The following is a 113,690-nucleotide window of genomic DNA, read 5'->3' on the forward strand; positions in this document are numbered from 1 at the left end:
TGCGCGGGCCCGTGGCCCTCTGTCACGCAGACGACGCGCCAGCCGGCCCGCAGCCAGCCGCGAATGTCCTCGACCGCGGCGCTGGTCTCACCGCGGTACGGCTCGACCTCGTTGGCCGCGATCGCCCGGGTCTTGACCGCGCCCGCGTCGGTGTCGATGTCGAAGTGAACGACCTCGCCCATGGAGTCGCGCAGTACGGCGTCGTCCCCGGTCGGCGCGGCCGCGAACGGCGACAGGCTCCACCACGCCAGCCCTCGGTCCAGCGCCTGCGAACGCACGTCCGCCAGCGACATGTACGCCGCCGCGCCCAGGTCGATCGGCGCCTCGCCACCACCGGCAGCCGCGGCCCACGAGGCCTCCAGGAACTCCTGGCTGGTCGCGACCAGATCGTGCGCGCGCGCCCGGACCCGCTCGGGATCGCTGACGATGACGTGGGTGCCCTCGGGCATCAGATCGACGAGCAGTTCCATCTCGTCCACCAGCACCGGCGCGAGCGACTCCATGCCCTCGACGGCGTGACCCTGCGCGAGCTTCTCGAACAGCTCGGCCAGTTCGGGATGTTCCTTGGCCAGTACGCCGGCCCGCGCGCGGACATCGTCGGTCAGCAGCAGTTCGCGGCACGGCGGCGCCCACAGACCGTGCTCCGCGATCTCCAGCGAGCGCTGATCCGCGACGGCGAAGTACCGGATCTCCTCGATCTCGTCGCCGAAGAAGTCCACCCGCAGCGGGTGCTCCTCGGTCGGCGGGAAGACGTCGATGATGCCGCCACGGACGGCGAACTCGCCCCGGCGCTCGACCAGATCGACCCGGTTGTACGCCGCGGCCGACAGGCGTTCGACCACGTCGTCCAGCTCGATCGTGTCGCCCAGGTGCAGCTGAACCGGCCGGAGATCGGCGAGCCCCGCCACCTGCGGCTGCAGCACGCTGCGAACCGGCGCGACCAGGATCTTGATCGCCCCGGTGGTGATGTCGGACGAATCGGGATGCACCAGGCGGCGCAGTACGGCGAGCCGACGGCCGACCGTGTCCGACCGCGGGGACAGCCGCTCGTGCGGCAGCGTCTCCCAGGCCGGGTAGTACGCGACCGAGTTCGGGTCGACCAGGCAGCCCAGGGCCGCGGTCAGATCTTCGGCCTCACGGAAGGTGGCGGTCACGGCCAGAATCGGGCGATCCGCACCACGGGCCTCGGCCAGCGCAGCCAGTAGCACTGGCCGGATCGGTCCGGGTGCACTCAGGTCCAGCTTCGTCGGGACATCGGAGCGGGCGTCGGCCAGCGCGCCCGCCACCACGGAATCGGTGACCAGAGCATCGACGAGTCCGGCCAGTCTGGTCACGAGTTGTACTTCCCCTGAGTCACTTCGAGACCCTCCGTCAGCAAGCACTCGATCGCGTCGGCGGTGCGATCGATGATGAAGGGCAGGTCCTTCCGCTCGGTCGAGCTGAAGTCGTCGAGCACAAAATCGGCCGGGCTCTGCCGACCCGGCGGCCGGCCCACACCGACCCGGACCCGGTAGAAGTCACCGGTGTCGATCGACCGGCGGATCGACTTGAGCCCGTTGTGGCCGTTGTCGCCACCGCCGAACTTGGTCCGCATCGTGTCGAACCCGATGTCCAGCTCGTCGTGGATCACGACCAGATTGGCCGGGCTGGACTTGAAGAACCGCAGCAGGCCGGCGACCGGGCCACCCGACTCGTTCATGTACGTGCGCGGGCGGCCCACCACCGCCCGGACTCCCGGCATGCCGCCGAGACGGCCCTCGGCCACGTCGGCCTGGGCCTGCTTGGCGGACTTGAGCTTGCCGCCCATCCGCCCGACCAGCTCCTCGACCACCATGTAGCCGATGTTGTGCCGGTTGCCTGCATAAGAAGGGCCGGGGTTCCCCAGCCCGACGACCAACCACACGTCGTCCGCCACGGATCCCCGGCCCTCCTTGTCAAACGTTCTGAAGAAGTGGTGCTGGTACTACTACTCGACCGGCGCGGCGGTCGGCTCGTCGCGAACCACGCCCGCCTCGGCCTCGGCCTCGGCCATCTCGGCGTCCAGCTGCTCGGCGGTCTGGCCGGCGGTGACGTTCACGATCAGCGTGTCCGGCTCGATGGCCAGCGTGGTGCCCTTCGGCAGCACCAGGTCGGAGGCGTGGATCTGCGCGCCGGCGTCCAGGCCCTCGATCGACACGGTGACGCCGTCGGGGATGTGGGTGGCCTCGGCCTCGACCAGAATGGTCTGCGCCTCGGTGACGACCAGGGTGCCGCTGACGGCCTCGCCCTCGACGTGCACGGCGATCTCGACCTGGACCTTCTCGCCACGCTTCACGATGACCAGGTCAACGTGCTCGATGGTGTTCTTGATCGGGTCGCGCTGAACCTGCTTCGGCAGGGCCAGCAGGCTCTCGCTGCCCTCGACCTCGATCAGCAGCAATGCGTTGGCGGTCTTCAGCGCCAGCATCGTGTCGTGACCGGGCAGGGTGATGTGGACCGGGTCAGTGCCGTGGCCGTAAAGCACGGCGGGCACCTTGTGGTCCCGACGGATTCGGCGGGCAGCACCCTTGCCGAACTCCGAACGCGATTCGGCTTGGATCTTGACCTCGGCCACGGAAGTACTCCCTCAGAACGTTGCGGTGATCTGCTTATCGATGGAAACCAAAGTTGCTGGCCTCAGCGGGCGCGTTATGACATCTCAGACGTCACGCAACGAACCACCGCGTCGATCACGGAGCCGCGCCCGCACCTTCCGGGGGGCGTCCCTCGCCGAGGCAACCTGTTCAGTCTACCCACCACCTCGCCCAAGACGGAAATCCCCCCATGTGACTCCCGCAATCCCCCACCGGCGCGCCGGTATCCCGCTCATCGGACCCTAGTTACCCGGCGTGTCGGCATTCATCGGACCCTTGTGACCATCGGCCGTCCGGCCGACCCGCCGCGCCCCTAGGATCGCGGAATGGCGGTGCTTGTGATGGTGGGGCTGGTGCTGCTGGTGGTGCTGCCGCTGATCGTCAGCGGGGTCCTGTACGCCGTCGCCGTGGTCGTGTACAAGCGACGACGGCGGGCGTTCGAAGCGCGGCGGGCGGAAGCGCTCCGGCAGTTCGGCTGGTCCTACGTCGCGCCGGATCCGTGGCTGGCCGAATTGGCCTCGATCGCCTTCCCAGGCAACGGTCAACCGGTGTCGATGGCGACCGGGTGGTTCAACGGGCGGCCGGTCGCCGTTATGGACTACGAGTACTCGATGCAAACCGCCGACGGCCGGGGCAACGTCTCGAGCAGCACTCAGGCCTGCCATGTCGTGGCGGTTCAACTCCCCGTCGCCCTGCCGTGGTTGCGACTGACGGAGGAATCCCGGCTCGGGCGGATCCGGCCGCGGGATCTTCAGTTGGAGAGCCCGGCGTTCAACGATGCCTTCCGGGTCGAGACGCCCGACGATCGCTACGCCTCGGCGATTCTGCATCCGCGCATGATGGAACTGATGCTGGATAACACCTGGTTCGACTGGCAGTTGGCCGGTCCCACGCTGATGTCGTGGAACCTGAACCACTGGGAGGCGCCCGAAACCGCCGCCCGGCTGTCGGTGCTGACCCGCATCGCCGATCTGCTGCCACCCTTCGTACTGCGCGACTACGGCCACCGCCTCGCCTGACGCCGTACGGTTTATTGGGCCGTACGGCGAGGGGCAGGGTTTGTTCGGTTAAGCGGCGGACTATTCGGCCAGGCGGGTCCAGACCTCGCGGAGAGCCCTGATCGGTTCCGGGTCGAGGCCGGCGTCGGTCAGGGTCTCGGCGATCTCGTCGAACTCGGGGCCCCAGCGCCACGCGACTCGCCGGAGGTCTTCGGCCAGACCCGGCTCGGCGAGATCGCCCGCATGGGGCCGTGTCGCCTGCGCCACCAGGGCATCGGTGACCCCGTGGTGCTCGGCCAATCCGAAGGCCAAGGTCGCGAGGGCCAACCTGCCCTTGTTGTAAAGGGCGAACGCCGACTTGGCGGCACTGGCCGCGCCCACCGCCGAGCCGACCACGCGCGGGCTGACCGCCGTACCGCTGAACAGTTCGGCAACAACCTCCACCTCCGGCCCGGCCAGTAGGAGGTCCGTACGTTTGCCGCCAACCGGAGGCGGCCCGATCACGCCCGCGTCAACAAACGTCGCTGCCGCGAGAGCCTCCGCGATCGACGCAAGGGATGACGGCGACAACGGGTTGGCATCGACGTACAACCCCGTGAATCCGGCGGCGCCGACCTCCCGGGCGATCTCGACGGCCCCTTGCGGAGCACACGAACAGAGCACCACCTCCGCAGTACCGACCGCGTCCGCGAACGTCGTACCGATCAATCCCGCCGCCCCGGCTCGTTCGGCACTCGCGGCGCTCCGGCCTGCGGGCACCCACTGGACCTGATGACCCGCGGCAACGAGTTCGGCCGCGAGCCGCGACCCCATCGCCCCCGGGTGAAACACGGCAATACGCATACTCCTCACCTAATCACCCCCTCCCTTCCTTTTGCGTTCGTTCGTCGGAACGAACGCAAAAGGAAGGGAGGGCACATGGCGAAGCCCGCGCCCGGTTGGGGGCGCGGGCTTCGGGGTTGCTGGGAGGTGCGGGAGGGTCAGGCGCGGCCGTCGAAGAGGCTGGTGACGGAGCCGTCTTCGAACACCTCGCGGATGGCGCGGCTGATCAGCGGCGCGATCGACAAGGTGGTGAGCTTGTCGAAGTGCCGGTCCTCGGGGATCGGCAGGGTGTTGGTGACGATGACCTCTTTGGCCTGGCAGTTCTTCAGCCGGTCCACGGCGGGCCCGGACAGGATCGCGTGGGTGGCGGCGATGACCACGCCGGCGGCCCCGTCGTTCATCAGCGCGTCGGCGGCCTTGGTGATGGTGCCGGCGGTGTCGATCATGTCGTCGACCAGGATGCAGACGCGATCCTTGACCTCACCGACAACGCGGTTCGCGACGGTCTCGTTGGGCCGGTTGATGTCGCGGGTCTTGTGGATGAAGGCCAGCGGCGCGTTGTTCAGCCGGGCCGACCACTGCTCGGCCACCTTGATCCGGCCGGCGTCGGGCGATACGACGGCGAGCTGCTGGTCGCCGTACTTGGCGCGAACGTACTCGGTCAGGATCGGCAGGGCCATCAGGTGGTCCACCGGGCCGTCGAAGAAACCCTGGATCTGCGAGGTGTGCAGGTCGACGCAGATCAGCCGGTTGGCCCCGGCGGTCTTGAACAGGTCGGCCATCAGGCGGGCCGAGATCGGCTCGCGGCCGCGGTGCTTCTTGTCCTGCCGGGCGTAACCGTAGAACGGCAGCACCACGGTGATGCGCTTGGCCGAGGCCCGCTTCAGCGCGTCGACCATGATCAGCTGTTCCATGATCCACTCGTTGATCGGCGAGGTGTGGCTCTGGATCACGAACGCGTCGCTGCCGCGCACGGACTCCTCGAACCGGACGTAGATCTCGCCGTTGGCGAAGTCGTACGCCGAGGTCGGCACCAGGCCGGCGCCGAGCTGCTCGGCGACCTCCTCGGCGAGCATCGGGTGGGCCCGGCCCGAGAACACCATCAGGTTCTTCTCGGTGGTGCGCTTCATCCCGCTCATGGCCGCGACTCCTTCTCAATGGCCTCGGCGGCTGCCTTGGCGGTCTTGGTACCGGCCCGGCGGCGGGCGACCCAGCCGGCGATGTTGCGCTGCCGGCCGCGGGCCACGGCGATCTCCCCCGGTTTGACGTCGTCGGTCACCGTGGAACCGGCCGCGACGTACGCGCCGTCGCCGATCACACGCGGAGCGACCAGAACCGAGTCGCTGCCGACGAACGAGTGCTTGCCGACGGTGGTGTGCGCCTTGGTGACACCGTCGTAGTTGGCGAAGATGGTGCCGGCGCCGATGTTCGCGCCGTCGCCGATGGTGGCGTCACCGGCGTAGGTGAGGTGCGGGACCTTCGCGCCGGCGCCGATGGTCGCGTTCTTGGTCTCCACGAACGTGCCGATCTTGCCGCTCTCGCCGAGCGCCGTTCCCGGCCGCAGGTAGGCGAACGGGCCGACGCTGGCGTGCGCGCCGATGGTGGCGCCGGAACCGTGCGTGCGGATGACCGTCGCGTTCGCACCGATCTGTACGTCGGTGAGAGTGGTGTCCGGGCCGATGACCGCTCCGGCCGCGGCGGTGGTCGCGCCGTGCAGCTGGGTGTTCGGCAGCAGGGTGACGTCGGCCTCGAGCTCGACCGTGTCGTCGACCCAGGTGGTGTTCGGGTCCACCACGGTGACCCCGGCGCGCATCAGCCGTTCGAGCGTGCGCCGGTTCATCTCGGCGCGCAGCGCGGCCAGCTGCACCCGGTCGTTCACGCCCTCGGTCTGCATCGCGTCGTCGGTCACGTAGGCGCCGACCCGCTTGCCGTCGCCCCGGGCGATCGCCAGTACGTCGGTCAGGTACAGCTCGCCCTGGGCGTTGTCGGTCGTGATCCGGGTCAGACCGTCGCGCAGGGTGGCCGCGTCGAAGACGTAGATGCCGGCGTTGATCTCGTCGATCTGCCGCTGCTCGGGCGTCGCGTCCTTGTGCTCGACGATGCCCGCGACACTGCCGTCCTCGCCCGGGATGATCCGGCCGTAGCCGGTCGGGTCGGGCACTCGCGCGGTCAGCACGGTGACGGCGTTTCCGCGCGCCTCGTGCTCGGCGACCAGCTCCTGCAACGTGGCCGCCTGGAGCAGCGGGACGTCGCCCGAAGTGACAACAACGGCGCCGGTGATGTCCGGCACGGCGGTGAGTCCCGATCGCACAGCGTCACCGGTTCCGAGCTGCTGCTCCTGTACGGCGGTCCGGACCGCGGAGTCGATCTCGGCCAGGTGCGCCTCGACCAGCTCGCGACCGGTGCCGACCACGACGACGAGGTGTTCCGGCTCCAGCACCCGGGCGGCGGCCACGGCGTGCCCGACGAGACTGCGCCCGCCAAGTGTGTGCAGAACCTTGGGGGTGGCGGATTTCATCCGGGTCCCCTGACCGGCGGCCATGATGATGACCGCCGCAGGACGGTGGGAAGTCACGCGGTGTTCTCCTCGGGTTCCCTGGTTGGTGGGCCCTGGTTAGACGCTGTCTGACGGATTCGGACATTCCTCTTCCGTCGGTCAGCGTACTTCCGGGAGGACGCCTGTTCCGAATCGGCGCCCACAGGTGTGACCGATGTGACCCGTGAGTCGCCTTGGCATCGCTCTCACGTAGTTCGGGTGCTCGTCAGATCAGGTTGTTCCAGAACATCAGCTCGGAGCTCTGGACCAGCCGGGCGTACCGGCGAACACGCTCGGTGACCACCCCGGCGTCGATACCGGCCTGTACGGCGGCGATCGCCTGGGCCTCGCCGTCGGGTGGTGGCGTGGCGAAGAAGTCGAGGAAGCCGCAGGCCTCGTCGGTATATCCGTAGCGCGTTCGCATCGCCTCGGCCAGTGTGGCGCAGTAGTTGCCCCAGGCAGCGAAGTTCGCGTAGAGGCCGACGACCACCTCGGCCGGTTCGGCGTTCAGCGCGAGCCAGGCGAAGTACGCCGGGTAGGCCTGGCAACCGGCCTGCGGCTCGTACGACTCGCCCTCGGGCGCGAGCGTCGGCAGCTTGCTCAGTGCGAGTTCCTCCCCGGCCGCGAGCCCGGTGAACCACGCCCGGACCTCGGGCTGTTCCGCCCGGGCCGCGAGCGTCAGGCAACTCCGCCAGTCGCTGCGCACAATGTGGTACTCCTCGGCCGCCAGGCTGCGATACTCCGGGCGTGGTCCTTGAGAAGCAGGACGAGCGGACGCTGCGGCGACGGTTCGGATGGGTGGTGCCCGTAGGGATCGCCAGCGCGATCAACACGTTCGCGAACCTCGGCGACGATCCGTTGACCCGGGCGGATCATCCGCTGCTCGGTATGGCGGCGCTTCTCGGTGCGGGCATTGGCGTCGCGTGGGGTTGTCTGGACCCGCGCGACCTCTCCGACCGCTTCGCTCTCCCGGCCCTGGTGACCGTGGTGTTCGGCATCCTCCTGCTGTTGCCGCTCGGCGAGCTGGATGGCCCCGGCCCGCTACCGTTGCTGGCCTACTTCCTGGGCCTTGGCGCCGGCCTCGTCATGGCGGCCTGGTGGACCGCCTACCGAACTCCGGTAGGACCCGCGGAAAGCTAGAAGACCCGCAGGTAGGTCTTCGGCGACACCGTGGTCTCGATCCGACGGCCCTGGTAGGTGGTGGCGGGGACCACGAACCGGTAGGCGTAGTACCCGGGTTTTGTTGCCGTGAGCGTCTTGGTACCGAGTCCGTTGCGCAACGGCACCCAGGCCAGGCCGACCCATGCCTTGCCATCCCAGCGCTGCCAGAGGGCCTTCGTACTGACTTTTGGGGCCACATTCAGCTGGGCCACCATCTTTCCGCCGGTCCGGAGCGGCGAGGAGTGATTGATACCTGCCGTAGCGAGACGGAACGTCGTTCGTGCCGTGACGGGCGGCGTCGCCATCCAGGCGGTCGCCGTACTGGGCACCGTCGGCGACCAGGTCGGCACCACGAACCTCAGCTGTCGCGTTCCGATTGCCATCACTGCAGGTCGGATCGCACGGATGTCGCGACCGGTTGTGACCACAGCCCAGGGCGAACTCGCGTTCGCGCGCGCCTGGACCTGGTACGGCACCGGCACGATCTGCCCGAACCTCTCGGGCGTGTAGTAGCAGGCCGGGGCGGACGAGTCGCCGCACTTGATGCCGCCCGGACCCCGAATGTCGAGGTAGGTGCCATAGGTGGCGGCGGCCGGAATACGGGCCCCGATCCCCATCTCACGGATGTTCACCCGCCGAGGCGGTTCCTGATTGCCCCATTCGTTGCTGCCGAGCACGGTGAGCTCGTACGGCGGTCGCATCACCGCGGGCACCATCATGCTCCGGGCGCCGCGTGGCACGGCAACGAATCGGGACGGAGCGGAGTGGTCGCTGCCGAGCCCAACGGAGACCCGCTCGGGATCGGAGAGCACATCGAGCGGATCGCCGAGGTTCTGGTCGGCAGGAACCGCGTCCTGAGTCCAGGCGAGCTGCACCCTGCCATCTGTCCACGGGATCGCGCGCTGGATCAAGGTCTGCGGTGGCCGATGGGTATCGAACGGTACGGACAGGCCAGGCGCGCTGCGTTCGCCTCCGGCGATCGAGACCACTTCGAGTCGTACGGCGGCGTAGTTCCCGTCGAACCACCACCGGTCCAGGAGGATCTCATTGTCCTTCCCGGCTCCCTCGATAGCTGTGGTCTTGTACGTATCGGGTTGCCCGTTCTGCGGCACCGCGGTGAGCTCGTTCGCCTCACCGTTGTCGGACCAGGTCACCTTCACGAACTGGTGGGTGGCATCCGCCCAGCCGATCCGGACATCGGTCGGCGCCGCGGGTGGCGCGGCCTCGGCCAACGGCTGAGCCTGCGCCGGGCCGGCGGCGAGCACGGCGGCGGTGAGCACGCCTGTCAGCGTGACCAGTCCGGACGGCAGAAAGCCACGGTTACGCATGTGTCTGGTTCCAATCCCCTGGACCGGCCTACGAGCCCCCTCGCCAGTCGGGTGGACTCTAGCCCACATCGCCGGCCGATCGCCTGGTTGTGAGGGATGCTCCTCTGGCGGCCAACCGGCGGTCGGCCGTGATCGGCGGGACCGGTGCGGCCGGCCGGGCGCGGGTCGTGCCCCCTCCCCGCCAGTCGTCCCCAGTGGTCGGCGAGTCGCCGCGAATGCACGCGTCCACTCGCGGGGAGCGGGTGAACGAGTCGCCGCGCATGCACGCGTCCACTCACCGGTGGTGGGGCGAGCAAGCCGCCGTACCGGGGACACCTTGCGGGAGCCGAGCACCCCAAACGGCGTCCGAGCAGCCGTTATAACCCCTGCCAGGATCCCGTTCCCCCTGCCAGGAATCCGTTTCCCCTGCTAGGACCCCCACTTCCTCCGCCAGAACCCCGCGCGCCCCGGCCACGGGCGGCGCGCATCAGACGCTTGGCCGGCCTGAGCGGGCGATGCGGCGGCAACTGCGCTAGTGGTTCAGCTGGCCCGACGTCGTCTGGTTAGCGGGCGGAGGCTTGCAGGGCGGCGACAAGTTTTGGTTCGGTGAAGCCGGTGTGTTTTCGCAGAAGTTGGTCTCGTCGGGCTGGATCCCCCTCGGAGCGGGCGACCTCGACGTACAGGTCGATGACCTTGCGGATGCCGACGGCCTTGACGAGGTGTTCGACGGCGAGCCAGCTCACGCCGTAGCTGTCCTCGCCGAAGTCCCCGTGGAACACCCCGTCGATCGGCAGCACCTTGAGCGCGCGGAGTGACTCGGCGCGGATCTCGTCGCGGTACACCTCCACTCCCCTGGCCCAGCCCCTGGATCGCTGAGCTGCGACGCGGTAACCGACGTACTCCGCGAGCCCTTCGACGAGCCACAGCGGCGCCCCGCCGCCGAGCCGGACCGCGCCGACGTGGGTGAACTCGTGCGCCAGCAGATTGGTATCGATCCGGCCGCGCATCTTCGGGCTGATCACGATCAGGCCACCGACCACCTTGGCGGTGGTCCGGTCGATCGGCACGGTGTTGTCGATCACGGGTTTCGCGACGGCCGCGATGGCGTGCCCAGGTAGCGCCCAGGTGGTGGCGAGCACCTGTTTCTCCCGCATGGCGACCACCACGATGGTGGGTTGCAAGCGCGTCTGCCAGGCCTTCCGGACCTCGGCAAGGGAGGTCTGCGAATCAGCCGCGATCTTGCGTCCCAGCGCACCGTCGCCCGCGCTGACGATCACGAACACGCCGGGTTTTCGCACCACCTGGATCGGGCCGAAGTCCCACGGCTGGCGATGCCCGTCGTCGTCGAGATCGCGGTCGAGGTTGTCATCGTCGAGCAGCAGCCAGCGTCCCGCCTTCGAGCCGAAGGTGTAACCCAGCTCGGTCACGGCCGGCGCGTGTCCCGCGTCCTTGAACTGGTACCGCATCACCACACGGAAGGCCGTCGCGCCGGCCGGAGTTTTGTCGCTCATCCAGGCTTCGGCCCGGTGGTACGCGAGTGCCTTGAAGCCGATCGTGCGCAGGTTCTGGAAGAGGCCGGCATGTTTGCGGCGCAGCGCCGCGTTCGCCGGGTCGACGTCGCGGAGGAAGGCGGCTTGATCGCCCGCGAGCACGGCGCGCGCCCGCCGCTGCAGGATGACGTCGACCGCCGCGCCGACCTTGCGCTCGGCCTCGACCGCCGCATCCGGCAGCGAGACGCTCACCCCGCTCACCGACAACTCCGGCGCACGCCCGAACGCCAGCCAGCCCCCGCCGGCCACCACCCCCGACGCGGTCAGCACCGCCACGGCACGAGCCGCCCAACGCCGAACATCCATCCCCCAGCCCTCCCCAGGCCGCACATCATCACTGCGTCAAAGGTAACCCCGGCCACCGACAATTAGGTTATGTGTGTGCCCCGCGGGTGGTCTTGCCACCGACTGGAACACGTGGTGATTCCTGAAAAATGAGCGATCACCCGCGGGTCTGTCCGGTGGAGATGGTGTCCCTGTTCGGGAACTTGGAGCCAGTTGTCGGGTGGACTCCTGCTATGAATTGTCTGGGCCATGCCGTCTCGATCCGGTCAGCAACCCTGCTGGTTATCGAGATGAAGGACCAAGAGCTGTATGAAGTTGACGTTGGGCGTTGATGTTGCTTGCCGGGCCGCGCATCAGGCCTCGCTGGCCGGTGTGGACGGGACGCTGGTGTGGTCTGGGCGCAAGTTCTTCACCAGGCCGGCTGACCTGGAGCGGTTGTGGGACGACCTCGACCTCGACGACGACTGCGAGCTCGTGGTGGTGATGGAGCCGACGCGTAACGCGTGGGTGCCGCTGGCGTCGTGGTTTCGCCGGCGTGGCGCGAAGGTGGTGTTGGTCCCGACGACCCAGTCGGCCGACTTGCGCGCCTACTACTCCAAGCACACCAAGAACGACCATCTGGATTCCAAGATTCTGGCCCGGTTGCCGTTGCTGCACCCTGACGGATTGCGTGAGCACACTGACACCGGACCGGCCGCGCCGCTGCGACGGGTCGTGAAACAGCGCTCCTCGATCGTGAAGCGGCGCACCGCGATCTTCCAGCGCCTCGACGCGCAACTGGAGCTGCTCGGCCCGGCCCGGTACGACGCGCTGGGTTCGAACTACGGCAAGGCCGCGCTCGCGGTCCTGGCCCGCTACGCAGACCCCACCGCCTTGAGCAAGCTGGGCCACGCGCGGCTGACCCGGTTCCTGATCCGCCATTCTCGCGGCGCCTGGCGCGATACCCACGCCACCGCGCTGCTGGCCGCGGCCCGTGAATCGGTGCAGCTGTGGGGCTCTGAGGGCATCGACTTCGCCGAGCTCGGCGCCGACATCGCTGTCGAGGCCGAACAGGCCCAAGTCCTCACCGAACAGATCGAGGACCTCGACGAGCGGATCGCGAACCTCTACGCCGAGGCCGACCCCGACGGTGTCATCGCCTCCGCCCCCGGCGTCGGACCCGTCACCTCCGCAGTCATCGCCGGCCGGATCGGTGACCCACACCGCTTCACCAGCCTGGCCGTGATCCGCGCCTACTCCGGCCTCGTCCCCAAGGTCGCCCAATCCGGGCTCAGCGAGCACCGAGGCGGCCTCACCAAAGCCGGCGACGCACTGATGCGTGAAGCGCTGTTCGCGGCCGCTGACCAGGCCCGCAAAACCGACCCTCAACTCGCCGCGAAATACGTCCGGCTGATGAACTCAGACCGTCACCACGACTCCGCCCTCTGCCACATCGCGGCCATCCTGCTCACCCGGATCGCGACCTGCTGGCGCACCAACACCCCCTACCAACTCCGCGACACCGACGGCAGGCCCATCACCGAAACCGAAGGCCGCGACATCGTCCGCGAACACCACCAAGTCGACCGCCAGACCCGCATCAACGCCGCGAAGAAGCGGCAAAGCCAACGCCTCAAAAACAGGACGGGCCGGGAGCAGAAGGAGTCGCAAAGCGCTCCAGCATCCCGACCCGCCAACACCAATTCTACGAACACCTCGGCAGCTTGACATCCCTTAGGAACTCAATTTTTGCCACCGCCCAAATCCGGCGTACGGCATGCTGAACAGATGCAGACGTTTGTGCTCGACCGGAACGGCTGGAGCCACGCCCCAGCTGGCTGGTCCCGCGGCGCGAGTGGCACCAGCGGCACAAACGCCCGCGCCGACGGCCCTGATGGCGGAAGGCGCAAGGCTTGAAGGGCTAGACGCCGACGGTGCCTGGCCGGCTGATCCGCAGACAGACCTGCCGGCCAAGTCACAACTGGCCGATCGCGGCGATGGTGTGGTCGGACTTCGGGCACATCCAACTCGGGCCAGCGATGGCCTGGACCGGAGTGAGCGGATGGGAGTCCGGGTGTTCCGGGCACTCGGGCCAGGTGGCCGGGAGGCTGAGGCGGCCCAGTTCCTCGAGGACGAAGTCCTGCACCTGGTCGGCGATATGCACGATCCGGTCGGGTTGCGCCATCTCGGTGGGCGCGAGCAGCCCGGTTCGCGCCGTACGGCCGGAAAGCATCCACATCGACTCGTACGACGGATCGCTGTCGACCGGCTCCGGCAACAGTTGCAACGTGATGCCACCGGTGTTCCGGAGATCCCGCACGACCAGTTCCAGCGCGGCCTCGAAGGGTGTACTCACACGAATCAGTTTGCCAGCGGACCCAGGTGATCGACCCGGTTTCCGTCGCCGCCGCCCAAATCTGGCGTACGGCATGCTGGAGGGGTGCAGACGTTTGTGCTCGACCGGAACGGCTGGAGCCACGCGCAGAATGTGGAAGCCTGCCGCGAGATCCTCAGCGCCCTACGGCATCACGCAGGCCGGTTCGAATGCGACATTCCCGGCGACCCGGACACGCCCGTTGACGAGGCCGCGCCCACTAGCAGTGACGAGTGGCCTGACGACGTACGAGCCGCCGCGCGCGTCCTGCGTTCGTTGCCGAAGGCCCGCATCGAGCCAGGCGGCTACGCGCAAACCGGCGTGCAAACGGTCGACTCCGAGGAGGTTTGGGCCGCGTTCGTCACCTTCGCGCCCTGGGCATTCGATGCGGCCGTCTGGGGCGAGGACTGGGGCACGATCGCGCACCTGACCGACGAGGGCTCCATGTCGGTCGAGCTCGACACCGCCGACCAGGCGACGATCGCCGCCATCGTCGGTGCCAGCCGACTGGTTCCACTGCGCGAGTGGCACCAGCGCAACAAGCGCCCGCGGCGACGGCCCTGGTGGCGGAGAGGTGAATGATTGAAGGTGCTAGACGCCGATGGTGCCGTCGATGCGTTCGCGCAGAAGGTCGGCGTGACCGTTGTGGCGGGCGTATTCCTCGATCATGTGGATCAGCACCCAGCGCAGGGAGATCTGGCCGCGCCACGAGTCGGTGCCTTCGATGTCGAGATGCGGGGCTTCAGCGACCAGCTGATCCGCGAAGGCCACCTCGTCCCGCCAGGCCTGCCACGCTTCGGCGACCGAAGCCGGATCGCCTTTGACGTTGTCGAAATCCCCGTCGGGGTGGTCCGGGGATGAGAACAGCGCGGGTGCGTGCTCACCTGCGAGCGCCCGACGGAACCACCGCCGCTCCAGGTCCGCGAGGTGCCGGACCAGGCCGAGCAGCGAAAGCGTCGAGGGTTCGACCGAGCGATGAGCCAGCTCGGTACTGAGGCCCGCGCATTTAAGTTCGAGCGTCTTCCGCTGAGCCGCGAGGAGATCGACGATGATCCCGCGTTCGTCGCCGGTGGCCCGTCCCTCGAACCGAACCTCGCTGGCTGGGTCCACCCAGATCTCGGCCCGCCGCCTGGTCACCATGTTCCGATCATCCCGGCCGGGCGGGTCAACTCGTCATACGTTCCGGACGCTGAGACGCCGGTCCAAAGTACGGGTGGCAGCCGCTCAGGCTGGGTGCCTGAGCGGCTACCGAGGTCCGCCCGGGGGGCTAGCCGGTGGCCTCTGTCAGGGAGATGCCGGTCGTGCTGCCGGCGCCGCCGAGTTTGACCTGGTGGTCGAGGCTGACGAACTTGCCGCCTTGGGCCCAGAGGGCGGGCTTGAGCAGCGCGTACTTGGCTTCGTCCCAGGTCGCCCAGTCGTGGTTGAGCAGACCGCCGGTGTCACCGGAGTTGGGGTTGAGCACCCAGAACGTGTGATGCAGGCGTTGTTCGCGGATCAGGTCGCGGAGCGCGGTCATCCACTTCTGGTTCCGGCCGCCGTCCAGAAATCCACCCCACTCCCCGATCAGCAATGGCGCCTTGTTCTGTTTGTGGATGTAGAGCCAGTTCGGGTCCCAGACATCCCGCTCGAGCGTCGTACGGTCCCAGTTGCCGGTGAACCAGGGTTGTTCGTAGACGAGTGGCCCGTAGTCGTGTGGCGAGTACACGAGCTGGTCCTGATGCGCCCCGAGGTTGATCGGGTGCTGAGCCACGCCGCGGAGCTGGCCGCCCCACCACGTGCTGTACCAGTCGGCCGGGTTCTTCGACGTCCAGGAGACGCCGTCCTTCGGATAGACCTCAGTTCCTTCGACGAAGATCAGCAGATTCGGATTCACGGCGAGGATGCGCCGTGCCGCTGTCTCCGCGAAGTGCTTGAAGTTGGTCGGATCCGTCGAGGTGTCCCACTTGGCGAACAGTGCCTCGGAGAACCGGCCATGCGGCTCGTTCTTGAGGTCGGCGCCGATGATCGTGTCGTTGTTGCGGTACCGGTTGGTGATCCAGGTCCAGCCGGCGTACACGATCTCGGTGGTGATGGCGCCCTTGTACCAAAGGGGATAAACGTGCCCGGAGTTGTCGGCCTCGGCGCTGTGCAGGTCGAGAATCACCTTCAGGCCGTACTTCTCGCAAAGCGCGAGGAAGCGGTCGAACACCTGCAGGTTGTTCAGGCCTTTCAGGTCCGGATTGGCCCAGGTGTTGACGTTCGGCATGATCGTCTGGCCCTTGGACCACTCGTCCAGCAGCTGCGACGAGACCGGTACGCGGATCACGTTCAATCCGCGCTCGGCCATCGACTTGGTGATGCCCTCCAGGTTGCCGGACCACAATCCGTGGAACACCCGTTCGCTGGTGTTGAAGCCGAACCAGTTGGTACCGGTGAGCCAGACCTCCTTACCGGCCTCGTCGACGATCTTGTTGCCCTGGGTGTGTAACCAGTCCATCGTGGGCGCCGCCTGCGCCGGCGTGGTGACAACGATCGGGCCGGCGAGCACGACCATGGCGGTGGCGGCCGACACGACCCCGCGAAGAGCCGATTTCCAGCGGGTGGAGAACACGATTACCTCCTGAAGGGATCAGCCGATCGAGCAGGCCTGGCCGCTGACCGAGAAGGCGGTCGGAGCGGTGTTGGTGCCCGTGTGGGTGCCGTTGAACCCGATGTCGACCGTCCCACCAGGTGCGATCGTCGCGTTCCAGGACCCAGGCGTGGCCGAACCGGTGACGGTCGAACCCGTCTGGCTCCAGACGGCGTTCCAGCCCTGCTGAACGGTCTGGCCGTTCGCGAAGCTGAAGACAAGACGCCAGTTGGTCAGCGGCGTCGTCGACGTGTTGGTCAGCTTGATCGAGCCCGTGAAGCCGGTACTCCAGCTGTTCGCGGAGTAGGTCACCCGGCAACCGCCCGGCGGGTTGTTCGTGTTCGACGTGGTCACCGGCAGTGCCGTCGACGCCGCCGAAACGTTGCCTGCGGCATCTTTCGCCCGGACCGTGAAGGAGTACGTCGTGTTGGCGGTGAGGCCCGTCGCGGTGAAGCTCGTAGTGGTCGAACTACCCGCGAGCGTGGTGCCGCGGTAGATGTCGTACCCCGTCACGCCGACGTTGTCGGTCGAGGCGGTCCAGCTGAGCGCGACCGACGTACTGGTGACCGTGCCGGCCTGGAGCCCGGACGGAACCGAGGGTGCGACCTGGTCGGAGGTGCCGCCGCCACCGATGACCGGGTAGGCGTTGCGAACGAGCTCGACGAACTGCGACTCGAACCACTGACCGGCCAGCGGCGCGTCGGGTGATGCACCGGTGAGCTGGTTTCCGAGCTTGGGCGAAACGAAGGTCGGGTCGCACATCCGGTCGAAACGCTTGCCCTGGTCGTTCGGAATGTCGGTCGAGGCGCCATCGGACTCACCCGGCGGCTTGATCCAGACGAACGCGTCCAGGTGCGAGGCGGGATAGCCGGCGGGCGTGGCCTGCGGGCGTTCGCCGATGCCCGCGCCGAGCGGGTTGCACCAGGCGCCGCGGTGGATACGGCGATCCACCCGGGACTGGTCGACGTAGGTGTTGAGGTCGGTGCTGCTGGACGCGGCCGTCGGGCGGGCGGCGCCACCCCAGCCGTTGCGCGAGGTGTCGACGAGCATGCCCGTGCTGGCCGGGAAGCCCTCAGCCACCAGCAGGTTGTACAGATGCGCGGTCCAGTCGATCTCGTCGAAGTCGCTGTTCCACTCGTAGAACTTCGACGATCGGATCGGGTTGCCCCCGACGGTCAGCGACGAGTTCGGCAGGTACGGCTCCACCAGCGGCGTGGTGTTGGCCGTGTTGGTGACGAAACCGTCGATCGACGCGTAGCCGGCCGCGGTGGTTCGAGCCACCCCAGCGAAGAGTTTGGCCGCAGGACCGGCGTTGGCGTCCCAGCCGAGCCAACCCGAGTGGGCCGCGTCGACGTAGTTGTAGACGTTCGGAATGGCGTGCAGCTTGTCGAGCGCGTACTTGACGCCTTCGCGGTAGTACGGCGCCGCCTGCTGGCACTCGGGGTGCGAGATATTCGTGATCAGGTTCGGCAGCGAGTCCGGCTCGATCGTCGCGGCGATGCGAATGCCCTGGTACTTCGGATCGGCCAGGATGGCCGCGATCGGGTCGATGTACTCGGTCTTGTAGCGGGCCATACCGGCGGCGGTCGCGGGCAGTTCGCCGTTCGACGCGAGCGCGTAGCAGTCCCGGCCCGGCAGGTCGTAGATGACGAGGTTGAACACCAGCGGCGTACCGGCCTGCTTCTGCAGCAGGGCCCGATCGAGGTGGAAGCGCAGCCCGTTACCGTCGGCGTTGCCGGTGATCGCGCTGATCCGGTCCATCCAGACAGCGGTCGGCTGGTTCTTGACCACGCGCATCTTGGCGGCGAGCGCCGGATCGGATGCCCGGGTGGCGGCGCCTTCGACGGCGGCGGCCCAGGTCGGGTTCACGTACTGGGTGGCGCCGGCGTACGGGTTGTCGACGTGTGGCTCGGCGGCACTGGCACTCGTGCCGATCAGCGGCCACGCGACGAGTGCCGTCGCCATCGCGGTACTTGCGGCCAGCAGCCGCTTGGGGAATTTGGACACGGAGTCCTCCTGAATCAGTTCGACGTGCCGGCCGGGCGGGGGCCGGGCACGAACCGCCGTAGAGACGGGGCGGCGGCTGAGCCGAAGGTCACACGTGCGGACCTACGGCGGGCAGAGGGTTAAGCGATTAAGAAGACGGCGCGTTACCGCATCGTGACCTGATGTCAGGCCCGATCAGCGCGCGTGCGGACCGGTACTGCCGCGCACGGCGAGACTGCCGATCGGTACGACGCGGCTCAGCTCGGGCTGCCCGTCGAGCACCGCCAGTACGGCGCGACCGACGGCGGTTCCGAGCTCGGTCAGCGGAATCGGCAGTGCGGTGATCGACGGCGTGGCCAGGCGGCAAAGCGCGGAATCGCCCGCCGCGAGGATCGACAGGTCCCACGGCACTTCGAGGCCGAGGCGCCGGGCCACGTCGAGCGCCGCGACCGCCGGCTGATCCCCGTCGTACACGATGCACGACGGCGGCATCGGCGCGGTGAGCAGGCGCCGGGTGGCGGCGGCGGCCCCTTCCGCGCTGGCGTTGGTCGCCATCGGAGTCAGCGTGCCGCCGACGTCATCGAGTGCACGCGCGAGTACGTCCAGGCGCAGCCGGGTGCGGTGCAATCCCGCCGGAGCCGTGACCGCCGCGACCTCGCGATGTCCCAGCCCCACCAGGTACGCCGCCACCCGGGCATATCCCTCCTGCTCGTCGAACGAGACCGAGGCCAGCCCTTGCGCGACATCCGGCGGCCCGAGTACGACGGCCGGCGCGCGCATCCGCCGAAGCGCGTCGACCCGTGGATCCTGCGTCAGCACGTCCGTCACGATCATCACGTCGAACCGGCGTTCGGCCCACCACTGCTGGTACGTCGTGACCGCGGCCTCGGCGGAATCGACCACGTGCAATACCAACGCGTAGCCGTGCTCGGCGACAACGGCCTGCGTGGCGGTGACGAAGTCGAAGAACGCGGCGGCCTGCGCCGTACCTCCGGCTTCGGTGGTGACGACCAGGCCGATCGCGCGCGGTCCCGTGTGCATCGACCGCGCGGCCGCACTCGGACGCCAGCGGTACTCCGCCGCGATCCTCAGCACCCGTTCGCGGGTGGCCGCGGAGACACCCGGCCTGCCGTTGAAGGCGTACGAGACGACGGCGGTGGACACACCTGCGGCCCGGGCAACGTCCGCGATCGTAGGACGGCGCGCGGGTGATCCAGGACTGGCGGCTGGCGGTGGCACCACAATGACCAAGTGTGTCGTCCGAGGCGCTGTGGCGCATCGGCTCAGCTCAGGCAACCTGACGAGGAGTGCGATGAGTACGACCCGGCGTGGTTCTGCGGCATCAAGCGCGCGGCGCACCATCGGCGTGCTCGCGCCGGTGGTCGGTGGGTTCTACTTCGGCGCACTGATCGCCGGGGCCTCCCGGGCCGCGCGCGACGCCGGCCACCGGGTGGTCGCCGTACAGACCTATCCGGCCGGCCTCGACCGCGAGCGCTATCCCGACGAACCGTTGCTCGAGGTGCCGGTGGCGCTCGGCGCGGTCGACGGCATCATCGTCATCGTCAAGGCGGTAAGGCACGACCGGCTCGCGTCGGTCCAGGCGTGGGGCCGTCCGGTCGTGATGGTCAGCGAGGACGAGACCAGCCTGCCCGCGCCGGTGGTGGTACCGGACAACGCGGGCGGGGTGCGCGCGGCGGTACTGCACCTGCTGGACCACGGTCATACCCGGATCGGGTTCGTCGGCAATCCCTCGCAACGGGACATCCGCGAACGCTACGAGGCCTACCGTTCGACGCTCGCGGACCACGGGATCGTGCCGGCGGCGGCCTGGTTCCACGAGACCGTCGACAACCACGAACAGGCGGGTGCCGACGCGGCCACGCGATTCCTCGGCAAGGGGATCCCGACCACCGCGACCATCGCCGCGACGGACCGCAACGCCATCGGTTTCCTGCGCGCGCTGCGAACCGCCGGGCTCGTCCTGCCGCGGGATCAGGCCGTCATCGGGTTCGATCACACCGACAGCGGCGCCCGGCTGCTGCCCCGGCTCTCAACCGTCGACCCGCACAACGACCGGCTGGGCAGGCTCGCGGTCGAGTTGCTGCTGGCCCGCCTGCGTGGACGGGAAGTGACCGACGGCGTACATCGCGCGCCTTCGACGCTGGTGATCCGGGAGTCCTGCGGCTGTGGCGCGATCTCCGGCGATACGCCTGGCCGGAGTCCAACTCCGGCGGGATCCCGGCTGCAACGGCTGGCCGATACCGGATTCGGCGCGCCTTCACTGGGCACCGATACCCACCGCAGGACTGAGGGCGACGCCCGCGGGCGGTGGGTGCACGCCGTACTCGATCCGATGATCGCGGCGACCGAACACGGCGCGCTTCCGTCTGGTGCGGCCCTCAGCCGGCTGGCCGATCTGACCTACGATCGACGACCGCATCCGGAAACCCTCGAACAACTCATCGCCGCTGTTCGCGAACTCGAGCGCGAGCTGATCGACACCGTTCCGGCCGGATCTGATCGGGCCGCGGCGCTGCAACGCACCGGCACGGAAATCCTGCTGGCGTTGACCAAAGGCTGCACCCGGCCGATGCTCGCGCGCAGCGGCTACCTGGAACGGACCATCGCCGACCAGTACGAGGTCGACATGGATCTCCTTCGTGGCAAAGGCCCGAGCCCGCGCGCACTGACCTGGCTGCCGAGAGATGGACGCGGCGCGGCCTGCCTGGGGTTGTGGGTCGGCCACTCCCCCGGCGACCGGCAGGTGGAGATCGTCGGCGTCGACGACAGCTCCGGAGCACTGTCCCGCCTGATCGGACTACGTACGCCCGCGAGCCAGTTTCCGCCCGCGGCACTGACCCGCGGCGGGACACCCGGCAGCAGCCAGCTCACGCTGGTCCTTCCGGTCACGTCCGGCGGCAGCGACTGGGGACTGCTCGCCATCGACGGCAACGTCGACACCCGGATGACCAGCGGCCGCGACAAGTACAACCACTGGGCGGCTCTGCTGGCCGTCGCGCTCGATCAGGAACGTCTGATGGCCTCGCTGCGCGATCAGCGCCGCGCGTTGGAGGAGGCCGCGGGCCGCGAACGCGCGCTGGCGGACACCATCCGGGCAAGCGAGGAACGGTACGCGCTCGCGTCGATGGCGGCCCAGGACGGCACCTGGGACTGGGATGTCTCCGCCGGCACGGTCTACTACTCGCCCCGGTGGAAGCAGACCCTCGGCTACGAGGAACACGAGATCGGTTCGTCGCCCTCGGAGTGGCTCGACCGGGTCCATCCCGACGATCGCCTGGACCTGTCCGCCTCGATCGCGGCGCAGCTCGGCGGGGCCCGGACGCCGCTGGAGCTCGAGCACCGGGTTCGTACGTCGTCGGGCGACTACCGGTGGATGATGTGCCGCGCGGTGACGGTTCTCGACGACGCAGGCTGTCCGGCCCGGCTGGTCGGCGCGCTCGTCGACATGACCGAACGCAAGGAGCAGGAACTCGCGCTGCGCCGCAACGCCCTCCGCGATCCCGAAACCGGCCTGGTCACCCGGATGCTCTTCCTCGACCGGCTGGGCGCCGCCCTCAAACGAACCCGCCGGGCACGGGAGTACGACTGCGCGGTGGTACTGCTGCGAGTGGCCGAGGCGCCCGGCGACGAAGCGGCCGAGGCCGACGTACGGCGTGAGGTGGTACGGCGCCTGCGTCTCGCGTTACGCGAAGGCGATTCGGCGGCGAGGTTGCGGCAGGACGAGTTCGGCGTACTGCTCGACGACGTGCGGGCGGATCCGGCCCGGGTGGAGGAACTGCTCGCGAGCGCGATGTCCGAACCGGAAATGGGCATCGCGGTCGGCGTACTGCCGAGCATCCAGCGCTTCAAGAACGCCGATGACGCCCTCCGCGGCGCCGACATCGCCCTGCTCCGCGCCCAGACCCACTCTTAGGGGTCGACGGGTGCGGAGTCAGTCGCCGGTGTGCTGGCGGGCGATCGCGAGTTGGCGCTGGTTCTCCTTGTCGGCGAGGGCGGCCGCCTTGCTGCGATAGCGGAACTTGCGATGGCTCTTGCCGATCCCGCTGCCGCGAACGATCACGTGCAGCGTCCACCCACCACGGAAGACCAGCAGGTTCGTCAGCCAGTTACCGAAGAACACGATCGGCAGCAACAACAGGCCGGCCGGTTCCGCAATACCGTCGCCGAACCAGTCGGTGAACCCCGACCGCCGTAGCTCGATCTCCACCGGCCGCTGAGCCGCCATCCCCGCCTCCTCAAGTCCCACAGATTGTGCAACGCGGTGAGGTCGTCGATCGCTAGGGTCCGACGATGACCGACCTCAAAGCCGAACTGTTGAAGGTCCTGCAGGGCAGCCGGGCGGTGGTGCTCGCCAAACTGGACAGGCTATCGGAGTACGACCGCCGCCGCCCAGCCACTCCGACCGGCACCAACCTGCTCGGCCTGGTCAAGCACCTGGCCGGTCTGGAGTACGGCTACCTCGGTACTTCGTTCGGCCGTCCCCCGATCGAACGGCCGTCGTGGTTCCGCGACAACCCGTACGACGAGATCGACATGTGGGCCACCCCGGACGAGTCGAGCGACTACATCATCGGGGTCTACCGCCGGGCCTGCGCACATTCCGATCGCACGGTCGCCGAGCTCGACCTGGACAGCCCGGGCCACGTCGCCCACTGGGCCGAGGGCGCTCAGGAGACGACCTTGGGCGTACTCCTCATCCGAATGGTCGCGGAAACCGCCCAACACGCGGGCCACGCCGACATCATCCGCGAACTAACTGACGCCCAAACCCGCAACACCGAGCCGGCCGATTTCTGGCACGACCGCCACACCACCATCCGAGCGGCAGCCAACCACTTCCACCCCTCGTCCCGTTCTCCCTAACCACCACACCCCCGCCCTGCCGCCGCCCGCGCGCTCACGCCCTGCCCAGCCCGAACGCCGAGTACGGCCGCCTGTGGAAACCCCTCCCACGGTCGGACCCGAAGTGCAGACCCCTGTGGATACCCCGGCCACGGTCGGACGCGGAATACGGCTAGCCGCGCCTACAGAGTGGTCGCGTGCAGACGCGACCACTGGTCCGAAGATGGATGCGACTTCCCCTGCCAGGACACGATGCACTGCCGTCGGCGGGACGTGCCCCTTGGCTGCGAAGCAGCGTGCCGCGCCGCACGATGCGGTTGATGGCAGTGCTTGGTGAGTCCACCGGACGTTCTTCGGTCCTGAAAATGTCGAGTGGACTCACCAAGACGACCCTGCCGTCGGCACCAGACCAGCCCGGCCCGGCACAGGTGCGCGCACGCGACCACTCGCGCAAGCCCCTCGGCCACCACCCCACCGCGCGGCTTCCCCCGGGCCCGGCTACCGGGTTTCAGCGCGGCTACCGGCTTTCCGCGAGCCGGCTGCCGGGTTTTGTACCGGCTACCCGGCTGCAACCGGGTAGCGGCCCAACAACCCGGCAGCCCCACTGAACACCGACGCGACCACCCGCAGGACGGCCCAAACGAACCACAGCGACACCGGAGTCCACGGCCACCACCCGATTTCAGGCCGGAACGGACCGCACGCCAGGGCAATGCATGACTCGCGGCAGGACACGAATGGCACCGCTCGCATTTCGGGTCCGACCGCGGGAGAGGTTTCCACCGGCGGGCCGCACCTCGGGTCCGACCGTGGCCGGGGTTTCCACAGGTGGCGGCGTGGTCGCGTCGGGCTGTGGGAGGAAGGTCCGCAGGGTGAGGTGTTGGCAAATCCATTAGCAAAACCCCGGTTCGGGTACTCCCGAACCGGGGTTTTGTCTTGCTCCCCCGCCTGGTTTCGATCCAGATCTTCGAGATTCAAAGTCTCGCGGGCTGCCGATTACCCCACAGGGGACCGACGCCGTTCCGGGTAGGACAGGCGTCGGCGGAGATTCTGCCATGAACCGGGTTCTGGACACGCCCAGGGGTTGCGGAACCTACGGGACCGTAGGTTACGGTGGCGTAGGTAAGTGCAGCCTCCAGTGAGGGATACCGACATGACGCCACCCGCCGTCGCTACGCCCGAGGCGCCTACCCGCGCCGACCAGAACTCCGCTTCCACCGAAGCTTTCGACGCCGGCACCGGCACCATGGGAGGCGAGCGCAAACACATCTGGGAGCAGCTCGCGCTCGGGCTGTTCATCGGCATTCCCTTCCTCGCCGTGCTCGCCGCCGTGCCGGTGGCCTGGGGCGGATTCCTCGGCTGGCGCGACATCGTGATCGCGGTGGTCTTCTACACGATCTCCGGTCACGGCATCTCGATCGGCTTCCACCGCTACTTCACGCACAAGTCGTTCAAGCCGAACCGCCCGCTCAAGTACGTGCTGGCCATCGCCGGCTCGCTGGCGATCGAGGGCCCGGTGGTGCGCTGGGTGGCGGATCACCGCAAGCACCACAAGTTCTCCGATCGCGACGGCGATCCGCACAGCCCGTGGAAGTACGGCACGTCGCTCGGCGCCCTGACCAAGGGCTTCCTGCACGCGCACATCGGCTGGCTGTTCGACACCGAGCAGACCCCGCAGCGGCAGTACGCGCCGGACCTGCTCCGGGACAAGGACGTCGTCCGGGTGTCGCGGATGTTCCCCGCGCTGGTGCTGGTGTCGTTGCTGCTGCCCGCGGTCATCGGCGGCCTGTGGTCCTGGTCGATCGAGGGCGCGCTGACGGCCTTCTTCTGGGGTTCGCTGGTCCGGATCGCCCTGCTGCACCACGTGACCTGGTCGATCAACTCGATCTGCCACACCATCGGCGCCCGGCCGTTCAAGAGCCGGGACAAGTCGGGCAACGTCTGGTGGCTCGCAATCCTGAGCCAGGGCGAGTCCTGGCACAACCTGCACCACTCCGACCCGACCTGCGCGCGGCACGGCGTACTGAAGGGCCAGCTCGACACCTCGGCCCGGACGATCTGGTTCTTCGAGAAGATGGGCTGGGTCACGGATGTGCGCTGGCCGGTCAAGGAACGTCTCGAGGCGCGTCGCGTGTCGGCCGGAGCCTGAAAACATCCCACACCTCGACCCGGGGTGCGGCATGATGCTGACGTGATGACCCGGGAGACCTTTGCTGTGATGAAGCCGTGACGGAAGCCAAGCCGCGCCGGTCGACCCGGGTGCGGATGACCAGCGCCGAGCGTCGCGAACAGCTCATCACCATCGCCCGGGCCCTGTTCGCCGAGAAGGGGTTCGAGGCCACCTCGGTCGAGGAGATCGCCGCCCGCGCGGAGGTCTCCAAGCCGGTGGTCTACGAGCACTTCGGCGGCAAGGAAGGCCTGTACGCCGTTGTCGTGGACCGCGAGGTGCGCAGCCTGCTCGACACCGTCACGGTCTCCCTCACCGCCGGGCGCGCGCACGAGCTGGTCGAACAGGCCGCGCTGGCGCTGCTGGACTACATAGAGAATTCGTCGGACGGCTTCCGCATCCTGGTGCGGGACTCGCCGGTCGGTTCCGCCACCGGGTCGTTCATCTCGATCCTCAGTGACGTCGCCACCCGGGTCGAGCACATCCTCGCGGAGGAGTTCAAGCGCCGCGGGCTGGACCCGAAGAACGCCCCGATGTACGCGCAGATGCTGGTCGGCATGGTCGCGCTGACCGGCCAGTGGTGGCTCGACGTCCGCAAGCCGAAGAAGGTCGACGTCGCGGCCCACCTGGTCAACCTCGCCTGGAACGGCCTGGCCGGCCTGGAGGCCAAACCCACGCTCTCCACCCGGCCGCACAAGTAGTCCGATCGGCCGGGTCCAGATCGTACGGAAAGACCCTGGTAGTACGGCGACATCCACCCGGGGAATGACGTTCGGGCCGTCGCCGCGCCGTACCCTGACCGGCATGACGGGGATCGTGGAGGCGCGCTGGACCAGCCGCCGGGACATGGCGTTCGACCTTGTCCTGGCCGGCGGGCTCACCTTCTTCGGGGTGATCTTCTCGATGGCGCAGGCGGGGCTCGCGGGCGTCATCAGCCTGGGCATGCTCGGGCCGCTGCTGTTCCGCCGGACCCACCCCGCCCAGGTCTTCGCGATCTGCTCGGGTACGGCGGTGCTGCAGTGGCTGGCCGGCATCGACCTGATGTTCGGCAACGTCGGCCTACTCGTGACGCTCTACGCGATCGCCGTCTACGGCAACGTCAAGCAGAGCCGCCTCGCACTCGGTGTCGGCATGTGCGGCGTACTGATGGCGGTCAGCCGGTACTACACGGAGTCCGACTGGCGCCAGCAGTTCACCATGTTGTTCGCCTTCGGCGCGCTGGTCTTCGGCGTCTGGGCCATCGGCGAACGACGGCGTACCAGAGCGTTGTACGTCGCCCAGCTGGAGGAACGAGCGGCCCAGCTCGAGCGTGATCGCGACCGGGAGTCCAAGCTCGCCGTGTCGAACGAGCGGACCCGGATCGCCCGTGAGATCCACGACGTCGTCGCGCACGGGTTGTCGATCATGATCGTGCAGGCGGACGGCGGTCTGTACGCGGCCGACGCCAATCCGGATCAAGCCAAGAAGGCACTCGCCACCATCGGCGATACCGGCCGGGCCTCGCTGACCGAGATGCGCAAGATGCTCGGCCTGCTCAAGCAGGACAGCCAGCCCGAGCTCGACCCGGATCAACCACGCCCGCAGCCAGGCGTTTCGCAACTGCCCGAGCTGATCGAGAACGTGCGCAACGCCGGCCTGACGGTCGACTACCAGGTTCGTGGCACGCCGCGGGATCTGCCCGCGCTGCTCGGCCTCACGGCGTACCGGATCGTCCAGGAGGGCCTGACCAACACGCTCAAACACGCCGGCCCAGGGGCTCATACCTCCGTCGATCTGGAGTACGGGCGGGAGATGCTGACGGTGGTGGTGACCGACGACGGGCGCGGTGCCGCCGCCGCGTCGAGCAACGACCCGGGCCACGGTCTGGTCGGGATGCGGCAACGCGCCTCGATCTCGGGCGGTACGGTCAATGCCGGACCACGAGCCGGTGGTGGTTACGAGGTGATCGCCCGGCTCCCGTACGACTTGCCGACTGGAGGCACCCAGTGACCACAGCACCATCCGAAGACGGCGTGATCCGCGTATTCCTGGTCGACGACCAGGAGCTGGTCCGGGCCGGATTCACGATGCTGGTGGATTCCCAGGCCGATATGCGGGTTGTCGGTCAGGCCGGTGACGGCGGCCAGGCGGTCGAACTGCTGAGCGTGACCGCTTGCGATGTCGTACTGATGGACGTGCGCATGCCCCGGCTGGACGGCGTCGAGGCGACCCGCCAGCTGCAATCGTTGCCTTCGGCCCCCAGGGTGATCGTGCTGACCACCTTCGATCTCGACGAGTATGCGTTCGCCGCGATCAAGGCCGGCGCCGCGGGCTTCCTGCTGAAGAACACCCCGCCCGCCGACCTGCTTTCGGCCATTCGCCAGGTGCACTCGGGTGACGCCGTCGTCTCCCCCAGTACGACGCGCCGCCTGCTTGAGCACTTCGCGGGCCAGCTGCCCGACGCCGACGGCGAACGGCCCGATCTGGCCGATCTCACCGCCCGCGAGCGGGAGGTCCTGGTCGAGGTGGCCCGTGGCCGGTCCAACGGCGAGATCGCCGAGCTGTTCACGTTGTCCGAGGCAACGGTCAAGACCCACATCGGCCGGATCCTCGCCAAAACAGGCCTTCGGGACCGCGTCGCGCTGGTGGTGCTCGGCTACGAAACGGGCCTGGTCAAGCCGAACGGCTGACCGCGTCCGGCCGGATCACCAGACCCTGGGCTGACCTGGCGCAGGCCGGCGTACGACCTGGGTCGTACGCCGAGTGCGGTCCGTGGTCCGACGACGCGGGCGGCGGATCTTCATAGGTTTCTTGGTAGCGCGGTGAGACGAACTCGCCGCCCGTGTTTCCAAGGAGAACCATGACGATCCCCGCGACTACCGTGTCGCAGGCTCCCGCCACCGGCCACCGCGCCGCCATCCGTGCCCACGAGCTGCGCAAGGTGTACGGCGAGGGTGATACCGCCGTGGCGGCCCTCGACGGTGTTTCGGTCGACTTCGGTGTCGGCCGGTTCACCGCGATCATGGGCCCCTCGGGTTCGGGCAAGTCCACGCTGATGCACTGCCTCGCCGGTCTGGACACGCCGACCTCGGGCCAGGTGCTGCTCGGTGAGACCGAGCTGACCGGTATGCCGGACGCGGAGCTGACCAAGATCCGCCGCGACCGGATCGGGTTCGTCTTCCAGTCGTTCAACCTGCTGCCGATGCTGACCGCCAAGGACAACATCCTGCTGCCGCTCGAGCTGGGCAGCCGCAAACCCGACGCGCAGTGGCTCGACACCCTGATCGAGGTGCTCGGCCTGAGTGACCGGCTGACGCATCGGCCGTCGGAGCTGTCCGGTGGCCAGCAGCAGCGGGTCGCGGTGGCCCGCGCGCTGGTCGGACGGCCCGAGGTCGTGTTCGCCGACGAGCCGACCGGCAACCTGGACTCCCGTTCGGGCGCGGAGGTGCTCGGCTTCCTGCGGCGTTCGGTGCGCGAGTTCGGGCAGACCGTCGTGATGGTGACGCACGACCCGCTCGCCGCGTCGTACGCCGATCGGGTGGTGATGCTCGCGGACGGCAAGCTCGCCGGTGAACTGGATCAGCCGACGCCGGAATCCGTGCTGGACGCGCTGCGCAGGCTGGGGGCCTGATCGTGCGCCGCTCCGTGCTCAACTCGCTGCGCGCCCACCTCGGGCGCCTGGTCGCCGCCTGCCTGGCGATCGTGCTCGGCGTCGGTTTCGCCACGCTGGCCCTGACCGTCCGGTCGTCCGCCTCGCACGGTGTCGACGAGACGATCGGCGCGCAGTACAAGGGCGTTGACGCCGTCGTCCGTTCGCAGGGTGAGCCCCTGCTCGACAAGGAACTGGCCGCCATCCGCGCGTTGCCGCAGACCGAGGTCGCCATCGGCGCCACCACCGCCTACCTGGAAACCACCTGGAAGGGCGACGTCCGGCCCAGCTACTTCCCGGTGGCCGCGCTGGCCAACGAGCCCCGCCTGCCCGGTCCGAAGGTGAAGGACGGCCGGCTGCCGAGGTCCGCGAGCGAGATCGCCATTCCCGCGGGAACGGCCGACAAGCGCGAGCTGCCGATCGGCTCGAAGCTCACCCTGGTCAGCACCAACGAGACCAAGAACCAGCTCTACCCGGTCACGGTCGTCGGGATCATCGACGACACCAACTCCTTCGGTGAGGCCAGTGCCGTCGCGATCCGGTCCGCGGTCCTGAAGTGGTCCCCGGGCACGTCGTACGACCGGCTGCTGATCGCCGCGAAGAGCGGAGTCACGCCCGAAGCCCTGACGTCTGCCATCAGCGCGAAGCTCAGCGCGGGCCAGCAGGTCTTCACCGGTGCCGAGTTCATCGAGCTGGAGATCAAGAGCGTCACCAACGGTATCGACGTACTCGGCGGCGTCTTCGGCATGTTCGCCCTGATCTCGTTGTTCGTCGCCTGTCTGGTGATCGCCAACACCTTCACCATCCTGATCGCCCAGCGCACCCGGGAGATGGCGCTGCTGCGCTGCGTCGGGGCCTCCCGCCGCCAGGTGTTTCGTAGCGTGCTCAGCGAGGCCGGCATCGTCGGCGCGGTGGCCTCGGCCATCGGTGTGGCGTTCGGCCTGCTGCTGGCCGCCGTCGGTCTGGCCCTGGCCGTCCGGTTCGACTGGGGCATTCCGAAGATCGACCTGTACGCCGATCCGATCAGCCTGGTGGTTCCGTTCCTGCTCGGCCTGATCGCCACCGTGTGCGCGGCGATCGTGCCGGCCCGGCGAGCCACTCGCGTTGCCCCGCTGGCCGCGCTTCGTCCGGACACCTCTCCCGTGGCCGCGACGAAAAAGGGCAAGGTCCGGTTGACCTTCGGCTTCCTGTTGATCGCGCTCGGCGGGCTTCTGCTGTATCGCGGCGCCACCGCGGTCCAGGTCCTGGTCGGCGTGGCCGGTGGCGTGCTCTCCTTCGCCGGCGTGCTGATGATCGGCTCGCTGCTGGTCCCGGCCCTGATCAAGGTGGTCGGTGTGCTGCCGCTGCGCACGGGTGGAGTGCCCGGCCGGATCGCGGTCGGTAACGCGGTCCGCAACCCGCGCCGTACGGCCGCGACCACCTCGGCGCTGCTGATCGGCGTGACCTTGATCAGCCTCACCTGCGTGGGTATCGGCTCGGTGGAGAAGACGTTCGACTACGCGATGGACGACGAGTTCCCGGTCGACCTGATCGTGAGCACCAGCGAGAAGCTGCCGGCCAACGCCCAGGCGCAGCTGCAGCAGATTCAGGGCATCGACAAGACCGTTGCGGTGCGGCAGGTGCTGCTGAACAGCGGTTCGTTCGAGCTCTACACCACCGGGATCGATCCGGCCGGCGCCAAATCCGTTGCCCGCGGCATCGAAATCGGCCAGCTCAAGCCCGGTGTCGCCCTGCTCGACCGGCAGACGATGAGGATGCTCGGCCTCAACGATGGCGCGGCGCTGACCCTGAAGAAGGGCGGCAAGTCGCTGAAGGTCGAGGCTCAGCAGGCGGACGGGTTCGACCCGGTGGTGCTCAGCTCGTCCGACCTGCAGAAGCTGGCTCCGGCTGCGCCGGTCACCGGGTTCTGGCTCGACGCGAACGACCGGGTCGACGGCTCGCAGGTGGTCCGGGACGTCGAGCAGTCGATTCCCAGCGTGCGCAACCTCGGCGTGATGGGTGGCCTGGCCGAGCGCAGTTTCTACACCAAGGTGTTCGACGTCTTGCTGGCCGTCGGGGTCTCACTGCTCGGGGTGTCCGTACTGATCGCCCTGGTCGGTGTCGGTAACACCCTCAGCCTGTCGGTGCTCGAACGGACCAGGGAGAACGCGCTACTCCGCGCGCTCGGCCTGACCCGGCGTCAGTTGCGCGGCATGCTGGCGATCGAGTCGCTGCTGATGGCCTTGGTCGCCGCAGGCCTGGGAGTCGGTCTCGGCCTGGTCTACGGCTGGGCCGGTACGGCCGCGCTGATGGGCAACCAGACCAAGGCGGTGCAGTACGCCGCTCCGGTCGGGCTGCTGGTCACGATCGCCCTGGTTGCCGCGGCCGCGGGCCTACTCGCCTCGGTCCTCCCGGCCCGCCGGGCGGCCAAGGTCGCACCCGCGGGCGCACTCGCCACCGAGTAACCAGATCACCCGGCGGTCCGAGGTGGCGCCCGTTCGTGCCACCTCGGATCTCCGGCGTTTCCGGCTTGTCGGGCGGAGTGGGTCAGACGATCTCGACGCGGTTGCCGTGACCGTCGGCGGTGTGGAACCGGCGGCGGCCCGGGATCGACTCGTTGTCCCAGGTGACCGGGAATCCCTTGTCGGCAAGGACCTTCGCGCACTCGTCGAGATCGTCGACGGCGAACGCGGGATGCGCCTTGCGGGCCGGGCGGAAGTCCGCCTCGACGCCGACGTGGATCTCCGCCTCACCCCGGCGGAACCAGCAGCCGCCACGCGCCGCGAGAACCGGCGGCTTCTCCAGTTCGGTCATGCCGAGCGCGTCGCGATAGAACGCCCGCGCGATCTCTTCACCACCAGGCGGGCACGACACCTGCACATGGTCAAGCTTCACCGCGTAGCTCCCTCGACTCCGATGCTTTGTGGCTCGCCCGGCTTTTGGGCGACGGCGAAGACCCGGCGGAACGGCAAGACCGTGCCGAAAGCCTGGCGGGGATAGGCCCGCGAGAGACGTTCGCCGTACTCGCGCTCGAAGTTCACCCGTAAGCCTTCCGGCAGGGACTGCAGTACCGGGCGGGCGCCCGTGCCCTTCACCCACTCGAGTACGGCGTTCTCCCCTTGCAGCACGTGGCTGTACGTCGTTTCCCACGCGTCGACCTCGCACCCGGCCGAAGTCAGCACGCGCAGGTAGTCCGCGGGTTCGGGCAAGTTGCCCCGTACGGCGTTGGGCGCGGCGAATTCGGCGTACGGCGCGGTGTTCGCGAGCTCGCGCAGGATCTCGTGCGAAGGCGCGTCGTGATTGCCGGGGATCTGGATCGCGAGCCAACCGCCCGGGCGCAGCCGCTCGACCAGTGAAGGCAGGAGGTCGAGTTGGTCCGGCAGCCACTGCAAGGTCGCGTTGGACACGATCACGTCCACCGAGCCACCCGGCGTGCGCTGGATCCACTCGCGCAGATCCGCCACCTCGAAGGTCAGTGACCCGCCTTCGACCTCAGCGGCCGCCGCGATCATCTCGGCCGAGCTGTCGACCCCGTGCACCGACGCCTCCGGCCAGCGGTCCGCCAGAGTGGCCGTGAGATTGCCCGGGCCGCAGCCGAGATCGACCACGGTCGCGGGGGATTCGGCCCGGACCCGGGACAGCAGATCGGCGAACGGACGGCCGCGCTGATCGGCGTACTTGCCGTATTGCTGGGGATTCCACACCGGCGAGGTGGGCATCGTCGTCTCCTGACGTAAGTCTCTTGATGTCAAGATATCTTGATCCGGGAGTTGTCTTGATGTCAAGAGTCTTGATGACATAGGCTCGACCCATGAAAGACGAGGTCGACCGGCTGATCGAGGCCTGGCGCCGGGAGCGGCCCGATCTCGATGTCGCGCCGATGGAGGTGCTGTCCCGGGTCTCCCGGCTGGCGCGCCACCTGGATCGCGCCCGCAGCCAGGCCTTCGAGTCCTACGGCCTGGAGTCGTGGGAGTTCGACGTGCTCGCGGCGCTGCGGCGAGCCGGTTCGCCGTACCAGCTGTCACCGGGGCGACTGCTCAAGGAGACCCTGGTGACCTCCGGCACGATGACGAACCGGGTCGACCGACTGGCCGCCCGCGGGTTGGTCGAACGCCTGCCGGATCCGGCCGACCGGCGCGGCGTACTGGTCCAGCTGACCGACGCCGGCCGCGATTCGGTCGACGCCGCGATGGCCAATCTGCTCGCGCACGAACGGGCCCTGCTCGGCTCGATCAGCGAGCGCGATCAGGCCCGGATCGCGCGCGTATTGCGCGAGCTCGTGCGCCCGTTCGACGCCTGAACTCTGATCAGATATATCTGAAAAGACAGCGCGTCACTTTGTGGTGCCATCGATCGTTGCTAGTTGCAACGAGATCGAAAAGGCGCTGTAGCCGGACCCCATCGACACCCGGTGAGCGAATGACTACAGTCCGAATCGGTACTCGAAGCTTCGGCGGAATGAGGTGGTCCGCCGAAAGCGGCTGGTTCTGTCCGGGGCTCGGGGCTCGGACAACACCGGCCGGTCAGGGGACCGCCCGACCCTGGGTTCGCGACGCACCCTCCCAACGACAGGGGATGGGAAGGTACGTCGCGGATCCGCACAAACGGTCCGCCGGGTGTAGAGGACATCCGGCGGACCGTTTCGCACGTCCAGCCCATTCCCACGCTCGGCCGACCGGCGCCGGCTGCCGGGCTGCGCCTGACCTGTCTACCGCTGCCGGGTCACAGCTGACGAGCTCCGGCAGGCTGGGCCCGTCTGACCGGGCCTGGCTGGGTTGACTACTCGGCGCGTTCGGCCGCTTCGAACCAGGCCAGTTCCAGTTCGCCGCGCTCGTCGGCGATCTTGCGCAGTTCGGCGTCCAGCTCGGCCAGTTTGGCGTAGTCGCTGGCGTTCGCGCCCATCTGGTCGTGCAGCTTGGCCTCGGTCTCGGTCAGCTTCGCGAGCTGCCGCTCGATCCGGTTCAGCTCCTTCTTCGCTGCCCGCGCCACGGCCGGATCGGCCGCCGGTGCCTGAACCGCCGCCGCTTGCCCGGACCCTTGCCCGGCCGTCTGACCCGCCACCGGCGCACCGGCCGAATCGTTGTCGGCGGCAACTTCCGGCGCGGCGGACGTGGTACGGCGGCGGGGCGTCGTACCAAGGCGTTCCAGGTACTGCTCAACACCGCGCGGCAGGTGCACAACCGTGCCGTCACCCGGAACGGTGTAAACGCTGTCGCTGACCCGCTCGAGGAAGTACCGGTCGTGGGTGACCACCAGAACCGTGCCGGGCCAGCCGTCGAGAAAGTCCTCGATCACGGTCAGCGTCTCGACGTCCAGGTCGTTGGTCGGTTCGTCGAGGATCAGCACGTTCGGCTCGTCGAGCAGAACGCGCAGCAGCTGCAGCCGACGGCGTTCACCACCGGACAGATCGCGAATGCGCGTCGACAGACGATCACCGGTGAAGCCGAACCGCTCAAGCAGCTGCGACGCCGTCATCTCGCCACCCGAACCCGCGAGCTGTGCCGCCTGGCGGATCCCGGTGATGTGGCTCAGCACGGTCAACGAGCCGTCGAGGTCTTCCAGCGCCTGCGAGAGGTGCGCGATCTTGACGGTCTTACCCTGCTTGACACGGCCCTTGTCCGGCTCGACCTGGCCGGTGAGCAACCGCAGGAACGTCGTCTTGCCCGCGCCGTTCGGCCCGAGCAGCCCGAGCCGGTCCCCCGGGCCGATCCGGAAGGTGAGCCGGTCGAACAGCACTCTGTTGCCATAAGCAAGCGAAACGTCTTCCGCGTCGAACACGTCCTTACCGAGCCGGGAGGTGGCCAGCTGCGCGAGGGCCAGCCGGTCGCGGGGCGGCGGCTCGTTCTCGATCAGGGCGTTGGCGGCGTCGATCCGGAACTTCGGCTTCGAGGTCCGCGCGGGCGCACCGCGACGCAACCAGGCCAGCTCCTTGCGCAGCACGTTCTGCCGCTTGTCCTCGGTGACCTTCGCCGTCCGGGCCCGCTCGGCCTTGGCCAGCACGTAGGCGGCATAACCCCCCTCGTACGACGTGACGTCGCCGCCGTGGACCTCCCAGGTGTTCGTACACACCGCGTCCAGGAACCACCGGTCGTGCGTCACCACCACGAGCGCGCCGGCCCGGTCCACCACATGCGCCGCGAGCCAGTTGACCGCCTCGATATCCAGGTGGTTGGTCGGCTCGTCGAGGATCAGCAGATCCACGTCGGTCAGCAGCAGCTTCGCCAGCGAGGCGCGGCGCCGCTCACCACCACTCAGGGTGGAGATCTTGGCCTCGTGGTCGATACCGCCCAGCAGGTGTTCCATCACGGTCCGCGCGCGCGGATCCGCCGCCCAGGTATAGGTCTCGACATCGCCGAGTACCGCGCCGGCGACGGTGGACTCGGGGTCCAGGTCGTCGGTCTGACCGAGAAATCCCAGGCGCAGATCGCGGTTGTGCGTCACCCGGCCGGAATCCGGCTCCTCCTGCCGGGACAGCACGCGCAGCAGGGTCGACTTGCCATCGCCGTTGCGGCCGACCACACCGATACGGTCACCGCGGCCCACCCCGAGACTGACGGCATCGAGAAGGATCCGGGTACCGAAGCCCTTGGTGACGGCTTCGAGATTGACAAGGTTCGAGACAGGAGCGGCCATAACCCGCCCAGCCTAACCGCCCACCCCACCCCCACCGAATTCCCGTCCACCCACCCCCGGCGCGTCATCGGACCCTTCTGACCCGGCGTGTCCCCCTTCATCGGACCCTTCTGACCAAGTCCCGGCGTGTCATCGGACCCTAGTTGCCAGGCGTGTCGGCGTTCATCGGACGCTTGTGACCAATCGCCGCATGGCCACCGGCCCGGCGTGGGCGCAGGCAGCAGGGGGCAGCAGGCAACTGGCAGCAGGCAGCAGGCCCACGGTCACAAGCGTCCGATGAACGCCGACGCGCCGCGTTACAAGCGTCCGATGAACCCCGACACGCCTGGTCACAAGCGTCCGATGAACGCCGACGCGCCGCGTTACAAGGGTCCGATGAACGGGGTGCGCGGCGTGTCGGTGTGGCGGTGGTTAGGGCGGGGGGTGGTGGGTGTGGTGGGTGGTGGTTAGGAGGGCTTCGCCTTGGGTTAGGGCGGGGAGGGTGGTTTCGAGGGCGTGGGTGCGGGCGGCTGGGATGAGGCCCGTCAGGTGGGAGGTGGCGGGGGTGACGGTGGTGTCGTGCACGATGGCGGCGTTTTCGGCGAGTTTGGCCAGTACCGGGGCAAGGGCGTCCGCCGGGATCTCCAGGTCGAAGTGGTTCATCGGCTGGCAGAGCTGCGTTCCGGCCTTTTCGAGCGCGAGGCGCAGAACCTCAGGAACGAGGCGGCGGAAATCCCCGGCAGTGCTGCTCGCCGAGGAGTACGCCGTATGGGTCACCGTGATGAGGCATTCCGACACCTCCCAGCCGTGCAGTCCACCCGTGCGCAGGTAGGACCGAACCGCCTCCTCGATCGCCGTATGGAACGCCCGGGGCAGTCCGCCGAGTTCCACCTCGAGCTGATAGCCCACGCCCGTACCTGGTTCGATCCGAAGGCCGAGTCCGGCGTCGCAGTGGTTATCGGGATCCGTGAGCCCGACCAGCGCTTCGCCGATGCCGACGGGCCGTTCCTGCAGGATCGGCCGGGTCGGTTCGAACGAGGCGTCCACGCCGAAGTCACTCAGCAGCAACGCCTTGAGCACCTCCTTCTGCACTTCGCCGTACAGGCAGACCGATACCTGGCGGCCGTTGACGCGGAGCCGGATCAACGGGTCCTGCTCGGCGAGCTTCTGCAAGGCGGCGAACAACCGGGGCTGGTCGGCCGCGCGAACCTCCGTCTCCAGGGTGGGCGGCGCGAACGAGACGGCCCCGGCGCGTTCGTCGTACCGCCCGAGCTGGTCGCCGATGCGTACGTCGCCGAGGCCCCAGACCTTGACGATGCGGCCGGCCTCGGCCCGTTCGACCGGCAGGGCCTTGCCGCGCTCGAACACCTGCAGCCGCGAGACCTTGCCCTCGTACGACGTGGCCGGTCCGTTCAGGCAGGCGATCCGGTCGCGGAGCGCGAGCGAGCCGGCGAACAGGCGGGCGTAGGCGATCCGTTCGCCGGCGCGGCCTCGTTCGATCTTGAACACCTCGCCTTGCAAGGGCCCATCGCTGGACCGGTCCCGCGGCAGGAAGGTACGAATTCCCTCGGCCAGCTCGGCCACGCCAACGCCGGTGATGGCGGACCCGAAGTACACCGGATGCGCGAGTGCCTGCCGGGTCTGGTCGATCAGGCCTGCCAGCTCATCACCGGGCACCTCGTCGAGATAGGCCTGCAGCCGGGTGTCGTCGTTCTCCGCGAGCACCTCGCGCACCCGGCGGGACCAGTCTTCGTTGCCAAAGGCAAATGGCTGGTACGACGCCGCGCGGGTACCGAGCCCGGCGACGGCGCCCATCGGTACGGCGGTCGGCGTGAGCCTGGTCGCGATCGAGGCGAGCAGGTCGTCGTACCGGGCGCCGGTTCGGTCGATCTTGTTGACGAACAGCAGGGTGGGAATGCGGAGCCGGGCCAACGTGCGCATCAGGATCCGGGTCTGGGCCTGAACGCCTTCGACGGCCGAGATCACCAGTACGGCGCCGTCGAGCACTCGCAGGGCACGTTCGACCTCGGCGATGAAGTCGGAGTGGCCCGGGGTGTCGATCAGGTTGACAGTGAGATCGCCGAGCGGGAACGAGACCACGGCCGAGCGAATGGTGATACCGCGCTGCCGTTCCAGCTCCATCGAGTCGGTCTGGGTATTGCCGTCGTCGACCCGGCCGATCGAATCGATCACGCCGGCCTGCCAGAGCAGGCGTTCGGTCAGGCTGGTCTTACCGGCGTCAACGTGGGCGAGAATCCCCATGGTCAAAGCGGAAGTACGCAAAAAGGGTCCAAGGGTGTGCGAAGAGACAGGTGGTGGTCCCGATGTCTTCCGACGCCTGGCGCATGCCCGGCTCCTTCCACCCATGAACTGCGACGCACATCCACTGAACACGCCGACGGTACCGCCGAACCGCTGTCAGCGCGCGCGAATTTCCCGGTCCACCTCGGCGGCCAGCTCGGCTTCGCCAATTCCCTCGTAGATCGACCGCGCCGCCATCAGCTCCGCCCGGGCCTCGGTCCGGCGGCCGAGCGCCAGCAGCGACCGGCCCAGGCCGTAACGGGTTGAGGCCTCGAAAGAACGATCGTCGTACCGGCGTGCCTGTTCGAGGGCCGCGGTCAGTACGCGCAGGGCCGTTTCGTGATCGCCGCGCAGTTGGGCGACGCGGCCGAGCTCATCGCGCGCCCGGGCCTGGGTGCCGCGATGCCCGAGGCGGTCCGCGATCTGCGCGGACCGGCTCAGGTCCCGCTCGGCGGCGGCGTACTCGCCTCGACGCCGATGGACCTGCCCCCGGCCGAGCAGCGCGGCCACCGTGGTCGCGTCACCGTCGTCGAGGCTGAGCGCTTGGGTGTACTCGGTCAAGGCGTCCTGGTGGCGTCCGACTCCGCTGTAGATCCGGCCGAGGATGATCCTGGCCCAGGTTTCGCCAAGGCGGTCGCCGGCTCGGTGGGCGTGCTCGACAGCGCGTTCGCCGTAGCGCACAGCGTCCAACGGATGCCCGGCAGCCTCGAGACCGAAGGCGAAGTTGCACATGGTCTGTACGACGCCGGCCTCCGAGCCGAGCCGCTCGAAGATCCGTAGGGCCTCGGCGAATTCTTCCAGCGCGCGTTCGAACGTACTCAAGCCGGCCGGGACAAGGTCGATCCGGACCAGCCCGAGGTCGTTGCGCACGAACCCCTCGGCCATCCCGTTGCCCGTCTCGATCGCGACGCGCAGGCCGACCTGGCAGATGCGGAAGTGGCCCAGCCAGTGGCCACGGGACATACCGAACTGCGCCAGGCCGACCGCCAGCGGCGCTACCGAAGGCGTGCCGTACGACGCGGCGGCGACCATGTTCGGGTGTTCGGCCTCCAGCCAGTCGAGGGTCGCGACGAGATCACCCAAGTCTGGTGCGTCCTTGGACCAGCGCCCAGCCGCCCAATCCAGACGCGGGCTGCTCGGGCGGTTCAGCTCGCACGCCCGCCAGGCCACGGCGTTGAACAGCGCGGTCAGGCCTTCCACATCAGGCTGTACGCCGGCCTCCCGCGCGTAGGCCCGTAGTAAGTCGTGAAAGCGGTATCGCCCGGCGGAAGTCGGCTCTAACAAGTGCAGGTCGGACAACCGCTCAAGCAGACGCTCAGCCTCGAACGGCTCCACCCCGAGCAGAGCGCCTGCCACCATTCCTGACAGGTCTGGACCGTCAAACGCGCCCAACTTGGCGAAGGCCTCTGCAGCAGCCCGGTCGATCCCTGAGGCACTACTGACAAGCTGGTCGATCGACACCGCGAACGCCGTACGGATACCCGCGTCGGCTCCATCAAGTACGTCGAGTCGGGAGGCCTTCAGCCGTTGAACCAGGTACGACACGGGCCAGCCGGGCCGATCGGCAAGCCGCGCACCGGCCAACCGGACAGCCAGAGGCAGTAGCCCGCTAGCCTCGATCAACTCCGCTACTGCGACCGGTTCGGCCTCCAGCCGGGCTGCGCCGACTATTGATCGCAGCAGGCCCTCGGCCTCGTCAGGCGCTAGTAGGCCCAGCGGTAGCCGGTGAGCCCCTGCCAGACCGGTCATCGTATGGCGGCTCGTTATGACGACAGCACAACCAGGACCGGCAGGTATTAGCGGCAGTACCTGTGCGACGTTCGCCGCGTTGTCCAAGACCAGTAGAACCCGCCGGTCGTGCAAGAGCGTTCGGAATTTTGCCGCGGCCATTTCGGCATCTGCCGGGATCCTGTCCGGGGGAATGGCCAAACCGCGTAGAAGCTGCCCAAGTGCGTCAAGCGGTGACAGCGGTTCAACCGACGAATGCCCGCGCAGGTCCAGCCACAGGTGGCCATCCGGGAAATCATCGGCAACCGACTGTGCGACCTCAACCGCCAGCGTGGTCTTGCCGAGTCCGCCCATCCCGGTGATCGCAGCAACCGTCGGACCGTCGCACGACCGCAGCAGCCGGGTCAACCGTTCCACCTCGTCAGCACGGCCGGTGAAGTCGTTAACCGCCATCGGCAACTGCCGGGGCCTGTCCGGCCCAGCGACGGCCGGCGACGCTGATACATGCTCCGGCGACCCTATAGCGGACGTACGGCGAGGGATGGCCGCCAGCAGCGGTTCAGCCGGTACGCCTAGGGCCGTCGCGAGTTGCTCGACAGTCTCCCGACGGGGATAGCGGCGGGTGCCACGTTCGAGGGCGCTTACCCCGTCAACGCTTAGCCCGGACCGATGCGCCAACTCATCCTGCGTCAGGCCCGCCTCGCGGCGACACCGGCTCAGCAGAACTGCGAATGGTTCAGTCATCGCACGCCGTCAGTACTCGTCTATAAGGCGATCCAGCTCGGCAGCCAACTCAACCTCGCCTGTCGCTTCGTAGATTGCCCGCGCCGCAGCCAGTTCCTCCCACGCCTCTGCCTTGCGGCCAAGCGCCAGCAGCGACAGGCCGAGCCCGTGCCTGGTCGACGCCTCGCCGCTGCGGTCGTCGTACTGGCGGGCCAACTCCAGCGCCGAGTTCAGCTCGCGCAGCGCCGTCTCATGGTCGTCCCGAAGCTGCGCCAGCCGGCCGAGCTCGTCCCGCGCACGGGCCTGGCCACCGCGATTACCCAGGCGGTCGGCGATTTCCGCGCATTGCCGCAGGTCCCGTTCGGCCGCGGCAAGATCGCCCTGAGTCCGGTACGCCGCACCCCGGCTGAGCAAGATCGCCGAAGTACTGGCGTCGCCGTCGCTGAGGTCGAGCGCCAAGGCGTACTGCGCGAGCGCCTCCTCGTGACGCCCGGTCCGTTCGTACAGCTCACCCAGGTTGATCCGTGCCCAGGTCTCGCTGTGGCTGTTGGCCAGCAGACGGGAGTGCTCGACACTACGTTCGGCGTACCGGACGGCGTCGAAGGGATGACCGGCCGCATCCAGCGCGAAGCTGAGATTGGTCAGGCACATCCCGACTCCGGCCTGCGAATCGAGTCGCTCGAACACCTTGACGGCCGCACCGATATCGTCCAGCGCCTGCTCGAACGACCCTAGCCCCGCCCGGGCGAGGTCGATCCGCACCAGCCCGAGGTCATTGCGCAGGAATCCCTCGGCCATCCCGTTGCCCGACTCGATCGCGCGCCGCAGGCCGATCTCGCAGATGCGCACGTGATCCAGCCAGTAGCCGCGGGACATCCCGAACTGCACCAGGCCGATCCCGAGCGGCACCACCGAGGCAGTGCCGTGCATCGCAGCCGCGACCAGATTCGCATGCTCGGTCTCGAGCCAGTCGAGTGTGGTGACGGCGTCGCCCAGGTCAGGCGCGTCGACAGCCCAACGACCGTCGGCCCACTCCGAACGCACAGTGGCCGGCCGAGTCAACCGGCACACACGCCATGCCACTGCGTTGAACAGCGCGGTGAGGCCCTCCACATCTGGCTGTACGCCGGCCTCGCGCGCGTAAACCCGTAGTAGGTCGTGGAAGCGGTAGCGCCCGGCCCCGGTCGGTTCCAGCAGGTGCAGGTCCGCCAAGCGCTCAAGCCGTCGCTCAGCCTCGTACACGTCTACGCCCAGCAGGGCGCCTGCAACCCGCCCGGACAGGTCTGGTCCGTCGAAAGCGCCAAGCTTCGCGAAGGCCACGGCAGCGGCCTGATCGTCCTCCAGTGGGCTACTGGCGAGCTGATCGATCGACACCGCAAAGGCGGTCCGTACGCCCACGTCGGCGCCGTCGAGCACGTCGAGCCGCGAAGCCTTCAACCGGTCGACCAAGTACGACACGGGCCAGCTGGGCCGATCTGCGAGCCTCGCACCGGCCAACCGGACTGCGAGTGGCAGCAGGCCGCAGGCGTCGATCAGCTCAACTACAGCTCCGGGCTCTACCTCCAACCGATCAGGCGCGACCATGGCCCGGAGCAGGCCTTCCGCCTCTTCCGGGGCTAGGAGACCCAGCGGCAGCTGATGAGCTCCAGCCAGCCCGGTCATCGTGTGGCGGCTCGTGACGACGACGGCGCAACCTCGTCCGGCCGGGAGTAGCGGCAGGACCTGCGCTACGTCCGCAGCGTTGTCCAGGACAAGCAGAACCCGTCGGTCATGCAGTAGCGAGCGCAACCGACCAGCGGCCAGCTCGGGATTCGCGGGGATCTTGTCGGCCGGGACCCCTAAACCACGTAGTAACTGGACGAGCGCGTCTAGCGGCGTCAGCGGCTCGATCAGCGATTGCCCACGTAAGTCCAGCCAGAGATGTCCGTCTGGGTAGTCGTCGGCAACGGCCTGGGCCACCTGGATAGCCAACGTGGTCTTGCCAAGGCCGCCCATCCCAGTAATGGCGACAAGCACCGGTCCACGGCTGGACCGCAGCAGCCGGGTCAATCGCTCGACGTCGTCCGCGCGGCCGGTGAAGTCGTTCACCGCCATCGGCAGTTGCCGGGGCACAACGGGCGCAGCGGCGATCGGCAACGCCGAGCGACTTGGAATGGCCGCGAGCAGTGGCTCCGCCGGTACGCCGAGGGCCGTCGCAAGTTGCTCAACGGTGCCCCGGCGGGGATAGCGGCGGGTGCCACGTTCCAGCGCGCTCACGCCGTCGACACTCAGGCCGGAGCGATGGGCCAGTTCGTCCTGAGTCAGACCTGCCTCACGGCGGCAGCGGCTCAGCAGGATCGCGAACGGCTCGGTCATCGCACTATCGTGCGGGACCAGGGATGATTCGCGCACCTGGCACAGGCCCTTCGGCCTGCCGAACCATCCGGCACAGACCGGAATCCGCAAGGTCCACGGCCAGATCCACCGCCCGGCGGCTGTCCGGCGCCAGGAACAGGCAGGTCGGTCCCGAGCCCGAGACCATCGCTGCGAGCGCCCCCCGCTCTAGCCCGAACTGCAGGGTCTCCCCCAACTTGGGCCGTAGCGATAGGGCCGCGGCCTGTAGATCGTTGCTGAGCACAGGAGCCAGCGCAGCCGGTTCACCCGTCAGGAGGGCCGACAGGAGCTCTGGATCGACTTCGGGCGGTTCTACCCGTCGTAGCGGCCGTAGCCGGTCCAACTCGCCGTACACCTTGGGGGTGGATAGGCCACCGTCTGCGATCGCGAAGACCCAGTGGAACGTGCCACGGGACATGACCTCGGTGACCTGCTCGCCACGACCTCTACCGAGTGCGGTGTGTCCAACCAGGCAGAAGGGCACGTCGCTGCCTAGAACGGCTGCGTGCCGTTCGAGGTCCGCAGAAGTCAGTTGTAAGCCCCAGAGCCGGTTACACGCGACCAGGGTGGCGGCAGCGTCCGTAGAGCCTCCGGCCATTCCACCGGCTACCGGGATCGTCTTGCGGATGGTGAGCTCCACGCCGGCTTCGACGTCGTACTCGGTCTGCAGCAGGCGGGCGGCCCGGGCAGCCAGGTTCGTGTCGTCGGCCGGTACCTCCGCCGCGAAGTCGCCGAGCACCTCGACGGTGATCTCGCCGTCCTCGCGGGAGACCGCGGTCACGTCGTCGTACAGCGCGACAGCCTGGTAAACGGTCGCGAGCGGGTGGAAGCCGTCTGGGCGTGGCGCACCGACGGCAAGACCGAGATTGATCTTCGCCGGGGCCCGGACGGTTACCTGGGAGGCAGGAGGCACGGGCACAGGTTATGGGCTGACTGGATCTGGACCCGGCATCTGCGCGCGGACGCCCGCGATCCGGGCGAACTCGGTGATGCCGAGCACCTCGCCCCGCGCCCCGGGATCGACCCCGGCCACGCGCAATACCTCGTCCAGCGCCTCGCGGTTCGGCAGCCAGCGGGCCAGCGCGGAACGCACGGTCTTGCGCCGCTGTGAGAAGGCCGCGTCGATCACGGCGAAGACCTCTTCCCGGGTGGCCTCGGTCTTCGGCGGCTCGCGCCGTTCGAAACCGACCAGGCCGGAGTCGACGTTCGGGGCGGGCCAGAAGATCTGCCGGCCGACCGGTCCAGCCCGGCGCACCTCGGCGTACCAAGCGGCCTTCGCGGACGGAATGCCATACGTGCGCGACCCAGGCGGGGCCGCGAGCCGGTCGGCCACCTCGGCCTGAACCATGACCAGACCATGCCGAAGCGTCGGAGCGATCTCCAGCAGGTGCAGCAGCACCGGCACGGCCACGTTGTACGGCAGGTTGGCCACACATGCCTCGGGCGACCCGATCTGCTCCGACGTCACGGTCATCGCGTCCGCCGGTACGACGGTGAGGCGGTCGGCCTGATCCGGTGCGTACGTCGCGATTGTGCCCGGCAGAGCCTCGGCCAGCAGCGGGTCGATCTCCACCGCGGTGACGCGATGGCCGTCGGCCAGCAGCGCCAGGGTCAGCGAACCCAGCCCCGGCCCGACCTCCAGCACGGTTTCGCCGGTTTCGGCCAGGCCGGCCGCCCGCACGATGCGGCGAACCGAGTTCGGGTCGATGACAAAGTTCTGGCCACGCTGCTTGGTCGGGCGCAGTCCCAGCCGTGCGGCCAGCGAACGCACATCCGCCGGACCGAGAAGCCTCGGCCCGGCGGATGCGGGTGTCTCAGGAGCGGTCACGCCGCCCAGTCTCGCTTATCTCGCACCAATGATCGGTATCAGGCGCGCTTACCGCAGTGCGGCCAGGCGCGGTAACCGCCCTCGGCGGCACGAACCTTCTCGGCGATCGCGATCTGCTGGGCCTTCGACGCCTGGTGCGCGTTGTTGGCGTACTTGCCGCCGCCGTAGTTGAGCCAGGTGCTGTGGCTGAACTGGAGTCCGCCGTAGTACCCGTTGCCGGTGTTGGCCTTCCAGTTGCCACCGGACTCGCACTCGGCGATCCGGTCCCACGCACCGGTCGAACCGATTTCCGGGTCCGGCTCGTCGGGCTTGGGCTTGGTCCCGACGGTGACCAGCTCGGTGACCGGCTTGACCAGAACCTTGCTCTTCAGCTCCTTGGTGGCGACGAGCTTGCCGTTCAGGAACGACAGCACGTACTGCACCTCGCGCTTGCCGGCGACACCTTCTCGGGTGGTCTTCTTCTCGCCCTCGAGCATCGTCGCGCTCTTGGTCTCGGTCTTCTCGAACGGGATCGGCAGCACCTTGGTACGGCGCTTGTGATCGACCTTCGCGATGATGATCCGGCTGCCGGACTTGATCGCGGTGGTCAGCGCCGGGGTGATCCGGTCGTCGCCGTCGACCTTGACGTTCGCGTGGTCGATCGCCTCGGCCACGGTCGCGCCGGTGGTCTTGAACGGCAGCGCCTTGCCGTAACGCACGAAGTACACGGTCTTGGGCGTGCGGACGGTGAGCTCGAGGCCCTCCCGGCCGATCGCCGCGCTGCGGCTGGTGGAGAACTGGGCGCTGGAGTCGTAGCGCAGACCCAGGTCGGTCAGCGCCTCGCTGACACTGTCCTGGGTGGTCCAGAAGCTCTTCTTCTGGCCGTCGGCGTTAACGGTCAGGGGGCGGGCGAACTGCACCGCGATCTCCTGACCCTCCTGCAGCTTGGCATCCAGGGCCGGTGCGACCGAGTCGCGGTCGCTGATGGTGATGTTCTTCGCCTTCAGCGCGTCGGCAACGGTCGAGCCGAAGGTGTGCACCTTTTGCACCTGTCCGTCGACCGACAGCGTGACGGTCTTGCTCTTCGTCGCGTAGGCAACACTTCCGCCCGCGACAGCAATCGCGGCCGTGACAGCGACGGCAGCGATGATGGACTTACGCACAAATGCTCCCAGATAGAGCTACCCGGGCACGGGGAGGGACAGCACTGACGGAGGCCGCACTTCGCCAGGGAATCAGGGCCTGGAAAAAACGGTCTGCGCCGAGGGGCGTGCTGTCCGGGATCTTCCCCGATCCCGGCCAACATCACGGGACAGTAACGAATAACCAGGCGAAACGCCAAACCACTCGCCGAATCGACCAAATTACAGTAACGGCTCGGTCGCGTTAAGTGATATCAAACCGGCCCCACTGCCCGCGGTGGACCACCTCCGCGGTCGTGCGGCGGCCTCGCTTCAGCGAAGGCGACGGCCGGTCCGGCGCGCGGTAGCCGATCGAGATCACGCCCACCGGGTCATACGCCTCGGGTACGCCGAATTCGCGGCGAACCGGGGAAATCCGATCGGCCGGAACCCCGAAGAAGCACGCGCCGAGGCCTTCGTCCACCACCGTCTGCAGCATCAGCAGCGCCGCCATCCCGGTGTCGATGTACCAGTACGGCGCGCTCCAGCGGCTCTCGTCCCGATCGGTCACACCCTTGTCCGGCTCGGCGTAGCGATCGAGATAGGTGTCCTTGTGCGCGAAGGCCAGAACCAGCACCGGCGCCCGGCGCAGCCCCTCGATCCACTGCGCGTACTTCGGATCGACCGCGGGCGCGGCGGCAGCCCAGTACCGCTCGGTGTCGGGCTTCGCCAGCACGAGGAACGCCCAGCCCTGGCTGAACCCGGCCGACGGCGCGCGCAGCCCGTTCGCGAGGATCCGCTCGAGGATCTCGGGCGGCACCGGCCGGTCCGGGTCGTAGTCGCGCACCATCCGGCGGCGGCGAACAACCTCACTGAACTCCATCGCGCACCAACCTGTTCAGTAGATAGGCCTCGGTACCGGCAAGGCCGACCGAGCAGAAAACCACGACCTGGTTCGGATCCGTCCGGCCCAGCCGCTCCCCCGCGAGGATCGCGCCGAGGCTGACGAGTCGTTCGTGTTCGGGCGAATCCAGGAGGATGTACGGCGGATCGTAGGCGTGCGTCTGCGCCACCGAATCCGTGACGGCCAGATCCGCCCGGGCGATCAGCTCCGGCCCGAACTCGGCTCGCCCGCGCTGCTTGGGCCCGAGCGTTGCGACAAAGGCGCCGTCGGCGATCCAGGCCGGGTCGATCACCGGCACCGGGCTATTTGTTGCCAGTAGCACCAATTCGCGATCCACCACCGCCGCCCGGGCGGACTCGACCGGATGGGCCTGAACGCCATGCGCGTTCACCCTTGCACAGAAGGCCTTTCGCCGTACCGGGTCACGGCTGTAGACCGCCACGTCGGTCAGCTCCCGCACGGCGGCGACGCTCAGCAACTGGGTGAGCGCCTGGACGCCGGTCCCGATCAGGCCGAGCGTGATCGCGTTCGGATTCGCCAGTACGTCGGCGGCGGCAGCGCCGATCGCCCCGACCCGGCGCGGGCCCAATTCGTTGCTGATGGCAATGGTCTGGACGGCGCCCGTGGCCCACTCGTGCACCACGATCACCTGCTCGCCGACGTCCTTGCCGAACGAGTCGTACGAGCGGTAGCCGAACCACTCGCCCTCGAGAGCGCCCGCCGTGAAGACGAGCCTGCCTTCGCCGAGGTCCGTACTGACCCGAGGTGGCGTGTGCAGGCGGCCGTGGTGCGCGTCGAGCAGCGCTTCCCTGATCCAGGCGACGGCCCGGATCGGGGTGAGGCCGGCGGCGATCTCGTGATCGCTCAGAATCGTGGGCACGTCACCAGGTGCCACCGAAAACTTTGTCGGCGTTCTCGTTCAGCGCGGCGCAGAGTTCGGCGACGGAGATGTTCAGCACGCCGGCCATCTTCCGCACGGTGTGCGGGATCAGATACGACGCGTTGGGCTGGCCGCGATGCGGGGAAGGCGTCAGGTACGGCGCGTCGGTCTCGACCAGCACACGATCCAGCGGGGTCACCGCGAGGGCGTCGCGCAACGACTGCGCGTTCTTGAACGTGATCACGCCGGCGAAGCTCAGGTAGGCCCCACGATTGACGCACTCGCGGGCGAACTCGGTATCACCGGAGAAGCAGTGCATGACGAGGCGCTCCGGCACGCCCTCGCGATCGAGAATGCGCAGGATGTCGTCGTGCGCGTCCCGGTCGTGAATCATCAGGGTCTTGTCGAGCCGCTTGGCCAGCTCGATATGCGCGGCGAACGACTCGTGCTGCGCGGCGCGGCCCTCGGGCCCGGTCCGGAAGTAGTCCAGCCCGGTCTCACCGATCACCCGCACCCGCTCGGAACTGGCCGCCAGCCGCTCGATCTCCGCCAGCGCCTCCGCGAGATCACCGGCCTCGGCATGCTTGGGGGCCTCGTTCGGATGGAGGGCGACGCCCGCGATCACACCCTTGTACGTCGCGGCGGCCTCAACGGCCCACGCCGCCCCGGGCAGATCGCACCCGACCTGCACGATCCGGGTCACGCCGACGGACTTCGCGAGCTTGATCGCCTCGGCGGCACCGAGCCACGCGCCGTCTTCCCCGTCGGCGATATCGAGATGACAGTGCGCGTCGACCACGCTCATCGGCAATGGATCGGGCACCGCCGGCCTGGTCCGGTCGCGGGACCGCCCATCCTCCCCGATCGCGGCCCGCTCTCGCGTCGGCCGCTCCACCTCCGCACCGTCAAACCCCATGCCCCCACCCTATCGCCGCCCACCGACACCCCAGCCCGGGCCTGGAGGTCGGCAGCGTCGGTCAAGCCCGGGGCCAGAGCGGGTTACGGCCGGCTTCGGTCAGGCCTGGGGCCAGAGCGGGTTACGGCCCGCGAGGGCGAGGGCCTGGTGGAACGGCGAGGCCGTCGGTGGTACGTCCACCTTGGGTCCGAAGACGCCACCCTGGCGAGCCATCTCGGCGAAGGCCTGCAGCTGGTTGAGGAGTTCCTCGGCGACCGGCGGTTCCGGCTCGAACGGCTGGCCCGTCGCGACCGCGAGGTCCCACCCGTGCAGCAGGTACTCCGCGAAAACCATGCCCGCGACCATCGAGGCCGGCATCTTGCCTTCGCCGGACAGCCCGGTCTCCCCTTCGGAAGCGGAGGGCTCGGCCCAGGCCCTACCGGCGGCGCGCGCCTTCTCGTCGTACACCTTGGCCCATTCGGTCAGACCGCCGTGCGCCGCGATCGCGTCGTACGACTCGTCCAGGGGTGGCGGCTGCTGCTTGCGCGCGGCCTTCTCGGCGCGATCGCCGGTCCATTGGCCGAGGTGGTTCACCAGGGTGCGGACGTCGAACTCCGGGCAAGGGGTTGGCCCGTCGAGCTGTTCGGGGTTCACACCGGCGACCACCTGGGTGGTCAGCTCGGCCGCGGCGGGCATCAAGGCTCCGCTGGTCATGGTTCCTCCAAGGTTGATTTCCCTTGACCGTAGGCCACCGGTACCCGGGCCATCTTGGACAAAAACGACAAGCGGCCGTGCCTTCATCGGTCTGCATCCGCTCTCCCCCGACCGCCGACGTCAGTGGTTGCGAGGACCCTAGGAGGGCGGAAGCGGACCGCTGAAGGCGAGCCCTCAGTCGGCCAAGCGGGGGAACAACGAGTCGCCCTTGACCAGGACGGCGCCTGCGGGCAGCTGGCCCCAGGTGCCGGCGGTCTGGATGCGCTGGTCGGTCAGCGGGCCGAGCTTGTCCTCGGCGCCGAGCAGCGTCCACAACTTGGCGGCGGCCTTCGGCATCGTCGGGTGGTGCAGCACCGCGACCGCGCGCAGCACCTCGGCCGACGTGTACAGAATGGTGGCGAGCCGGGCCTTGAGCTCCGGGTCCTTGGCGACCTTCCACGGCTCCTGCTCGGAGACGTAACCGTTGACCGCCCCGACCAGATCGTTGATCGCGGCCAGCGCGTCGTGGAACGCCAGCGAGTCCATCGCGGTGTCGGCGACCCGGGCCGCGACCTCGAGCCGATCCGCCAGCGCCTGCTCGGCCGGGCCGTGATCGACCGGCTCGGGCAGTACGCCGTCGAAGTACTTGCCGACCATGGCCGCGATCCGCGAGGCCAGGTTGCCCAGGCCGTTCGCCAGCTCGGAGGTATAGACCGCGCTCAGGTGCTCCCAGGAGAACGAGCCGTCCGACCCGAACTGGATCGTGCGCAGGAAGTAGTACCGGAAGGCGTCGGAGCCGAAGTGGTCCGTGATCTCCTTCGGCGCGATGGCGGTGAGCTTGGACTTGCTCATCTTCTCGCCACCGACCAGCAGCCAGCCGTGCGCGAAGACCTGCTTCGGTACGGCGACACCGGCGGCCATCAGCATGGCGGGCCAGATCACCGCGTGGAAGCGCAGGATGTCCTTGCCGACGAGGTGCACGTCAGCCGGCCACAGCTCCTCGAACCGCTCCGGGTCGGTGCCGTAACCCGCGGCGGTCACGTAGTTGAGCAACGCGTCGATCCACACGTACAGCACGTGCTTCTCGTCCCACGGCACGGGAATGCCCCAGTCGAAGGTCGAGCGGGTGATCGACAGGTCCTGCAGGCCCTGCTTGACGAACGCGATCACCTCGTTGCGCGCGCTCAGCGGCGCGACGAAGTCCGGCTGCGACTCGTACAGCTCGAGCAGCTTGTCGCCGTACTTCGACAGCCGGAAGAAGTAGTTCGTCTCCGAGACCATCTCCAGCTCGGTACCGTGAATCGTGCAGCGCTTGCTGCCGTCCTCGTCGACCTTGATCTCGGTCGGCAGCTTGAACTCCTCGCAGCCGACGCAGTACAGGCCTTCGTACTCACCCTTGTAGACGTCACCGCTGTCGTAGAGCGTTTGCCAGAACTCGCGGACCCGCTCGGTGTGCCGCTTCTCGGTGGTCCGGATGAAGTCGTCGTAGTCGATGTCGACGTCGACCCAGGCCGGCTTCCACGACTCCTCGACCAGCTTGTCGGTCCACTCCTGCGGGCTCATGCCCTGCGCCTGGGCGCTGCGCATCACCTTCTCGCCGTGCTCGTCGGTACCGGTGAGGTACCACTTCCGCTCGCCGCGTTGCGCGTGCCAGCGGGTGAGGACGTCCCCGGCCACGGTCGTGTAGGCGCTGCCGATGTGCGGCGGGGCCGTGACGTAGTAGATCGGGGTGCTGACGTAGAAGGCCTTCTCGGACATAACCGAATTCTAGGTGCGCCCGGGTAGTGCTTTTTACCGCTGCGGCTCCCCCGGCGTGCGCTTCTGGTCGCCGCGGGCGGCCAGGACGGCGTCGTACACGGTGCGTTTCGGTACGCCGAGGCGCTTGGCCACATCCGCGATGGCCTGCTTACGCGGCGTACCCGCCTCTTCGTCGGCGGCCACCTCCGCGGCCAGTTCCGCCGGGCCGAGTTCGCGATCGGACGGATCCACCCCGGCCACGACGACGGTGATCTCGCCGCGAACACCCTCCGCGGCCCACTTCGCCAGCTCGGCCGCGCCGCCGCGTTTGACCTCTTCATAGGTCTTCGTCAGCTCCCGGCACACCGCCGTACGCCGCTCCGGGCCGAACGCCTCGGCCATCGCCTCCAGGCTCACCGCGAGCCGGTGCGGCGCCTCGAAGAAGACCATCGTGCGCTGTTCTTTCTTCAGTTCCTCCAGCCGCCGGGCCCGCTCACCGGCCTTGCGCGGCAGAAACCCCTCGAAGCAGAACCGGTCCACCGGCAGCCCGGACAACGCCAGCGCGGTCAGTACGGCGGACGGCCCGGGCACGGCCGTCACCGGAATCCCCGCCTCGATCGCCGCCGCGACCAGCCGGTACCCCGGGTCCGACACGCTGGGCATGCCAGCGTCGGTCACCACCAGCACGGTCTGGCCCTCGATCAGCGCCTGGACCAGTTCGTCGGTGCGCTGGCGCTCATTGCCCTCGAAGTAGCTCGTCACCCGCCCGGTGACGGTGATCCCCAGCTCGGTCGTCAGCCGCCGCAACCGTCGCGTGTCCTCCGCGGCGACCACATCCGCCTCGGCCAACGCCCGCGCCAACTTCGGCGTCGCATCCCCCAAATCCCCAATCGGCGTCCCCGCCAAAACCAACCGCCCACCACCGCTACTCATGGCAACAGGGTGAAAGCGTCGATGTGGCGAGGCCGCACGGCCGAGAAATGCCGCCGGTCCAGAGTTGCGATCTCCTGGACGCCGAGCTGCTCGGCGATGGCCACTACAGACGCGTCCACGGCTCCTAGCGGGAGGTCCGCATACTGGGAGATGAGGTCAGCGGTCCTGGCCAGCGTCGGCTGGTCCAGTTCCGCGAGAACGAAATCGCCGGCTGCGAGAGACCGAACGAACTCGCTCTCCACCTTGGCACCGGCTTCGCGCTCCAGCAGGTAGCAGACCTCAGTGACCACCAGCGGAGGGATCACCATCCGCTCACCGTTGAGGTGAATCGAGGTGAACAGCTCGACGCATCGGCTGTGGTTGTTGTCCCCGGAGAGTGCCGCGGCGACGAGCGGCCCGGTGTCGACGACGATCACGCGAGGCGACGCCCGAACTCTTCGCGCAGAATCTCGTCCGCTCTCTCAGAGACATCGGGACTACTCGCCTGACCCGCTCCGAACCAGGGCGGCGGCCAACTACCGTTGCTGTCCCGCTCGCTGCAGACGGCACGCAACCGAAGCCGCGTCAGCAGCTCCTCGGCAGCCGACTCCGGCAGCGCGTCGATGAGAGCGTGCAGCTCTTCGCGTGGCGTGCTCATGCGCCAAGTGTAGGAGCCGGTGGGGAGAATCTGCTGGTTGTGGCCGCGGGTGGGGGTGCGACGGCACGGGGAATCCGTACGATGGCGTGCGTGACTGCCGTGATCGATGACGACACCGCCGGCTCCGCGCCCGCACCCGGACCGGCCGAGGAGCCGCGCGAGACGCTGGGGCGCGATGTGCTCGGGCGGCGGTTGCCACCGCTGAAGCACAGGTTGTACCCGCCGATGCCGCGGGACTTCGACGGCGGCTGGATCGCCACGATCGCGATCACCTGCTTCGCCGCGATCCTGCGGTTCTGGAATCTCGGCAACCCGTCGAAGTTCGTCTTCGACGAGACGTACTACGCCAAGGACGCGTACTCGCTGCTGCGGTTCGGTTATGCCCGGCAGTTCATCGACAGCTCCGAGGGCATCGCCGACAAGGAGATCCTGAAAGGCAATCTCGACGTCTTCAAGGACACCCCGAGCCTGACCGTGCATCCCGAGGTCGGCAAGTGGATGATCGCGGCCGGTGAGCAGCTGTTCGGCATGAACTCGTTCGGCTGGCGGTTCATGCCCGCGCTGTTCGGCACGCTGACGATCCTGGTGCTGATCCGGGCCGTCCGGCGCATGACCCGCTCGACGCTGATCGGCTGTATGGCCGGCCTGCTGCTCGCGGTCGACGGCCTGCACTTCGTGATGTCGCGGGTCGCGCTGCTCGACATCTTCCTCGCGTTCTGGCTGGTCTGTGCCGTCGCCTGCCTGATCTGCGATCGCGACTGGATGCGGTCCCGGCTGGCCAAGGCCCTCGACGGCACGCCCAGCACCGGCGCTTTCGGCCGCGCGTTGTGGTTCCGCCCGTGGCGGATCGCGGCGGGCGTCTGCTTCGGCCTGGCCCTCGGCGTGAAGTGGAACGCGATCTGGTTCGTGGCCGTGTTCGGGCTGCTGACCTTCGCGTGGGACGTCGGCGCCCGTCGGGCCATCGGCGCGCACAACGCGTTCTGGCGGTCGGCCGTGCGCGACGGCATTCCGGCGTTCCTCAGCATCGTCCTGGTCGCGGTCATCACCTACACCGCGAGCTGGACCGGCTGGCTGCTGCACGACCAGTCGTACGGCCACGACTACGCCTCGAAGCACCCGGCGAACGGCGTGATGAAGGTCGTGCCGGACGACTTCCGCTCGCTGCTGAACTACCACAAGGAAGTGCTGGACTTCCACACCAGCGACTACATCAACAACGCCACCCACCCGTACTCGTCGCACCCGGGCGGCTGGATCGTGCTGGCCCGTCCGATCGGGTTCGACGCGGTCAACGACATCGCACCGGGCACGCACGGCTGCGAGGCGAAGGCACCGACCAAGTGCCTGTCGGTCATCTCCGCGATCGGTACGCCGCTGCTGTGGTGGGCCGGCCTGCTCGCGCTGATCGCGGCCGCGGTGCTGTGGATCGGCCAGCGGGACTGGCGGTTCGGCGTGGCCCTGACCGGGTTCGTCGCGGGCTGGGTGCCGTGGTTCATGTACACCGATCGCCCGATCTTCTTCTTCTACGCGGTCACGATGATCCCGTTCACGGTGATGGCGGTGGCGCTGGCGCTCGGGCGCATCCTCGGCCCGGGCCGTCCGTCCCCCGATGACCTCGCGGACTCTGGTCTTGCTCCGGCTTCGGGTTCGGCTTCGGGTTCGGGTTCGGTTGAGTACGGCGTGCAGGGGTCGAGCCCGCGCAGGTTGATCGGCAGCGCGGCGGTGGGCGCGTTCGTCGTACTGGTGGTGCTGAACTTCGCCTACCTGTGGCCGATCCTGACCGACCAGGTACTGCCGCATCCGGACTGGCTCAGCCGGATGTGGTTCAAGAGCTGGATCTAGGCCCGGGGTTGTTCCGGCGCCGCCCGGCTCGGCGGGCCAGGAGTACGTAGCCGATCGTGCCGAGCCCGGCGACGACCATGCCGCCGGAGATGAACGACCGGGTGGTCGCGTCGGCCCGGTCCCGCGCGTCGGCCGTCGCCATCACCCGGGTCGGCTCGTCGCGATCGAACCGCAGGCTCAGCTCGGGAGCGGCGTATCGCGAAGTGCCGGCTGGTTCGTGCCAGCCGGGCCGGGTGTCGCCGTGTTCGGCGATCGCGCCGATCAGGTCGGTACGGACCACCCGGCCGTTCAGTTCCTCGAACGTGACGTTGACCCGGCGGAGCCGCGGGTGTTTCTCCCCGTCGGCGATCAGCACGCGGACCTCCATCGCGGTGGCGGGCGCGCCCGAATGCAGGAGCTGCGAGGCCAGCCGTTGCTGCGGAAAGGCCTCGCTGAACTCGAAACCACCGACCACGGCGATCAACAACGCCAGGCCACCGATGTACGGCAGCAACGGCTGATCGGGCGAGGTCTGCACCTCGTCATCGTGCCACCCGTTCACACGAAGGCGTTCAGGAGTTCGAGACGGACCTGGCCGACCGGACTACGCGGGCCGGCATCCGCCCGCGTCACGACGTACAACGTGTTGAGCGGCGGCACCTCGGGCTCGGCCATCAGGTGCAACCGGCCCGCGGCGAGATACGGCTCGCACAGGTACATCGGCAACACGCTCGCCCCTGCCCCGGCCAGGACCGCTTCGAGCACTCCGCGCAGATCCGGCACCACCAGATCCACCGGACGTGACAGCCGCACCCCGAAGACGGTTCGCCAGTACCTGCGGAGAATCGGCGCCTCCTCCGCATAAGCCACCAGCGGTACGTCGCGCAGCATGTCGGGATTGATCGCCGTCACCACGTCCTCCCGGTAGATCGGCGACGCCACCAGCGCGAACGTCTCGTCGCACAGCGGCGTGACGGCCAACCCCGAACGGCGCGGCCGCACCGAACTGAGCCACACATCGATCCGCCGCGCCACCAACGCGTCCGCCATCTCGTCCGGCAGGCCGAACCGCACCCGCAACTGCAGGCCTTCGGCAACCAATCCGGCCAGCGCGGGCAAAGCCTGATGGCAGATGAAGTCGGACGCCCCGCCGAGGTGGACCGTCTCCCCCAGCAGCTCGCCGGTCTCGTCCCGGGCCAACGCCTGCAACGCGTCGATCGGGCCTGCCACGCGACGGGCCAACTCGTGCCCAGCGGCGGTCGGTACGACGCCGCGCGCGACCCGGTCGAACAACGGCCGGTCCAGGGTCTGCTCCAGCGAGCGGACGTGTGCCGTCACGGTCGGCTGCGACACCCCAAGGGCCTCGGCCGCTGCCGTGATCGACCCGGCCCGGTGGACGGCCAGGAAGCTGCGTAGGAGATCAAGTGAGAGCACATCAGAAATCCTATGGCAGACTCGCGAGAGTGTGATTGGTTTTCTATGGGTTCGAGGGCCACGATGGATGACATGACACGCATTCTGATCGCACTGACGAACCACTCGGACCTCGGCGACACCGGCAAGAAGACCGGCTTCTACGTTTCCGAGGCCGCCGAGCCGTGGAAGGTCTTCACCGACGCGGGGTTCGAGATCGATCTCGTCTCGCCGAACGGTGGTAAGGCTCCGGCCGACGGGCTGGACGAGTCCGACGAGATCCAGCAGGCCTTCCTGGCCGCGTTCGACCTCGACAACACCGCGAAGCCGTCGGACTTGAAGGCCGACGACTACGACGCGATCTTTTACGCAGGCGGTCACGGCACCATGTGGGACTTCCCAGCCGCGGCGGATCTCGCCGGCCTCGCCGCCAACATCTACGAGCGCGGTGGCGTCGTAGCGGCCGTCTGCCACGGCCCGTCGGCCCTGGTCGAGTTGAAGCTGTCGGACGGTTCGTACCTGGTCGACGGCAAGAACGTGGCCGGCTTCACCAACGAGGAAGAGGCCGCAGTCGGTCTCACCGAGGTGGTCCCGTTCCTCTTGGCCGACGCACTGAAGTCCAAGGGCGCCAAGCACCACCCGGCCGCCAACTTCACCGAGCAGGTAGTAGTCGACGGCCGCCTCGTAACCGGCCAAAACCCCCAGTCCGCCCACCGCACCGCCTCCGCCACCCTCCCCCTCCTCAAGTAACCCCACCGTCCCGCCCCTCGGCCCCCACCCTTCGGCGCGTCGTCGGACCCTTGTAACCAGGCGTGTCGCCGTTCATCGGACGCTTGTGACCAGGCACAGCGACGGTCTTTGTATTCATTCGGCGGAAGCCCTTCCCGGTGCCGCGGACCTGCGCAGGTCCGCCTACGCACGAGGGCGATTCCGACGAATGAATACAAAGCTCTGTGTTGACGGTTCTTGACAGCTTGTTCGCGAATGCCTGTTGGATGTCACAAATACGTAACCTGTGCGTGACCCTGATCGTCTTGCAGGCACCGGCCGCGGGTGAAGCGAATCCCGCAGCTTCCAGAACGCTCGCTCCGTGGCGGTTACCCGCTAGGCAGCCGCCGCGGAGCGAGTTCGCCGTGCCCGCATGACGCGATCGCCATCACTCCAGGAGGTCTGCGCCGGTGAAGAAGCCATCCACGAGGAACCCACGACTTGCGCTCTTGTCCGCAGGCTTACTAGTCGTCGCCTCAGCGCTGACCGGCAATCACGCGGCGGCCGAACCGGCGAAAACGGCGGCAACCACGGCCGACTTCCCGGCGAATCCCCTCCAGAAGCCCGGCTGGGTGCTCGACCGGAACGACGAGTTCAACGGAGCTCTCGACTCGAGTCTCTGGGTCACGAACTACCTGGAATCGCGGACGCAGGAATACCGCTCCAGGGCCCGGTACGGCTTTCGCGACAACGCTCTGGTGCTGCGGATCGACGACGACCAGCCGACGTACTACTCCAACAATCCGATGAAGGTCTCCAGCATTCAAACGGGCCAGCGGACCGACCTGCACAAGAACGACCAGTTCGATCACACGATTCCCACGGTGATCAAGTACGCCCCGCAGTACGGGTACTACGAGATCCGCGCGAAAAGCTCCGTGAAGAACGGGATCCACACCGCGTTCTGGCTGACCGGACGGCAGGACAACTGGAGCCAGCGCGGCGAGGTCGACATCATGGAGCACGCGGGCAACCACGGGCGCAGCCGCTTCAACTACAACCTGTTCAGCTGGTCGGATCCGAACCTGACCACGTCCACGCGCAGCATCCCGGTCGGGTTCGACATGACCACGGAGTGGCACACCTACGCCCTCGAGTGGACCCCGACCCAGCTCAAGTTGTACGTCGACAACGTCCTGAAGGACACGATCAACCAGTCCCTGAATTACGCGGCCGTGTTCTACCTGGGCCTTTACGAGAACGCCGGCTGGACCGGGACGCTGGACCCGAACGACAAACGCCCGAAGGAATTCGTCGTGGACTACTTCCGGGCCTACAAGAAGGCACCCTCCACGGACCCCCTCGTCAGCGGCGCCACCTACAAGATCAAGAACGCCGCCACCGGCCGGTACCTCGACTCCGATGCCAATGGCGTCGTCATCGCGGCCGCGGGTAGCACGTACGACGACCAGGACTGGGTGGCCACCAAGCACTCATCCGGCGCCTGGACCCTGAAGAACGCCAGGACCGGACGGTTTTACCTCGACTCCGAAGCCCCGAACAACGCCATCATCTGGAACACCGGCGATGTCATTCCGGATTCGCTCTGGACGGTCGAATCAGCCTCCGGCGGGTTCCGTCTGGAGAATGCGCACACCAGCAGGAACTACATGTACGCCACCTCAGGCGGCGCCGTGAAATGGAACACCGGATCGACCGACAGCAGCACCGTCTGGGCCTTCGAACGCAAGGGCTGACCTCACCGTAAGACCTTCGCCGGCACTGGCATTCCCGCCAGTGCCGGCTTTTTCGAACAGGAGCCAGCATGTACGCAGACCGAGGGCTTTTCCGGTGGGGCCGATTCCGCCGCGCCTGCAGCGTCGCCGTTCTGGCGGGCCTCGTCGCGACGACGCACGCGGTCGTCCCCGCCACCCCCGGCATAGCCTCACCCGGGATAGCCGCAGCCGGGATCGCCACCCCCGGGCTAGCCGCTGACGGGATAGCCGCTGACTGGATGGCCCAAGCTGCGGACAGTGTGCTGATCAACGAGTCGTTCAGCGCTCAGACCAATCCACCGAACTTCGGCCTGCCCGTCGGAGCCGCGGTGAACAACGGCGTCCTGAACGTCACCAGGGGAATGAGCAACTACACCACCTCGGTCAAAACGTTCGATGCGGCCGTCGCCGGGCAACGAACCCTCGACCTGAGCTTCGACTGGAAGACCGCTGTCGCCACGAGCGGCAACAAGACCGGTGTCGAACTGCGTGACACCCAGGGCAACCTCATATTCGTGATCGCCGCGACCACCACCGAGCTCCGGTACGGCGTCACGGGTCCGGTCTCGAACTCGGCGTCCGCGCCCGATTCGCTCAATCCCACGTGGACCAGGATCAGCTACGACCGCAGCAAGTGGTACACGGTCAACCTGCACCTGGACTTCACCCTGCAGCGGGTGCAGTACACGATCGCCACCAAGGAGTCCGCGGCCCGGGTGATGGCGTCGGGAACGGCGAGCGTCAACGCCAGGAACCTCGCGAAGCTTGTCGCCTGCAACTACTACGGCACCGGCGTACAGTCCATCGACAACTTCCGCCTCAGCGTGCCCGCCAACCCGGCGGAGGGCCGGCTGCGCGGCAAGACGGTGTACGCCTTCGGTGACAGCATCGTCGCCGGTCACCAGTACGCGCGCAGCTTCGTGGACTTCACCGCTGAGCGTGAGCTCACGCCGCTCACCAAGTACGCCAGGAACGGCGCGACTGTGGGTCCCGCCGGCTATTCAGGCGGCCAGATCCTCACCCAGGTGCGAAACGCCGCCGCTGCCACACCTGGCTACGTGGTGTTCAACGGCGGCACGAACGACGCCGAGGCGATCTACAACTCCCGTCTGTACCCGGTCGGCACGATGACTGACAGCTTCGATCCGGCCAGGTTCGACAACTCGACCTACGCCGGGTCGCTCGAGACGGTCATCTCCACCATGCGCAAGAAGTGGCCGACCGCGCGGATCGTTTACGTCGCCGTCCACAAGCTCGGGTCCCGCGACTGGAACACGCAGATGGCGCTCCGCGCGGTGACGCTGCAGATCTGCAGCAAGTGGGGCGTCGCGGTCGCGGACGTGTTCAACGACGCTGCCCTGGACACCCGCATCCCCGGCCACCAGGCGGTGTACACCTTCAACGGCCTGGTGAACGGTTATCCCGGTACCAACGGTAGCGGCACCCACCCGAACATCGCCGGCATCGGCTACTACCTACCGGTGCTCACCGAGGCGATGCTCCGCCCCTGACAGCACGGCGCGCCGCCCCGCCCCGTCACAAGGGTCCGATGACACGCCGGGACCTGGTCACAAGGGTCCAATGAACGGCGACACGCCTGGTCACAAGCGTCCAAGGACACGCCGGGACCTGGTCACAAGGGTCCGATGAACGACGACACGCCGCGTCACAAGCGTCCGATGACACGCCGGGAGGGGCGGGAGGGGGCGGGAGGGGGCGGAGGTGGGGGTTAGTGGCCTGGGTGGTGGGGGCCGTGGGTGCGGTTGCGGTCGCGGTGGCGTTTGCTGCTGGGTTGGCCGCCTACACCGCCGAAGAGGGCTAGGCCTTTGACCACGAGGGTTGGGGCGTTGGGGTCGATGTCGCGGGTACCGCCGCCGCCCCAGCCGCCGAAACCGCCGAAGATGCCGACGCCCTGGTTGCGGACCTGGACGCCGTCGGGAACGGTGATGTCGACGCCACCGAAGATCGCGAACGCGCGAACGACCACTTCGCGGCCTTCGAACACCGCGTCGGTCATGTCCAGGTCGTACCCGCCGAAGACGCAGATGGCGGTGGTCTTGCGTTTGACCCGCCAACGGCCGCTGCGTTCGCCGCCGCCGAAGATGCCGACAACGAAGTCGCCGTTGTCGTCGGGGTTGGCCGGCGACTCGATCGGTACGACGGACCGCCCGGTCGCCGCGGCACCGGCACCGGCACCGGCGCCGACACCAACGCCCGCGCCCGGTACGACCAGGTCATGGGTGATGGGTTCGAGTTCGCCAAGGGTCTTCGCGTTCAGGACCTGCTCGAGGCGTTCGGCGTGTTCGTCCTGGGTCAACCGGCCCGTCATCAGCGATTCCCGCAGGACCTCGATCACCTGGTCGCGGTCCACGTCGGAGGCCCGGACGTGGGCGTTCGGGTTCTGTCGCTCGGGCAGGTTCTCCATGACCCGCAACGATATCCCTGAACCGGCCGACGCCTGAAGCGGGAAAACCCCGATTCCTCCCCGGCCCACGACCCTGGCCGGGGCACGACCTGGCCGGGGCACGACCTGGCCGGGGCACGACCTGGCCGGGGCATGACGGCCTCGACGTTCGCCGCGTCACCACCGGCGGACCGGTGGACAGCGCAGAATGTTCGAAGGTGGCGGATGTCCCACCGTGGCCGGCGGCTCCGACATCCAGGTCAGAGGGTGCCCGCGGGTGGCACCGGACAGGGAGAACGAAATGAAGTTCATCATGCTCGCCTACACGAACGCGGAGAGCTGGGCCAAGGGCGACTTCGATCCGGCTGACGTTCAGGCGGCCTGCGACTTCTACGAGCAGCTCGGCAAGGAACTGACCGAGTCGGGCGAATTCGTGACGACCGCGGGCCTGGGCGACCCGACCCACACTCGTACGATCCGCAAGACCGACTCCGGGCCGGTGGCCAGCGACGGGCCGTATGCCGAGGTCAAGGAGGTCCTGGTCAGCTTCGCCATTCTCGATTGCGAAAGCCTGGACCGCGCGCTGGAGATCGGCGCCCGGGTCACGGCCGCGATCGGCGACACCGTGGAGATCCGCCCGGTGATGGACGGCGACGCGGGCGAGGTATGACCCAGCCGATGGCGGCCGACGAGGACCTGCTGCGCGCCTCCGCGCCGCGGGTCCTCGGCGCGCTGGTCCGGCGGTACGGCCACTTCGACGCGTGCGAGGACGCCGTACAGGAGGCATTGCTCGCGGCGGCCCTGCAATGGCCGCAGGAGGGCCGGCCCGACGACCCGTTGGCCTGGTTGATCCGGGTGGCGTCGCGGCGGCTGACGGACGAGCTCCGCAGTCAGGAGGCCAGGCGACGCCGGGAGGACACCGTCGCGCTGCAGGTGCCGATGGACCACTACCTGGCCCCGGCTGCGGACGAGCCGCGGGAGGTGCACGACGACGCGTTGATCCTGCTGTTCCTGTGCTGCCACCCAAGCCTGCCGAGGCCATCGCAGCTCGCGCTGACCCTTCGGGCGGTCGGCGGTCTCACTACCGAGGAGATCGCGCGCGGCCTGCTCGTACCCGAGGAGACGCTGCGCAAGCGGATCACCCGGGCCAAGCAAACGATCAAGAAGTCGGGCCTGCCGTTCCGGATGCCGCCGGTCGCGGAGCGGGCGGAACGACTCGCGGCCGTGCGGCAAGTGCTGTACCTGATCTTCAACGAGGGATACACCAGCCTCGGCCGGTCCGAACTCGCCGACGAGGCCATTCGCATCACCCGCCTGGCGTCCGCCGTACTGCCGGACGACGGGGAGGTGGCGGGCCTGCTGGCGTTGCTGTTGCTGACCGATGCGAGGCGTACGGCGCGGACTGGTCCGGATGGCGAGCTGGTTCCGCTCGACGAGCAGGACCGTACGTTGTGGAACCAGGCCTACATCGCCGAAGGCACCGCGCTGGTCACGGACGCGATGGCTCGTACGGCGCTGGGGCCCTACCAGTTGCAGGCGGCGATCGCGGCGTTGCACGACGAGGCGGATTCGCCGGAGCGGACCGATTGGCGGCAGATCCTCGGGCTGTACGACCTGTTGGTGAGGTTCTCCGACAATCCGGTGGCCAAGCTCAACCGGGCCGTCGCCGTCGCGCGGGTACTCGGTCCGCAGGCCGGGCTCGAACTACTCGACGAGCTCGAGACCGACCCGCGGCTGGCCAACCACCACCGGCTCGAAACCGCCCGCGCGCACTTCCTGGAGCAGGCGGGCCGGATCCAGGAAGCGCGCGAGCATTACCTCAAGGCCGCGCGGCTGACCACCAGCCAGGCCGAACGACGTCACCTCAACGCCCGCGCCACCCGGCTCTGAACCGCCGCGAACGTTCAAGCCCTCGGGGCAGAGGAAGGAGCGACGCAGGCGCTCAGACGCGGTTACTCTTCGCGAGGGACAAGGGTGAGCGGACGCGGAGGGCGGCGGCGATGGCGATGGCGGTGATGAGGCCGAAGGCGGCGGCCGTGCCGGGATAACCACCCAGGCCCAAGCCGAGACCACCGATGGCAGCGCCGAGGAAGACGCCGAGGCTCATACCGGCCGCGTTGACGCCGAGGGCGGAACCACGCAGGTCACCGCTTCGCCGTACCAGCAAGGTGGTCACACACGCCGCCACGGTCGCGTGGCTCGCGCCCATCATTGCCGTCAGCAACAACGCCAGCGGCAACGTGGCCGCGAAGTAGAACGCGACCACGCTCAGCAGGGCCACTCCGAGCGCGAGCACCAGCATCCGCTCCGGGCCGATCCAGGGCCGGTCCATGGCGATGTACCGCCCGGCGAGCAGGTTACCGACAAAGAACGACGCGCCGCTCAACGTCCACACCAGCGCGAACCAGCCAGGCGTGAGTTCGAACCGCTCATCGTAGAAGGCGGCCAGATAGGCGAGGTATCCCATGAAGGCGGCCGTTCGCAGCATGGCCACGAGCAGCAACGGGACCGCACCGGAGATCCGGCCGAGCGCGCGGTAGGACGCGATGTAGCCGACCCGAACGCTGTCCGCGGCGAGCGGCGCCTTCCGGCCGCGGCCACGGTAGAAGAACGCGCCCGACAAGGCGAGCGAGATGATGCCGACGGCAACCAGGTTGCCGCGCCAGCCCCAGATCAGCGCGGGCAGGGCAACCACCGGAGCCGCGAGCATCGCCGTCATCGAAGTGGTTGCCGTGACCAACGTCGCGGCCCGCCCGGCCGCCGCCTCGGACTTGAACCGGTCCGCGGCAGCGGCGCCGACCGAAGGCCCGAGCACCGAGGTGGCCGCGCCGATCAGCAGGCAGAACGCGGCCAGCGCGAAGACGTTGCCGACGGCACCCAGCAGAGACGAGATTCCCAGCAGGGCAAGGCCGTACGCCGCGACGAGCTCGCGGGCGATCCGGTCGAGCAGCGGCGCGATGGCCACGCCGACCAGTAGTGCGGCCAGTCCGCCGAGCCCCCGCAGCCCGCCGATCTCCGCCACACTGCCGCCGGTCGCGGCCGCGATCGGCACCAGAAAGGTACCGAACACGGTGAACGGCAGCAGGCTGACCGCCGCTGCCAGCAGGAAAGGCCAGATCCTGCGGGCCATCCGCAGGTCTGGTGGCACAACCTCGGCCGGTGGGGCTGCCCGGCCTTGCAGGTGGTCAGTGCTCACGGTGTGGGATCACTCCATCCTGGGCGGAAGAGTCGGAATAGCGGTAGAGACTGCTGGGGCGCGCGCTGAACTGCGAGAACGGAAAGGGTTCCGCCGACAGGGCGGCGACCCCGTGGCCAAGGAAGGCGCGCGCCACCGCGCTGCCGGTCTGAGCATAAACCGCCAGCGGCATTCCTTGCTGCAGGCAACGATCGAGGAGTACGTCGAAACTGCCGTTGCTCAAGGTCATTCCGGTCGCCACGACCGCGTCGGCCTGATCCAGAACCTCCGTCATATCGCGGGAAACCGGCAATCCGGACGCGGTCACGGCCAAGTTGAAATCGCACGGCAGGCACTCGGCGCCGCGCGCGGTGATCGCGTCGACCAACGGGTTCACCACGCCGATCAGGGCGACCTTCGAACCGGGCTGGATATCGAGCAGCCCGGCAACGGCCGCGTCCCGGGCCTTTGCCCGGACGTCAGGCGTTCCGGCCGGCAGCACGATCTCGACGGCGCCGGGCGAAAGGTGATGCGGCTCAACCGACGCCAGGTACGCGTCGAGGGCCGCGATCCGCACCGGCGTCGGGGCCGACTCGATCAGCGTCGCCAGCGGCACCCCCGAGGCGTCGGCGCAGTACGACGGGTCGAGATCGCCGGCCTCGAACGAGCAGGCGCCGAACGCCTCGCCGACCCGCAGCAGCACGTAGTAGTTGCGATACGTCACGTCCGCACCCGGCAAGCGGGTGGTGTGGTGCAGCCAGAACACGCTGATCACGGGCAGTTCGGCCGGATCCGGCCCGTACTTCCCGGACAACACGGCGTCGGTGAGTTCGGCAACGGTTTTCATGGCAGCAGGGCCAGCCTTTCGGCGTCGTAGGGAAACGTCGAAAGCTCCGCCCGTCCGGCAGGCTGGAAGCAGTAGAGCAACGAGCGCCGATCGAGGGCGGTCGAGTTGGGCGCGGAGCGATGCACCATCAGCCCCGGGAACATCAGCACCGAACCGGCCGGGGCCGTGACCGTCACGGCCTGGCCGGCGTCCACCGCGAGCGGGTCGACCAGCAGGCCGGTCGGGTCCAGCGGGTCACGCCGGGCCGGACCGTCCAGGTGGCTGCCGGGCACCAGTTGCATGGCGCCGTTGGCCGCGGTGTTGTCGTCCAGCATCACGATCGCGGTGGCCACGTCGAAAGCGGCGTCACCGGCGCAGCAGTACCAGTACGGGAAGTCCTGGTGCCAGGCGAACTCCGACCCGACACCAGCTCGCTTGAAGTTCAGCTTCGAGACGAACGGCCCGACTTCGTCCACCCCGAGCATCGAGGCCATCGGCGCCGTGAGCCGCGGCTCGGTCCACAGCGCTTCCAGGTCGGAGTGAAGGCCCGACACGGGCGCGAGGCTGCGCACGGCCTTGCCCGGCGCGTCGGGCTCCCAGTGCACGGTGGTACCGCGAACCTTCTCCAGCCGATGCCCATCGGGCCAGATCGTCACCTCGGTCTGCCCGGATTCGGAGGCGGCCACGACCTCGTTGTGCACAAGCTCGGCGACAGCGCGCAGCCGATCCACCTCCGCGGGGCCGAAAAGCCCCGTCAGCAAGCGAAATCCCTGCTCATCCGTCATGTCACACACCAATCCCCGGTCGGTCTCGGGGTCCAGCTTAGTGCGACAAGGTCGCGTTAGTACACTCAAGAACGCACCTCCTCGACCGCGTACGCGTCGGCCAGCCGGCTCGCGTCCCGGCGGTCCCAGGACATCGCGGACCACGGCACCGCCAGCTCCTCCAGGGAGCTGATCTCGCGCGGCCGCATCGCGTCCAGCGAAAAAGCCTCGGCATGACGGGCGAAAGCCGACTCGGCGTAGCGGTTGCCGGTGTCCGCCGCGATGAACACGTGCCGCCGCGACGAGTCGCACGCGTGCTCGTACATCGCCGACAGGTACGCCGCGCCCGCGGAAAGCCCAGCGAAGACGCCACTCGAGCGCAGCAGGTCCACCGCGGCCGACATCGCGTACTCGAACGATACCCAGTGCAGCCGGTCGTACAGGTCGTGCCGCACGTTCTGGAACTCGATCGAGCTGCCGATACCGGCGATGATCATGTCCGGATCGCAGGTCTTCTCCGCCCCGAAGGTGACACTGCCGAACGGCTGGACCCCGACCAGGTTCACGTCCCGCCCGCTGTTGCGCAGGTACTGCGCGATGGCTCCGGTGGATGCCCCTGTACCTACGCCACCGACGAGGCACAGCGGACCGGTGGGAACCAGCTCGTCGATCAGCCGCGCGACCGCCGAATAGCCGAGGTAGTGGATGTCATCGTGGTACTGCCGCATCCAGTGGTAGGACGGATTGGCGCGCAGGATCTCGTTGATACGCCGGACGCGCAGGTTCTGGTCCAGCTGCAGGTTGTTCGACGACGGCACCTGCTCGACGGTCGCGCCGAGAATCTCCAGCTGGATCCGCAGCGTCCGGTCCACCGTGGTCGATCCGACGATGTGACACTTCATGCCGTACCGGTGACAGGCCAGCGCGAGGGCGTGCGCGTAGATGCCACTGGAGCTGTCGATCAGGGTGTCCCCCGGGCTCACCACGCCGGTGTCCAGCAGATGCCGGACCGCCCCGAGCGCCGAGTACACCTTCATCGTCTCGAACCGCAGGCAGATCAGATCGTCCCGGACCCGGATCGCGTCGGGATCCTTGATCGCCTCGGCCAAATGGTCGTACAGCACCGGACTCATCGGGTCACCCGGAACAGGAACGTCTCGACATCGTCGCCCGGCCAGTCCTCGTGATGGACCACCTCCAGCCGGAAGCCCTCCTGTACGGCGTACCGGGCGATTCCGCGCAGGTCGGCCGTGTTCGACACGATCAGGTAGATCTCGCCATCGGGCGCCAGCAGATCCCGGGCCACGATCTGATCGAAGAAGCGGGTGGCGATGCCGGCGCCGACACAAACGTTGCGAACGGCAACCGGGTCGTCCGACACCCGTTCCGCCACGGCCGGCGGGTTGAAGGTGATCACGTCATACGGCCCGTCCGGCACCTCGTCGAACAGATCGGACACAATCGGCCTCAGCGCGGCGGAATCCCCATGAATGCGGCGAAAATGGTCCGCCGCGACCGCCACACTGTCCGGATCGATGTCGACGGCAACGATCTCCGCGGCACCGACCTCACCGGCGATGACCGCCTCCACGCCGAGGCCGACGCCCATCGCGACGTACGACCGGCCGGCCACGTCGATGGTGCCGTCGAGCAGCCGGGCGTGCACCAGCCGGCTGGTCTCCCCGGGCTGGAACACGCCGGGCGGCAGGTCGAAGTCCCAGCCGTTCCACTGGTAGGTGCGGTGGGTGTGCAGCTCGGGTCGGGGCGGGTTGACCGCACGGATCTCCGCGACGGACAGTGTCGCGGGCAGGTGATCGATACTCAGTTCGGTCATCAGGCAAACCTCTCGTGTCGGCACCGGTTGGACGGTCAGCACGGGCGGAGGACGGAGAACGGGTCAGGCGGCGCGGAACGGCTCCCGGCCGACTCGCGCGGCAGCGAGCAGTCGCTGGGTCTCTGGATCGGCGGGTTCGGCCAGTACGGTGGCGGGATCGCCGCGTTCGACGACCCGGCCATCGGCCAGCACCAGCAGGTGATCGGCCACGGCGGCAACAAGGCCGAGGTCGTGGCTGATCCACAGCAGGGCCATACCGTCGGCCTTGAGCCGCCCGAGTACGTCGAGCACCTTGCGGGTGCCCTCCTCATCGAGCGCGGTGGTGATCTCGTCGCAGATCAGTACGTCGGGTCCGGCCAGCAAGGCCCGGGCCAACGCCGACCGTTGCAGCTCACCGCCGGACAACAACCCTGGTGTCCGGCGGGCGATCGACTCGTTCACTCCCAGCTGTGCGAGCAGCTCCACCGCCTCGGCACGCGCCTTCTCCGGCGACAACCCGCGCAGGCGGATCGCCGTACGGGCGACCTGCTCGAGAATCGGCCGGCGGTCGTCGAAGGAGCCACGCACCTCCTGCCAGACGTACTGCACGCGTCGAACCTGCTCGGCCGAACGTTTACGCAGCACGGGCAGGTCGTCGCCTGACAGCGTGAGGCGTCCGTCGTACCGCTCGTGCAGTCCGGCGAGACAGCGGGCCAGCGTGGTCTTGCCGCTGCCGGATCGGCCGACGACGCCGAGGCAGTCGCCACCCGCGAGTTCGAGGTCGATCCCTTGCAGTACAGGCGATCGGCCTCGTCGACGAAGCGCCGCATTCAACCCTGTCACGGTCAGGACGGGCTCCAGCGCGGGTCGCGCCCAGTCCGGATCGAGGGCGGCGTGTGGAGGTAGCACCGAGGCCGCCGTGCCGCTGCGTTGCACCTTGCCCTCGGCAAGTACGACGACCTCGTCCGCGAGCGCCCGGACCAGGTCGAGGTCGTGGCTGAGCAGGAGAATCCCGAGGCCACGCTCGGCCAGTTCCGCCAACTCGCCGACCAGCTGCCAGCGAGTGACGGAGTCGAGGCCCGTGCTCGGCTCGTCGAGAACCAGCACGTCCGGGCCGCACACCAGCGCCTGGGCCAGTGCGATTCGTTGCCTTTGGCCCCCAGAGAACTGGTGCGGGAATCGCCTCAGCACTGGTCGGTCGCCCGGCAGTTGGGCCGCACGCATCGCCTCGGCCACATCACCGGCGTGCAACCGGGCCAGTTCGCTCAGGCCAGCGCCGATCCGGCGAGCCGGGTTCAACGCACTGCCCGGGTGCTGCGGCATGTACGCCACCACCCGGCCAAGCACCTTCGCCGCCGCGGCGGTCGGGCCATTGGCGTCCACGACCTGAACACCGCCGACCTCAACCGATCCACGCAGCGAGACGCCTGGCCCGGCCTCCCCGAGCAAGGCCAGGGCAGAGGTCGTTTTGCCGCTGCCGGAGGCACCCACCAACGCGGTAATCCGGCCGGGTGTGACCTCGAACGAGACGTCATCGACCAGCACCACGTCACCAGCGGTGGCCGTCAAACCCAGGACCTTGACCGTCATCGTGTCAGCACCACCTGGCGGGAGCGTGCGACCAGCCGGTCGGCGAGCAAGTTGAAGCCGAGGGTGAACGCGACCAGCAGCAGCGCCGGAGCGAGCACCGCCCACGGCTGCAGCAGCAGGCCTTCGCGATTTCGGGACACGCTCACGGCCCAGTCCGGCGCGGTCGGGCTCAGCCCGAGGCCGAGGAAGTTGACCGAGGCAACGAGGAAGACGGCCAGCGTGATCCGGGTACCGATATCCGCCGCGACCGGTCCGAGTACCGATCGGCCGACGTACCGCAAATGGATGCCGATCCAGCTCTCGCGTTGCATGCGCAGCGCCTCCACCACCGGGCTGCTGGCCGCGTCCAGCGCCGCGGCGCGGACCAGCCGGGCCACGGTCGGAACGTTGACCGCGGCAACGGCCAGCGTGATCGCGAGCGGCGAGGCCCGCCAGCCGACCGCCACCACGCTGATCACCAGCAACGACGGCAACGGCAGCAGGATGTCAAGCGGCCGGATCAGCAGTTCGTCCAGCCAGCGGTGCGGCGCCGATGCCGCGACCAGGCCGATCGTGCCGCCGACGAGATAAGCCACCGCGACCGCGCCGATGGCCATACCGAGAGCCGTCCGGCCTCCGATCAGCAACAGCCCGAGCACGTCGCGGCCAAGGCCGTCCGTGCCGAGCAAGTGGCCGTCGCCTGGCATGTACGGCATTCCGGGGCGTAGGTCCAACCTCGGTTCGATGAACGGCCCGAGCGCGGCAACGGCCAGGGGTACGACGACCAGGATGACGGCGATCGCGAGCGGCGTACGGCGTAGGAGGTTCCTCATCGCAGCAGCTCGGTCCGCGGTACGAGGCGGTTGCAGAGCAGGTCCGCGCCGAGGTTGATGATGAGCGCCGCTACGGCCAGTACAAGCGTCAGCCCTTGCACCACAGGGATATCGCGCGCCTCTACCCCCGAGATCAAGGCCGTTGCGAAACCGGGGATGGCGAAGATCGCCTCGACCACCAGAACCCCGCCGAGCAAGGTGTCACCGGTCCGGGCCAGCTCTTGCACGCCCGGAACCGCCGCGTTCGGCAGCACGTGGCGCAGGAGGATCCGCCGGCGCGGTACGCCGAGGCGGCGAGCCTGGACCACGTAGTCGGCGTTCAGGGCGTTGACCGTGCCCGCGCGGACCTGCCTGGACAGCAAACAGACCGTGCGTCCGAGCAGAACCGCGACCGGCAGAATCAGCAGGGCCGGCTGGCTCACCAGGTCCGCGCCGGTGGAACCAACCCAGGTCGCGGGCAGTACGCCGAGGCGCAGCGAGAACACCGCCACCAGGACCACGGCGATGACGAAGTCCGGGATCGCGCTCAGCGCCAGCGTGACCGAGCTGATCGCGCGGTCGATCCGGCCGCCTTCGTGCGTACCGGCAAGGATGCCGAGGGCAACCGCCAGCGGCAGTACGACGGCCAGGGTCGCGAGCGTGAGTACCAGCGTCGCGCCGACCGAGGACCGGACGATGTCGAGCACCGGTCCCCCGCTGGCCAGCGAGGTGCCGAGGTCTCCCGTGAGCACGCCGCCGGCCCAGTCGAAGAACCGCTCCAGCGCGGGCTGGTTCAGCCCGAGCTGCTCGCGCAGGCGCTCCACCTGCTCGGGTGTGAGCGTCTCGGTGAAGCGCATATCCGCGGCATCACCCGGCAGCAGCGCGGTGAGCACAAAAACGAGCGCGGACAGCACGGCCAGCTGGACAACCGCCAGCAAAGCGCGTTGAGCCGCATACGAGCGCATGCTCAGCCGAGCCACACCTTGTCGAACCGGGCGGAGTCCAGCGTGTTCGGCGGTACGGCCTGCACGCCCTGGACCTTGGCGGAGATGCCGACCAGGAAGTCCGGATGACCCCAGGCGAGCAGTCCACCCTCGTTGTGGATCGTGCGCTGCAACTCGGCGTACTTGGCCGTGCGGGCCGTCTCGTCGGTCAGCACCTGCGCCGAGGCGAAGGCCGCGTCGAACGCCGGCCGGCGCCAGGCCGTCGCGTTGAACGGCGAGGTGGAGAGCAGCCGATCGGCGATGTACTGCGGAATGGGCATCGCGCCGGACCGGTGGTTGCCGATCAGGCCCTTGGTCAGCAGGTCCTTGTGATAGGTCTCGGCGTTTCCGGTCGCGACGGTGACCTTGAGCCCGGCCTCACCGGCCTGCTGCGAGAACAGCGTGGCGGCCTCGACGAACCCGGCTGTCGCGTCGGCGGTGTAGATCTCCAGCGGCTTGTTCAGCACGCCCGCCTTCTTGAGCAACGCGCGGGCCTCCTCGACGTTCCGCTCGCGCTGCGGCAGGTCGCCGGGGTAGTACTGGAATCCCTTACCGAAAAGGTCGTTGCCGACCAGACCACGTCCCGACAGAACGACGTCCACGAGCCGCTGGCGGTCGGCCAGCAGTTTGAAGGCCAGCCGCACGTCGGGATTGTCGAACGGCGCCCGGTCGGTCTTCATCACCAGCGCCTGGGTGGTACTGCCCTTGGCCGCCACGATCCGAACGGTTTTGCCCGCCTCGGCCGTCCGGGCGAAGGTCGCCGTCATGTCGTTCGCGTACTCCGCTTGGCCACCCTGGAGGGCGTTGCCGCGGGCCTCCGCCTCGGCCGAGAGAATGTGCAGCTCGTCGAGATAGGCCGGGCCGTCCCAGTAGTCGTCGAACCGCTTCGCGACCATCGAGCGGCCGGCCTGGAACGACTCGAACCGGAACGCGCCCGTGCCGATGGGCTTCGACGGGTCGGCGTACCCCTTGCGCACGATCTGGGTGCCGATACCCGCCAGCAACGCGGGGAACTCGGCGTTCGGCGCGCTCAGCGTGAGCTCGACCGTCTTCGCGTCCACGGCCCGGCTGCGCTTGAGGTCGAGCTGCGCCAGCGCGCCCTGCGCCACCCGGTCCGGTACGGCCGGATCGAGCACGCGCGACAGGCTGTAGAGCACGTCCTCGCTGGTCAGCTTCGCGCCGTCGTGGAACACCGCGTCGCGCAGCGTGAACCGCCAGACCGTGGCCTGTGCGTTCGGCTCGTACTTAGCGGCGAGGCGGGGCATCGGCTTCAGGTCCGGGCCGAGCTCGACCAGCTTGTCGAACATGGCCTTGTGCCGGGCGATGTCCACGAACAGGCTCTGCACGTGCGGGTCGAGGACCTCCTTCGGCCCACCCCCGGCGAAGACCGCGCGCAGCACCCCGCCGGACTTCGGCGTGCCGGCGGCACCGCCCGCGCCCGTGGCGTCACCACCGCACCCGGTCAGCGCGCCGATGCCGAGGGCACCGGCCAAGCCGAGAAAACCGCGGCGGTTCAGGGCATCGGACATACGCATTTCCTTCACGGTGGGAGGGTCGTCGCCGAACGGATCCTGCCGTTAATGAAAATAGTTGTCAACTTCATTGTCGTGTCAACAGTTACGGCACGAACCGTTACCCATTGTGGCGGCTGCTCGCCCAGCCGGTCGGGCACGGCGTGTCCGCCCGAATATCGGGTCACCCGTTGTTCGGCGACCGCGACCTCGCGTAGTTTTCTTCCGGAGGGTCGCCCAATGGTGTTGCGAATGGTGTTCGGACCGGATGATCTGCAGCGAGTGCGCCTGGCCGCGGAACCGGATCCGTTGTGGGAGCTGGCGCTGAGCCTGCACCGGTTGCAGACCGGCCAGACCGAGACGCACCAGGACGGCTGGGAGCAGAGCGTCCGGCAGCGCCTGACCGCTTCCGGGCCCGGCTGGCGGCAGTGGGCCTCGATCCTGTGCACGCTGGTCCCGCCGCAGGGCAACTTCCCTGACTTCCTCACACCCGGACCACTGATCACCTCCGTCGAAGAAGGTTGCGCCGAGCTGGCCCGAATGCCGGGCGCGCGGCTGCGGACGGACCTCGCGCAGGTCTTCACCGACCGACCCCCGCCACGCTGGGTGCGCGAACTGGCCGCGGGCGATCCCGGTCAGGTCCAGCAGGTCGTCAACTCGGTCCGCCAGGGATACGAGGTACTCGTCGCCCCGTACTGGTCGCAGGTCCGTCATACCGTCACGGCCGACCGGCATCAGCGCGTCCAGGTGATGGCGAACAACGGACTGAGCCACCTGCTCGCGCAACTACCCGGCGCGCTCGACTGGGACGGCCGGGTGCTGACGCTCGCCTATCCGCGCAACTACACGGTGGACCTGCGCGGGCGCGGTTTGACCCTCATCCCGTCGTACTTCTGCGAAGGCAAGCCGGTCACGTTGATCAACCCAAGGCTCTCCCCGGTTCTGGTCTTCCCGGCCAGCGCACGCGGGAGGGCGCCCGCGCGATCCGAACACGACGTACAAGCCGCGCTCGGCCCACTGCTGAGCCAGACCCGCACCGACTGCCTCGTACTGCTCCGCACGCCTCAAACCACCAGCGACCTGGCGCGACGCCTCGGCATGTCAGTTGGTACGGCGAGCAAGCAGGCCTCGATCCTGAAGAAGGCGGGCCTGATCGACAGCGTGCGCGACGGCGGCTCGGTAATCCACAGCATCACCGATCTCGGCAAAGCCCTGCTCAGCGGCCGTACCGAGTCATCCTGATCCACTGATGTCGGCTGTTTCCGTGGTCACCCGTCCCCCTGGGTCATTCGAATGCTCAGGTCGTTCGGGCTATCAGGGGACGGGTGGGGTACGGCCGGGTTTCTGGATGTTCCGTGCGCTGCGCGTCGGGCTTGCCGTCATGTAGGCCGCGTGGTTGGTGGCGCGGGCACACCCTTTCCCACGGTCGGACGCGAAATGCGGGATCTCCCACGGTCGGACGCGAAATGCGGGATCTCCCACGGTCGGACGCGAAATGTGGGATCTCCGACGGTCGGACGCGGAATGCGGCGATCGAAGCGAGTCGGCTACCGACTTTTGGTACGACTACCCGGCTGCAACCGGGTAGCGGCCACAGAACCCGGCAGCGGGCACGCAACAAACCGGCACCGGCGCAACAACCCGGCACTCAGCCCATCCGGACCACCGAAACTCGACGTGGGCGGTGGATCGGGGCTAGGTCAGGGCTTGGTGGAGGGGAGGCCGGTGAGGATGCGCTGGAGTACGGCTTCGAAGGCCTTGAGTTCGTTCGGGTGGAGCCGGTCGAAGACGAAGGTGCGCACGGCCTCGACGTGATCCGGCGCGGCGGCTTCGATCGCGGCTTTGCCGGTGGGCGTGAGCTTGACCATCGAGCCGCGGGCGTCGGTATCGCACTCGAACCGGGCCACCTGGCCGCGCTTCTCCATGCGGCTGACCTGGTGGGATAGCCGGCTGCGCTCCCAGCCGAGGATTCGCCCGAGGTCACGGGTACGAAGGCCGCAGTCCGCCTCGGACAGGGCAACCAGTACGGCGTAATCGGCGCCCGAAAGCCCCGAGGTCGCGGTCAACCGCCGCTCCAGCGCCGAGTTCAACTCGCGCTGAACATCCCGGTACAACTGCCAGATCCGGGCCTCCCCCGCATCCAGCCACCGCACCTCCGCCATCCCCCCACTCTACCGACCCCCGTGACACGTCCCCCACGTCTTCCTTGCGTTCACTCGTCGGAATCCGCCCCCGCGGACCGGTACCGGCAGCGCGCGCCTGCGAAGGCGGATTCCGACGAACGAACGCAAAGAAGGGCAGGCGGGGCAACTAGTTCGGCAGGTGCCTGCTCACGAACCTTCACGAAGGCTTGAAGCGGCAACGGGACGCAATGACATCGGGCCCTTCCGGTTGGCTTGCCCGACCGAGACGGGGTAAGCGATGGCCGGAAGGGCCCGATGAGTTGCGACTCGCCGGGTCACAAGGGCCCGATGAGTGGAATTGGGGTTACTTCAGCTTGGCGAAGAAGGAGCGCAAGTCGGCGACGAGGGGCTCGGGGCGTTCGAGGGAGGCGAAGTGGCCGCCGTCGGGGAACTCGCTCCAGTGCACGATGTTGCTGTTGTCGCGCTCGGCGAAGGTGCGGATCGTCTTGAAGTCGTCGGCGAAGACGGCCACTCCGGTCGGCGCGGCGTTGACCACCGGCTCGGCGGCGCGCTTTGCCTCCTCGTAGTGGTACCGGCCGGCCGCGGCCGAGGTGTTCGTGAACCAGTACAGCGACACCTCGGTCAGGATCTGGTCGCGGGTGACCAGGCTGGTGCCGTCGCCGAAGTTGTTGAACAGCTCGTTCCAGGCCAACTGCCCGACGGGTGAGTCGGAGATGCCGACGGCAACGGTCTGCGGCCGGGTCGAGTTGATCGCGTTGTAGCCGCCGACCGACTGGAACCACTTCAGGTGCTCCAGCGCCGCGTAGTCCTTCGGCTCGAGCTTCTCGAACTCGGCCGGATCGCCGGAGGGGAACGAGAAGAGCTGCAGCACGTGCAGTCCGAGGAAGCCGTCGGGGTTCAGCAGCCCCAGTTCACGCGAGATCATCGCGCCGGCGTCGCTGCCGTGCACGCCGTACTGGTCGTAGCCGAGGCCGCGCATCAGCTGGTCGAAGGTCTTCGCGACCCGGTCCATCGTCCAGCCGCGGTCCACCAGCGGGGTGCTGAAGCCGAAGCCCGGGATGGACGGAACCACCACGGAGAAGGCGTCGGCCGCGTCGCCGCCGTGCGCCACCGGGTCGGTCAGCGGGCCGATCATGTCGAGGAAGTCGACGAACGAGCCCGGGTAGGTGTGGATCAGCAGCAGCGGCGTCGCGTCGGCCTCGGCGGACGGTACGTGCAGGAAGTGCACGGTCTGGCCGTCGATCTCGGTCAGGTACTGCGGGAACTCGTTCATCCGCGCCTCCTGCTTGCGCCAGTCGAAACCGTTGCGCCAGTACTCGACGGTCTCGCTGAGGTAGGAGTTCGGGACGCCGTAGTCCCAGTTGTCGCCGGGCGCGGCCTGCGGGAGGCGGGTCCGGGCGAGGCGCTCATTCAGGTCATCCAGCTCGGCCTGGGCGATGTCGACGTGGAAGGGGCGGAGGTTCAGGTTCTCGGTCATGAGTTAAAGGTAGAACCCGTATAGGAACATTAGATTCCTAATTGTGAGACTATTTTTGACATGCTCGAAACTTCCTCCCGGCTGCTGTCCTTGCTGGCCCTGTTGCAGACGAAACCGGCCTGGACGGGCAGCGAACTCGCCGACCGGCTGGACGTCAGCACCCGCACGATCCGCAACGACATCGAGCGCCTCCGCGAGCTCGGCTATCCAGTCGACGCCGTGCGCGGTCCCGCCGGGTACTACCAACTAGGCGCGGGCGCGAAGTTGCCGCCGCTTCTGCTGGATGACGAGGAGGCCGTTGCGGTGGCGGTCGGGCTGCGTACCGGATCGGGTGTTGCCGGGATCGAGGAGAGCAGCGCGCGGGCCCTCGCGAAACTGGAGCAGGTCCTGCCGCATCGCCTCCGGCGCCAGGTCACCGCCTTGAACGAGGTGACCTCCAAAGGCCCGGACAACACCGGCAGCAACGTGCCGGACCCCGAGGTGGATGCCGCCGTACTGGCGACGATCGCGAGCGCCATTCGCGACCAGCACTACCTGCGGTTCGAGTACGCCTCGGCGGAGTTCCCGATCCGGATCGAGCCGTACCGGTTGGTGAGCTGGGTCCGGCACTGGTATCTCGTCGGCCGCGATCCCGCCTCGGGCGCCTGGTCGACGTACCGGGTGGACTGGATCGACCTGCGGATGCCCACCGGGCAGCGGTTCAAGCCGACGCCTTTGCCGGGCGAGGACTACACCAACTTCGTCCTACGCGACGTGGCGACGACGGGCTGGAAGGTGCACGCCCGGATCACGGTGTTCGCGTCGGCCGAAGAGGTGCTGTCGCGGATCCACGCGGCGGTTGGCGTGGTCGAGTCCGTGGACGAATCGACCTGTGTGCTGGTGACCGGCGCCGACAGTATGGAAGTGGTTGCCGTCTACATCGGAATGCTGGGGCTCGACTTCCAGGTGACCGAGCCGCCTGAGTTGGTCGACCACCTGCGCGTCATCGGCAACCGATACCTCCGCGCGATCTCCGAGCACTAGCTAGGCCCGGTTCTCGTCGTACCGGATGTTGGCCTCGGTGACGGCAGGCATGGTCTCTTCGAGCAGCTCGATCAGCTCCATCAGCTTGGCCGCGACCTGCCGGCCTTCGGGCGTCAGGCTGTAGTCGACCCGCGGCGGGATCGTCGCCTGCGCCTCGCGAAGCACAAAGCCGTCGCGCTCGAGCGCCTGCAGGGTCTGCGCCAGCATCTTCTCGCTCACACCGTCGACCCGGCGGCGAAGCGCGTTGAACCGCAGCGAGCCGTCGAGCAACGCCACCATCGCGAGACTGCCCCAACGGCCGGTGATGTGTTCGAGCGTCGCGCGGGACGTGCAGTTGCGGGCGAAAACGTCGTAAACGAGCTGGTTGTGCTCGTCGATTCCCGTCGTTTCGGCCATATCCCCACGGTACCCGCTACGCCGTACCGGCGGTTGTGATGCTGCTCACTCCTGGTTTGTACTTTCGAATAGTTAGTGCAAGCTTGGAGGCAGTACCCCACCGATTCGAGGAGCAGCCATGATCGTCATCACCGCAGCCACCGGCCAGCTCGGCCGCCTTGTCGTCGACGGCCTGCTCGCGCAGTTGCCGGCCGACCAGATCGCCGTCGCGGTGCGCGAACCGGCCAAGGCCGCCGACCTTGCCGCGAAGGGCATCGAGGTCCGCCACGGCGACTACACCGATCCCGACAGCCTGAAGGCCGCGTTCCAGGGCGCCGACAAGGTCCTGCTGATCTCCAGCAGCGAGGTCGGCCAGCGACTCAGCCAGCACAAGAACGCGATCGAGGCCGCGCAGGCCGCCGGCGTCGATCACCTCGTCTACACGAGCCTCCTGCACGCCGACACCAGCACGCTGAACCTGGCGCCCGAGCACCTCGGCACCGAGGAGCTGCTGGCCACGTCGGGTCTCACCACCACGATCCTGCGCAACGGCTGGTACACCGAGAACCACGAACAGCCGATCAAGCAGGCCGTCGAGTCCGGCGTGATCATCGGCAGCGCAGGCGAGGGCCGGCTGCACAACGCCTCGCGCAAGGACTACGCCGCGGCGGCCGTCGCCGTACTGACCGGAACCGGCCACGAGGGCAAGGTGTACGAGCTCGCGGGCGACACCGGCTGGACCCTGGCCGAGCTCGCAGCCGAGGTCGGCAAGGTCTCCGGCCGCGAGGTCCGGTACGACGACCTGACGCCCGAGGCGCACCAGGAAACCCTTGTCGGCTTCGGTGTTCCGGCCGAGGTGGCGGAGTTGTACGTCGGCTGGGACCAGGGCATCAAGACCGGCCAGCTGGTCGAGATCGGTGGCGATCTGAGCAAGCTGATCGGCCGTCCGGCCACGCCGCTGGCCGAGGTAGTCGCGGAGATTCTCGCCTAGCAGCTTTGGCGCCGGCCCGGCGTTATCGGGGATAGTTGCCTCGTGCATCCCAATAGCGCAGTGCCGGCCAAAGGCGTTCTCGAGATCGGTGGCAGCCACGTCACGGCGGCCCGGGTCCACCCGGCGGACTGGGCCGTTGAGATCGTGCAACGAACCACGCTCGATCCGCACGCGCCGGCCGACGTCCTCGTCGCGGATCTCGCCGCGGCCGGGCAAGCGGTACTCAGCGAAGGCCTGACGCTGGCGATGCCCGGGCCGTTCGACTACGAGGCGGGCGTCGCGTGGTACCGCGGCGTGGAGAAATTCGACGCGCTGTACGGCGTAGATCTGCGCGCACGCCTCGCGACCGCCCTGGACCTACCCGGTACGGCGCTGCGGTTCGTCAATGACGCGGAGGCCTTCGCCGTTGGCGAGTGGACCGCCGGTACGACGCAAGGCCGGTCCTCCTGCGTTGGCGTCACCCTCGGCACGGGTGTTGGATCCGCGTTCCTTCGTGACGGCAAGGCGGTCCGCACCGGGTCCGACGTACCACCGAACGGCGAGCTGTTCCGGGTCGTACCGCCGATCGAGGACAAGATGTCCCACCGCGCGATCGTCGGCGCCTACACCCGGGCCACCCAAGGTACGGCGTCCGAGCCGAAGGCGGGCGAATCCTTTGGTGTGCGGGAGATCGCGGACCGGGCGCGTGCCGGCGAAGCGGAGGCGATCCACGTACTGGATGGCGCGTTCACGGCGCTGGCCGAGGCCTTGGCGCCGTGGGCCCGGGCTTTCGGCGTGGAGGCCGTGGTGCTCGGCGGTTCGATTTCGGGCGCCTTCGATCTGGCTCGGCCTGCCTTCGAGTCGGCCTTGGGTCTGGGCGTTCCGGTCACGGTCACCGCCGACACCGAAACCTCCGCCCTCATCGGCGCCGCCGCCCGCTGAACGCAGTTACGATGACGCCGATGGCTTCACGACGGGTAGCGAAACCGGGCAAGTTGGCGGCACCGCGGTTGCGGGATGAGCTGAAGGCCGTCTCGATGACGGCCGACGATCTCGGCGATGAAGCGTTCCTGGAGGATCTCTGGCTGACCGAGCTGGATCTCGGCTCGGCCTACGCCCGGCTGGTGGATGTCACCGGCTGCCGGTGGAACCAGTGCCGGCTGGCCGGGTCGGAGCTGGAGAAGCTGACGATCTCCGACACCGTGTTCGACCACTGCGATCTCGCGAACGCGCGCTGGGCCGACTCGTCCGCGGTCCGTACCGAGTTCATCTCGTGCCGGTTGACCGGCATGTCGGCGCCGACGTTCTCCCTGCAGCACGTGACGGTGCGGGACTCGATCCTGGAGATGAGCTCGTTCCGGTTCGCCAAGTTCAGCCGGGTGGAGTTCATCGACTGCAGGCTGACCAACGCGGACTTCGTCTCGGCCGATCTGACCGGCACGGTCTTTCGTGGTTGTGACCTCAGTGGTGCGGAGTTCTCCAACGCCACCGCGGCCAAGGCGTTGTTCGTCGAGTGCCGCTGGGAAGGCGCTCGCGGCATCGGCAGTCTGGGCGGCGCGACGATCGCGAACACCTCCCCCACCGATCACCTCGCCGTCGCCGCCGCGATGGCCTCAGCCCTGCAGATCACCCTCGCCCACCCCGACGACTACTAGCTCTTCACGGTGTCCGCTGCGGGGTTTGTGGCGAGGCCGTCGAGGATGAGCGTGACGGCTCCCTCGAAGGCGAGTTCGGCCGCGCGGACCCACGGCTCATCGCCGCCGGCTTTGGCCTGGTGGGCGGCGATCGCCACCGATTCGGGGAACCGGGCTGCGAAGTCCGGCGCCACCTCCTGCAAGGCGGCGGCTCGCGCGGCCCACCACTGCTGGTCTGACTGACCGGTGGCCTCGGCAGCGCGGATCGCCTCCGCCGACTGCTGCGCGGCGCCACGCACGATGCTGAACAACGCGCTCGTCGCGGCCGGGCGCGCCTCGATCGGAGCCTTCCCGGCCGCAAGGATTCGCAACAGGGCTTCGAGCACGGCCTGTTCGTTCGGCCCGAGCACCGGTCGGGCCGACGACACCTGCAAAACCCACGGATGCGCGAGGTAGATGGCCCGCAATCCGCGGCACCACTCGATCGCGGCCTTGCGCCAGACCCTGATCTTCTTCTGCTCGACCGCCAACGGCCGATGTACCTCGTCGTACATGAGATCGACAAGTTCGGCCCGGCTCGGCACGTACGTGTAGAGCGACATCGCCGTACGCCCCAGCTCCCGCCCGACGGCCCGCATCGACAAACCCGGCAGGCCGTCGCGATCGGCGATCCGGATCGCGGTCTCGACGATCTCCGCCACGCTCGAGGTCTGACTCGGCCCGCGCTTGCCCGGCGCGGTCCGGCCCCACAACAGCGCGAGCGTGCGCGCGGGATCGCCTTGACCGGCGTATTCGGGCATCAACTTTTCTCCTTACACCGTAAAGTGTTATGGTCGGCAACGTTTTACAGTGTATAGAGATTGGAGTTCCCGTGATCGCCGAACTGCATGATGGAGCCGAACTCGGCTTCGAGATCCACGGCACCGGGCCGAACCTGCTGCTGCCGGTCAATCCCGCACCGGCGGAGGAAGGACCCACGGCGGAGCAGGCGCGGGCCTGGGGCGCCGATCCGTCCTTGGGGTATTCACTGGTTCAGGCTCTGGCGCAGCACTTCCGGGTGATCGCCTTCGATTACGAGGGCCACGTCCAGGCACAGCCGAAGGCCGATTCGCTGACCGCGGACAACCTGGTGGCGGACTTCCTGGCCGTGGCCGACGCCGCCGGCGCGGAGTCGTTCGCGTACTACGGCTATTCCTGGCTGGGCGCTACCGGACTGCAACTCGCCATCCGCACCGATCGACTGACCGCCCTGGTGATGGGCGGCTTCCCACCGATCGACGGCCCGTACGACGCCATGCTGGTGGTCACCCGGGCCACCCACGCCGAGGCGGTCGAGGCCGATACTCCGGTGGAACCCGCTGACGTCGTACCGGGTGATTGGGACAGCGCGGCGGTCGTGCTGAACGACGCTCAGACCGGGCAGTTCGTCACCCTCTACGAGTCGTTGCAGGGCTTCGACGATCGGGCTGTCCAGGACCGCATCGCCTGTCCGCGGCTTTGCGTGGTGGGCGGCAACGACAACATCGACTACGGACCACGCTGGAACAACGCCCACGTCGCGATCGCCGAACCCGTACTGGCCAACCGCCAGGAACTCGAGCGCCTCGGCTGGCAGGTGGAGATCCTGGCCGACCTCGACCACATGCAGGCCATGCAAGCCAACACCGTCCTGCCCGCCATCACCGCCTGGCTACTCGCCGCACTGCCCACGGGCTGAACGGCTAGGCAGATTGCGGGTTCACTTCGGCAGCAGCACCCGGACCTGGTCCTTGATCTCCGCAACAATCTCATCGACCGGCTTGGCGATGTTGATGGTCGCCGCCATGCTGACGAACATGATCGCGGAAACGATGTGCGCGAGCGTCGCGGCGTCGTCGGCACTGACGCGCTCGTCCCGCTGCAGTACTTCGGCGATCGCCTTTTCGGTTTGCACGGTCATACCGATCGCGTCGCGGTGGTGGGGCTCTTCGGGATCACCGAAGATGATCTCCCGCAGGTAGGTCCGCCCGTTGTCGATCTGCTTGCGGTTGCATTCCACCACCGGGCGCAAGATCGCCATCACCGCGTCGAGCAGGTCGGCCAGACTCGCGGCCTCGGACTTGCCCTGTGCGAGCGCGTCGGCGTAGGTGGAGTTCTGCACGAGCAGGAGGAGTTCGCCTTTGGTCTTGGCGTAGAGGAACAGCGTGCCCGCACCGATATCGGCCTTGTCGGCGATCTCCTGCGTGGTCACTTCGTCGACGCCACGCTCGGCGAACAGCTCCCGGGCGGCGGCGGTGATCCGGTCGAGCTTCTGCTGCTTGTTCCGCTCGCGCCGTCCGGCCGGCTGGGAAGCGAGGGGCATGGTTGCCGCCCTCCTGCTGTGGGATTCCTGCTACGTGGGTTTCCGCCGCGCGCGCTTGTGATGCGCGGGGGCACTCATTCTTCCACGGCTGCTGGCGGCTGGCAGACAAGGAGCACGGGGTTGCGGCGCTGCCGGCCAACGGGCAAGGAGCACGGGGTTGCGAGCTGTCGGCTAGCGGGCGAGAAACTCGACGGCAAGGGGGCTGAACTTCTCGTGAAACTGGAAGATGCCGCCGTGACCGGAGTCCGGGAAGATGACTAGCTGACTGCCTTTGATGCGCCGGTGCAGGTCCTCGGAGAGAACGGAGGGCACCATGCGATCGTTGTCGCCGTTGGCGATCAGGGTGGGTTGAGTGATCTTCGACAGGTCGTCGGGGACCGAGCGGCCCCAGGTCTGGATCGCCTTCAGCTGTGTCCGGAACGCCTTGATCTTGATCGGCGCGTCACGGTCGGCGGTGCGCTCCTTGAGCCGGTTGACGAACGCGCGCGCGGCGAGCTTGCCGGTGGCGTTGCGGTTGAAGAACAGAAACTCCTTGGCGTCAGAGCGCGCAAGGGTGGCGCGCAGAATGTCCCGGTACGTAACGCCGGCAACCTTGTCGATGTCTTTGCCGCCCTTCGGCCCGGTGCCGGTCAGCACGAGCTTTCGAACAAGGTCGGGGTGCTTCAGCACCAGGGCCTGGGCGACGAAACCGCCGAGCGAGAACGAGAAGATGTCAACTTTGTCGAACCCGAGCGCCGTGATGAAGGCGAAGGCGTCGTCGGCCATCGCCTCGACGCTGTCCGGCACCTGTCCGGTGGATGCTCCGACACCTCGCTGGTCGAAGGCGATGACGTGGCGGTTCTGGGCGATGGGGTCGACGATGCGCGGGTCCCAGTTGTCGAGCGTCGCGGCGAGGTGCACGAAGAAGACAACGGGAATCCCGCCTTTGCGCCCCAGCTCGCGGTAGGCGTAGGTGACGCCGCCGGCCTCTACGGTGCGCGTGGGCGCGTGCCGGTAGGCGGTGATGACGTCGTTCGATGCGTTCATGGTGATCTCCAATTTCGTGGGTGCTCGATGTGAAGGGTGTGGTCAGGCCCTGGTGATGACGGCCTTGCCGCGAATGCCGCCCTTCGCCAGCGACTGAACTGCCTGCGCGGTCTCGTCGAAGTCGAAGACCCGTCCAACGACCGGACGCAGCGCGCCATCGTCAACGAGGGCAGCGATTCGGCGGAGCTGCTCACCGCTGGCGCGCATGAAGAGGAACTCGTACGTCACGCCGAGGCGCCTGGCCTTGCGGCGGATCCCGCTGCTGAGGGCGGCCGTTCCCAGCCGGACGAGCGGGTTGACGCCGAGCTCACGGGCGGACGCCGGGTCGGGCGGGCCTGCGATTCCGATCACCTTGCCGCCCGGACGCAGCACGCGGAGCGACTTCTCGAGGTTCTCCCCGCCGAGGCTGTCCAGCACCAGGTCGTAGCCCTGTACGAGCTGTTCGAAGTCCTGATGGCGGTAGTCGATGACGTGGTCCGCCCCGAGCTCGCGGACGAAGTCGAGGTTGCCAGTGCTGGCCGTGGTGGCGACAGTCGCGCCGAGGTGCTTTGCGAGCTGGATCGCGATCGTGCCGACGCCACCGGCGCCGGCGTGAATGAGGACGCGTTGTCCCGGCCGGAGGTTGCCTCGCTCAACCAGGGCCTGCCACGCGGTCAAGGCGACCAGCGGCAGCGAGGCCGCTTCCACCAGATCGATCGAGGCCGGCTTGAGCGCCAGGTCCACCTCGGCGATGGCAATGCGCTCGGCGAAGGTTCCGATCCGGTCCTTGCCGGGCCGGGCATACACCTCGTCACCCGGCTTGAATCCTTGCACCGCCGAACCGACGCCGATCACCGTGCCGGCCACATCGTTACCGAGGATCTGCGGCAGCTTGTAAGGCAGCACCATCTTCAACTCACCAAGCCGGATCTTCTCGTCAAGCATGTTCAGCCCGGCGGCCCGAACTTCTACGAGTACGTCGTGCTCCCCCATCGCGGGCTCAGCCACGTCGGCTTTCCGGACTCGTCCCTTGTACTGGTCGATGACAAACGCTCGCATGGCAGCTGTTCCTTCTGGCCTTACCGGCCGGTGGTTGATTACTGAGTTAACTCAATATTGAGCGTACTCAGTTGAATTGTCAAGCGCCTGGCCTGCCGGGCCGGCCCCGGACATGCGAATGCCGCCACCCCGGCTGGGGTGACGGCATCACGGGCAACTGAGGCAGGCCGGCTTCAGCCCACGCGTTGAAGCGCCTTTTCGCGGCGGTGGGCGACGGTGGAGCCGGACTCGCGGCGGGCCATGCGACGCAGCACGATCGGGGCGATCAGCAGGCCAAGAACGGCCCAGATCCCCAGTACCGCAACGGTTTCGACGTGTCGCCACGAAGCGCCGATCTCGATCGCGACCGCACTGTCGGGCAGTAGCGCCGAACGCATGCCCAGGCCCAGCCAGTAGATCGGCGTGAGCTGCGCGATGGCTTGCAGCCAGTCGGGCATCGAGGTGATCGGATAGAAGATTCCGGAGATCGCCATCATGCCGAGCATCGGCAACTGGACCAGCCCTTGGGCTCTGGCACTGGTGAAGATCGATCCCAGTACGGCGCCGATCGGCAGCGTCGCGGCGAGACCGAGTACCAGCACCCAGCTGAGGTTCAACCACGGCGCGGCGCCTTCGATCGACAGGCCCTCGATGATGAACAGCGCCGGAATCAGCAGGATCGCCAGGTCGGCCAGGGTGGAACCGGCAACGGAGACCACCTTGCCGACCAGGTATCCCTGCATGCCCCGCGGTACGGCCTTTGCCCGCAGCAACGTTCCGTCCTCGCGGTCGGCGGTCAGTTGCTGGCTCATGCTGATCATGCCGAGGGCGGCGTTCATGCCGAGAATGCTGGGCAGTGCGAGTGTGCCCAGCAGGAATCCGCTGCTGCCAAAGGCGTTGTCGCGCAGGAAGTACATCACGATCAGCATCAGCACCGGCCAAAGAAAATGGCTGACAAGATCGGCTGGATTGGTGAACGACTGACGCAGTTCGATCAGCCCGCGCCGCCAGCCGATCCGCAATGCCGAAGGCGTGGTGTTCATCGGGCCTCGCTCTCGTGAACCAGGCTGAGATAGGTGTTCTCCAGCGAGGCGCGACGGACTTCGAGATCGCGGATGGCCTCGCCGTACTGGCCGAAAAGCCCACGGACAAAGGCGGTTGAGTCGGTCATCGACTTCGCGAAGGCCTGGCCGTCACAGCTCCAGCGGACCTCGTCCTGCCCGGCGATCCGGCGCGCGAGCTGGTCGGCGGTGCCGTCAGCAATGATCCGCCCGCCGGCCAGGATGACGATCCGCTCGGCCAGCCGGTCGGCCTCGTTGAGGTCGTGCGTGGTGAGCAGGACACTCGTCCCGTGCTCACGCGCCAGCCGCCGGACCAGCTCGTGGAACTCGTGCCGCGCGGCCGGATCGAACCCGGTGGTCGGCTCGTCCAGGAACAACACCTCCGGTCGCCCGACAATGCCGATCGCGACATCGAGCCGGCGCCGCTGACCACCCGACAGCACCTTGATCTTCTGATCGGCCTGCGCCGTCAGGCCGACCGCCTCGATCAGTTCATCGGCATCCCACGGCCGTTGCACCTCAGCCGTGGAGTACGCCCGGTAGTACGAACCGAGGTGGGCCAGGAGCTCGCGCACGCGCCATTTACCGTGATCCCGCCACGATTGCAGTACGACGCCGATTCGCGCCCGCCACCGCTCGTCGCCGTACGCCGGATCCACGCCCAGCACTTCGGCCCGACCCCCCGAGCGCAACCGGAAGCCCTCGAGGATCTCGATCGTCGTGGTCTTGCCCGCGCCGTTCGGCCCGAGCAGCGCCAGCACCTCACCCCGGTCGACGTGGAAGGTCACCTCATGCAGCACATCCCGCGTCCCGTACCGCATCTGTAGCTGCTCCACGCCGAGTACGCACTCTTTACCCATCGCACCGCCCTCTTGTTCAGAATTTCTTGAAGGCTACGTTGCGTTCAGGCGGTCGTCAAATATGAGAAGCCTTATTTTACAGGTGATTGCAATGAGATGATGCTGAATGCAAAGGAGGGCTAGGTGGGCGATAGTTGCAATGAGCTGGCGGTGAATGCACTGTCACCGTTACTGCGTCGGGGAGGTGTGAGGGGGCATCTGTGGGGGTCGAGAGGCCTGGCGAGGTCCGGCAGCATGACCTGCGGGACGTACTTGGCGTTGAGCCAGCGAAGTCGGTGGGCACCCGTCCCCCTGAGTCTTTCGAAGTGTCAGGTCGGTTGCTATCAGGGGGACGGGTGAGGTGTGGCCGGGATTGAGGGACGTTCCGTGCGCTGCGCGTCGGGTTGCGCCGTCCGGGCTCGGCGCGGGTTGCGTAGGGGTGGTTCCTGGAGACCGGGGCGGTTGCGTGGGGTAGATCCCGTGGAGGCCCGGGCGGTCGGTCGATTCGACGTGTCGGTGGACGGTAGCGCTTGGCGGCCACCTGGAACTCATGCTTCGACGCCACCTGCGGCTTGCCGGCGGGGATCGGCCGGAAGTTTCGGGGGTTGACGTGCGAAGTGGGGGTTGACGTCCGAGGCTTGGCGAGTCGACCCCCCATTTCACAGGTCGACCCCCGAAATAGTCGCGGGGATTCGCCCGTGCGAACGCGATCCGGGCCTGAGGTGCCACCGGGCCTGCCTTCGGCGTGGCTGGCCATCGGGAAGGTGGGTTACCACCCCGGAATCCCAGGTGCCAACCCACGTTGGGCGTGGCCAGCCACCCTCAAGGGGGTTCAAGTTCGTCCAGCAACTAAGGGCGTTCTCGCTTTACGGCACGCGCAACCGGCCGCCTCGTCGGTGGATCCAGGCTTGGCCTACCAACTGGTGCCGACGGGCATGCCTTCGGCGTAGCCGGCGGCGCTCTGGATGCCGACGACCGCGCGGCGGTGGAACTCGTCCAGGTTGGTTGCGCCCGCGTACGCCGCGGAGCTTCGTACGCCGGAGACGATCGAGTCGAGCAGGTCTTCGACGCTCGGCCGGTCGGGGTCGACGTACATCCGCGCCTTGGAGATGCCCTCGCTGAAGAATCCCTTGCGGGCTCGCTGGAACGGCGTTTCCTCGGACGTGCGCAGCTGAACCGCGCGCGCCGAGGCCATGCCGAAGCTCTCCTTGTAGATCCGGCCGTCGCTGTCCCGCTGCGGATCACCAGGCGATTCGTACGTGCCTGCGAACCAGGAGCCGATCATCACGCTGGACGCACCGGCGGCAAGGGCCAGCGCGACGTCGCGGGGGTGCCGGACGCCACCGTCGGCCCAGATGTGCTTTCCGAGTTCCCTGGCCTTGGTGGCGCATTCCAGTACGGCGGAGAACTGGGGCCGTCCAACCGCCGTCTGCATCCGGGTGGTGCACATGGCGCCTGGACCAACGCCCACCTTCACGATGTCGGCGCCGGCCGCCACGAGGTCGGCGACACCCTCGGCGGTGGCCACGTTGCCCGCGACCACCGGAACCTGCGGGTCCAGCGCTCGCACCTGGCGGAGAACCTCGAGCATTCGTTCCTGGTGGCCGTGCGCGGTGTCGACGACGAGTACGTCGATGCCGGCCTCGAGCAGGGCCTTCGCCTTTTGTTCGGCGTCTCCGTTGATACCAATGGCAGCGCCGATCCGAAGTTGGCCGGCCGCGTCGACGGCAGGCTGGTACAGCGTCGAGCGGAGGGCTCGTTGGCGGGTGAGGATCCCGACGATGCCCCCGTCGCCGTCGACGACCGGAGCCAGCCGATGGCGGCCGTCGTACAACTGGCCGAACGCGGCCTCGGCGGCGATTCCGTCGGGCAGGGTCAGTAGGTCGCGCGACATCACCGAGTCGAGCCGGGTGTACCGATCGACGCCCGCGCAGTCCGCGTCCGTGACCACGCCGACCGCCCGGTGCTGCTCGACCACGATGACGGCGCCGTGGCCGCGCTTCGGCAACAGGTTGAGGGCCTCGCCGACGGTTCCGTCCGGCGTCATCATCAGCGGGGTGTCGTAGACCGTGTGCCGCTGTTTGACCCACGAGACGACCTCGGCCACGACGTGTACCGGAATGTCCTGCGGAATGATGGCCAGCCCGCCACACCGCGCGATCGTTTCGGCCATTCGCCGCCCGGACACCGCGGTCATGTTGGCCGCCACGATCGGGATCGTCGCCCCCGTACCGTCGCCGGTCGACAGGTCCACCTCGAGCCGGGACGCCACCCCCGACCGGTTCGGCACCAGGAACACGTCACTGAACGCAAGGTCCTGCTGAGGGACCCGGTCGTGATGAAAGCGCACGTTCAACCTCACAAGCCGCCGATTCCTACGGACGCTTCGAGGCTACGTGACGGCGCTAGCCCTGCTCCCGTCCTGGGAGAACCGCGCCCCGGAGGAAGGCCTCGTACTCGTCTCGTACGTCGGGGTCGACCTCGGGCGGGGTATTGCCGTAGCGCCCGTCGCTCTGGTCCCGCTTCGGCCCGGACACCCAGAACTCTTCATTGGTTTCCACGTCGTAGAAGTTGGCGTCGACCAGGCTGGTGGCCCGGCGAAGCGTCCGCCCATGCACGTACGCCGTACTCCAGGTCTTCGAGAACCGGACCCGCGCGATCCACGCCGGGCCGCGGTCTGTCGCGTGGCCCGTCTTCAACTGGACGTACATGATCCGTTCGGCCATGCCTCAGGCTAACCGCGCTGTCTATCGAGAATGGCGGTCAGGGCGGAGAGGTCGGGGATTTCGTGGGTGCTGGGGGCGTCGGCCGGAGTGGGGCGGTTGTGACGGTTGATCCAGATGGCGCGGATGCCGGCGGTGTGGGCGCCGGCTATGTCGGAGGTGAGGGAGTCGCCGACGTGCATGACCTCGTCGGGCTGGCGCTTCAGAGTCGCGAGCGCGGTGGTGAACATGGCCTGGTCCGGTTTGTAAGCGCCAACGTCCTCGCTGGTCACGACGGCAGTGAAGGCCAGACCGTGGTAGGCCAGCGCCGCGTCGAGGTCGTGCCGATCCACGTCGGACACGATGCAGATCGGCAGGTCGACGGCGGAGAGGAACTCGCGCGTGCCGGACCGCAACGGCGGCGTCTGCCAGGACCGGAACTGGTCCCCGCAGAGCTCCGCCGGATCGCCCGCGCAACCGACCTCGGCCATGACGATGCCCAGGCTGGTTCGCGCGCACTCCCGCAACGTGCGGAACACCGGACCCGAGGCCGCGGCGTAGTACTCCTGCGTCCAGGCCCTGCCGACGTCGTCGGCCGAGATCGGTACGGATGCGCGCGAGGCGACGTACGCCGCGATCCGCTCCATGTAGGCGTCGTCGTCCTCGACCACCGTGCCGTAGAAGTCGAGCAAGAGCCCTTTGATCACTGCTGAAGCGTAAACCCTGATACCACGGCAAAGCGGCCCTTCCCGAAGATGGGAAGGGCCGCTTTTCAACGGATCAGCGGATCAGGCCAGGTCGAAGCGGTCCAGCTCCATGACCTTGACCCACGCCGCGGCGAAGTCGCGAACGAACTTCTCCTTGGCGTCGTCGCTCGCGTAGACCTCGGCGAGCGCGCGGAGCTCGGAGTTCGAGCCGAAGACCAGGTCGACCCGGCTACCGGTCCACTTGACGTCACCGGTGGCGAGATCGTGGCCCTCGAAGGTCTCCGCGTCCTTCGACGTCGGCTTCCACTCGATACCGAGGTCGAGCAGGTTGACGAAGAAGTCGTTCGTCAACGCGCCCGGGTTCTCGGTGAAGACGCCGAGCGACGAGTGCTGGTAGTTCGTGCCCAGCACGCGCAGACCACCCACGAGCACCGACATCTCGGGCGCGCTCAGGGTGAGCAGGTTGGCCTTGTCGAGCAGCAGGTACTCGGCCGGCAGGCGGTTGCCCTTGCCGAGGTAGTTGCGGAACCCGTCCGCGGTCGGCTCGAGCGCGGCGAACGACTCGACGTCCGTCAGCTCCTGGGACGCGTCCACCCGGCCCGGCGTGAACGGAACCTCAATGGCGACCCCGGCCTTGGCAGCAGCCGCCTCGATGGCGGCGGTACCACCAAGCACGATCAGGTCCGCGAGCGAAACCTGCTTGCCCCCGGTCTGAACCGCGTTGAAGGACTCCTTGATGCCCTCGAGCGTCGTCAGCACCGTACGCAGCTCGTCGGGGTTGTTGACCTCCCAGCCGTTCTGCGGCTCGAGGCGGATGCGCGCACCGTTGGCGCCACCACGCTTGTCACTGCCGCGGAAGGACGACGCCGAGGCCCAAGCGGTCGAAACCAGCTGGGAGATCGACAGGCCGGAGGCCAGCAGCTGCGCCTTGAGCGCGTCGATCTCGGCCGCGCCGATCACCTCGTGCGTAACCGCGGGCAGCGGGTCCTGCCACAGCAGCACCTCGGACGGAACCTCCGGGCCGAGGTAGCGCTGGATCGGGCCCATGTCGCGGTGCGTCAGCTTGAACCACGCCCGCGCGAAGGCATCCGCGAACTCGGCCGGGTTCTCCAGGAAGCGGCGCGAGATCGGCTCGTAGATCGGGTCGAAGCGCAGCGCCAGGTCGGTGGTCAGCATGGTCGGCGCGATCCGCTTCGACGGGTCGTGCGCGTCCGGCACGGTGCCGTCGCCGGCGCCGCCCTTCGGCCGCCACTGGTTCGCACCGGCGGGGCTCTTGAACAGCTCCCACTCGTAGCCGAACAGGATCTCGAAGAAGCTGTTGTCCCAGGCGGTCGGGGTGTCGGTCCAGACACCCTCCAGGCCACTGGTGATGGTGTCGGCGCCCTTACCGGTACCGAAGCTGTTCTTCCAGCCGAGGCTCTGCTCTTCCAGCGGAGCACCCTCGGGCTCGGCCCCGACGTACTTCTCCGGGTCGGCCGCGCCGTGGGTCTTACCGAAGGTGTGACCGCCGGCGATCAGCGCGACGGTCTCCTCGTCGTTCATCGCCATCCGGCCGAAGGTCTCGCGGATGTCGCGGGCCGAGGCCAGCGGGTCCGGGTTACCGTTCGGGCCTTCGGGGTTCACGTAGATGAGGCCCATCTGGACCGCACCCAGCGGCTTCTCGAGCTCGCGGTCACCGCTGTAGCGCTCGTCGGCCAGCCAGGTGGTCTCCGGACCCCAGTAGACGTCCTCGTCCGGCTCCCACACGTCCGCGCGGCCACCGGCGAAACCGAAGGTCTTGAAGCCCATCGACTCCAGCGCGACGTTGCCGGTCAGGACCATCAGGTCGGCCCAGGAGATCTTCTGGCCGTACTTCTTCTTGATCGGCCACAGCAACCGCCGGGCCTTGTCGAGGTTCGCGTTGTCCGGCCAGCTGTTCAGCGGCGCGAACCGCTGCTGCCCGGCCCCGGCGCCACCCCGGCCGTCGGTGATGCGGTACGTGCCGGCGCTGTGCCAGGCCATCCGGATCATCAGCGGGCCGTAGTGACCGAAGTCGGCCGGCCACCAGTCCTGCGAGGTGGTCAGCACCTCGGCGATGTCCCGCTTCACGGCCGCCAGGTCGAGGGTCTTGAACTCCTCGGCGTAGTTGAACGTCTCGCCCAGCGGGTTCGTGACCGGCGGGTTCTTGGCGAGGATCTTCAGGTTGAGCTGGTTCGGCCACCAGCCCTTGTTGGCGCTACCCCGGGTCGGGTGCGTGGCGCCGCCATGGGCGACCGGGCAGCCACCGCGGCCACCCTCCTCTTCACCTCGGCTCTCCTCGCTGGCTTCAGCGACGAGCGGCTGGTGGTCGTCTTTTTCAGACATGGGATCCTTCCGGGATTCGGCGTAGCAGGCTTCGCGGAGCTGATGTTCGGTGAAACAAGTGAAATGTCAGGAAGTCTTGGCAGAACAGTTGGCGCACAGGCCCCAATAGATGACCTCGGCCTCGTCGATCTGGAACTCATGATCACCGGAGGCGGTCAAACACGGGGCATGACCGACAGCGCAGTCGACATCGGCGATGACGCCGCACGACCGGCAGATGACGTGGTGGTGGTTGTCCCCCACCCGGGACTCGTAGCGGGCGACGGAGCCGGACGGCTGAATGCGCCGGACCAGACCGGCCGCGGTGAGCGCGTGCAGGCAGTCGTACACGGCCTGGTGGGAGACCTGCGGCAGATCCTCGCGCACGGCCCCGATGATCGAGTCCGTATCAGCGTGCGGATGAGCGTGCACCGCGGTCAGCACCGCCACCCGTGGACGAGTCACCCGCAGCGCCGCGCCACGCAGCATCTGCTCGACTTCCGTCATCGTGGGCACCCCCAGAGTCTCCCCCCTTTTCTGGAATGAGTCAAGATTAGGCGCTTTGTCAGCGAGTCTGCCCGGAACGCGCCGAAGGCCGGTCTCCCGTGGGAGGCCGGCCTTCGAGGTGGGGGTGGGTTCGAATCAGACTGATGTGCGCTTTCGCCGGTAGACGACGACGCCGCCCAGGGCCAGCAGGGCGGAGCTGGCCGCGGTCAACAGGAGGGCTTGACCTGCGGCTGGCTTTTCCGTCGCCGCTTGAACCGGTGCCGAGGCGTTGTAGTCGCCGGCTGCTTTGGCTGGTGCCGAGGTGTCGTAGCCGCCGGCGGCGCCGGTTTTGTCGTACGCGCTGCCCGCCTGCTTGTCGGCGTACCGCGCGGCGACTCGTGCCCGGTAAGCCTCGACCGTGATCGGCGTACTGCCGATGGCCTCGGTGGCGGTGTCGTTGAGCGCGTGAATCCGGCCTGCCTTGAGCGCGTACCAGGCGCCGATCTGGGGCTCGGTGAACAACCTCGCGCCCCGGGCGGCCGCCGCCATCCGGGCTTCGGTGTTGCCGGTGGCAACGTTTACCGGTGCCCATCGGCCGGCCTGCGGCGCGGTGAAGACCGTCAGGGTCGTACGGCCCTTGGTCGCCGTCGTCGCGACGTACCACAGTGACGCGACATCAGCCGATCGCCCGGTCACGAAGTCAGGACTGAGCGCGTAAACCGGTACGGCATCCTGCTGTACGACGACCGGCGTGGCTTCAGCCGTTCTGCCCGCGCGCTGGTTCGACCACTTGACCGCCTTGTCGATCAGCCGGGTGGCCTCGGCGGAGTGGGCCGCCTTCGCCGCGGCGCCGAGATCGGGCCCTTCGGAGGCCTGGGCGATACCGGACATCGAGACGGTGAGGGTGATTCCCGCGGCCAGGCCGGCCGCCATCCGCAGTACACGTGAACGCCTCATGGCTCAGGCTCCGATCCGGTAGAGCGAGTGGGTCCAGGTGAACTGCGAGTTGGACCGGTACCAGTTGTAGGTCGAGGTGTTGTAGCGCGGATCCGCGCGCCACGGGTTGTAGTACTGGATCGTGCTGTTGCCGGAGTCGTAGCCGTAGATGTCCATCATGTGCCCACCTCCGGACCGCCACAGGATCCGCGTCATCACCGGGCGGTTGGCGTCGATCTCGGCAGCGACGGTGCTGAAGCTGAGCGTGTTGCTGATGTAGTTGCCCGGGCTGATGCCGATGGCGCGGAATGCGCGCTGATCGTTGCCCAGGGTCGCCTGGTCGTTCGGGCAGGTCGCGTTCATCGAGTAGCCGAAGGCCAAGTTGCAGAACTGGTTCTGCGAGTAGCGGTAGCCGTAGTACGCGGCGATGGTGTTACCGGTCGCGGCCCAGCACCAGTTCGTCTTCTCCTGCGCCTGGCCGGTGATGTTCAGCGTACGGGCCGCGAGCGTGGTCGCGGCTGATGCGGGCTTTGCGGCCGATGGCGCAACGGGCCGTACGGCGGTCGGGGCGGAGGTGGTTGTCGCGGCGGTGGTTGTCGCGGTGCTGGTGGATGCCGCGGGGATGGTTGTCGCGGCGGTGGCGGCCGGGGTGATGGTGGCCAGGCCGAGCATTGTTGCCGTGAGCCACAAAGTGGCCCGGCGGGCGGTGACCCTCTTCATCGGGTCCTCCTTCACTGGGGCGGTGAGGGCCTCATCGTGATCGCCCGGCACCGCACGGACAACGGCTCGTTTCGGCCCGTTCGGCGGCTGTGAACGGCAACGCGACGTGAACGCGTCACAACACAGCGTTTCGCCCGCAGGTGTGAACGTTTACACTGACGCGAGCCGGTCTTCTCCCCCGTCGAGGCGACAATGAGGCAGATGCAGATCCACCTTCCGGATGCCGGTGCGGACGCGCCGTTCGCCGTCGCGCTGCGAGCCGCGATCACCAACCGCGGCCTGGCCCTGAACCGGATCCAGGCCAAACTCGCCGAGCGTGGTGTCCAGGTCGGCATCGCCACGCTCAGTACCTGGCAAAGCGGTCGCCGCCAGCCACGGCCGTCCTCGGCTTCGGTGGTCAGCGCGCTCGAGGACGTGCTGGAACTACCCGCGGGCTGGCTGACCGTCCGCATTCCCCCGGCGCATACCGAACCGCCCGCACGAGTTCGCCCGTACGCGGTGGTCGACTACGCCGCAGCGCTCACCCGCCTGCTGGACGACGTACGCCCCGAAGCCCACGGCAAGTTGCGAAGCGTCACCGTGGTCGAGGAGATCGTCATCGGCGCGGACCACAGTCTCGTCTCCAAACAGGTGGTCCAGTCGGTGGTGGCGGTTGAGGAAGCGGACCGCCAGATCGTTGTGCACCAAGGCGAACCTGGCTCCGACGCCACCCTGATCGCGCCCCGCGGGATGGCGGGCTGCCGAACCGGCCGAGTGGCCCGCGACGCCGAATCCAGCGCAGTCCTCGGCGAACTACTCCTCGACCGCACGCTGGCCGTCGGCGACACCGCGGTCATCCGCTACGCCATCGACGATCGAACCGGCGAACCCACGACCCAGTACTACCGCTTCCACGAATGGCCGGGTACGCACCACGTCCTCGAAGTCCAGTTCCACCGCGACGCCCTCCCGGTCCGCGTCGACCAGTTCCGCCGCCCCCACTCGAGCGCCCCCGACGCCGAACACCGCGAACTGATGATGACCCCCGACGGCCGCGTCCACGTAGTGGCCCCCTCCACCACCCCCGGCGTAATAGGCATCACCTGGGAGTGGGACTAACGCGTGTCCCACCAGGCGAGGATGCGGGTGGCGTGGAAGGTGAGCCACTTGGAGGGTTCGCCGGGCGGTACGTCGACTTCGAACCAGGCTTGTCCCGGGTGGCGGAGTTGCTGCAGCCAAGTGCCGTCGGACTGCCGAGCGGCCTGAACCACCTCGACGGCGTCGGCCAGTCGCGGGTCGGGTGAGGTGCCGTCGTGGATCGCTGCGGCCCGGAAGTGGTCGAGCGCCTTCAGCACGCTGTACGGCCAGCGGAAGGGATACGCGAACTCCGTGGCCCACGGTCCGACTAGCTCGCCGGTAGATCTCTTGCGAAGTAGACGCCGCTCCAGTAGGTATTCCTCGCCTGCCCGCCGTACGGCGCGTAGGTCGTCGGAACCACCTGTAGCGGTCTCGTAGTACAGCAGGCCGATCAGCGAGTTAAGCGTCGAGTGGAACGAGGAACGGGTTGAACCCGCCACCCACTCGCAGTTCCAGCCGCCTTCGGCCATGCGGTGTTCGACGAACCACTGGGCGATCTTGGAGACATCCGCGCCGAGCCACGCGCCGTTCGCGAGGGTGTACGAGTTGATGCAGGCATCTACCTCGCCATCCCAGTACGGACGATCCTGGTACTCCCAGCGGCAGTTGGCGGCGAGCAGTTCCGCCGTACCGGCCAGGGCCGCTGGATCGAGACCCCACTCGCGCAGCGCGTTGAGCGACCAAGTGGTGGCCGTCCACGGTTGCCCCTCGTCCGACGGCTCGAGGTCGAGAGTGCGGCCGGGGAAGAACGCGCCGCTGGCCCATTGCCCGTCAGGGTCCTGCACCGCGAGCAACCGCGCACCGAACCCTTCCGTCGCGATCCGGGCCCGCGTCGCCTCCCACACGTCTGGCGACGCGCCGACCAGATCGCGTTCCACCTGCCAACGCAGCGCCGGATCCGAGTCCAGCAACCAGTCGATCAGCGCAGAGTCATGCACCATGGCCGACAGGGTACCGGCCTCCGGACGGCTCGAACCGGGCCTCGAACGCAATCCCCGGCACAAGGCGGAACGGACGGTGTGATGAAGTCAGAACGCGACGAACTGGTGACGTTCTACCGGCGCTACCTGGCATGTTCCAACGAGCGGCGGTTCGACGACCTTGGCGAATTCGTCGACGAGAACGTACGGATCAACGGCAATCCCGCTGGTCTCAAGGCGTACGCCGACGGCCTACGCGAGGTGGTCGAGGCCTTTCCCGACTACCACTGGGACCTCCAGCACCTCCTCGTCGACGGCGACTGGCTCTCCGCCCACCTGATCGACACCGCCACCCACACCGGCACCCCCTTCCTCGGCATCGCCGCAACAGGCCGGCTGATCCGCATCCACGAACTCGCGATCTACCGCCTCGACAACCGGCGCATCATCGACTGCTGGGGCGACCTGGGCTCAGCTGCCCGCGACCACCTGACCCAAGGCTCCCCGCCTATCCCCGGTTAGCACGCGACGAACGCAAGCGCCAGATTCCGGCGTCCCGGCAAAGCCGACGGCCGGCCTCCCCGGTGGAGACCGGCCGCCCGCATCATCTATGGCCTGCCAGGTGGCCTCACCCGAGGACACCACGGCGGCCCGTCATCCCAGCTGGGCTTCCCACCTGGTCCCGGGCCCGGTCGCGCCGGCGGCGAGGCGGTCCCGGGCGGCGGTGTCGCCGTACATGGTCCAGTGGGCCCAGTTGATGACGGTCCCGCGGAACCGCTGGTCGTCCCAGAAGCTGCTGTGGCCGCCGCTGAGGAAGGTGAGGAACGCCTTGGGCCACCTCATTTCCGCGTACGCCTGCCGGGCCGAGGAGTACGCCGTGGTCGGGTCCTGATCGCCGTGGACGAACAGGACCTTGGCACGGACCGAGGCGGCGGGGTTGCCCATGTCGAGGCATGACTGCGGGTTGGCTGAGATGATCCGGCTGTCGGGCCAGCGGGTCAGCAGGCCGTGGGTGACCATGCCGCCCATGGAATGGCCGGACACTCCGACGCCGATGCCGGTGTTGATGTGGCCGGCCAGCGGTCCACTCCTGTTGAGGGCAAGGGTGTTGGTGATGATCTGCGAGACGTCCTTGGACGTGTTGCCGTTGTTGACATCGTTGAGGTTATGGATGAAGTGCGGAGCGGGCACGATGAAGCCGGCCGCGGCCAGGGCGGGACTGAACGTGGAGTTCTGCGGGTTACCGCCCAAGCCATGGGTGAAGTTGTAGACGGGGAAGACCCCGTTCGCGACCGGTGCGTTCGCCACCGGAGCGCCGCCGGGAGTGCCCGTGGCGGGATAGAAGATGTACGTAGTGCACCGACGGCTGCCACGAGTCCAGTCGTACCGGCGCACACCGACCGCGAACGGCGTGGTCGGCGCGGCCGCCACCGGCCCGGCGGGCGCCGCGCCGGCCGGACCGGCGCCAACCAGGGGCGCGACACCCGCGGTCGCGGCGGCGAGCGTGCTCAGCCTCAGGAACGTACGTCTTTGCAGCGACACGATCACTCCTTGCTGTAATAGTGAGGGCCGGAACAACAGCGGTAGAGCGGTGCTCAGCGGACGTGGATCTTCGGCTGGGGCGGGGTGCTCATGCCGTTGCCGAGGAAGAAGCTGGGGTGCGGGGGCTGGTTGTAGGACGTGTTCTGCCACGCGATGGCTACTCGGTACTGCGGATCGTGCAGCAACGTGTAGATCCGCCGGTCGGTCTGTGCGGTCGTGGCGTAGATACGCAGGGCGGCATTGTCGTCGCGGGGCAGAATGACCTCCTCGCGCCAGTCGCCGAACAGGTCACCGGACAGCGCCGGAGTGGCCTTGGTTCCGTTGATGGAGTGCGCGCCGGAACCGGTCATCAGGCGGGTGTCGGCGCTGGGGCCGTACTTGTCGACGTGGTTGCCGTCCAGCAGTTCGCGCACCGGGTCGCCGTCCCACCAGGCGAGGAAGTTCGCGCTGGCCGGTGCTCGTCCGACGCTGCCGCCGGAGGAGTTGAACAGGTTGGTCAGGCCGGTGCCCTTGCCCCAGAACTCGGCACCGGCGTTGCCTGCGTACACGTCACCTGCCACGCCGCGGGCTGGGCCCTCACAGTTGCAGGTGTTGTTCTTCTGCATGATGACGGCGCCGCTGTTGCCGTCGCGCAGCGTCGCGGCGGCGCCGGAGCTCTGCTCGTGGATCTGCCAGATCTCCTGGCCGGGGCGGCTGGGGACGAAGTCACTCACGTGCAGCGCGTCGCCGTGGGCGTAGAAGTTGGTGGTGTAGCGGCCAGTGCCGTTGGCGTTGATGGTCATGCCGCCGTAGATGACCTCGTCGGTGCCGTTGCCGTCGACGTCGGCGATGGACAGCGAGTGGGTACCCCGCCCGGTCCACTGCCGGCCTGCGCTGCTGGAGTCGAACTTCCAGCGCCTGGTGAGCCGGCCGTCGCGGAAGTCCCACGCCGCGATGGCGCTCTTCTCGTAGTAGCCGCGACCCATGATCACACTGGGCCGCTGCCCGTCGAGGTAGGCGGTTCCGGCCAGGAACCGGTCGCCCCGGTTGCCCTTGCAGTCACCCCAGTCGCAGATGTTGCCGCGGGCCGGCTCGAAGGCCACCGTTGACATGGCCGCGCCGGTGAGCCCGTTGAACATGGTCAGGTACTCGGGACCGGTGATGATGTAGCCGTCGCTGTTGCGGTGCAGTGCACTGCCGTTGCCGATCACCTGCCCGGTGCCGGAGACCGTACCGTCACCTGTCTTGACCGCGAGCTCGGCTCGGCCGTCGCCGTCGTAGTCGTACACCTGGAACTGGGTGTAGTGAGCGCCGGCGCGGATGTTGCGGCCAAGGTCGATGCGCCACAGCCGCTGACCGTTGAGCCGGTATGCGTCGAGGTAGACGTTGCTGGTGATGCCGGATTGCGCATTGTCCTTCTGGTTGCTCGGATCCCACTTGAGGAAGATCTCGAGCTGGCCGTCGCCGTCCGCATCACCGACACTCGCGTCACCGGCGGTGTAGCTGGTCCCGGGCCGGGAGATCGGCACGTCCAGGTAGTTGCCTCCGGTGAAGCGCAGCGACGGCTCGGACGCCGCCTGCTCGGTGCCGTTCACCACCGCGCGGACCGTGTACGACGCGTCCGAGGCCGCCCCCGAGTCCAGGTAGTTCGTCGAGTTGGTGATCGGCGTGGCGTTCAGCTTGGTGGTACCGCGGTACACGTTGAACGCGGTCGAGGCGGGCTCGTACCCGAACAGCCGCCACGACACCAGGTTGCCGGACCCGGAGCGCACACTCACCAGGCCGCGGTTCAGGTCCTCCACCTGCCGGCCCTCGCCCGGCGGATTCCCGCCGCCCGCCTCGAAGTCGAGGTAGTCGATGTTCGCCAGGCCGGCGGCGGTGGTCGGGCTCACCCGGATCGTGTTCGCGCCGGCGTTCACCGGCACGGTGAGCGTCTTCGTGCTCCAGGTGCTCCAGGCACCGGTCGGCTCGAACGCGACGCCAGGATGGGCGACCGCGCCGTTGACGACCACGTCGGCCGCACGACCCGCCGTCGCGCCGTTGGCGTACCGGATGGCGATGGTCGCCGTACCTGCCTCTGATCCGGTCACGGTGAACTGCGCTGCCGCGCCGACCGTGTTGTCGCCATTGCAGAAGCCGCTTCCGGAGTAACCGGCGTGATTGGACTCGACGACACCGGCACACGTGGCCGGCGCGCTCTCCGCCTCGAAACGCACGGCAGCGGCCGAAGCCGCCGGGAGGGCGACAAGGCCGGCGGCCAACGTTGCGGCAGCCACGCCCGCGGCAAGCACTGCGGTACGTCGTCGGCGCGCGAACATGATTGTTGCTGGGGGCAACTGAAGGTAGGACATGGTCGTGGAGCACCTCTTCCTCATCGGGGGCGGCGAAGAGTGTCAGGCGAAGCAAGGCTCGTGCAGTGATGACAAGTTGTGAACGTGCACAATCCCGCAATGGCCCATTTCTGCGCTGATTGAAGCGCACGTCAGGCAACATTTCAAGAGGAACTGCACGTACAACTGTGAGCGTTCACAGTCTCCGCGGCGCGCGCTACCGCTGCGGACGCGTCGATACGGCGCTAGCCCTGATTCGATTTCGTTGTCGATCTGCCGACGTCTCGGCTTCTGTCGTCCGCCGTAGCCATCCGCCGGAAGCGCCTGCCCAGCCGTTCGCCGTACTCCGCGCGGAGTACGGCGAAGTGTCTGCCGTGGCCAGACGCTGTCAACCCCGCCGGCTTGACAGCGTAATCGTCATGACTTCTCAACTACGGGCGCCCGACCGCTCCGGCGCCGATACCAGACCGAAGGGATCACGGACCAAGACCGTGGTGCCATGGCTCATGCTGGCTGTGTGGCTCGGGCTGGTGGTGGGCGGCCTCTCACTCGCCGGCAAACTCGACTCGGTAACCCGCGATGGCCAGGCCGACTACCTGCCGGCCAGCGCCCAGTCGACCAAGGTACTCCTGGCCGAGGCCGAGCTGCCCGGCGGCGAGAGCGGCCTGCTCGTGGTCGTGTACGAACGACCCGCCGGCCTCCAACCGGGCGATCGGGAGGCCGTCGTCCGCGGCCACACTGAGCTGGCCGAGCGATTCGGCAACGCCACCGCCGCACCGCCCGAGATCATCGACTCCGCGGACGGCACAGCCCTGATGTACGCGCTGCCGCTCGGCCAAGAGGCGATCAACGAGGAGGCCCGCGCCACCGCGGATGCGCGTGCCCTTCTCGCCGACCGGCCGAACGGCCTGAATGCCTATGTCACCGGTCCGGCCGCGCTAGGGGCCGACATGGACGAGGTCTTCGATGCCGTCGACGCTACGTTGATGCTCGCTACTGCCGTAGTGGTGGCGGTCCTGCTGATCCTGACGTACCGCAGTCCGCTGCTGTGGCTGGTCCCGCTCACGGCGGTCGGGGTCGCGGCGATCATGTCGATGGGTGTTGTCTACGCACTCACCCAGATCTTCGACCTCACCGTGACGAGCATGAGTTCGGCGCTGCTGATCGTCCTGGTCTTCGGCGCGGGCACCGACTACGCCTTGCTTCTCGTGTCTCGCTACCGCGAGGAGCTGCACAACCACGAGCGCCCGATCGACGCGATGCTGGCGGCGCTGCGTGGGGCCGGCCCGGCAATCCTTGCTTCGGCGGCGACGGTGGTGGCCGGCCTGTTGTGCCTGTTGGCCGCGGATCTCAACAGCACCAGCGGTCTCGGCCCGGTGGGTGCGGCGGGCATCGGGTCCACGCTGCTCGTCATGCTGACGCTTTTCCCGGCTCTGCTGGTGGTGCTCGGGCGCCGGGTCTTTTGGCCGTTCGTGCCACGACTCGGGGTTGAGCCACACGAATCTGGTTCTCGATGGGCCCGGCTTGGCGAGCTGGTTGCGCGCCGCCGCGTCGTCAGCTGGGCGGTGCCGCTGGTGATCCTGGGCGGTCTCGCGCTGGGCATGGTCGGCGCCAGCGGCTCGCTTCCGCAGCTGGACCAGTTCGCCCGTTCGACACCGGAGTCGGTGACCGGGGCGAAGCTGATCGAGGCGCGCTACCCCGACCAGAGCGGTCAGCCGCTCACCGTGATGAGTCGCCCGGACCACAGCCGCGAGGTGCTGGCCGCCGTCGAAAGGACCCCGGGGGTTGCCGAAGCCGAGATCGGCCGGACCAGTGACAACTGGGTGGAGATCTCCGTGATCCCGGTCGACTCGCCAGAAAGCGCGGGTGAGACGGCAACGATCAAGCGGCTGCGAGAGCGCGTGCACCAGGTCGCCGGCGCGGACGTGCTGGTCGGTGGGCCGAGTGCCGAAAAGCTTGACGAGGCCGAAGCCAACAAGAGCGACCGCAATCTGGTGATGCCGCTGATCCTGCTGGTGGTGCTCGCCATTCTCGCGCTGCTGCTGCGGGCGATCGTGGCTCCGCTGGTCTTGGTCGCCACCGTCGTGGTGTCGTTCTTCGGAGCCCTCGGACTGTGCAACCTGTTGTTCGAGCAGGTGCTCGGTTTCGCCGGGTTGGAGCCGTCGGTGCCGCTGATCGGGTTCCTCTTCCTGGTTGCGCTCGGGGTCGACTACAACATCTTCCTGATGACCCGGGTACGTGAGGAAGCCGCCCAGCACGGCACTGTCGAGGGCACGAAGCGTGGCCTCGCGGTGACCGGTGGAGTGATCACCTCGGCCGGCGTCGTGCTCGCGGCGACGTTCGCGGTGCTCGCCACGCTGCCGCTCGTCATGCTCGTCGAGATTGGGATACTGGTCGCCGTCGGCGTGCTCATCGACACCTTGCTGGTGCGGTCCATCGTGGTTCCCGCACTGACGATGTCGCTGGGTTCGCGGATCTGGTGGCCCAGCAAGCTCTGGCGCACGGGATAGGACTGTGTCGATGACGTGGTCGATGACACTGTGGGAACGATGATGGCGCTCCGTCCGTCAGTAGCCGATCGGCTGCTGGCGGCGGCGGCGTTCGTGCTTGGCCTCGTCGTGGCTCTGATGCTCCAGGCGGTCGATTTCGACGGCGAGCGAAGCGTGGATCTGTGGGCGATCGCGCTTCTGGGCGTGATGTCAGCGCCGTTGCTGGCCCGCCGGCGCCGGCCGATCCTCGTCGTCCTCGCGGTCCTCGCCGTGTCGACGCCTTACCACATCCTCAACTATCCCCATGAGGCCACGATGCCGGCCTCACTGGTGGCGGCGTTCGCGGCGGCGCGCTACAGCGCGCCACCGCGGCGGCCCGTCGCCGTCCTGCTGGCGGTGGCCGCGGTGACCGTGCCGGTCCTGGCCGACGAGGCGTCGGGGGCGCCTGCCGATGCCCTCCTCGGCGTCGGCTGGCTGTTCATGGCCTTCTTTGCCGGGCTGGCGGTCCGCTTCCATGAGAACTGGAAGGCCGCCGTCACCGCGCGGGTGGAGCAGGAGCGTGCCGACGAGGTCGAGCGGCGGGTCGCCGAGGAGCGGGTCCTGATCGCTGCCGAGCTGCACGACGTCCTGGCGCACGGCCTCGCGGTCGCGAACGTCCAGGCATCCGTCGCTGCGCACCTGATCGACCAGCTGCCGAGGCGCGGGGATGCGTCGCTGCAGGAGCTGTCCAGCACGCTGCACAACCTGTCGGACACGAGCCGGGCCACCCTCCATGAGCTGCGTGCCGTGCTGGACGTGCTGCATGGTGGCGACGCCGAGCCAACCGAGCCGGCGCCCCGCCTCGCCGAGCTGCAGCGTCTGGTGGAAATGGCCGAGGCGGCTGATGTCCGGGTCGACGTGGCGGCTGACGGGCTCCCGGACGAGTTACCGTCGACGGTGTCCGTCGTGGCCTATCGGATCATCCAGGAGTCGCTCACCAATGTCATTCGACACTCGACGGCCAAGCACGCGACCGTCCGACTCGACCAGTTCGGCCACCGGCTGCGGATCGCGGTCATCGATCACGGGCCTGCGCGACCGGAGTCGACCGTGACACCGGCCGGCTTCGGGATCGCCGGGATGACAAGGCGGGCACAGGCCGTCGGCGGCGAACTGTCCGCCGGCCCGGGCGAGTCCGGAGGGTTCGAGGTACGGGCCAGCCTGCCGCTGCCGGAGGTCTGGCGGGTGCCGTCGTGATCCGGGTCCTGCTCGCCGACGACCAGACCCTGGTGCGCGGCGCGTTCGCGCTGCTGGTCAACTCCGCTGGCGACATGGAGGTCGTCGGGGAGGCCGGCACCGGCGACGAGGCGGTGACGCTGACCCGGGACCTGTGCCCCGACGTCGTTTTGATGGACATCAGGATGCCGAGCACCGACGGCATCGAGGCGACCCGGCAGATCTGCGCTGACGACGCGAGCAGCAAGGTGCTGATCCTGACCACGTTCGAGACTGACACCAACGTACTGCGCGGCCTACGCGCGGGAGCGTGTGGATTCCTGCCCAAGGACACCCGTCCGGACGCGTTGCTGGCCGCCATCCGCACCGTCGCGGCGGGGGAAGCGCTGCTGTCGCCCGGCGCGACCAGGGCGGTCATCACCCGTGCGCTGAGTCGCCCGGACGCCCCCACGCCTGAGCGGCTGGCCAGCCTGACGGCGCGCGAACGCGAGGTGCTTCGGCTGGTCGCCACGGGCCGAAGCAACCAGGAGATCGCGAACGAGCTGGTCGTCAGCCCGCTGACCGCCAAGACTCACGTGGCCCGCATCCTGGCGAAGTTGGGCGCTCGCGACCGGGTCCATCTCGTGATCGCCGCGTACGAAGCCGGGCTCCCCTAGGCGCACTCGCACCGGTTGAAACACAAAAACCCGCAGGTCAGCACGACTTGCGGGTTCTTTGTTGCCTGGTGGAGCTGAGGGGATTCGAACCCCTGGCCTCCTCGTTGCGAACGAGGCGCGCTACCAACTGCGCCACAGCCCCAGGTCGTCGCTGCGTCCTTGCGACCGCAGAACTTTAACACGGTTTCCGAAGCCGCCTGACCACTGGGGTCCACTCCCGGGGGCGCCACGTGGCTCACCTGCTGGGACGGTCCAGTGGACGGCAAGACGCGACCACTCGCGGGAGATGAAAGGCGGTGGGTAGACGTGGCCAGTCGCGGCAGCAAGGTACGCGACGGCACCTCCCCGAACGGCCGACGCGGTACGGCGACCGGCGCCGCGCGGTACGGCGACCCGCCCGCGCGGTACGGCGACCTGCCCGCCCGGGAGCCCGGGGTGACTAACCCACCCCCGCGCGGTACGGCGCGGGGGTGGGGGCTAGTCGTTGACGGCGCGGGGGATTTCGGGGGTTTCGTCCTCGACGGCCGGGACGGGGTCGGCCACCGGGGGGTGGTAGACGGCGTGCTCGGGCTCGGGGGTGACTCGGGCGGAGGAGAAGACCTCGGGGCCGGAGAGGTTGACCGTGCGAACCGTACGGTCGGGGGCCTTCTCCTTGTGCACGTACGTCGGGAGGGTGACCGGGACCGGGTCCCAGAGGCCTTCGGTCGAGGGGGCCTCCGGCTCGGGCAGGCGGACCTCGATCGTCTCCTCGGCGTCAAGCACCGGAACCGAGACTGACGCGGCCGAGGTGGACGGGCCGGCCTCGTGGTGTTCGGCGCGGGCGCGGGCTCGTTCGACGTACTCGGCGTGGTCGCGGGCGTCACGCCGCTGCATCTTGCGGACCTGGGACCGGGCGACGAAAACGAACAGCACGATCAGGCCGCCGGGTACGCCGAGGGACCACCAGGGCACGATCGCGAACGAGGCCAGGGCGGTGAGCGACAGCAGTGACAGGGTCAGCATCGAAAGCACCCGCCGGCGCCGCATAGCGGCCACCCGGCGGGCTCGGTTGGATGCGGCCGAACGTCGCGGCGATGGCGGGCTGCCTTCAACCGAGTAACCCGGGGAGCCGGCCGTAGTTGTACCGGTGAAGCCCGAGGGGCGGACGACGTACCGGGCGCGGTCCTGGTCGTCGGTCTGGCGAGCCAGCACCCGGCGCTCAGGAGACGGCGAGCCGGAGGCACGCGGAGCCTCGTCGCTGCGGCGCAGCCACATCGGAACGAGGTAGGCAGCCCAGGCAGCGACGATCGCCACATAGATCAGCCCGGTCGTCCCCATGCCATGACGCTAAGACCCGGAACGGTTTCCATCCGGTACGTCGGGCGGTGTGTCGCAAGAAGACTCGTGTGACTGGTGTGAATAACACGGGCTGTGATCAGCTCAGTCTGGACAGCAATCCCGCGCCGACCTCTTCACGGTTGAGAGCGAAGATCCGGTGATCGCGCCACTCGCCATCGATGTGCAGGAAGGCGGGCCGCACTCCCTCGTCGCGGAACTCCAGCTTCTCCACCACCCGCAGACTCGCCTTGTTCTCCGGGCGGATCGCCACCTCGATGCGGTGCAGATCCAGCACGAACCAGCAGTGATCGGCGGCCATCGCGACCGCCGTCGGCACGATACCCCGGCCGGCCCAGGCCTCGTCGATCCAGTAACCCAGGTTGGCCCAGCGCGCCGAGCCGTAGGTGATACCGGACACGGTCAACTGCCCGACGAGCGGCCATTTGCCCTTGCCCTCGGTGGCTCCGCCGTACGTCAGGGTGAACGGCAGCATGCGTCCTTGCCGTGCCTGACGGTTCATCTCGCGTGCCATCGCGCGGAACGTCGGAGCGCCCGGATCGCCACCGGGCGGCTGCGTCGCGTCCCACGGGCGCAACCAACTCACATTGCGCTGGCGGACCGCACTCCACTCAGGGCCGTCACTCGTGCGCAAGGGCCGGAGACCCACTTGGCCGTGTTGCAGCTCCACGGGCCACCGGAAATCAGCCATCAGGCCAGGTCCGTCCGGACGTGATCGCCGCCGCCGACCTGGTCGACCGCGTGCGGCAGGATCGGCTCCAGTACCGCGAGGCCGTCCTTCACTCCCCCGCGCGAACCGGGCAGGTTCACGATCACCGTGCGCCCGGCGACTCCCGCGAGACCACGCGACAACGAGGCGGTCGCGATTCCTTTGGCCACGCCGAACGCGCGAATGGCCTCCGCGATACCGGGAATCTCCCGGTCCAGCACGCGTGCCGTCATCTCGGGCGTCGCGTCCGTCGGGGAAATCCCCGTGCCGCCGGTCGTCACCACCACGTCGTACGACGCGTCGACCGCCGCGCGCAAAGCCGTCTCCACCGCGGAGCCGTCGGGCACGACCTGCGGCCCGTCCACGGTGAAACCCCAACCGGACAAGGTGGTCGCGATCAACGGCCCGGTGGTGTCCTCATACACCCCGGCGGCCGCGCGGTTCGACACGCTCACCACCAGCGCCCGGGTCATCCGCGCTCCCAGTGGCCGGTTTTGCCGCCGTCCTTGGTCTCCACCCGGACGTCGGTGATGACCGCGGCAGGGTCGAGGGCTTTCACCATGTCGATGACGGTCAGGCCGGCCACCGTCACGGACGTCAGCGCCTCCATCTCGACGCCGGTCCGGTCGGTGGTCCGCACGGTGGCGACGATCGAAACGGCGTCGTCCAGCACTTCCAGGTCGACCTTCACGCCGCTGATCGAGATCGGGTGGCACAACGGAACCAGGTCGGGCGTGCGTTTGGCGGCCATGATGCCGGCGATGCGCGCCACGGCCAGGGCATCACCCTTCGGCACGCCTTCGCCGCGCAGCGCCGCGACCACCTCGGCGCTGACCAGAACCTTGCCGGAGGCAACGGCTTGGCGGGCGGACACCTCTTTGGCGGAGACGTCGACCATGCGGGCCGCGCCGGATTCGTCCACATGGGTGAGACGGCGATCGGTCACGAAGCCTCCTCGTCGAGCAGCCAGACCTCGGCGTTCTCCCCCGAGCGCATGCCGGTGACTTCCTCGGGTACGACGATCAACGCGTTCGCCCGGCTCATGCCGCCGAGCAGGTGGGAGCCGTGGCCGCCGACCGTACGGATCATCCAGCCGTCCTCGTTGCGGGAGGCGGCCGCGCGAACGAACTGGCGACGGCCCTTCGGCGAGGAGAAGTCGTCCAGCAGTACGCCGGTCACGCTTTGGCGCCGGTACGGCAGGCGGCCCATCAGTTTGCGCAGGGCCGGCCGGATGAAGACCTCGAACGACACGTACGCCGAGACGGGATTGCCGGGCAGGGTGAAGATCGGCGTCGAGTCCTCGCCGATGACGCCGAAGCCCTGCGGTTTGCCCGGCTGCATGTCGACCTCGGGGAAATCGATCGTGCCGGTCTTGCGCAGGACCTCCTTGACCACGTCGTACGCACCCTTGCTGACGCCGCCGGTGGTGATCACCAGGTCGGCCCGCACGAGCTGATCCGACAGCGTGTCCAGGAACTGCTTCTCGTCGTCGGCCACGATGCCGACCCGGTAGACGATCGCCCCGGCCTGCCGCGCGGCCGCCGCGAGGGTGTAGCTGTTCGAGTCGTAGATCTGCCCGTGCTCCAGCTTCGAACCGGGCTCGCGCAGTTCGGCGCCGGTCGAGATGACGACCACGCGCGGTCGCGGCCGGGCCATCACCCGGGACCGGCCGACCGCCGCGAGCAGCGCGAGCTGGCGCGGGCCGAGCGTGACGCCCTGGTCCAGCACGCGCTCACCGGCGCGGATGTCCTCGGCGGCCCGGCGGATGGAGTTGCCCACCGGGGGCTGGCGGTGGATCCGGACCGAAACGGCGCCGCCGTCGGTCCACTCGACCGGTACGACGGCGTCGGCGCCGCGTGGCATCGGGGCGCCGGTCATGATCCGGGTGGCGGTGCCCTGGGTGACCACCAGCGGGCGGCTCCGGCCCGCGGCGATATCGCCCATCACCGGCAACGTGATCGGGTCGTCCTCGGAGGCGCCGGCGAGATCCGCGGCCTGAACCGCGTAACCGTCCATCGCGGAGTTGTCGAAACCGGGCAGGCTGATCGCGGCGTCGACGTCCTCGCACAACACCAGCCCGAGCGTTTCCAGCAAGGGCTGCTCGAACGGCGGCAGCGGCGCGATCCGCTCCAGCACCGCCTGCAGGTGTTCATCGACGCTGCGCCTCATGCGCCGAACCCTAGCGCCTTGCGAGGACAGTTCAGGCCTCTGGGTGCGAGCCCCAGACCATCCGGACGTCCGGCGCCTTCTCCTCGTTGCCGGCCCCGTCCGTACGGCGGACCTCGGTGAAGCCGTGCGCAGCGTAGAACCGCTGCGCGGCCTTGTTCGCCTGGAACGTCCACAGGGCAAGCCCTCCGGGCCGCAGGTCCTTCGCGAGCTCCACCAGCATCGAGCCGATGCCCTGACCGGCGAATTCCGGTACGACGTACAACTGGTCGAGGTCGTCGCCGTCCAGCGTGAGCACGGCGACGATCCGGTCACCGTCGAGCGCCACCCAGGTCTGGGCGTCGGGCAGCAACACGTCGGCGAACCAGCCCCGAACCTCTTCGAGCGTGTGCACCGGTTCGGGCAGGGCCGGTGCGGCGGCCAGCCGGGAGGCCCACCAGGCGTCGGCCGCGTCGGCGCAGTCGGCCGGCTCCAGCGGCCGGACGAAGACCTCAGCCACGGAGCTCGGTTCCGTCCGGGATCTCCCGCCGCTCGCCCGCGGGCGCCTCGATCTCGACCTCACCGATCACGGTCACATCCTTGCCGAAGGCAACGTCACCACGCACCTCCAGGCGATCGGCCTTGACCAGCGACGGCGCCCCGGCCGGGAAACGGCTCTCGAAGTCCGCCAGGATCTTGAAGTACTGCGAATCGAGATCGACGTACGGCTCGTCGCCCTCGTGCGTCGTGGTCAGCTCGCCGGACTCGTCGAGCTGGTAGACGTCGGAGCGCAGCACGAGCAGGTCGTTCGTCGTCTTCACCGGCTTGAACCGGGACCGGTCCACGATCACCGCCTGCGAACCCTCGAAGGTCTCGATCGCCGTGCCCATAGCCGTCTCGAGCTGGATCACCTTCGGCGAAGCGGCGTCGGCCGGGTCGACCGTCTTCTTGTTCACGATGATCGGCAGGCCGAGCACACCGTCGTGACCGGCCATCAGTTCGGCCAGCCGGTCCAGGTCGATCCACAGGTTGTTGGTGTTGAACGTCTTGTGCCGGGTGACGTCCTGGAACGACGCGTTGTCGTCGGCATGGACCTGCGCGCTGTCCCGCAGGATCAGCCGGCCGTCGGACTTACGCACGGCGACGTGGCCGCCCTTGCGGTCGGACCGGGTCCGGCGGCAGACCTCCATGCCGAACGGCACGTCGTGCTCGGCCATCCACGCGGCGATCCGGCCGTCCGGGGTGGCGCCGAGGTTGTCCGCGTTCGAGACGAAGGCGTGCCGGAAGCCCTTCTCGCGCAAAGCGTCGAGCATGCCGGAGGCCACCAGCGCGGTGAACAGGTCGCCATGGCCGGGCGGGCACCACTCGAGCTCGGGATCGTCCGTCCACTCCACCGGCGTGAGGTCGTCGGCCCGCAGCTTGGGTTCCGCGTTCTGCAGGAAGTCCAGGTCCAGCCCGTCCACCGGCAGGTCGCCGTACTGGCCGAGCACGGCGAGCGACTCCTCGCGAGTGCGGAACGAGTTCATCAGCACGAGCGGCAGCGGTACGTCGTACGTCTTGCGCAGGTGCAGGATCTGGCGGGCGATGATGTCGAGAAAGCTCAGGCCGTCCTTGACCGGCAGGGCCGATTTCGGACCGGTCACGCCCATCGACGTACCGAGGCCGCCGTTCAGCTTGATCACCGCGGTCTCGGCCAGCGCCGCGCGCATCGCCTCGGTATCGGTGTCGAGGTGCTCCAGGTGCGGCAGCTCGCCGACCGGGTCGATCTCGGTCTCGCGGATGGTGCCCTGCTGCCCGGATTCGAGCAGTCCGTAGTAGTGGGCGAAGACCTTGATCGCGACCTCCGCGACCCCGGCCGACCGCATCTTCTCCGTCGCCTGGCGCAAACCGTCCTCACTCATGCCGCAACCCTAGTCAATCCGGGCGACGGAAGCGGCCGGAGCCTGTGCCCCGAGGCGGCCAAGGCGGACTGAGGCTAGCCGCCGACCTCGGTGATGGGCAGCTTCTTGTTCGGCGGTTCGTCCAGCCAGGTGCCGGTGATGACCCACTGACCGCCTTCGCGCTTGAGCGTGAAGCCGCGGTTCAGGCTGAAGTCCTGCTTGCTCCCGCCGGCTTCGGCGGTGGCGCCACCAGAGGGCAGGTAGAGCTTGGTGTTGTCGACGACGGTGGCCTTGGCCAGTTCATCGGTGATCTCAAGGGACTTGAGCACGACGTCGACCTCGGCCCGGGTGTGCGAATTGGCGGCCCGGCGCTCGTCCAGCTTCCGCGCGTGACTCTGCACGCCGACAGCGAAGTCGGGATCCAGTGGCGCGGTCGTCAGCGGCTTGCCGTTCATCGCGGTGCCCTCGTCGGTGACCCGGGTGGCCCGGTCCTTCAGGTACTGGGTGAGGACCGACTGCACGGCCTCGGTATCGGCCTTGCTCGGCCCGGAACCACAGCCGCCGGCGACGAGCAGCACCAGCCCCGCCAGCAACGCCATCCCCCGAACGCGACGCAGCACCAACAACACCCTTTCACCTGAGAGGAGACGGGTACCGCCAGCCCCGTCACCGTGTACGCCCCTTACTGTCCCCGAGCCGACCCCGATCTGCGGAGCCGAACCGGCCAGGAAGTCACATAATTCGCACGGATTTAAGGTAAGGACATGCGTACTGCACCGTACCCATACCGTGCGCACTCATTCAGGCACAACGCGTACTGATGCCCGAAATCTTCCCGGCTACGATCAGCCGCGTGGACTCTCCCGCGCTCGCCAAGGCGTCCCGCCGCAAGGACCTGCTCGCCGTACGGCGCACGCTGACCCCGGCCGAGGTGGCCGCCGCCGGGGCGGATCTGCTCACCTCCGCCGAGGTCAGGCCCGAATTCCAGGCGGCGGGCTGCGTCGGGCTGTACGTGTCGATGGGCACCGAGCCGGACACCTCCGCGTTGATCGAGGCGTTGCGCGCCCGCGGCGTTCGCGTCCTGCTCCCGATCCTGTACGACGACAACGATCTCGGCTGGGGACCGGCCGAATCGGGCCTGCATCCGGGCCGGCTGGGACTGACCGAACCGGCCGAGGACCTCGGGCCGAACGCGATCGCGGCGGCGGAGCTGGTGATCTGCCCGGCGCTGGCAGTCGACCACGCGGGCGTACGCCTCGGGCGTGGCGGCGGCTCGTACGACCGGGCGCTGGCCCGCACCGGGGACGTGCCGGTCTGGGCCGCGGTCTACCCGGGCGAGTGGGTCGAGGCCCTGCCGCGGGATGCCCATGACCAGTACGTCGACGCCGCCCTCACCCCGTCGGGTCTGCGCCTGACGACCCGGACCGGCTAGGGCTCACCGGTCGGTCAGCTAGCCAGCGGCTTTTGACCACACGGTCGTGTCAGAATGCCCGCCATGACCGAGTACCTGACCGCCGACCAACTGACCGCCCGTACCGAACATGCCATCGCCACCGCCGCCGAAGCGGCCCGTGACCTCGGCGTGGAAGTGACGGACCCGACCGCGTTGTACGACGCGTTCTCGGTGGTCGTACATCTCAAGCCGTCCCCCGTGGTGGCCCGTATCCCGATCGTGCTGCCGCCGGAGTACGACCCCGCAACGCAGGCCGGCCGCCAGCGGACCGAGCTGGACGTGGTCGCGTGGCTGCTCGGCCAGGGTCACCCGGTGGTACCGCCGAGCCCGCTCGTACCGCTCGAACCGGTGCGCCGCGACGGCCTGTCGATGACGTTCTGGCAGTACGTCGAGGTGGCGGGCGAACCCGACTGGGCGGAGAACACCCGGCGTTCGGCCGACCTGCACCAGGCTCTGGCGGAGTACCAGGGCGCACTGCAGTGGATGGCGCCGATCAACAACGTCGTACCGCAGGCGCTCGCGGCTCTCGAGGGCAAGCCCGAGCTGCTGGACCCGGCGGATCTCGACCGGGCCAAGCGCGAGTGGGAGCTGCTCGAGCCCGTACTCGGCAGCCGGGCCGGGTGGGAGCGGGAGTTCCCGACCGCGACGGTCCAGCCGATCCACGGTGACGCACCGGCGTACAACATGATCATGGTCGGCGACGGCGCGCTGTGGGCCGACTTCGAGGACGTGACGGCCGGACCGGTCGAGTGGGACTTCGCGCTGTTCCCGCCGGAGATCGCCGAGCTCTACAACGAGGCGGCCGAGAAACTCGGGATGCGCGGTCTCGACGAGCGGGCGCTCGCCGTGATGGGCGCGGCCCGGAACCTGCAGGTGGTCGCCTGCATGCCACTGGTTCCGCAGTTCCCCGCGCTGGGTGAGGGGCTCCAGCCCGTCATCGACGGATGGCGCGCCTCACCGCTCGCGGGTGGTCTGGCGGACTGACGGCTATCTGGGGCCTGGCGTGAGCGTGAAGGTGTGCTCGCGCCGGGCCTCGACCGCGCCCCGGGTGAACGCCCAGGGCAGGGTCTCGCCCTTGACCCAGAGATCCGTCTGATCGGTGTAGTTCGGGTGGTACGCGTGGCCCGATACCCCGGTCAGATTGATCCAGCGGGAGTTGTCGAAGTTGTCGAGGTCGACGACCATGCGCATCGACGGCACCGAGGTGACGGTGTAGCCCTTGGCGGCGTTCCAGCTGACCGCGTTCACGACCGAGTTGCCGCCGCCGAGCTCGTACGGCCCTCGGTTGAACAACCGGTCGACCGCGCCGATACCGGACCTGCCGAGCGTCTGGTTGGTCAGCGTCAGCTTGTGCAGCCGGCCCCACTCCCAATTCTCCGGGTCGCGGGCCATCGCCTTGGTGATGTCGCTGCGGGCGTTCACCATCGCCTCGCGCAGCACGTCGTCGCGGCTCTCGCGCTGCGGCGTGCCGAGATCGTCCCACCAGGCGTTGTTCGGCTCGTCGGCCAGATCCCGCATCACCTCGAACCAGCGCGAACCACCGTCCGGCCAGATCGACTCGGGCAGCTGGTCGTGGAAGGTGAGCGCGAGCACGTTGCGCCAGACGATGTTGAAGTACGCCGCGGCGGCGGAATCGGCCGGCTGCTGGAAGTCCCAGCCGCGCAGCACGTCCTGGCCCTGCCGGACGAAGTCGTCGGGAATGCTGATGTCCAGTAGATCCGGGACCAGCAGCTCGGCGTTCGCGTTCTTGTTGTCGAGCTGGATCGCGGCCATCGCGTTCGGATCGAGCTTGCCCCCGGACTTGATCCGGTCGAGGATCTGCTGCGAGCGGTAGCCGTAGTCCCAGTTACCGCCGAGGCGGCGCGGATAGTCCTGCGGTACGACGGCCTGGTTCGCCGTGACGATGATGCCGTCGGCCGGGTCGAACTCCGTCGGCAGTTCCTCGAACGGCAGGTAGCTCTTCCAGTCGTAGTTCGGGTCCCAGCCGAGCGACGGCCAGTCGCCGGGCACCGAACCGCCGTCACCCTTGCCGCGGACCGGGATCTTGCCAGGCGCCTGGTAACCGATGTGGCCTTCGCGGTCGGCGTACACGAGGTTCTGCGCGGGGGCTTCGAAGAGCTTCGCGGCGGCCCGGAACTCGGTCCAGTTCTTGGCCTTGTTGAACCCGAAGATGGCGTCCGCGGAACGGCCCGGCGTCAGCGCGGTCCAGCGCAGCGCGACGCCGTACGTCTCGGTGCCGAAGCGCTGCGCCTTGCCCTTGCCGAACTCGGTCGACAGCTGGCCGGTCTCGCGCGCGTCGGTGGAGATGTCCGAGATGAGCGGGCCGTGCTTGGTCACCCGGACGGTGATCTTCTCCGGTTCGTCCCGG

104 protein-coding genes, 1 tRNA gene and 2 pseudogenes (2 of these 107 only partly in view) are annotated in these 113,690 nt (G+C 68.3%); 33 read left to right on the plus strand and 74 right to left on the minus strand.

The annotated features are described in order from the left end of the window. The 3 genes in view from mfd to ACFFGN_RS27070 are tightly spaced (at most 51 nt apart) and all read right to left on the minus strand, a layout consistent with a single transcriptional unit that may run on beyond the window. On the minus strand, positions 1–1,382 hold the beginning of the coding sequence (gene mfd / locus ACFFGN_RS27060) for a transcription-repair coupling factor (RefSeq protein ID WP_380052895.1). 2,299 nt of this gene lie to the left of the window's left edge; only the first 1,382 of its 3,681 coding nucleotides appear in the window; the start codon lies at positions 1,380–1,382; the stop codon falls past the left edge of the window. Then, positions 1,331–1,915 carry an aminoacyl-tRNA hydrolase gene (gene pth, locus ACFFGN_RS27065; protein ID WP_380052897.1) on the minus strand — a complete coding sequence of 195 codons (585 nt, stop codon included), beginning with the start codon at positions 1,913–1,915 and terminating at the stop codon, positions 1,331–1,333. The genes mfd and pth overlap by 52 nt, the downstream gene beginning before the upstream one ends. A gap of 51 nt (positions 1,916–1,966) precedes the next feature. Continuing rightward, complete coding sequence (locus tag ACFFGN_RS27070; RefSeq protein WP_380052899.1) at positions 1,967–2,593, minus strand: 50S ribosomal protein L25/general stress protein Ctc; 627 nt, start codon at positions 2,591–2,593, stop codon at positions 1,967–1,969. A 345-nt stretch (positions 2,594–2,938) separates the two neighbouring features. Here ACFFGN_RS27070 and ACFFGN_RS27075 point away from each other — a divergent pair, with 345 nt between their 5' ends. Beyond that, entirely contained in the window at positions 2,939–3,631 is a 693-nt protein-coding gene (locus tag ACFFGN_RS27075) for a hypothetical protein (RefSeq protein ID WP_380052901.1), read from the plus strand. Positions 3,632–3,691: 60 nt separating this feature from the next. On the opposite strand, the gene ACFFGN_RS27080 is transcribed toward ACFFGN_RS27075, so the two are convergent. From ACFFGN_RS27080 to ACFFGN_RS27095, 4 genes are all read right to left on the minus strand, one after another. Further along, complete coding sequence (locus ACFFGN_RS27080; protein WP_380052903.1) at positions 3,692–4,453, minus strand: DUF1932 domain-containing protein; 762 nt, start codon at positions 4,451–4,453, stop codon at positions 3,692–3,694. A gap of 137 nt (positions 4,454–4,590) precedes the next feature. Further along, complete coding sequence (locus tag ACFFGN_RS27085; RefSeq protein WP_380052905.1) at positions 4,591–5,571, minus strand: ribose-phosphate diphosphokinase; 981 nt, start codon at positions 5,569–5,571, stop codon at positions 4,591–4,593. Then, the gene (gene glmU, locus ACFFGN_RS27090; protein WP_380052907.1) at positions 5,568–7,007 is read right to left on the minus strand and encodes a bifunctional UDP-N-acetylglucosamine diphosphorylase/glucosamine-1-phosphate N-acetyltransferase GlmU; all 1,440 of its coding nucleotides are present in this window, start codon (positions 7,005–7,007) and stop codon (positions 5,568–5,570) included. Before glmU ends, ACFFGN_RS27085 begins: the two co-directional genes overlap by 4 nt. 187 nt (positions 7,008–7,194) lie before the next feature. After that, positions 7,195–7,674 carry a hypothetical protein gene (locus ACFFGN_RS27095; RefSeq protein ID WP_380052910.1) on the minus strand — a complete coding sequence of 160 codons (480 nt, stop codon included), beginning with the start codon at positions 7,672–7,674 and terminating at the stop codon, positions 7,195–7,197. Between the two features lie 41 nt (positions 7,675–7,715). On the opposite strand from ACFFGN_RS27095, the gene ACFFGN_RS27100 reads away from it, so the two are divergent. After that, positions 7,716–8,108: a hypothetical protein gene (locus ACFFGN_RS27100; protein WP_380052912.1), complete on the plus strand. Its 393-nt coding sequence runs from the start codon at positions 7,716–7,718 to the stop codon at positions 8,106–8,108. Here ACFFGN_RS27100 and ACFFGN_RS27105 read toward each other — a convergent pair. Further along, the gene (locus ACFFGN_RS27105) at positions 8,105–9,457 is read right to left on the minus strand and encodes a hypothetical protein (protein WP_380052914.1); all 1,353 of its coding nucleotides are present in this window, start codon (positions 9,455–9,457) and stop codon (positions 8,105–8,107) included. The two genes, ACFFGN_RS27100 and ACFFGN_RS27105, sit on opposite strands and share 4 nt — an antisense overlap. Positions 9,458–9,999: 542 nt before the next feature. Then, a complete protein-coding gene (locus ACFFGN_RS27110) occupies positions 10,000–11,292 on the minus strand; it encodes a hypothetical protein (protein WP_380052916.1) in 1,293 nt (430 codons plus the stop codon). Positions 11,293–11,580: 288 nt separating this feature from the next. Here ACFFGN_RS27110 and ACFFGN_RS27115 point away from each other — a divergent pair, with 288 nt between their 5' ends. Both ACFFGN_RS27115 and ACFFGN_RS27120 read left to right on the plus strand, forming a co-directional pair. Continuing rightward, a complete protein-coding gene (locus ACFFGN_RS27115; RefSeq protein WP_380052918.1) occupies positions 11,581–12,978 on the plus strand; it encodes an IS110 family RNA-guided transposase in 1,398 nt (465 codons plus the stop codon). A 60-nt stretch (positions 12,979–13,038) separates the two neighbouring features. Next, a complete protein-coding gene (locus ACFFGN_RS27120) occupies positions 13,039–13,167 on the plus strand; it encodes a hypothetical protein (RefSeq protein ID WP_380052920.1) in 129 nt (42 codons plus the stop codon). A gap of 58 nt (positions 13,168–13,225) precedes the next feature. Here the strand turns inward: ACFFGN_RS27120 and ACFFGN_RS27125 are convergent, their stop codons facing one another. Further along, on the minus strand, positions 13,226–13,606 hold the full coding sequence (locus ACFFGN_RS27125) for a DUF8819 family protein (RefSeq protein ID WP_380052922.1): 381 nt from the start codon (positions 13,604–13,606) through the stop codon (positions 13,226–13,228). 84 nt (positions 13,607–13,690) lie between these two features. Here ACFFGN_RS27125 and ACFFGN_RS27130 point away from each other — a divergent pair, with 84 nt between their 5' ends. Further along, on the plus strand, positions 13,691–14,206 hold the full coding sequence (locus ACFFGN_RS27130; protein ID WP_380052924.1) for a hypothetical protein: 516 nt from the start codon (positions 13,691–13,693) through the stop codon (positions 14,204–14,206). A gap of 9 nt (positions 14,207–14,215) precedes the next feature. Here ACFFGN_RS27130 and ACFFGN_RS27135 read toward each other — a convergent pair whose 3' ends face one another. The 4 genes from ACFFGN_RS27135 to ACFFGN_RS27150 all read right to left on the minus strand — a co-directional run bounded on the left by ACFFGN_RS27135 (position 14,216) and on the right by ACFFGN_RS27150 (position 19,580). Next, on the minus strand, positions 14,216–14,764 hold the full coding sequence (locus ACFFGN_RS27135) for a DinB family protein (protein WP_380052926.1): 549 nt from the start codon (positions 14,762–14,764) through the stop codon (positions 14,216–14,218). A 127-nt stretch (positions 14,765–14,891) separates the two neighbouring features. Further along, on the minus strand, positions 14,892–16,214 hold the full coding sequence (locus ACFFGN_RS27140; protein WP_380052928.1) for a glycoside hydrolase family 5 protein: 1,323 nt from the start codon (positions 16,212–16,214) through the stop codon (positions 14,892–14,894). Between the two features lie 18 nt (positions 16,215–16,232). Continuing rightward, on the minus strand, positions 16,233–18,239 hold the full coding sequence (locus ACFFGN_RS27145; RefSeq protein ID WP_380052930.1) for a glycoside hydrolase family 6 protein: 2,007 nt from the start codon (positions 18,237–18,239) through the stop codon (positions 16,233–16,235). 174 nt (positions 18,240–18,413) lie between these two features. Further along, positions 18,414–19,580, minus strand: coding sequence for a LacI family DNA-binding transcriptional regulator (locus ACFFGN_RS27150; RefSeq protein WP_380052932.1), 1,167 nt, complete (start codon positions 19,578–19,580; stop codon positions 18,414–18,416). Between ACFFGN_RS27150 and ACFFGN_RS27155 the strand changes: the two genes are divergently transcribed. After that, positions 19,531–22,152 carry a substrate-binding domain-containing protein gene (locus ACFFGN_RS27155; protein ID WP_380052934.1) on the plus strand — a complete coding sequence of 874 codons (2,622 nt, stop codon included), beginning with the start codon at positions 19,531–19,533 and terminating at the stop codon, positions 22,150–22,152. The genes ACFFGN_RS27150 and ACFFGN_RS27155 overlap by 50 nt on opposite strands. Before the next feature lie 18 nt (positions 22,153–22,170). Here the strand turns inward: ACFFGN_RS27155 and ACFFGN_RS27160 are convergent, their stop codons facing one another. Beyond that, the gene (locus tag ACFFGN_RS27160) at positions 22,171–22,464 is read right to left on the minus strand and encodes a hypothetical protein (RefSeq protein WP_380052936.1); all 294 of its coding nucleotides are present in this window, start codon (positions 22,462–22,464) and stop codon (positions 22,171–22,173) included. 65 nt (positions 22,465–22,529) lie between these two features. Here ACFFGN_RS27160 and ACFFGN_RS27165 point away from each other — a divergent pair, with 65 nt between their 5' ends. The 7 genes from ACFFGN_RS27165 to ACFFGN_RS27195 all read left to right on the plus strand — a co-directional run bounded on the left by ACFFGN_RS27165 (position 22,530) and on the right by ACFFGN_RS27195 (position 31,320). Continuing rightward, positions 22,530–23,102 (plus strand): DinB family protein, encoded by a 573-nt coding sequence (locus ACFFGN_RS27165; RefSeq protein WP_380052938.1) that lies wholly within the window; start codon positions 22,530–22,532, stop codon positions 23,100–23,102. A gap of 1,132 nt (positions 23,103–24,234) precedes the next feature. Then, positions 24,235–25,230, plus strand: coding sequence for an acyl-CoA desaturase (locus tag ACFFGN_RS27170; RefSeq protein WP_380052940.1), 996 nt, complete (start codon positions 24,235–24,237; stop codon positions 25,228–25,230). Between the two features lie 77 nt (positions 25,231–25,307). Further along, positions 25,308–25,949: a TetR/AcrR family transcriptional regulator gene (locus ACFFGN_RS27175; protein ID WP_380052942.1), complete on the plus strand. Its 642-nt coding sequence runs from the start codon at positions 25,308–25,310 to the stop codon at positions 25,947–25,949. A gap of 103 nt (positions 25,950–26,052) precedes the next feature. Further along, positions 26,053–27,237: a sensor histidine kinase gene (locus ACFFGN_RS27180; protein ID WP_380052944.1), complete on the plus strand. Its 1,185-nt coding sequence runs from the start codon at positions 26,053–26,055 to the stop codon at positions 27,235–27,237. Continuing rightward, complete coding sequence (locus tag ACFFGN_RS27185; protein WP_380052946.1) at positions 27,234–27,917, plus strand: response regulator; 684 nt, start codon at positions 27,234–27,236, stop codon at positions 27,915–27,917. The genes ACFFGN_RS27180 and ACFFGN_RS27185 overlap by 4 nt, the downstream gene beginning before the upstream one ends. Before the next feature lie 170 nt (positions 27,918–28,087). Beyond that, positions 28,088–28,858: an ABC transporter ATP-binding protein gene (locus ACFFGN_RS27190; RefSeq protein ID WP_380052948.1), complete on the plus strand. Its 771-nt coding sequence runs from the start codon at positions 28,088–28,090 to the stop codon at positions 28,856–28,858. A 2-nt stretch (positions 28,859–28,860) separates the two neighbouring features. After that, positions 28,861–31,320, plus strand: a complete 2,460-nt coding sequence (locus ACFFGN_RS27195; RefSeq protein WP_380052950.1) for an ABC transporter permease — start codon at positions 28,861–28,863, stop codon at positions 31,318–31,320. 82 nt (positions 31,321–31,402) lie between these two features. Here ACFFGN_RS27195 and ACFFGN_RS27200 read toward each other — a convergent pair whose 3' ends face one another. Together ACFFGN_RS27200 and ACFFGN_RS27205 are read right to left on the minus strand one after the other, a co-directional pair. Next, positions 31,403–31,750, minus strand: coding sequence for a VOC family protein (locus tag ACFFGN_RS27200; RefSeq protein WP_380052952.1), 348 nt, complete (start codon positions 31,748–31,750; stop codon positions 31,403–31,405). Next, on the minus strand, positions 31,747–32,574 hold the full coding sequence (locus ACFFGN_RS27205; RefSeq protein ID WP_380052954.1) for a methyltransferase domain-containing protein: 828 nt from the start codon (positions 32,572–32,574) through the stop codon (positions 31,747–31,749). The genes ACFFGN_RS27200 and ACFFGN_RS27205 overlap by 4 nt, the downstream gene beginning before the upstream one ends. A 92-nt stretch (positions 32,575–32,666) precedes the next feature. Between ACFFGN_RS27205 and ACFFGN_RS27210 the strand changes: the two genes are divergently transcribed. Further along, positions 32,667–33,155 (plus strand): MarR family winged helix-turn-helix transcriptional regulator, encoded by a 489-nt coding sequence (locus tag ACFFGN_RS27210; RefSeq protein ID WP_380052956.1) that lies wholly within the window; start codon positions 32,667–32,669, stop codon positions 33,153–33,155. A 479-nt stretch (positions 33,156–33,634) separates the two neighbouring features. Here ACFFGN_RS27210 and ACFFGN_RS27215 read toward each other — a convergent pair whose 3' ends face one another. The 16 genes and pseudogenes from ACFFGN_RS27215 to ACFFGN_RS27290 form a co-directional block, all read right to left on the minus strand. After that, complete coding sequence (locus tag ACFFGN_RS27215; protein WP_380052958.1) at positions 33,635–35,488, minus strand: ABC-F family ATP-binding cassette domain-containing protein; 1,854 nt, start codon at positions 35,486–35,488, stop codon at positions 33,635–33,637. A 414-nt stretch (positions 35,489–35,902) separates the two neighbouring features. Further along, positions 35,903–37,729: pseudogene (locus ACFFGN_RS27220) on the minus strand (GTP-binding protein); the annotation flags it as partial. Between the two features lie 156 nt (positions 37,730–37,885). Further along, entirely contained in the window at positions 37,886–39,949 is a 2,064-nt protein-coding gene (locus ACFFGN_RS27225; protein WP_380053432.1) for a tetratricopeptide repeat protein, read from the minus strand. A gap of 105 nt (positions 39,950–40,054) precedes the next feature. Further along, positions 40,055–40,240, minus strand: a pseudogene (locus ACFFGN_RS27230) (helix-turn-helix domain-containing protein); the annotation flags it as partial. 9 nt (positions 40,241–40,249) lie between these two features. After that, on the minus strand, positions 40,250–42,574 hold the full coding sequence (locus ACFFGN_RS27235; RefSeq protein ID WP_380052962.1) for an ATP-binding protein: 2,325 nt from the start codon (positions 42,572–42,574) through the stop codon (positions 40,250–40,252). A 4-nt stretch (positions 42,575–42,578) separates the two neighbouring features. Beyond that, on the minus strand, positions 42,579–43,511 hold the full coding sequence (locus tag ACFFGN_RS27240; protein WP_380052964.1) for a 4-(cytidine 5'-diphospho)-2-C-methyl-D-erythritol kinase: 933 nt from the start codon (positions 43,509–43,511) through the stop codon (positions 42,579–42,581). Positions 43,512–43,514: 3 nt separating this feature from the next. Further along, the gene (gene rsmA / locus ACFFGN_RS27245) at positions 43,515–44,420 is read right to left on the minus strand and encodes a 16S rRNA (adenine(1518)-N(6)/adenine(1519)-N(6))-dimethyltransferase RsmA (RefSeq protein ID WP_380052966.1); all 906 of its coding nucleotides are present in this window, start codon (positions 44,418–44,420) and stop codon (positions 43,515–43,517) included. A gap of 38 nt (positions 44,421–44,458) precedes the next feature. Then, positions 44,459–45,562 carry a resuscitation-promoting factor gene (locus ACFFGN_RS27250; RefSeq protein WP_380052968.1) on the minus strand — a complete coding sequence of 368 codons (1,104 nt, stop codon included), beginning with the start codon at positions 45,560–45,562 and terminating at the stop codon, positions 44,459–44,461. 223 nt (positions 45,563–45,785) lie between these two features. Beyond that, positions 45,786–46,403, minus strand: coding sequence for a nitroreductase family protein (locus tag ACFFGN_RS27255; protein ID WP_380052970.1), 618 nt, complete (start codon positions 46,401–46,403; stop codon positions 45,786–45,788). Beyond that, entirely contained in the window at positions 46,390–47,304 is a 915-nt protein-coding gene (locus ACFFGN_RS27260; RefSeq protein WP_380052972.1) for an ornithine cyclodeaminase family protein, read from the minus strand. Before ACFFGN_RS27260 ends, ACFFGN_RS27255 begins: the two co-directional genes overlap by 14 nt. A 1-nt stretch (position 47,305) precedes the next feature. Beyond that, positions 47,306–48,220 (minus strand): TatD family hydrolase, encoded by a 915-nt coding sequence (locus tag ACFFGN_RS27265; protein ID WP_380052974.1) that lies wholly within the window; start codon positions 48,218–48,220, stop codon positions 47,306–47,308. A 99-nt stretch (positions 48,221–48,319) separates the two neighbouring features. Then, on the minus strand, positions 48,320–48,913 hold the full coding sequence (locus ACFFGN_RS27270) for a TIGR03086 family metal-binding protein (protein WP_380052976.1): 594 nt from the start codon (positions 48,911–48,913) through the stop codon (positions 48,320–48,322). A 174-nt stretch (positions 48,914–49,087) separates the two neighbouring features. Beyond that, entirely contained in the window at positions 49,088–50,650 is a 1,563-nt protein-coding gene (metG, locus tag ACFFGN_RS27275; RefSeq protein WP_380052978.1) for a methionine--tRNA ligase, read from the minus strand. Between the two features lie 33 nt (positions 50,651–50,683). Continuing rightward, entirely contained in the window at positions 50,684–51,562 is an 879-nt protein-coding gene (rsmI, locus tag ACFFGN_RS27280; RefSeq protein ID WP_380052980.1) for a 16S rRNA (cytidine(1402)-2'-O)-methyltransferase, read from the minus strand. Then, entirely contained in the window at positions 51,559–51,978 is a 420-nt protein-coding gene (locus ACFFGN_RS27285; RefSeq protein ID WP_380052982.1) for a type II toxin-antitoxin system VapC family toxin, read from the minus strand. Before ACFFGN_RS27285 ends, rsmI begins: the two co-directional genes overlap by 4 nt. Further along, the gene (locus ACFFGN_RS27290) at positions 51,975–52,199 is read right to left on the minus strand and encodes a hypothetical protein (protein ID WP_380052984.1); all 225 of its coding nucleotides are present in this window, start codon (positions 52,197–52,199) and stop codon (positions 51,975–51,977) included. The genes ACFFGN_RS27285 and ACFFGN_RS27290 overlap by 4 nt, the downstream gene beginning before the upstream one ends. A gap of 225 nt (positions 52,200–52,424) precedes the next feature. Between ACFFGN_RS27290 and ACFFGN_RS27295 the strand changes: the two genes are divergently transcribed. Further along, entirely contained in the window at positions 52,425–54,041 is a 1,617-nt protein-coding gene (locus ACFFGN_RS27295; protein ID WP_380053435.1) for a dolichyl-phosphate-mannose--protein mannosyltransferase, read from the plus strand. Here ACFFGN_RS27295 and ACFFGN_RS27300 read toward each other — a convergent pair. Together ACFFGN_RS27300 and ACFFGN_RS27305 are read right to left on the minus strand one after the other, a co-directional pair. After that, positions 54,025–54,558 (minus strand): hypothetical protein, encoded by a 534-nt coding sequence (locus tag ACFFGN_RS27300; protein ID WP_380052986.1) that lies wholly within the window; start codon positions 54,556–54,558, stop codon positions 54,025–54,027. The genes ACFFGN_RS27295 and ACFFGN_RS27300 overlap by 17 nt on opposite strands. A 20-nt stretch (positions 54,559–54,578) precedes the next feature. Beyond that, the gene (locus ACFFGN_RS27305; protein WP_380052988.1) at positions 54,579–55,454 is read right to left on the minus strand and encodes a LysR family transcriptional regulator; all 876 of its coding nucleotides are present in this window, start codon (positions 55,452–55,454) and stop codon (positions 54,579–54,581) included. Between the two features lie 72 nt (positions 55,455–55,526). On the opposite strand from ACFFGN_RS27305, the gene ACFFGN_RS27310 reads away from it, so the two are divergent. The 3 genes from ACFFGN_RS27310 to ACFFGN_RS27320 all read left to right on the plus strand — a co-directional run bounded on the left by ACFFGN_RS27310 (position 55,527) and on the right by ACFFGN_RS27320 (position 59,427). Continuing rightward, positions 55,527–56,183 carry a type 1 glutamine amidotransferase domain-containing protein gene (locus tag ACFFGN_RS27310; protein ID WP_380052990.1) on the plus strand — a complete coding sequence of 219 codons (657 nt, stop codon included), beginning with the start codon at positions 55,527–55,529 and terminating at the stop codon, positions 56,181–56,183. Between the two features lie 467 nt (positions 56,184–56,650). After that, entirely contained in the window at positions 56,651–57,898 is a 1,248-nt protein-coding gene (locus ACFFGN_RS27315) for a family 16 glycosylhydrolase (RefSeq protein ID WP_380052992.1), read from the plus strand. A gap of 68 nt (positions 57,899–57,966) precedes the next feature. After that, entirely contained in the window at positions 57,967–59,427 is a 1,461-nt protein-coding gene (locus ACFFGN_RS27320; RefSeq protein ID WP_380052994.1) for an SGNH/GDSL hydrolase family protein, read from the plus strand. 218 nt (positions 59,428–59,645) lie between these two features. Here the strand turns inward: ACFFGN_RS27320 and ACFFGN_RS27325 are convergent, their stop codons facing one another. Continuing rightward, a complete protein-coding gene (locus ACFFGN_RS27325; RefSeq protein ID WP_380052996.1) occupies positions 59,646–60,341 on the minus strand; it encodes a DUF1707 SHOCT-like domain-containing protein in 696 nt (231 codons plus the stop codon). Positions 60,342–60,621: 280 nt separating this feature from the next. Here ACFFGN_RS27325 and ACFFGN_RS27330 point away from each other — a divergent pair, with 280 nt between their 5' ends. Next, positions 60,622–60,990: a YciI family protein gene (locus tag ACFFGN_RS27330; protein WP_380052998.1), complete on the plus strand. Its 369-nt coding sequence runs from the start codon at positions 60,622–60,624 to the stop codon at positions 60,988–60,990. After that, a complete protein-coding gene (locus tag ACFFGN_RS27335) occupies positions 60,987–62,210 on the plus strand; it encodes an RNA polymerase sigma factor (RefSeq protein WP_380053000.1) in 1,224 nt (407 codons plus the stop codon). The genes ACFFGN_RS27330 and ACFFGN_RS27335 overlap by 4 nt, the downstream gene beginning before the upstream one ends. Positions 62,211–62,262: 52 nt before the next feature. Here the strand turns inward: ACFFGN_RS27335 and ACFFGN_RS27340 are convergent, their stop codons facing one another. From ACFFGN_RS27340 to ACFFGN_RS27380, 9 genes are all read right to left on the minus strand, one after another. Beyond that, complete coding sequence (locus ACFFGN_RS27340) at positions 62,263–63,516, minus strand: MFS transporter (RefSeq protein WP_380053002.1); 1,254 nt, start codon at positions 63,514–63,516, stop codon at positions 62,263–62,265. Beyond that, positions 63,506–64,342: a Rossmann-like domain-containing protein gene (locus ACFFGN_RS27345; RefSeq protein ID WP_380053004.1), complete on the minus strand. Its 837-nt coding sequence runs from the start codon at positions 64,340–64,342 to the stop codon at positions 63,506–63,508. The genes ACFFGN_RS27340 and ACFFGN_RS27345 overlap by 11 nt, the downstream gene beginning before the upstream one ends. Next, entirely contained in the window at positions 64,339–65,106 is a 768-nt protein-coding gene (locus ACFFGN_RS27350; protein WP_380053006.1) for a phytanoyl-CoA dioxygenase family protein, read from the minus strand. Before ACFFGN_RS27350 ends, ACFFGN_RS27345 begins: the two co-directional genes overlap by 4 nt. 65 nt (positions 65,107–65,171) lie before the next feature. Continuing rightward, entirely contained in the window at positions 65,172–66,218 is a 1,047-nt protein-coding gene (locus ACFFGN_RS27355; protein ID WP_380053008.1) for a pyridoxal-phosphate dependent enzyme, read from the minus strand. Further along, entirely contained in the window at positions 66,215–66,919 is a 705-nt protein-coding gene (locus ACFFGN_RS27360) for a methyltransferase (RefSeq protein WP_380053010.1), read from the minus strand. Before ACFFGN_RS27360 ends, ACFFGN_RS27355 begins: the two co-directional genes overlap by 4 nt. Positions 66,920–66,982: 63 nt before the next feature. After that, positions 66,983–68,488, minus strand: coding sequence for an ABC transporter ATP-binding protein (locus ACFFGN_RS27365; RefSeq protein ID WP_380053012.1), 1,506 nt, complete (start codon positions 68,486–68,488; stop codon positions 66,983–66,985). Beyond that, positions 68,485–69,300, minus strand: coding sequence for an ABC transporter permease (locus ACFFGN_RS27370; RefSeq protein ID WP_380053014.1), 816 nt, complete (start codon positions 69,298–69,300; stop codon positions 68,485–68,487). The genes ACFFGN_RS27365 and ACFFGN_RS27370 overlap by 4 nt, the downstream gene beginning before the upstream one ends. After that, complete coding sequence (locus ACFFGN_RS27375; protein WP_380053016.1) at positions 69,297–70,244, minus strand: ABC transporter permease; 948 nt, start codon at positions 70,242–70,244, stop codon at positions 69,297–69,299. The genes ACFFGN_RS27370 and ACFFGN_RS27375 overlap by 4 nt, the downstream gene beginning before the upstream one ends. Before the next feature lie 2 nt (positions 70,245–70,246). Continuing rightward, the gene (locus tag ACFFGN_RS27380; RefSeq protein ID WP_380053018.1) at positions 70,247–71,791 is read right to left on the minus strand and encodes an ABC transporter substrate-binding protein; all 1,545 of its coding nucleotides are present in this window, start codon (positions 71,789–71,791) and stop codon (positions 70,247–70,249) included. A gap of 234 nt (positions 71,792–72,025) precedes the next feature. Here ACFFGN_RS27380 and ACFFGN_RS27385 point away from each other — a divergent pair, with 234 nt between their 5' ends. Beyond that, complete coding sequence (locus ACFFGN_RS27385) at positions 72,026–73,015, plus strand: ArsR family transcriptional regulator (protein WP_380053020.1); 990 nt, start codon at positions 72,026–72,028, stop codon at positions 73,013–73,015. A 458-nt stretch (positions 73,016–73,473) separates the two neighbouring features. Here ACFFGN_RS27385 and ACFFGN_RS27390 read toward each other — a convergent pair whose 3' ends face one another. Together ACFFGN_RS27390 and ACFFGN_RS27395 are read right to left on the minus strand one after the other, a co-directional pair. Next, positions 73,474–73,935: a MarR family winged helix-turn-helix transcriptional regulator gene (locus ACFFGN_RS27390; protein ID WP_380053022.1), complete on the minus strand. Its 462-nt coding sequence runs from the start codon at positions 73,933–73,935 to the stop codon at positions 73,474–73,476. A gap of 325 nt (positions 73,936–74,260) precedes the next feature. Then, complete coding sequence (locus tag ACFFGN_RS27395; protein ID WP_380053024.1) at positions 74,261–75,394, minus strand: epoxide hydrolase family protein; 1,134 nt, start codon at positions 75,392–75,394, stop codon at positions 74,261–74,263. Between the two features lie 60 nt (positions 75,395–75,454). Here ACFFGN_RS27395 and ACFFGN_RS27400 point away from each other — a divergent pair, with 60 nt between their 5' ends. Continuing rightward, the gene (locus ACFFGN_RS27400; protein ID WP_380053026.1) at positions 75,455–76,417 is read left to right on the plus strand and encodes a helix-turn-helix transcriptional regulator; all 963 of its coding nucleotides are present in this window, start codon (positions 75,455–75,457) and stop codon (positions 76,415–76,417) included. On the opposite strand, the gene ACFFGN_RS27405 is transcribed toward ACFFGN_RS27400, so the two are convergent. Continuing rightward, positions 76,418–76,813 carry a winged helix-turn-helix transcriptional regulator gene (locus ACFFGN_RS27405; RefSeq protein ID WP_380053028.1) on the minus strand — a complete coding sequence of 132 codons (396 nt, stop codon included), beginning with the start codon at positions 76,811–76,813 and terminating at the stop codon, positions 76,418–76,420. Positions 76,814–76,931: 118 nt separating this feature from the next. On the opposite strand from ACFFGN_RS27405, the gene ACFFGN_RS27410 reads away from it, so the two are divergent. From ACFFGN_RS27410 to ACFFGN_RS27420, 3 genes are read left to right on the plus strand one after another with little or no spacing between them, the layout of a single operon-like run. Then, on the plus strand, positions 76,932–77,783 hold the full coding sequence (locus tag ACFFGN_RS27410; protein ID WP_380053030.1) for an SDR family oxidoreductase: 852 nt from the start codon (positions 76,932–76,934) through the stop codon (positions 77,781–77,783). Between the two features lie 42 nt (positions 77,784–77,825). Next, positions 77,826–78,704 (plus strand): ROK family protein, encoded by an 879-nt coding sequence (locus ACFFGN_RS27415; protein ID WP_380053032.1) that lies wholly within the window; start codon positions 77,826–77,828, stop codon positions 78,702–78,704. A gap of 20 nt (positions 78,705–78,724) precedes the next feature. Beyond that, positions 78,725–79,417 (plus strand): pentapeptide repeat-containing protein, encoded by a 693-nt coding sequence (locus ACFFGN_RS27420; RefSeq protein ID WP_380053034.1) that lies wholly within the window; start codon positions 78,725–78,727, stop codon positions 79,415–79,417. Here ACFFGN_RS27420 and ACFFGN_RS27425 read toward each other — a convergent pair. Beyond that, on the minus strand, positions 79,414–80,196 hold the full coding sequence (locus tag ACFFGN_RS27425) for a TetR/AcrR family transcriptional regulator C-terminal domain-containing protein (RefSeq protein WP_380053036.1): 783 nt from the start codon (positions 80,194–80,196) through the stop codon (positions 79,414–79,416). The two genes, ACFFGN_RS27420 and ACFFGN_RS27425, sit on opposite strands and share 4 nt — an antisense overlap. 71 nt (positions 80,197–80,267) lie before the next feature. Between ACFFGN_RS27425 and ACFFGN_RS27430 the strand changes: the two genes are divergently transcribed. After that, positions 80,268–81,113 carry an alpha/beta fold hydrolase gene (locus ACFFGN_RS27430; RefSeq protein WP_380053038.1) on the plus strand — a complete coding sequence of 282 codons (846 nt, stop codon included), beginning with the start codon at positions 80,268–80,270 and terminating at the stop codon, positions 81,111–81,113. Between the two features lie 21 nt (positions 81,114–81,134). Here ACFFGN_RS27430 and ACFFGN_RS27435 read toward each other — a convergent pair whose 3' ends face one another. The 12 genes from ACFFGN_RS27435 to ACFFGN_RS27490 form a co-directional block, all read right to left on the minus strand. Then, on the minus strand, positions 81,135–81,737 hold the full coding sequence (locus ACFFGN_RS27435) for a TetR/AcrR family transcriptional regulator (protein ID WP_380053040.1): 603 nt from the start codon (positions 81,735–81,737) through the stop codon (positions 81,135–81,137). 171 nt (positions 81,738–81,908) lie between these two features. Continuing rightward, positions 81,909–82,763 (minus strand): alpha/beta fold hydrolase, encoded by an 855-nt coding sequence (locus ACFFGN_RS27440; protein ID WP_380053042.1) that lies wholly within the window; start codon positions 82,761–82,763, stop codon positions 81,909–81,911. A gap of 42 nt (positions 82,764–82,805) precedes the next feature. Beyond that, positions 82,806–83,801, minus strand: a complete 996-nt coding sequence (locus ACFFGN_RS27445) for an NADP-dependent oxidoreductase (protein WP_380053044.1) — start codon at positions 83,799–83,801, stop codon at positions 82,806–82,808. A 173-nt stretch (positions 83,802–83,974) separates the two neighbouring features. Further along, positions 83,975–84,823: an ABC transporter permease gene (locus ACFFGN_RS27450; RefSeq protein ID WP_380053046.1), complete on the minus strand. Its 849-nt coding sequence runs from the start codon at positions 84,821–84,823 to the stop codon at positions 83,975–83,977. Further along, positions 84,820–85,701, minus strand: coding sequence for an ABC transporter ATP-binding protein (locus ACFFGN_RS27455; protein ID WP_380053048.1), 882 nt, complete (start codon positions 85,699–85,701; stop codon positions 84,820–84,822). The genes ACFFGN_RS27450 and ACFFGN_RS27455 overlap by 4 nt, the downstream gene beginning before the upstream one ends. Positions 85,702–86,593: 892 nt before the next feature. Then, the gene (locus ACFFGN_RS27460) at positions 86,594–88,030 is read right to left on the minus strand and encodes a GuaB1 family IMP dehydrogenase-related protein (RefSeq protein WP_380053050.1); all 1,437 of its coding nucleotides are present in this window, start codon (positions 88,028–88,030) and stop codon (positions 86,594–86,596) included. 55 nt (positions 88,031–88,085) lie between these two features. Beyond that, positions 88,086–88,406: a hypothetical protein gene (locus tag ACFFGN_RS27465; RefSeq protein ID WP_380053052.1), complete on the minus strand. Its 321-nt coding sequence runs from the start codon at positions 88,404–88,406 to the stop codon at positions 88,086–88,088. Positions 88,407–88,414: 8 nt separating this feature from the next. Next, a complete protein-coding gene (locus ACFFGN_RS27470; protein WP_380053054.1) occupies positions 88,415–89,089 on the minus strand; it encodes an HAD family hydrolase in 675 nt (224 codons plus the stop codon). 81 nt (positions 89,090–89,170) lie between these two features. Then, positions 89,171–91,432 (minus strand): catalase/peroxidase HPI, encoded by a 2,262-nt coding sequence (gene katG / locus ACFFGN_RS27475; protein WP_380053056.1) that lies wholly within the window; start codon positions 91,430–91,432, stop codon positions 89,171–89,173. A 66-nt stretch (positions 91,433–91,498) separates the two neighbouring features. Next, a complete protein-coding gene (locus ACFFGN_RS27480) occupies positions 91,499–91,918 on the minus strand; it encodes a Fur family transcriptional regulator (RefSeq protein ID WP_380053059.1) in 420 nt (139 codons plus the stop codon). 135 nt (positions 91,919–92,053) lie between these two features. Continuing rightward, positions 92,054–92,854: a hypothetical protein gene (locus ACFFGN_RS27485; RefSeq protein ID WP_380053061.1), complete on the minus strand. Its 801-nt coding sequence runs from the start codon at positions 92,852–92,854 to the stop codon at positions 92,054–92,056. Positions 92,855–92,857: 3 nt separating this feature from the next. Further along, positions 92,858–93,553 carry a papain-like cysteine protease family protein gene (locus ACFFGN_RS27490; RefSeq protein ID WP_380053063.1) on the minus strand — a complete coding sequence of 232 codons (696 nt, stop codon included), beginning with the start codon at positions 93,551–93,553 and terminating at the stop codon, positions 92,858–92,860. Between the two features lie 201 nt (positions 93,554–93,754). Here ACFFGN_RS27490 and ACFFGN_RS27495 point away from each other — a divergent pair, with 201 nt between their 5' ends. After that, entirely contained in the window at positions 93,755–94,651 is an 897-nt protein-coding gene (locus tag ACFFGN_RS27495) for a hypothetical protein (protein ID WP_380053065.1), read from the plus strand. On the opposite strand, the gene ACFFGN_RS27500 is transcribed toward ACFFGN_RS27495, so the two are convergent. Continuing rightward, entirely contained in the window at positions 94,648–95,610 is a 963-nt protein-coding gene (locus tag ACFFGN_RS27500) for a squalene cyclase (protein ID WP_380053067.1), read from the minus strand. The two genes, ACFFGN_RS27495 and ACFFGN_RS27500, sit on opposite strands and share 4 nt — an antisense overlap. An 81-nt stretch (positions 95,611–95,691) precedes the next feature. Between ACFFGN_RS27500 and ACFFGN_RS27505 the strand changes: the two genes are divergently transcribed. Continuing rightward, the gene (locus ACFFGN_RS27505; protein WP_380053069.1) at positions 95,692–96,111 is read left to right on the plus strand and encodes an ester cyclase; all 420 of its coding nucleotides are present in this window, start codon (positions 95,692–95,694) and stop codon (positions 96,109–96,111) included. Positions 96,112–96,243: 132 nt separating this feature from the next. On the opposite strand, the gene ACFFGN_RS27510 is transcribed toward ACFFGN_RS27505, so the two are convergent. Together ACFFGN_RS27510 and ACFFGN_RS27515 are read right to left on the minus strand one after the other, a co-directional pair. After that, entirely contained in the window at positions 96,244–97,131 is an 888-nt protein-coding gene (locus tag ACFFGN_RS27510) for an alpha/beta hydrolase (protein WP_380053071.1), read from the minus strand. 53 nt (positions 97,132–97,184) lie between these two features. Next, positions 97,185–99,461: a rhamnogalacturonan lyase family protein gene (locus ACFFGN_RS27515; protein ID WP_380053073.1), complete on the minus strand. Its 2,277-nt coding sequence runs from the start codon at positions 99,459–99,461 to the stop codon at positions 97,185–97,187. A 398-nt stretch (positions 99,462–99,859) separates the two neighbouring features. Here ACFFGN_RS27515 and ACFFGN_RS27520 point away from each other — a divergent pair, with 398 nt between their 5' ends. The 3 genes from ACFFGN_RS27520 to ACFFGN_RS27530 are packed head-to-tail and all read left to right on the plus strand — an operon-like array spanning position 99,860 to position 103,800. Continuing rightward, positions 99,860–101,950, plus strand: a complete 2,091-nt coding sequence (locus ACFFGN_RS27520) for an MMPL family transporter (protein WP_380053075.1) — start codon at positions 99,860–99,862, stop codon at positions 101,948–101,950. A 39-nt stretch (positions 101,951–101,989) separates the two neighbouring features. Then, on the plus strand, positions 101,990–103,165 hold the full coding sequence (locus ACFFGN_RS27525; protein WP_380053077.1) for a sensor histidine kinase: 1,176 nt from the start codon (positions 101,990–101,992) through the stop codon (positions 103,163–103,165). Continuing rightward, positions 103,162–103,800 carry a response regulator gene (locus ACFFGN_RS27530; RefSeq protein WP_380053079.1) on the plus strand — a complete coding sequence of 213 codons (639 nt, stop codon included), beginning with the start codon at positions 103,162–103,164 and terminating at the stop codon, positions 103,798–103,800. Before ACFFGN_RS27525 ends, ACFFGN_RS27530 begins: the two co-directional genes overlap by 4 nt. 66 nt (positions 103,801–103,866) lie before the next feature. On the opposite strand, the gene ACFFGN_RS27535 is transcribed toward ACFFGN_RS27530, so the two are convergent. The 9 genes from ACFFGN_RS27535 to ACFFGN_RS27575 form a co-directional block, all read right to left on the minus strand. After that, a tRNA-Ala gene (locus tag ACFFGN_RS27535) sits at positions 103,867–103,942 on the minus strand. A 335-nt stretch (positions 103,943–104,277) separates the two neighbouring features. Next, complete coding sequence (sepX, locus tag ACFFGN_RS27540; RefSeq protein ID WP_380053081.1) at positions 104,278–105,117, minus strand: divisome protein SepX/GlpR; 840 nt, start codon at positions 105,115–105,117, stop codon at positions 104,278–104,280. A 97-nt stretch (positions 105,118–105,214) separates the two neighbouring features. Further along, positions 105,215–105,826 (minus strand): GNAT family N-acetyltransferase, encoded by a 612-nt coding sequence (locus tag ACFFGN_RS27545; protein WP_380053083.1) that lies wholly within the window; start codon positions 105,824–105,826, stop codon positions 105,215–105,217. Beyond that, positions 105,826–106,317: a MogA/MoaB family molybdenum cofactor biosynthesis protein gene (locus ACFFGN_RS27550; RefSeq protein ID WP_380053085.1), complete on the minus strand. Its 492-nt coding sequence runs from the start codon at positions 106,315–106,317 to the stop codon at positions 105,826–105,828. Before ACFFGN_RS27550 ends, ACFFGN_RS27545 begins: the two co-directional genes overlap by 1 nt. After that, entirely contained in the window at positions 106,314–106,790 is a 477-nt protein-coding gene (gene moaC, locus ACFFGN_RS27555; RefSeq protein ID WP_380053087.1) for a cyclic pyranopterin monophosphate synthase MoaC, read from the minus strand. The genes ACFFGN_RS27550 and moaC overlap by 4 nt, the downstream gene beginning before the upstream one ends. Continuing rightward, positions 106,787–108,013, minus strand: coding sequence for a molybdotransferase-like divisome protein Glp (glp, locus tag ACFFGN_RS27560; RefSeq protein WP_380053089.1), 1,227 nt, complete (start codon positions 108,011–108,013; stop codon positions 106,787–106,789). The genes moaC and glp overlap by 4 nt, the downstream gene beginning before the upstream one ends. Before the next feature lie 31 nt (positions 108,014–108,044). Further along, complete coding sequence (locus tag ACFFGN_RS27565) at positions 108,045–108,509, minus strand: GNAT family N-acetyltransferase (protein ID WP_380053091.1); 465 nt, start codon at positions 108,507–108,509, stop codon at positions 108,045–108,047. Further along, the gene (locus ACFFGN_RS27570; protein WP_380053093.1) at positions 108,502–109,890 is read right to left on the minus strand and encodes a UTP--glucose-1-phosphate uridylyltransferase; all 1,389 of its coding nucleotides are present in this window, start codon (positions 109,888–109,890) and stop codon (positions 108,502–108,504) included. Before ACFFGN_RS27570 ends, ACFFGN_RS27565 begins: the two co-directional genes overlap by 8 nt. A 74-nt stretch (positions 109,891–109,964) precedes the next feature. Continuing rightward, positions 109,965–110,489 carry a hypothetical protein gene (locus ACFFGN_RS27575; protein ID WP_380053095.1) on the minus strand — a complete coding sequence of 175 codons (525 nt, stop codon included), beginning with the start codon at positions 110,487–110,489 and terminating at the stop codon, positions 109,965–109,967. Between the two features lie 233 nt (positions 110,490–110,722). Between ACFFGN_RS27575 and ACFFGN_RS27580 the strand changes: the two genes are divergently transcribed. Both ACFFGN_RS27580 and ACFFGN_RS27585 read left to right on the plus strand, forming a co-directional pair. Further along, the gene (locus tag ACFFGN_RS27580) at positions 110,723–111,301 is read left to right on the plus strand and encodes a 5-formyltetrahydrofolate cyclo-ligase (protein ID WP_380053097.1); all 579 of its coding nucleotides are present in this window, start codon (positions 110,723–110,725) and stop codon (positions 111,299–111,301) included. Positions 111,302–111,364: 63 nt separating this feature from the next. Further along, positions 111,365–112,306, plus strand: a complete 942-nt coding sequence (locus ACFFGN_RS27585; protein ID WP_380053099.1) for an aminoglycoside phosphotransferase/kinase family protein — start codon at positions 111,365–111,367, stop codon at positions 112,304–112,306. A 3-nt stretch (positions 112,307–112,309) separates the two neighbouring features. Here the strand turns inward: ACFFGN_RS27585 and ACFFGN_RS27590 are convergent, their stop codons facing one another. Continuing rightward, a protein-coding gene (locus ACFFGN_RS27590) for a penicillin acylase family protein (RefSeq protein ID WP_380053101.1) crosses the window boundary here: on the minus strand, positions 112,310–113,690 show its 3' portion. The gene runs 1,214 nt beyond the window's last position; the window shows 1,381 of its 2,595 coding nt (coding positions 1,215–2,595); the start codon falls outside the window, past its right edge — the gene reads right to left on this strand; its stop codon occupies positions 112,310–112,312.

Origin of the sequence: Kribbella deserti (assembly GCF_042434725.1) — a bacterium.
Taxonomy (GTDB): domain Bacteria; phylum Actinomycetota; class Actinomycetes; order Propionibacteriales; family Kribbellaceae; genus Kribbella; species Kribbella deserti.

Excerpts from the sequence above, each read along its gene's own strand:
- ACFFGN_RS27075 (WP_380052901.1), top strand. The coding sequence starts at position 2,939 with ATGGCGGTGCTTGTGATGGTGGGGCTGGTGCTGCTGGTGGTGCTGCCG.
- ACFFGN_RS27080 (WP_380052903.1), bottom strand. The coding sequence starts at position 4,453 with ATGCGTATTGCCGTGTTTCACCCGGGGGCGATGGGGTCGCGGCTCGCG.
- ACFFGN_RS27085 (WP_380052905.1), bottom strand. The coding sequence starts at position 5,571 with ATGAGCGGGATGAAGCGCACCACCGAGAAGAACCTGATGGTGTTCTCG.
- ACFFGN_RS27105 (WP_380052914.1), bottom strand. The coding sequence starts at position 9,457 with ATGCGTAACCGTGGCTTTCTGCCGTCCGGACTGGTCACGCTGACAGGC.
- ACFFGN_RS27110 (WP_380052916.1), bottom strand. The coding sequence starts at position 11,292 with ATGGATGTTCGGCGTTGGGCGGCTCGTGCCGTGGCGGTGCTGACCGCG.
- ACFFGN_RS27115 (WP_380052918.1), top strand. The coding sequence starts at position 11,581 with ATGAAGTTGACGTTGGGCGTTGATGTTGCTTGCCGGGCCGCGCATCAG.
- ACFFGN_RS27120 (WP_380052920.1), top strand. The coding sequence starts at position 13,039 with ATGCAGACGTTTGTGCTCGACCGGAACGGCTGGAGCCACGCCCCAGCT.
- ACFFGN_RS27135 (WP_380052926.1), bottom strand. The coding sequence starts at position 14,764 with ATGGTGACCAGGCGGCGGGCCGAGATCTGGGTGGACCCAGCCAGCGAG.
- ACFFGN_RS27155 (WP_380052934.1), top strand. The coding sequence starts at position 19,531 with ATGAGTACGACCCGGCGTGGTTCTGCGGCATCAAGCGCGCGGCGCACC.
- ACFFGN_RS27150 (WP_380052932.1), bottom strand. The coding sequence starts at position 19,580 with ATGGTGCGCCGCGCGCTTGATGCCGCAGAACCACGCCGGGTCGTACTC.
- ACFFGN_RS27160 (WP_380052936.1), bottom strand. The coding sequence starts at position 22,464 with ATGGCGGCTCAGCGGCCGGTGGAGATCGAGCTACGGCGGTCGGGGTTC.
- ACFFGN_RS27165 (WP_380052938.1), top strand. The coding sequence starts at position 22,530 with ATGACCGACCTCAAAGCCGAACTGTTGAAGGTCCTGCAGGGCAGCCGG.
- ACFFGN_RS27170 (WP_380052940.1), top strand. The coding sequence starts at position 24,235 with ATGACGCCACCCGCCGTCGCTACGCCCGAGGCGCCTACCCGCGCCGAC.
- ACFFGN_RS27180 (WP_380052944.1), top strand. The coding sequence starts at position 26,053 with ATGACGGGGATCGTGGAGGCGCGCTGGACCAGCCGCCGGGACATGGCG.
- ACFFGN_RS27190 (WP_380052948.1), top strand. The coding sequence starts at position 28,088 with ATGACGATCCCCGCGACTACCGTGTCGCAGGCTCCCGCCACCGGCCAC.
- ACFFGN_RS27205 (WP_380052954.1), bottom strand. The coding sequence starts at position 32,574 with ATGCCCACCTCGCCGGTGTGGAATCCCCAGCAATACGGCAAGTACGCC.
- ACFFGN_RS27210 (WP_380052956.1), top strand. The coding sequence starts at position 32,667 with ATGAAAGACGAGGTCGACCGGCTGATCGAGGCCTGGCGCCGGGAGCGG.
- ACFFGN_RS27215 (WP_380052958.1), bottom strand. The coding sequence starts at position 35,488 with ATGGCCGCTCCTGTCTCGAACCTTGTCAATCTCGAAGCCGTCACCAAG.
- ACFFGN_RS27225 (WP_380053432.1), bottom strand. The coding sequence starts at position 39,949 with ATGGCGGTTAACGACTTCACCGGCCGTGCTGACGAGGTGGAACGGTTG.
- ACFFGN_RS27235 (WP_380052962.1), bottom strand. The coding sequence starts at position 42,574 with ATGACCGAGCCGTTCGCGATCCTGCTGAGCCGCTGCCGCCGTGAGGCA.
- ACFFGN_RS27255 (WP_380052970.1), bottom strand. The coding sequence starts at position 46,403 with ATGGAGTTCAGTGAGGTTGTTCGCCGCCGCCGGATGGTGCGCGACTAC.
- ACFFGN_RS27265 (WP_380052974.1), bottom strand. The coding sequence starts at position 48,220 with ATGGGGTTTGACGGTGCGGAGGTGGAGCGGCCGACGCGAGAGCGGGCC.
- ACFFGN_RS27270 (WP_380052976.1), bottom strand. The coding sequence starts at position 48,913 with ATGACCAGCGGAGCCTTGATGCCCGCCGCGGCCGAGCTGACCACCCAG.
- metG (WP_380052978.1), bottom strand. The coding sequence starts at position 50,650 with ATGTCCGAGAAGGCCTTCTACGTCAGCACCCCGATCTACTACGTCACG.
- rsmI (WP_380052980.1), bottom strand. The coding sequence starts at position 51,562 with ATGAGTAGCGGTGGTGGGCGGTTGGTTTTGGCGGGGACGCCGATTGGG.
- ACFFGN_RS27290 (WP_380052984.1), bottom strand. The coding sequence starts at position 52,199 with ATGAGCACGCCACGCGAAGAGCTGCACGCTCTCATCGACGCGCTGCCG.
- ACFFGN_RS27295 (WP_380053435.1), top strand. The coding sequence starts at position 52,425 with ATGCCGCGGGACTTCGACGGCGGCTGGATCGCCACGATCGCGATCACC.
- ACFFGN_RS27310 (WP_380052990.1), top strand. The coding sequence starts at position 55,527 with ATGACACGCATTCTGATCGCACTGACGAACCACTCGGACCTCGGCGAC.
- ACFFGN_RS27320 (WP_380052994.1), top strand. The coding sequence starts at position 57,967 with ATGTACGCAGACCGAGGGCTTTTCCGGTGGGGCCGATTCCGCCGCGCC.
- ACFFGN_RS27325 (WP_380052996.1), bottom strand. The coding sequence starts at position 60,341 with ATGGAGAACCTGCCCGAGCGACAGAACCCGAACGCCCACGTCCGGGCC.
- ACFFGN_RS27330 (WP_380052998.1), top strand. The coding sequence starts at position 60,622 with ATGAAGTTCATCATGCTCGCCTACACGAACGCGGAGAGCTGGGCCAAG.
- ACFFGN_RS27335 (WP_380053000.1), top strand. The coding sequence starts at position 60,987 with ATGACCCAGCCGATGGCGGCCGACGAGGACCTGCTGCGCGCCTCCGCG.
- ACFFGN_RS27345 (WP_380053004.1), bottom strand. The coding sequence starts at position 64,342 with ATGAAAACCGTTGCCGAACTCACCGACGCCGTGTTGTCCGGGAAGTAC.
- ACFFGN_RS27350 (WP_380053006.1), bottom strand. The coding sequence starts at position 65,106 with ATGACGGATGAGCAGGGATTTCGCTTGCTGACGGGGCTTTTCGGCCCC.
- ACFFGN_RS27355 (WP_380053008.1), bottom strand. The coding sequence starts at position 66,218 with ATGAGTCCGGTGCTGTACGACCATTTGGCCGAGGCGATCAAGGATCCC.
- ACFFGN_RS27360 (WP_380053010.1), bottom strand. The coding sequence starts at position 66,919 with ATGACCGAACTGAGTATCGATCACCTGCCCGCGACACTGTCCGTCGCG.
- ACFFGN_RS27365 (WP_380053012.1), bottom strand. The coding sequence starts at position 68,488 with ATGACGGTCAAGGTCCTGGGTTTGACGGCCACCGCTGGTGACGTGGTG.
- ACFFGN_RS27370 (WP_380053014.1), bottom strand. The coding sequence starts at position 69,300 with ATGAGGAACCTCCTACGCCGTACGCCGCTCGCGATCGCCGTCATCCTG.
- ACFFGN_RS27375 (WP_380053016.1), bottom strand. The coding sequence starts at position 70,244 with ATGCGCTCGTATGCGGCTCAACGCGCTTTGCTGGCGGTTGTCCAGCTG.
- ACFFGN_RS27380 (WP_380053018.1), bottom strand. The coding sequence starts at position 71,791 with ATGTCCGATGCCCTGAACCGCCGCGGTTTTCTCGGCTTGGCCGGTGCC.
- ACFFGN_RS27385 (WP_380053020.1), top strand. The coding sequence starts at position 72,026 with ATGGTGTTCGGACCGGATGATCTGCAGCGAGTGCGCCTGGCCGCGGAA.
- ACFFGN_RS27390 (WP_380053022.1), bottom strand. The coding sequence starts at position 73,935 with ATGGCGGAGGTGCGGTGGCTGGATGCGGGGGAGGCCCGGATCTGGCAG.
- ACFFGN_RS27395 (WP_380053024.1), bottom strand. The coding sequence starts at position 75,394 with ATGACCGAGAACCTGAACCTCCGCCCCTTCCACGTCGACATCGCCCAG.
- ACFFGN_RS27400 (WP_380053026.1), top strand. The coding sequence starts at position 75,455 with ATGCTCGAAACTTCCTCCCGGCTGCTGTCCTTGCTGGCCCTGTTGCAG.
- ACFFGN_RS27405 (WP_380053028.1), bottom strand. The coding sequence starts at position 76,813 with ATGGCCGAAACGACGGGAATCGACGAGCACAACCAGCTCGTTTACGAC.
- ACFFGN_RS27410 (WP_380053030.1), top strand. The coding sequence starts at position 76,932 with ATGATCGTCATCACCGCAGCCACCGGCCAGCTCGGCCGCCTTGTCGTC.
- ACFFGN_RS27420 (WP_380053034.1), top strand. The coding sequence starts at position 78,725 with ATGGCTTCACGACGGGTAGCGAAACCGGGCAAGTTGGCGGCACCGCGG.
- ACFFGN_RS27425 (WP_380053036.1), bottom strand. The coding sequence starts at position 80,196 with ATGCCCGAATACGCCGGTCAAGGCGATCCCGCGCGCACGCTCGCGCTG.
- ACFFGN_RS27435 (WP_380053040.1), bottom strand. The coding sequence starts at position 81,737 with ATGCCCCTCGCTTCCCAGCCGGCCGGACGGCGCGAGCGGAACAAGCAG.
- ACFFGN_RS27440 (WP_380053042.1), bottom strand. The coding sequence starts at position 82,763 with ATGAACGCATCGAACGACGTCATCACCGCCTACCGGCACGCGCCCACG.
- ACFFGN_RS27445 (WP_380053044.1), bottom strand. The coding sequence starts at position 83,801 with ATGCGAGCGTTTGTCATCGACCAGTACAAGGGACGAGTCCGGAAAGCC.
- ACFFGN_RS27450 (WP_380053046.1), bottom strand. The coding sequence starts at position 84,823 with ATGAACACCACGCCTTCGGCATTGCGGATCGGCTGGCGGCGCGGGCTG.
- ACFFGN_RS27455 (WP_380053048.1), bottom strand. The coding sequence starts at position 85,701 with ATGGGTAAAGAGTGCGTACTCGGCGTGGAGCAGCTACAGATGCGGTAC.
- ACFFGN_RS27465 (WP_380053052.1), bottom strand. The coding sequence starts at position 88,406 with ATGGCCGAACGGATCATGTACGTCCAGTTGAAGACGGGCCACGCGACA.
- katG (WP_380053056.1), bottom strand. The coding sequence starts at position 91,432 with ATGTCTGAAAAAGACGACCACCAGCCGCTCGTCGCTGAAGCCAGCGAG.
- ACFFGN_RS27480 (WP_380053059.1), bottom strand. The coding sequence starts at position 91,918 with ATGACGGAAGTCGAGCAGATGCTGCGTGGCGCGGCGCTGCGGGTGACT.
- ACFFGN_RS27485 (WP_380053061.1), bottom strand. The coding sequence starts at position 92,854 with ATGAGGCGTTCACGTGTACTGCGGATGGCGGCCGGCCTGGCCGCGGGA.
- ACFFGN_RS27490 (WP_380053063.1), bottom strand. The coding sequence starts at position 93,553 with ATGAAGAGGGTCACCGCCCGCCGGGCCACTTTGTGGCTCACGGCAACA.
- ACFFGN_RS27495 (WP_380053065.1), top strand. The coding sequence starts at position 93,755 with ATGCAGATCCACCTTCCGGATGCCGGTGCGGACGCGCCGTTCGCCGTC.
- ACFFGN_RS27500 (WP_380053067.1), bottom strand. The coding sequence starts at position 95,610 with ATGGTGCATGACTCTGCGCTGATCGACTGGTTGCTGGACTCGGATCCG.
- ACFFGN_RS27505 (WP_380053069.1), top strand. The coding sequence starts at position 95,692 with ATGAAGTCAGAACGCGACGAACTGGTGACGTTCTACCGGCGCTACCTG.
- ACFFGN_RS27515 (WP_380053073.1), bottom strand. The coding sequence starts at position 99,461 with ATGTCCTACCTTCAGTTGCCCCCAGCAACAATCATGTTCGCGCGCCGA.
- ACFFGN_RS27520 (WP_380053075.1), top strand. The coding sequence starts at position 99,860 with ATGACTTCTCAACTACGGGCGCCCGACCGCTCCGGCGCCGATACCAGA.
- ACFFGN_RS27525 (WP_380053077.1), top strand. The coding sequence starts at position 101,990 with ATGATGGCGCTCCGTCCGTCAGTAGCCGATCGGCTGCTGGCGGCGGCG.
- sepX (WP_380053081.1), bottom strand. The coding sequence starts at position 105,117 with ATGGGGACGACCGGGCTGATCTATGTGGCGATCGTCGCTGCCTGGGCT.
- ACFFGN_RS27545 (WP_380053083.1), bottom strand. The coding sequence starts at position 105,826 with ATGGCTGATTTCCGGTGGCCCGTGGAGCTGCAACACGGCCAAGTGGGT.
- ACFFGN_RS27550 (WP_380053085.1), bottom strand. The coding sequence starts at position 106,317 with ATGACCCGGGCGCTGGTGGTGAGCGTGTCGAACCGCGCGGCCGCCGGG.
- glp (WP_380053089.1), bottom strand. The coding sequence starts at position 108,013 with ATGAGGCGCAGCGTCGATGAACACCTGCAGGCGGTGCTGGAGCGGATC.
- ACFFGN_RS27570 (WP_380053093.1), bottom strand. The coding sequence starts at position 109,890 with ATGAGTGAGGACGGTTTGCGCCAGGCGACGGAGAAGATGCGGTCGGCC.
- ACFFGN_RS27585 (WP_380053099.1), top strand. The coding sequence starts at position 111,365 with ATGACCGAGTACCTGACCGCCGACCAACTGACCGCCCGTACCGAACAT.